The following is a 113,472-nucleotide window of genomic DNA, read 5'->3' as shown; positions in this document are numbered from 1 at the left end:
CCCGTTACTATCATAATAATTCTTACCTACACGAACTTATTAAAGAAAGTAAAAAAGACAACAATTTACCATTCAATGAATCTCTTTTTCTCGTTATTCTTTCTTATTTACGCATTTTTTATTTATCCGAATGCGGAATCATTAAATATAAAGCTAGAGCCACACTTTATGCGTGAGATAAGAGCTGATTGGTATTTCTTACGTTATTTGGTAATTGTTGGTAGTAATTGGACTCATGGTTTATTTTATATTATCGCCGAACTTTGGGGCAGTGTAATGCTCATGTTATTATTTTGGCAAATCGTTAATCAAACTACTGACGTGAAGCAAGCGAAGAAAGTATATCCTATAATAATGTTAGTAGGGCAGATGGGCATGGTTGCTTCTGGCGAAACTATACAATATTTTGCTAATTTTGGTTTGTATGGCGCGTGGGATCAAACATTTCATTATCTTATCTTAACAATAGTATTTTTAAGCCTCTTAATCTCATTAACTTTTTTATATTTAAGCCGTTTTATTGTTGGAATAAATAACATAAACCAGGTTCAACAAGCTATTTACCCGAGTCGAGATAACTTGATAAGTAATTTACAGTTGGTATTTTCATCAAGATATACCATTTTAATAATGGCTTTAGTATTCTGTTATGCTTTCACTTCAATATTAGTTGAATCAATTTGGAAGAGTATAGTGAGATCTTCTTATCCTGATCCAATAGATTATAGTAACTTCATGGGGCATATTCAAACTTACACTGCTGTTACTTCTATGATCTTTATGTTAATCAGTGCTTATTTGATGAGATTTATAACCTGGAAGGCAGCTTCGTTAATAACACCAATAGTTATCTTTATTACAACCGCAGCTTTTTTCTCAGCGCTCATTTACTGTGATTACGTTTCTCAAGACGGTACTAACGTAGAGAGTATAGGAATGATTTCAATAGCTATCCTCTTTGGAGCAATACAAAATATATTTAGTCGCTCTTGCCATGCTTTCTTTGACCCGACAAAGGAGATAGCGTTTATTCCTCTGCCTGAGCCTTTAAGATCAATAAGCAAAGCTTTTGATATTTTAACACTAAGACTAGGAAAGGCTTGGGGAGCGTTTATTCAATGGATAATGCTCTCTTTTATACCAGGCTCTTCATTATTAACTCTAGTACCCAATGTATTCTTAATAATGATAATAATTGTCGCAGTATGGTTACTATCGGTAATGGCTTTGTCTTATGAATTTAATAATAAAATATATCAAAAGTAGTTTTTGTTTTTTATGTACAAGTTAACCGAATTTTCCGAAACTTTTCGAGTCGAGTTTTTTTTATTCTTTTTTATACAAGTAGCTCTAAGACTATATTTGTTAAGTATATCTGATACAGATTCTATATCTTTTCTCAACTATATAACCATATTCAGTTATGGCTTTTTATATGATCTTGTGACTTTTGGGTGGATACTTTTAGTCCTATCTTTAACTACCCTAATTTGGCTTACTCAAGAAGAGATTATAATATTTAAAATCTTAAGATTTTTTGTATTTTTTACTTTTATACTTATTATTTTTCTTGCCACCACCTCAGAGATTATTTTTTGGTACGAATTTAAATCGAGATTTAATTTTATAGCGGTAGATTATTTAGTTTATACTGACGAAGTAATAAAAAATCTTATGCAATCATATGCATTTATTGAAATTCTCATTGGACTTTCAATAGGTTCTCTGATGACCGCTGTAGTATTGTTTAAATTCTTAAAGACCACTATTAATGGTAACAGACTTTTACCTTTTGCTATATTAGTTCTATTTAATTTTGCCTCTTATTCTTTTGTTAATAATGACTTAGTAAATAGTGATAACAGATATATTAATGAGATATCAAAAAATGGGTTGTACTCTCTATTCTCAGCTTATTTTCATAACGATTTATCATATGAGGAATTTTATGTAACCCTAGACGAGCCAGCTAGGTTCAACATCTTGCAATCTAAATTTAAACAAAACTTTCATGAGGGCTCTATAATCAGATCTCTTAAATCAACTGTTAAAGAAAAAAAACATAATATCGTTATTATTATTGTTGAGAGTCTAAGCGCTGAATTTTTAAGCGCCTTTGGTAATACGCTCAATATTACTCCTTATTTAGACGACCTGAAGGATAAATCAGTCTTTTTTACTAATATGTATGCAACCGGCACCCGTACAGTTTATGGACTTGCTGCTATAACTCTTTCTATTCCACCAATTCCAGGAAATTCTATAGTAAGGCGTCCAGAAAATGAAGATATGTTTTCTTTAGGAGGAGTTTTGAAGGCAAAAGGTTATCATAACCAATTCGTATATGGTGGTTTTGGTTATTTTGATAATATGAACTACTTTTTTCAAAACAATGGTTATCAAATTATAGATAGAGCAGACTTCAAAAGTAAAGAAGTAACTTTTTCAAATGCTTGGGGAGTGTGTGATGAAGATTTATTAAATAAGGCATTAAGGGAAATAGATATTTTACATGAAAAATCTTTACCTTTCTTTCAAGTGATTATGACCACTTCAAATCATAGGCCTTTTACCTTTCCAGCGGGCAGGATAGATTTAACCGCCCAAAAAAGAGAAAGTGCAGTCAAATACACGGATTATGCTATAGGCAAGTTCCTAGAAGAGGCTAAAAAGAAGCCATGGTTTGATAATACAATATTTGTTATTATAGCAGATCATGCAGCAAGTAGTTGTGGAAAAATAGCTCTCGATCCAAATAAACATCGTATACCTTTATTCCTGTACGCTCCTAAGATATTAACTCCAAAAATTATAAATAACCTCTCAAGCCAGATAGACTTGGCTCCAACTTTATTAGGGATTTTAGATATAGAATATGAAACTCAATTCTATGGTCTTGATTTACTAAGAGAGAACCCTAACAGGGCATTTATTTCGAATTATAGAGAAATGGGTTATATAGAAAATGATAAGATGGTTGTTTTGAGCCCTACTAGACAAAAGAAGTTTTTCATTAAAGATAATGAAGAACAATTTGTTGCGCTTGAGAAAGAGGACAAAAATTTATTAGAAACCGCTATATCTTATTTCCAAACCGCAACTAATTGGCGTTTATATAGTAAAAAACATTAATATAATTTGAGCAGGAGATTGAACTTCTTCTATTTTACGAGCATATTAAAAATACTACCTCTATTTAATCATATAGTAATATTATCTATTAAACAGACCGCTTAAATGAAGAAGAGCACGATCAAGAAAATATTAAAAAAAATAGGCGTAGAGCTTGATAAAAAGCAGCAAGAATTATTTAGTGAGAAAGCAGAATTAGCTGAACTATCAAAGAGATTGCGGAGTTCTATTAACCAAATTGCTCAAGAAAAAGAGATAGTAACAAATTATGGAAGCACTTATGGTTTTGTAGAGTTTTTTGAATTGGAGCAAAAAAAGCAGAAATCTATCATAGTCGATATAAAGAAAAAGGAATTGGAACTAGAAACGATCCGTGATCAATTAAGAGATATACGTTCTGAGCAAAAGAAATATGAATACATTCTGAAAAAAATCAATGTTGAGGAGTCTAAAAAACAAGAAAAAATTGAGAGAGATATTTTAGACAACTTTAAAGGTAAGGAACAAGGCTTAACTAATGATTAGCAAGCAGAGTATTAGGAACTAAATTATATTGAATATTTTGGTATATACTTAATCAACTAACAACTATTTAATAAAAACACTAGACATAAAGCATATATTACTATTATCTTGCATATTATTTATTATTTTTATAGATTATGAACAAAACAGAATTTATAGCAGCAATTGCTACTCATAGTAATTCAACAAAAGCTGAGGCAGCTAGATTTGTAGACTCTTTTATTTCTATAGTAACAGAAACTTTACAGGGTGGGGGTGAGATCAGATTAGTTGGCTTTGGCTCTTTTAAAGTAAAAGACGTGGCTGCAAGAGATGCTAGAAATCCACAAACTGGCAAAATAATTAAAGTTCCTGCGACCAAAAGACCAAGATTCAGCGCAGGCAAGGAGTTAAAAGAAGCAGCTAACCAGCATAAAAAGTGGGTGTTGGCCGGGGTCACCTAACTAAAAGTTTAGCAAGAAGTAACCAAGGTAAAGCGAAAGGCTTAAATGAGTCTTAGGGATTTGGTGAGGCTTGGGTTATGGCTCCTATAGCGAAAAGCAGGGTAATGGAGTAGCGAAGCTTACCAAAGGGCAGAAGGGGGTCTGTTTTTTATTGCTTCAGTTATCCATTGTGCTATCCTGGAGGGAAATTAAATACCCAATCCTACATAGCGCCCTTTCAAATTGAGGAATACGAGACCTTTTTTCTTTACTGCTATAAACACAATAGAACTTTTAGCTGCCCCAAAGACCTGGGTGCCCAGGTTGTTTTCCATAACAGTGCTTATAAATAAAAATTCACTAGGTCAAACAATTGCTAATTGTACCCATTTTTTGGAGGCGCTAACGAAGGCGCTGTTTATGGTGCGCAATCAAAAATAGCCCAAGTTTTTAAAGCGAGGTAACTGGCTATCGGGTAGTTATCGTTCTAGTGAACCTCTAAAATTAACCAGAGGGTAAAAAACCTCAGTTTGACGTAAGGAGTATGCCCGTGAGCCTATTTTTCCATGAGATAATATTGGGTTGAAGACATAGGCCAAGAGCCCTGAGAAAGAGGTCTGTCAAGAAATTGTTTGGCGAGCGATGCCGTGTGGTGCCGGATTTGGCAAATCTCTTTCAATTGTCCGATGGCTGTTTTAATCAATCCACGCCCTGCAAGAAGCAGTTGTTTAAAAGCCGCAAGCGGGTTTTGTCCTTGATTGCTCAGTGTTTGCTTATATACCACCGATCTCCGAATAGAAGGCCTGTCAAATATTGAGTCAGTTTCTCGACAACGGCTCGATCATCTGTATTACCCGAAGTCAGTGTGAATGACATAATCTCTCCTTGATCATTGAGGCCAAAGAACCATCCGGGTCGACGTTTTCCCACGCTGAGCGACGCCTTTAAGGACCTTATTACGGCTAGTACGTAAGTTATGACAAACCTTTCCAGCTTTTGTTGAGTCAACGTACCTGTTTGTTTCCCTTTGCAGCAATTCAGCAGAATGACCAACGGAATGACCGCGTCTCGCATCAGCTCAACAAAGCGATTGTAGCTGATAAGCTTCGGCAATTCCTCTCTGAAAGAGATTTGAACACAGTTTAGGTAAAAATCTTTGAATCCGGTAATGCCCTCAAATGAAACAAAACGAGGATCGTTATAACTTCGGAAAGCATCATCCCAGACTCTCGTTCCCTTTGTCTCTGCGAGTTTCTTAAGGATCTTTGGTACGTGAGTTGTCGCTTGCAAAAATCATCAATCAAACAAAATATCTCTACTAGGGAAACCACTTTCCTTATTTATCGTGAAATTGAGAGAAACTTAATGGTTACACAGCTTCTTTAAAACCATATCAGATAATTTCTTTAAAACTTACCTCAAACTGGGGTTAACAAAAGCACTGAGCAATCAAGGTATTGAGCTCGTCACCCACGGCTTAAGAAAAACATGAAAAACAAAACCCGCTTGCGGCTTTTAAACAACTGCTTCTTGCAGGGCGTGGATTGATTGAAACAGCCATCGGAGAATTGAAAGAGATTTGCCAAATCCAGCACACCACGGCATCGCTCGCCAAACAATTTCTTGGCAGACCTCTTTCTCAGGGCTCTTGGCTTATGTCTTCAAACCCAATATATCTCATGGAAAATAGGCTCGCTGGGCCTCTACTCCTTACGTCGAACTGAGGTTATTATAGCACTCGGTATATCCATGTAAAGTTACTTTATAAAAATGGTATAATAGGCTAAGGCGGAGGTTAACGTTAGAATACTATTAATTCAGATGCTTTTGATCGTTCGTTAATGACGTTCAAAAAATTTACTTAAATCTTGAGCGCTAATTTTGATATAAGTTGGGCGACCATGATTGCATTGTTCAATAAAAGGAGTTTTTTCCATTTTTCTTAAAAGTGCATTCATTTCTTCGTCAGAAAGCTTTCTATTGGCTTTAATGCTATTTTTACAGGCCATATTTCCATAAACGTGGTTAATAAATAAATCAATATTATTTATCTCATTTAATTCCTGTATATCTTTTAAGATAACGTCAAATAAGTCTTTTAAATTCAAGTTTTGCATTAATGCAGGAATTGTAAGCACCGAAACTTGATTTATTCCATGTCTTTCGATTGTAATACCAAAATTTTTAAGCTCATCTTTTTTAGAAATTAATAGCTCAACCAAAGCCTTATCGTAGCTTAATACCTCTGGCACTAATAAATTCTGTACTTTAATATTATGCTCTATAATTTGCTTTTTCATTTCTTCTAAAACAATTCTCTCATGCGCAGCATGCTGGTCAGTGATTATAACCTCATTATTTTGAGTTAAGGAAACTATATAAGTGTTGTCGATTTGCGCAATTGCGTAACCCAAGAAACTAGTAGTGTCTTCTTGAATATCCTCTCCTTTTGTTCTCTCTTCTTCTTGAGGTTTTAGCAGTTTTACCATTTGAGGCTTGATTATATCCTCTAGCATTACTGTAGGAGGTTGTTCAAAATATTTAAAGCCAGTAGGTGGTTGTTTATCTTTAAACGGAACTCCTTCCGGGATTTTACTTAAAGAATGTTTGCTAAATTGCGCAGGTTGATTTTTTTCGATAATTCTAATCACTTGATCGCTAAAGATATTAGTAGACTGCTTACCTCTATTGGCGTTAATATTGGAGCGAATTGCATCAATAATGAGTTTCTTAATTAATTGCTCATCAGCAAACCTTACCTCGGATTTAGTCGGGTGAACATTTACATCGACATGATGAGGAGAACAGTCGACAAACAGCACTATGGCTGGGTACCTACCATGTGGTATTAGATCTGCATAAGCAATCTTTACAGCGGTAGCTAGTAGCTTGTCCTTTACTACTCGATCGTTAACAAAATAATATTGGCGCACTGAAGTTGGATGATTAAAAGTTGGTAGGCCTATATAACCGCTTAAAGTTATATCTGAATTTTTGTAGTGAAAGTTTATAGTATTTTCACTAAAATCCTCCCCTAAAAGATTATTGAGATTTAGATTCTCTTTTGAAGAATTCGAAGTTAGAACTACTTTGTCATCAATAGTTAAGTGAAATTGGATTTTGGGGAAACAAAGGGCAAACCTCTTAACTAAATCAAGGCATGCTGCATTTTCGGCGGCTTCTGATTTTAAAAATTTTATGCGATTAGGCGTAAAACAAAATATATCTCTTAATTCAAGAGTTGTGCCTATATTCCGTTTTGCAATACTTAAACTTATTTCACCATAATTTTTGTTTAGGGACTCAACTTTCCAAGCTGTATCACTTGAAGAAGTACGGCTTACAATTGTCGTTAAGCCAACTGCTGCGATTGAAGGTAACGCTTCGCCTCTAAAGCCAAAAAACTCTATTTTATCTAAATTATCTTCCTGGATTTTTGAAGTGGCATGACGCTGTAAAGCAAGTTTTAGCTCTTCTTTGGGAATGCCACAGCCGTTATCAGCAACAGAAATTAATGTTCTGCCACCCCTTGCAAATGTTATATCAATTGCGGTAGCGTCTGCATCAACAGAGTTTTCGATTAATTCCTTAACAACGGAAACCGGTCTCTCAATCACTTCGCCAGCGGCAATACGATTAATGGCTTTTTCTGAAAGAAGTTTAATGCTCATTTTAACTACTTAATTTTAATAACTTTAGTAATGTTTCTTCACTTAAACCGTAAGTTGGATTTAAAGTGACTTCTTGATGAATATTTTGAGTTTTTTCACAAGCTATAACAGTTAATACACCATTTGCATCAATAATGAAAGTTATTTCAACCCGGGCCTCGCCAGCTGGCATTTTTGGAATACCTTTTAATTCAAGGGTTCCAAGAGATCTACAAGAGGCAACTGTTTCTCCTTCGCCTTGCAATATATTTAGTTTCATCCCAGTTTGTTCCGCACTATAATTGGTAAAGGTCTTAGTAATTGAAATCGGAATAGGTGTATTCCTTGGGATTATACGTTCCACAACTTCACCCATTAATTCTATACTAAGTGTTAAAGGAGTAACGTCTAGTAATAGAGAATCATCTTCATTACCGTTAAGAAGTGAATTAGCGTGATCGGCTGCGCCGAGAGCAACTATCTCATCGGGGTTAACTTCGTCTAGTGGTTCTTTATTAAAAAAATCTTTAATAATCTTTTTGACCGCCGGAGTCCTTGTTGCCCCTCCAACTAAGACTATATCGGCTATTTCCTCTTGTCGGAGTTCAGCATCCCTAAGAGCTCTCTGCATTAGTTTAACTGTCTTTCTTAAAAGAGGATCTATTGCTTGTTCAAATTCTTTTCGAGCAATATGGATATGCCGCTTTGAAAACAACCCGCTCCACACTGGCTGTACTGTCAGGTTTTCTCTGATTTCTTTAATTTCCATTAAGATCTGATTGTTTAGCTGATCAGTTAATTGATATTTTGCTTTAATAAGCTTAAATAAAATTAAATCAAAGTCGTCCCCACCTAAGCTGACATCACCTGCGGTTGCGATGACTTGCATTACTCCTTCTTTTTTGGTGACAATTGAAATATCAAAAGTTCCACCACCTAAATCATACACTAAAAATACACCATGGCTCTTTTTATCTAAGCCATAAGCAAGCGCAGCAGCGGTTGGTTCGTTGATTAAGCGTAAAACTTCAAGCCCTGCGAGTTGAGCTGCTGCTCTTGTTGCATTCCTACTAGCATCATCAAAATATGCAGGAACGGTTATAACTACTTTAGTAACTGCCTGATTCAAAACCTTCTCTGCCCTTTGTTTTAAAGCTTTTAGAATTTCTGCAGAAACTTCTACCACGGAAACGTGCTTGCCATTTATATCAAGGAAGATGTTCTGACGGTCAGAGTTGTAATGTATTTTTGTTACAACATCTTTTGTTTTGATATCCTCAACTCCTTTTCCAATAAGGCGTTTCACCGAAGAAATAGAACGCTCTAATCCCACTGCTTCTTTTCCTACTATAACATCGTCGTCTCTATGAAGAACAACCGACGGTAAAATTTTATCCCCATGTTCGTCTGCGATAACGTATGCTTTTTCTTTTTTAACTGCGATTAACGAATTAGTGGTCCCTAAGTCAATGCCTATTGCAGGAATTGCTTCGCTGGGCTCCGTGATGTTATATAACTTCATATAATTTTTCTAATTTATTTTCTATATTACATTTGGCTCTTAGTAAAAAATTTCTTTTAACAACTAATTTATAAGCCGGATTCAAATCAGTTTTCTCAAAAGCCACTGCCATTTCTTGATAGTTATATTCTAATTGTTTTAGAATACAGTCTAGTAGCACTTCACATGCACCCTTAGTATTGGCTCCTTCTATTTGTTCTTGAATTTCTAAAGAGTCTAATAACACTTGTTGGTGGATTAGATCCTGATTGTTATTTAAGTCAAATCCTCGAATTAATAATAAGTTTTCTGCTCTTTTTACTTCATCTTTCAATGTTCTTGCAGCTGTATTTAATAAGGCAGAATTTTCTGTGATTATTTTTTTTGTTAAAGAGTCTGCTAGAGCAAATTTATCGGGGTGGTAAATTAGGAGCTTTTTTATTAAAGCTTCTTGAATGGTTACTTTGGTAAGGCCGAATGCGGCAGGAAGACCGAGTAACGAAAAGGGGTTGGTTTCAATAATTGGTAATACTTTAGTGCAGTTGGAACATTTATAACTCGACAAAACCAATGCTTCGCAATGTGGACAAACTATACCGCTCATAGTTTCTAATTTTGCAATTGAAATTAGTATGATATATAATCCAAAAAATTTTTATTATACAGATATTTTTATGTCTCTTTTTAAGAAGAGCGTGATTTCAAGCTTAAAGAATTTATTAGTGCTAATCTCTATTGCGATAGTGATCGCGCTATTTTTTATACATAATAATGCCGATAAAAATGATTTTAAAACTGCCATAAGCCAGAAAAATTTACTGCATACCTCTAAACAAGGGGAGAGCTTAATTATAAAATCAGAAATATTTGGTGTCGATAAACAAGGGCAGCCCTTTTTTATAAAGGCTCATCGGACTAATTACGACCAGAATAAAATTATAATGCAGGATGTATATTTAAGGATATTTATCTATGGTGATAAAGAAACGGAAATATATGCAGAAAAAGGTTTTGCTTTAATGGATAAAAAACAGATATATTTAGAAAAAAAAGTTAAGATTGATATGCCAGATGGCGATACAATAAGTGCTTCTTCAATTTGGATTAAGTTTGATAAGGGAATAATTACTAGCAATAAGCCGGTATCATTAAAATCTCAAGATGAGCAATTGAGCGCTAATGGCTTTAAAATAGTTTACAATAAGAAAGAAAAAATCTTACTTTTTATGGCAATGCTAAGGCAAATTTAGTGATTGATTGATTATGGAAAAAAATACCCATTGGTTGTACGGTAAGCATAATTGCCTAGCAGTGCTCAAGAACCCAAATAGATTAATCAAAAAGATTTTGGTGACGAAATCAAACAGACGCTTAGTACCGTCTACTTTTGTAAATAAAACGGAGGTGATAGAGAATAAACAGCTAGCGGCAATCTTAAAAAACCATGATGCTGTAATTCAAGGTATTGCAGTCTTAACAGAGCTATTAAAACAACCAGGGTTAGATAATTTTATTGATATTAATAAAGCAAAACGGTTAGTAGTCATTCTCGATCAAATTTTAGATCCGCAAAATGTAGGAGGGATTTTTAGGTCAGCGGCAGCTTTTTCAGTTGATGCAGTAATGACTACAATAGACAACTCTCCTCACGAGACACCAAGCCTTACAAAATCGGCTGCCGGAACTTTTGAGTTGATACCTTTCATCCGTGTTGTAAATCTTGTTCAATCAATTGAAATCTTAAAAAAGCACGGCTTTTGGGTAATAGGGTTAGATGGGGAAGCAGAAAATTATCTTAATACTTTCAATCCTGTTTCTTATAATAAAATTGTATTAGTACTAGGATCAGAAGAAAAGGGCTTACGGCCGCTTACAAAAAAACATTGTGATTTCATACTGAAAATTCCGATGAATCAAGCTGTTGAGAGCCTTAATGTTTCATGCGCTGCAGCAATAGCGCTTTATCATTTATCAATTAAATGAAATAGCTATAAAGAGCGCTACTAACAGCAACAAAACCAAAGCCTGCTATTGATATATTAGAAAGAAAATTAATATAGTATGCTGTCCTATTAGTTATTCTATGCTTGATGTACTGCAACAATAAGGCCGTTACTGTCATCCAACTTATTGTTCCTATAAACACCCCCCATAGGTATGACCACATACTCTATCAGAGAATCTAATTCTAGACCTATAGCAGAAAACATACTAACAAAGAGTATAATAGTCATTGGATTAAGTATGGTGGTAAAGAAAGAAATGGTGAAGATATATTTGTTCGAATCACCCCTTTTATACTTAGTAGGATTGATCTCTACTTTTGCAGTTCTTTCGGTATAAATAGAATGTAAACTTAAAAATAACAATTATATCGCCACTAGCAGCCCCAATTCCTACAATAATACCTGCTAATAAACTTTGTTTTAAAGGTGTATCTGATGCATAATACACTTACGGGCCCAATAGGAGCGGAGATTACAATACCAATCATGATTGAATAAAAAAGTTTTAGCATTAACTCATTCATATCTAAGCCTCAAGTAGCCCACTGCCTCGTCAACGCGCCGCAACAAAATCACATAAATCACAGCGGGGGAGCACTTTCTTGCTTGTATATATTATATAATTTGCAATAGAGCTGTGAAGAAGAATTTTTGAATTAAATAAAGAAGGCTGCTAAGGCTTTAGCGTCTTATTAAAAAATATATAGAAGTTGTATTGCTTAAATTTAATTGCTAGATCTTAACTTAACGAAATCAACAATTTTTTTCATTATAGTTCCCTCAATGGTTCGGGAATCACTTTTAATGGCTTCACTAATATAATTATAAAGATAATTATCGTTTAGTTCTAAAAGGTCTCGATACCCTAAAAGCTCAGGTAATGTCATTTTATCTAAGTAAAGTTTGGCAAATTGCCCGATAATAATATCCAGCTCCTTACAGCCTCTGTTTAGGCTTCTAAAGTATAATTTTTTGGTTAGTTCCTTCATCTTTTTATTTAAGTAAAGTACATAAGAGCTTAAAAGCTACTTCCAATTTTGGATTTTTTTCAATTACAAATTCCGTACCGTTTTTAGTAATGACGGTTAATTCATTATAATCCTCATTAAACACTTTCCCTTTGGATACATCGTTAATAGCAATCGCATCTAAATTTTTTGCCTTTAATTTTTGATAGCCGTATTCTAGGTGGTTAGTAGTTTCTGCCGCAAAGCCTAAACAAAATATATGAGGGAATTGGGACTTTATTTCATAAATTATATCAGGATTTTTCTCTAATTTTAAGCTGAAGTCAGCGCCCTTTTTAATTTTTTCTATGGAAATAGATTTCGGCTTATAATCAGCAACAGCTGCTGCTGAGATAAATATATCACAGTTTGCTGCTTTCCGGTGAGCAGCTTCAAACATTTCTTGAGCTGAGTTCACCCTAATCAATTCCATATTTTCTGGAGGATTTAAAGAGGTGGGTCCAGATATTAATGTGACCGTAGCTCCTAACATCTGAGCAGCCTTCGCTAAATTATAGCCCATTTTTCCAGAGCTACAGTTGCTTATAAATCTTACAGGATCAATTTTCTCATGAGTTGGGCCGGCAGTAACAATTGCTTTCTTTCCCTTTAATGTATGATATGATACAAAGTCAATACTAGCAATGTATTCTAAAATATTGTGGGGTTCGGGCATTCTGCCAACTCCGTTATCGCCGCAGGCTTGCTTTCCGCTGCTTGGAGGGATAATGAGCATTCCACGCTCTTTTAATTTTTTTATATTAGCTTGCACTATAAGGTTCTCCCACATTACCACATTCATGGCCGGGGCTAAGACGGTTTTCGCTTTTGTCGCAAGACATAATGAAGTTAATAAACAAGGGGCGCTTCCATTACTTAAGTTTGCAATCATATTGGCAGAGCAAGGAGCAATTAAAATGAGGCCGGCTTGTTTAGCAAGGCTGATATGAAGCATTTGATCATGATCATCTAAAGTTCCCTCTGCAAGAAAAACTTTTTTAGGAAATAATGATTTAAGAGTTAAAGGTGAGATAAAATCAGTAGCTGACTTCGATAAAACTATATTAATATTATAATTAGCATTGATTAACAGTTTTGCTAGTTCGATGGCTTTATATGCTGCTATACTTCCAGATATTCCTAATATAACGTTTTTCATGGTTTCATTACAGCCATCATAACTATTAAAATCATTAGGATAGTTGGTATTTCGTTAAGGAATCTAAAAAATTTTTCAGATTGGGTATTGGTATGATTATAGAAATTTTTGTAGTACCTTATCATTAGCCCATGCATGGTTGCTAACAACATCACGGCTGTCAATTTGACATGCAACCATGTTGTCATTTCTTGAGCATATATTAATAGCTCTCCAGATAAAAATGCGCAGAGCATGCTTGGAGTCATAATATATCTAATTAATTTGAATTCCATCGTCAGAAAGGTCTCATATGCTTCTGATTTAGGTGAGAATCTAGTATGGTAAACAAATAATCGTGGAAGATAAAGCGAGCCAGCCATCCAGCAAATAATTGCTATAATATGTAAGGATTTAATTAACAAATAATTATTTAAAACAAATTCTTTCATTTAATTCGTTTTTAAGCCAATTTGTTATCAGAAGTATTAATAACGGGTTTAGTTAATCGGTCAATATCATTTTGAGAAATACCGATTACTTTGTTAAAAGTATTATTTTCAAATTTAGCATTTGAAAATATTGCTGATCTTAGATTGGATTGATCGAAATTGGATTCGATGATATTTGCATTACTAAAATCGGAGAAAGAAAGGTTAGCTCCGCTTAAAAACGCTCTATCTAAAATTGATTGAGACATTTTGGTATCAATCATTATAGCTTCACTTAAGATAGCGGAGGTTAAATTAATGCTACTTAAATTAGCGTAGCTGAAATCAGTGTTAGACAGCATTGATATGCTAAAATTTGAATTAGACAGGTCACAATACCTGCAGAATGCATTATTAAAGACTATTCCCTTGAGATTAGCATTAGTGATTTTAGAGTAATTAAAATCAGCAGCTTCTGCATAAGCACCTTGGATACTTATATTATTCATAGTGGCTTTACGTGCTATCATCGCAAATAAGTTTGCCTTAATAAAGTTGGCATTGGTAAGATCTGCTTCATTTAAGGTCACGCTCTCCAAGTTGGGATTCGACCAAGAGATATTGCTTAAGTTAGCTTTTGTTAAATCAGATTGCTTAAGGTTCAAGTGATTACCCTTACTGTTGGCAAAATTAACGTTTGTTGCGGAGGAATAAATAAGTTTGGTGTTGTTTAGTATAGCTTCTGTAAAATCAGCAAAATTCAAGTTAGAATTAGTAATTAATGTGCTTTCTAAGTTGGCATTTTTGAAAATTACTTCTTCAGCATAGGTGTTATTTAAAACAGCATTCGTTAAGTTAGCTTTTTCAAAATTAGAAGCTGCAATACTTGCGTTGGTAAAATTAGCTCTAAGCGCATTGGCACCAACTAAGTTAATCTCTTCCATATAGGCGTTGCTAAAATTTACGTCAGATATATTAGAATTCATTAGTTGTACTCTTAACATCTTCGCATTACTAAAGTTTAAGCCTGATAAATCAAGACCTGACAAGTTTTCTGTTAAGTCATCCGATATATTAATTGGTAATTTCTCTTTGCGTTGTTGATTTAGATAATCTTCTACATTTTGTCTTGTAAGGGGCGAGGGCACGTACTCAACATCTGAAAATTCGTTAGATAAAGGAGGGTTTTCACTTTCATTAATCAATTGAATTACATCCTTAGTACCGCCTTCTGGTTGTTCATTTGCAAATGCTATTGAGGACAAAGCATTGAACACCAAGAACCAAATAACACGCTGCATATTTGAATAATAGATAAAACCAGTTTCATCTTAATGAATATAAAATATACTGAAGGCCAACACAATTTAATTTTAATATTCGGTATAACTAATTGGGCTTTGAACAAATTAAATCTTCTATTTCTTCCATTTTTATTTCAAGAGAAGCGGCATCCTGCTTATCTAAATAAATAACGAACGGTTTATAAGTAGCAAGCAGATCGTAGTATTCAGCTTGATATATGCGGTCTTGTTTGATGTCTCGGCACAATTTTGATTGGCATATGTTATCGTAACCTGGAAGAGGTTATGTAAGACAGTGTCATAACCCAGATTTTTGCTCCTGTGACCTGTGTGCCACATCCGCCTAGAATTTTTGTCGATTAATAACGTATAGATGATGATATTGCAAAAGTTCTAAAAGATGTTCTTGATAAAATGTTCTTGAATATGAGATTGTAAATACATGAAATTTAGGGCAGAAGTTAGGTGTGTATGTTGATTATGGTCTATTGCTTGACGCAAAAGAATAGTGCTTATTCATGTACGCTGTTTCGGTGGTGATCCCCATAGAGCTTTATAAGGGGTGGTTAAAAAACCCACTACAAACTAATTATTGTGGTTTTTATTTTTTGGTCAACAAGATTGTTATCCTAGTTTCGCAGAATTTGGTTGCATGATTAATCAGATATATTATAGTCTTGGTACAGCAACGCGCGTGGAAGGTAAAAAGTGAGTAATAATTTTTGCACTGGCTTCAAGCACCGGTGTTGGCAATAACCCGGTGGATGTTGCTGTAGGAAACTTCAATGATGATGGCGAGCCAAACGTTGCTAGGAGCAGGGGATTTTAATAGCGACGGGAAACAAGATTTAGTGGCTGAATACAATCTCCATATTAATAGGAAGCGGCAATGGCATTTTTGGTGCGGCTGGCTGTTACTTCATGATGACAAGCTAGATATGGTAAATACTAATTATGGTTCAACTACTGTGTCCATACTGTTAGGCAATGGTGATGGTACTTTTAAGTCTGCTGTTTTTTATAGTATCGGTTCTGGGGCTAGAGAGTTGGCATTAGATGATTTAAATTCTGATGGAAAATTAGATAATATAGTTAACCCCGGTTTGAGGTAAGCTTAAAGAAATTATCTGATATGGTTTCTCAAAGAAGCTGTGTAACCATTAGGTTTTTCTCAATTTCACGATAAATTTATAACGATCCTCGTTTTGTTTCATTTGAGGCATTTTTACCGGACCTTCAAAGATTTTTTACCTAAACTGTGTTCAAACCTCCCTCAGAGAGGAATTGCCAAAGCTTGTCAGCTACAATCGCTTTGTTGAGCTGATGCAAGATGTGGTCATCCCGTTGGTCATTCTGCTGAATTGCTGCAAAGGCATTCACACTGACTTCGGGTAATACGGACGATCGAGCCGTTGTCGAGAGACTGACTCAATATTTGACAGGCCTTCTTATTCGGAGATCGGGAGTATATAAGCAAAAACACTGAGCAATCAAGGTATTGAGCTCATCACACGGCTTAAGAAAAACATGAAAAACAAAACCAGCTTGCGGCTTTAAAACAACTGCTTCTTGCAGGGCGTGGATTGATTGAAACAGCCATCGGGCAATTGAAAGAGATTTGCCAAATCCAGCACACCACGGCATCGCTCCGCCAAACATAGCCGCCGATATGGTATTTGGAAGCATAATGGCAACACCATTTTGCACCTACTTACTGCTAATCCACTTAGTATCGCGTGTGGGGCATTACAAGGCGGAGTTATGGGCGGGTCTCGGGTGGCTATAGTAACAGCAAGCCCTGCACATTTATGAAAGCACAATAATTGCCAACACTGGGGTAGCTGCTAGCGTAGCTTACGCGTATTTTCCAGGCTTGAAACTTTAAGCGCTGCTGCCCCCCTGACTGCAAGTCTTATTTCAATTCAGCAACCTGCGGGGGTTAGCTCAATTATAGCCCTTACACATAATACTATAAAAAGTTGTTCCAAAATTTTCTATACCTCTATGGGTTGTCGCTAATACTCAACAAAGCGTACAAACTGCCGATAATAGTCGTTTATATAACTATCAGCGTTATTAAAGAAAAAACGTGGGCTTTCAATCCAAAACTTACGCAATAGCTTAGCTAACCCTTCCTCAGCAGTTTCTAAATCATAGTCTATTTCTTTTACCGAGCCAATATTATGCCGACCGGTCAGATGTAAATAATACAACCGTAGTTTACCCTCCCGTACCTCTATCCTGCTTCCATTGATATAGCCTTTTTTAACAATCAAAGCTTCTAAAGGCATTTGCGGGCTTAAACCTGTAGCAATATCTTTACTGCTTGGTAAATTGCCACTTTTATAATCTATAATATGAACACTACCATCTTTCATTAGGTCAACTCGATCAATCCGAGCTGACAATTTTATCTCCGTGCCCTGCCCTAAATTAATTATCATCCAACTCTCAACTTCCGTTAATATTTTGTCTCTAGCAAGACCTACCGAACTTTCATATTGCCAAAACCAGTGAGCTATTTTTTCAAATTTCGCTACCCATAGGTGATGAACCATTGGTGAAGTCAGGTGATGTTTAATCAGGATATCTCTAGCGACCGACATAAACCGACTTATATATTGCAGTGCCTCGGCTTTAAATTCATAAGCCATACTCGCTAAAATTTCATGAAGAACCACTCCAAAAAGCTTTTCTAAATCTTCCTCCTCACTTAACTTAGGTACATTTAATTTCAGTATATGATTAGTATAGTATAGGTATGGATCTTTGATTAATTTTTCAACCGCGGTAACGGAAATCTCCTTAGGCAAATCTTCTTTGTTTACCGTAATTACAGGACTACTATATCGAATTTCCTCGCTATATTCATTCGAAGCAGAGTTAGTGCAACCTAACAATCCATGTATTAACTCAAACCAACATACAATATTATTCATATTAGTATTATAGCTTATATAAACTTCCTTATTACAAAAAATATTTGCTGCGGTCTTGTAAGCAAGCACTGCTTTCATTTCTTGCTTACAAAGAGACTCTAAGCTTTGTTTCTCAAGTTGATAATATTCTTCTAAGGTTATATGAGTAAAAATACAGAAATCAAAATTATTAATAAGCTCATCAATATTAACAATCATAATATCGCTATCATCATACTTATCTTTGCTGCCTAAAAAATTTAAAAATAATTCAAAATAGCCAGTGTATGACACCTCAAAATTTGCCAACTCCAGATCTTTTAAAGGAAAAATTCCTTGGGTAATTTGTTCATAAGCCCTTAAATGAATCTCCAGCAGCTCTTGCACATATTTGGCTTTTCGAAATTCCTGGTGTAGAGCTTTAATCTCAGCTGTATTAATCCCTTCTACTCTTATATCTGCGATCTCATTGCTTTCCTTCTTCGATAAATAGCGAGCAATCTTAAGAAAATTTTTTTCTTTATTAGTAAATTTTTTGTTTACTCCATTATAAAATTTAATTTTTCTTGTGCTCAAAGCCGTATCTAGAATTGAAGCCATTTCCTGATTGGCCATTATAGCAACTTTTTTCTTTGGATTTTGCACAATGAGGTCTAATATCTGTTCACCTTCATCTACCCTTGATCTAGTATTTAAAATTTTAAATTTTTCTTTCAATAAAGCCTGATTGCTTTGTATATCCAAAAAATTTTTATTCGAGCTAAATAAAAGCTCTAGCAGCCTATTAGAGTGGGTGTCTGAATATTGAATCCTGAATACACTGGTAAATTCTAATTCTTCTCCATAACCAATAGTAATAATTTTATTCTGAGGCTCCATGACAACAGCTTGAATCAAATCCCAATCTATACCAAAATTAGGCAACACAAGATAAATGTTAGTAGTAGACCGACTAAATACTCTTTTAGGGTTTGATGTCGCAATTATATGTTTTTGTTCCACCTTTAAATTCTTAGCAATTTTCCAATCCACTATGATTGTTCCTGGCTCTAAATTATTAAGAAAATTAGATACCTTTAAAAAGGTCTCAATTCCAAATTCAAAGTTAGTTATGTTCATCTTTTTGTTCTAGAAATTGCAGCTTTTCTCCTATATTTAAGTACATGTGCCCCAATGTGATGACCTGCAACATAACCCGGCTTTTCATCAACAATGGTTGCTTTGTTAAAATGTACGACATTTCCTGCATCCAAAGATTTTATCTCGAGCCCGCTTTGTGCATTTAAAACTAAAACTGATTGAGGAAGACGATGGGCTTGTTTTCCTCCCAAAAATATCTTTACTGAAAGAGCCTGACCGTGAAGCACTTTGCCAGCCTCGTTTGCAAATATTATTTCTATAGGAAAGCTGCTAGTTGTATTATTAATAACCTCACTTATCGCATTAACTTTTCCCTCTACTTCTAATCCATTTAGTGTTTTCATTGTCGCTCTTAGACCTGGTTTTAAGGATCTAATTTTAGCATCGGCAACCTCTTGTGCTTTAGTAATCATTAGTTCAAGCGCCACAAATGTTCCAATTGGTGAGTTATCTAACATGTCTGAAACGTAATCACCTTCATTAACCAAAATTTCATCAATATACCCATCAAAAGGAGCAACGACTTGGGTGCTTAAATAGTCTATTTCTGCTTGTTTTAAGTCAGCTTCAGCACTACTTAAATTTGCTTTTAATTTTGCTAGATCAGTTTCAGAAGCAAGCTTTTTTTTGTAAAGGGTCGAAGTAGATTTAAATTCTATTTCGCTTTGATTGAGCCTTATTTTAGCTTTTTTATAAAGCTCTTTTTTACTCTTGGCTTCTATAGCGATGACTGCTTCTCCCTTTTTTAAAGATTGTCCAACTTCGGCATTGATTGACCCAACCTTTCCAGCAGCTTTAACAACTAACTTTATTTTCCTTTTAGATTCAGCAACTCCACTAATATTTAATATACTACGCTTCAGTTGGGAGACCGACTTTAAAACTACAATAGCAGCGATTACAAGCCGCACTGCTTGATTTTGCTTAATCATAATGGTCCTTTCCCCATAGCTGACATAACAACTCTCATTAATTAGACCCCATATTGTATATTAATTTTCACAATTTGACTGCAAAATTTCTAACATTAATTCCCTTTCAAAAGGCATTTTTTTCCCTGTTGCGCTTAAAATATTCTTTTCTATAAAATATCTAGTAATTTGCAAACAGTCATATAGCTCATGCTCTGATATACCGTTTTGAAAAGTAAGCATGGATTGAGGCAGTTTTAGCATTTTATCGTGGTAAGGCTCTCCTGCTTCCCTGCCAACTACTGCACCTGATTTTGGTGAAATATATATTAATTCTACTGTTTTTCCGCTGCCTACACACTTATTCAGCTCCAGGCCAAACCCTCCTGCTTTTAATATGCAAAGCTCAAGAGAGAGGTATTTACTGTAGAAAAATTTTGTGCATGGTTGCGAGGTGGCTAATAAAAATGCCTCTAATTCATTAAACAATTCTACTTGTTTTTCTTTTTCATGTAAAACAAGTAATGATACGGCTATAGCAGCTCTAATGAAAGTTACTGCAGTCCGGTCAAAAGCCGTAGCAGCTAATGTGTTTCTTATTAGATCAAATTTATAATGCCCAAGGTGCTCTCTAAGGCGCGCATTCCAAGTAGCATGAACAATATTTCCTGGTGAACAGTCCGTTTTACTAGATTTAGAAACTCTGACCAGGCCACCCATTAAACCATTGTTTTTTAAAAAGCATTGCACCACAATATAACGCTCTTCAAAATCCCTTGCAGAAATTATAATGCCCTGATCTTCTACAATCATACTACTATATATATGCTGTTTTTATAATCCTAATTATATTAGGAGCTAAAAGAAGCGTTTCAGTGGTATAGCAATTATTCTCCATCTTCTTAACTCCCTTAAAAAACCCATCAGTCACCCATGTTGCAGACAGCATAGCCTCTCCTTTTACCATTTCATGGATGTTATATTTCTTTGACAAATCTATTATTCCAATCGAATTAGCTCTAGCAATTTCTTCTTGAGTATTGAAAATAAGACGTCCTTGCATTTGTCCTCCTAAACACTTTAAACCTGCTGCGGCTAAAACTCCTTCAGGCGCTCCGCCAATCCCAAGATACATATCGATATCACCTCCCTCTAAACAGGTTTTTAGACAAGCCAAAACATCGCCATCATCTATTAATTTTATTCTTACACCTTGTGCTCTTAAAACTTTTATAAGCTCAACATGCCTTGGTCTATTTAGTAAGCATACGTTTAAGTCTTGTACTAAACATTTCTTAGCAGTAGCTAAGGATTTTAAGTTCTTTTCAATTGGCTCGTCTAAATCAACTAAATCTTGCGGTAAATTCTTTCCTATCGCAATTTTTTCCATATAAACGTCCGGGGCATTCAGCATATTTGATGCCTCAGATATAGCAAGCACGGAGATAGAATCAGGTTTATTATGTGCACATATGGTAGTACCTTCAAGCGGATCAACCGCTATATCAATATCTACTCCGGATTTTCCAAGTAACTCTCCTATGTAAAGCATCGGCGCATCATCCCTTTCTCCTTCACCTATTACAACTCTTCCACTGATCTCCAGATTATTTAAAGAAGCTCTCATGGACTCAACGGCTGCTTGATCAGCGCCTCTCTCATCACCAAGACCTATACAAGAATGACAAGCAATAGCTGACTTTGAGGTTATTTCTGTGATGTTATAAAGTAACTTGTTCAATTTATTCATATTTTTGTTCATTATAACTAGTATTTTTCTATCAGACCCAATTAAAAATCTTAATTTGACATTTTTATTATTGATAAATTTAGATGGGTGATCTATAGCATTCCTTTATACCATCAATTAATAGGATATGTAATGAATGTATCAAAGTATTTTAAACGCAAGCCAATTAATGAACTTGTAGGCGAAGCTGAAGAGTCGAAAGATTTAGTTCGTTCTCTTGCTGCCTTTCAGTTAATTCTATTCGGAATTGGAGCTATTGTTGGTGCTGGAATTTTTGTTCTGGCCGGAGAGGCCGCAAGCCACTATGCTGGTCCTGCAATCACTGTCTCCTTTGCAATTAGTGGCTTAGCGTGCGTGTGTGCCGCACTTTGTTATGCAGAACTATCCTCTATGATTCCTGTATCTGGGAGCGCGTACACTTACATTTATGCAACCCTTGGAGAGTTAGCAGCTTGTATAATGGCAGGCTTTATGACATTGGGTAGTTTTTTAAGTATTGCTTCAGTCGCTAGCGGTTGGTCGGGCTACATTCAAAGTTTGTTAGCAGATTTTGGCATTTACATACCAGCCCAATTTTCCGCTACCACAGGCTGTGTAGTGGGCCTTGATGGTAGCTCGCAAGTAGAGGCCATATTTAATTTACCTGCCTTCTTTATTGTGATGTTAATAACTTACGTCCTATATAAAGGTATTCAAACATCTGCCTTCGTAAATGCAGTAATCGTCTTCTTGAAAATGTCAGTTTTATTTGGATTTATTATGGTGGGCGCTATGTACATTGATACTACCAATTGGGAGCCATTCATACCTAAAAATACAGGAGAATTTGGCCAATATGGTATTTCTGGTATTATAGCTGGATCTGCCATGGTGTTCTTTGCATATAATGGCTTCGATGCGGTTGCAACTGCAGCTCAAGAAACCAAGAACCCCCAACGCGATTTGCCAATCGGGATTTTGGGCTCTCTAATTATTGCTACCTTGACTTATGTTTTGGTAGCTGGAGTGTTAACTGGTCTAGTAAAATATACTGAGCTTGGAGTTGCACAACCAATTGCAATCGCAGTTGACAAAATGGGTTTACCTTGGTTTTCCTTATTAGTTAAGGTTGGAGCAACGGCTGGGCTTACATCTGTTGTTTTAGTAATGCTTTACAGCCTAATTAGAGTATTATTCGTGATATCAAAAGATGGATTATTACCTGCCTTTCTTTCAAAATTACATCCAGAATATAAAACACCGCATATATTGACTCTTGTTTGTGGTTTTCTAATTGCTATTGCAGGTTCTACAGTGTCATTAGATACGCTAGTGCCATTAGCAAATTTTGGAATTATTGGTACTTTCGCCACAGTCTGTTTTGCAGCTCTATTTTTAAGATATAGCCAGCCAAATTTAAAGCGTAATTTTAAATGTCCATTTATGCCTGTTATACCAATTGCTGGGATGCTGATCCTACTTCAAATTATGTCGAGCCTTCCTAATATCACTTATTTTTATGCACTTATCTGGGTTGGTGTTATTGTCCTGTTTTATATATTTTACGGACAATTTAACAGTAAACTTCATGCTCAAAAATAAGTATCATGCTAATCAATGAGAGAGCTGGGTTTAGCATTAAGCAAGCTTTAAATACCAGCTCTTTTGTTATTTTTATTGCTAAAAATATCAAGGAATATCTCTCTATGTTGCCTCAATTGAATTTTTTTTGCGGTAATGCGGAGATTATAAAATTTCCACCCTGGGATGTTGAGCTATACGGTAGTACTTCCACCTCTTTAACAGTGACAGGCCGACGTATCAGTGCTTTGCTCGCTCTTAGTAATGAAAGTAAAGAAAATAAAGTTTTGGTTACAACTGTTGAAGCTCTAGTTCAAAAGTTGCCGCTACCAGATTATTTCAGCGCCGGTGTACTTAGCCTAGTAGTAGGAGAATCTTATGATAGAGAGAAGATAATAAAATCTTTGCTCACTTTTGGTTATAACCGCACTAGTTTAGCAGAATCTGCAGGTGATTTCGCAGTTAGGGGCGGTATAATTGATGTTATAAACTATGACAAAACTGGCAGGATAGATTTTTTTGGTTCAAAAATTGATAGCATAAAAACCTCTGATACTATCAGCCAGCTTACCTTACAAAAAACAGTAGCAGCAGTACTCTACCCAATCAGCGAGGTGATTATGATAGACGAAACAATAAGCCACCTTAAGCAAAAGTATTTGCAACTTTTTGGCATTAATGACGATCCATTATGTCATGAGCTAGCAAGAGGCTCAAAATATATTGGTGCAGAACATGGATTACCTCTATTTTATAAAGACTTGAAGAATATACTAGATTACGTCCCAAAAGGTGCTCTAATTATCGAAAACGACCAACTGGAAATAAATCTAAATCATTATTACCTTTTAATTAATCAAAATTATACTGTACGAGAAAACGATAAATCCTATAATGCCATAGCCCCATCTTTTGCTGTATTCAAAGGAAGAAGAGATTCTAACAGCGCTTAATAGTATATTAAAGAGGTGGGGAGAAAATAAATTTCGCCCCGAATATACAGCTTAATGCGACTGTTAATAATAAAAAAGTTACGCAGATACTGGCTTGATTATCAAAAAGCAATTTGTATATGCTGCAAACCTGACGGTAGCTTGAGCAGAATCGAACGCATGCTGAATGATGAAAATGTTAGCTCGGCTAGAGTTACTTCTTATGAAGAAATTTTAAATCAAAAAACAGTTATGAAGCCTGTTATTCTGCCTATAGAAAATGGATTTGATATGGAAAAAATCACCTTCTTTGCAGAAAAAGATATCACTGGGAAGACTTTCAAGGAGCAGAAGAAAAGGAAACCTACCACAGCCAAAATTTTCCAAGATTTAATCTCTATAGAAATTGGCAACCTCCTCGTCCATGCTGAATATGGAATAGGTAGATTTCAGGGATTAAAAACACTATCAGTCAATAATATACCGCATGACTTTATAGAAACCCTATATGCAGGTAGTAATAAACCCTATTTACCTGTAGAGAACTTAGAGACAATTTCCCGTTATGGTGAAGAAAAGCAAAATGTAGCTTTAGATAAACTGGGCGGCGTCGCCTGGCAGATGAGAAAAGCTAAGCTAAAAGAAAGAATAAAATTAGCAGCTTCAGCATTAATTAACACGGCAGCTAAAAGATTAACCGCTCAGGGCCATATTCTGGAATCTATCAGCGAAAATCATCAAAGATTTTGTGATAATTTCCCTTATATTACGACCGCTGATCAAGAGAGTGCTATTGAAGAGATAATGGAAGATTTCAAATCAGGGCAGCCTATGGATAGGCTTCTACGCGCAGATGTGGGTTTTGGAAAAACAGAAGTTGCATTAAGGGCCGCCGCTGCTGCAACTCTTGGACTTGAAACAGTTCAAGTTGCAGTGATAGTACCAACAACATTACTGGCAAGGCAGCATTATATAACTTTCTCAGAAAGGTTTAAAAATTTTCCCCTTAGAATTAAACAACTTTCAAAATTTACCTCACGCAATGAAGTTAGCGAAGTAAAAGAAGGGCTAAGGAACGGTAAAATTGATATCATAATTGGCACACACACGCTACTCGTAGAAGGAATTAACTTTAAAAATTTAGGGTTATTGATTATTGATGAAGAACAGCATTTTGGAGTAGCACAGAAAGAGAAGCTGAAAAACTTAAAAGATAATATTCATGTCTCAACCCTTTCTGCAACCCCAATACCTAGGACACTACAGATGGCTTTAGTTAATCTTAAGTCCCTTAGTATCATTACCACTCCCCCCATTAACAGAAAGCCTGTTAAAACTTCAGTATCACCATATGATGGGCTTACTATAAGGGAAGCGTTACTTAAAGAAAAACAAAGAAATGGTTTAAGTTTTTATGTGACTCCAAGAACTAATTACTTGGATGAGCTTGAAGAACAATTAAAGAAACTAGTTCCAGAACTGAAAGTAGTGAAGGCTCATGGATCCCTTGTTTCTAGCAAGCTAGATCAAATTATGAATGACTTTTATGATCATAAATTTGATATCCTATTAAGCACTAGTATTATAGAGTCTGGACTAGACATTATGAGCGCTAATACTATGATAGTTGATCGAGCTTATATGTTTGGCCTTTCTCAGCTTTACCAAATGCGAAGAAGAGTCGGAAGGGGCGAAGCTCAAGCTTATGCATACTTCTTAGCCCCCAGAATAACTCTATTATCACCAGTTGCAAAAAAACGTTTAAAGACTATTCAATCTCTTCAAGCACTTGGTTCAGGCTTCAATATTGCAAGCCACGATATGGACAATAGAGGCTATGGTAACTTGTTATGGGGGGATAAACAGCCCGGTCATATAAGAGAAGTCGGAATAGAGTTATATCAAAAAATGCTTGCAGATACCATAGCCCAAATGCAAGAAAATGAGGAATTTGAGGCCAATAGGGAGTGGAGCCCAATACTCAACTTAGGCGTTTCCGTGCAGATTTCAGAGGACTATATAGAAGGTGTCATACGTATTTTATTAAAATTAGCTGGAACTACTTAAGTAAATATGGGGAAAGATTTTTTAATTATTGAATATGATGAGTTAGATAGCACGCAAACTGAAGCAAAAAATCTGCTATATAGAGGTCAAGCCTATCCGAATACCGTGGTATTTACTTCCTCACAAACCAAAGGTAGAGCGAAAAATAGCAGGACTTGGTGCAGCGCTCAAGGCGATTTGGCTTGCACAATTATATTAAAGCCCTCTACTGATGTAACTCTTTATCCCCAGGTTACCTATATAGCCGCAATTGCGGTTAGTAATGCTATTAAAAAATTTTTTCCAGCTGTCTCTTTATTGCATAAATGGGTAAATGACGTTTTACTTGAAAACCGAAAAGTTTCTGGGATCTTATTAGAAAAATATCAAGACGGGCTTATTCTTCTAGTCGGGATAGGCATTAATATTTTGCCTAAAAAACTTATACCAGATTTAAATGCCATAGGTATTACCGATATTAGTCCATTTACTGTTACCCCTAAAGCACTGTTGCAAGTAGTACTAGAAGAATTTTTTGAGCTCTTTGGGTATTGGGAACAATTTGGATTTCAAAGAATTAAGATTCAGTGGCTAGCACGAGCTGCTAATTTAAATAAAAAAATTGTTATTAAGATTGAAGATCAAGAGAAATCTGGTATCTTCCTGGGGATTAATGATAAGGGTAATCTCCAACTGCTTAGAAATCAAAAAATAGAATTATTATGCGCGGGCGATGTTTTTTTATAAGAAGGAGTATATATGCTAGTTGTAGTTGACATTGGAAATACTAATACAGTATTCGGGTTTTTTGAAGATGATGAATTAATACTACAAACTAGGATTAAAACGGATATTACTAGAACTGAAGATGAATTTTTTGCATTTTTAATTCTGATTTTAACCCAAAACCAGCTAGCTCTAGAGAAAATAGAAGCGGCTGCGATTTCATGTGTGGTGCCGATGGCGTTATCTGGAGTTCAAAGATTTTTTCAAAAGTATTGTAAGATGAGCCCACTGCTAGTAAGCCATGATAAACATCATGTTTCGGTCGCTGGAACTCCAGCTCCTCACCTAGGCTCAGATTTGGCTGTTAATGCGATAGCTGCAACTGAATTATTTAAAGATCATTGCTTAATAGTTGATTTCGGGACTGCAACCACGTTTTCCCTGCTCGAATATAACAAATCAAAAATAAATTATTTGGGCGTTGCAATAGCGCCAGGCCTTAACTCGATAATGCAATCCATGAGGAAGCATTCCGCTCAGCTGCCCTCACTGAATTTTCAAAAAGCTAATACGGTATTAGGAACCACAACAACTAAAGCAATGCTTGCAGGGTCTTATTTTGGCTTCACTGGTATGGTTGAGAAATTAATAGACACTATGAAAGAAGAATATAAATACCCTATAAAGGTAGTCGCAACTGGTGGGCTTTCGGTATTGATGGAAGATTTAACTTCAAAAATAGATTTTATAGAACCAAATTTAACTTTACTTGGCCTAAAATACTTTTATCTTTTAAACAAGAAGATTTAATTTTAGTACTTATATGGCTAAAAATTCTATCATAGTAGAAAAAAATGTTGTACACTCCGAGCGCGTTTGTTGTGATGGGGGGCCGTGCTATGGTCATCCCAAGATTTATTTGGAAATAGGTGCAAATAGACAGACAAAGTGTCCATATTGTGGGCGGGTTTTTGTTTATGCGCCAAAAAGTGCTTCTGGCAATAAAATCAAAAACTGATCATGAATCTGTTATATTCTAAACAACCTACACAAAGACAGCTTGTGATTGCCTCCTCTATTCAGCAGGTTGTTTCGAAAGCGTTTGTTACCCAAGAGATTTATCATCCTAATTTAGAAGACACTATGATGGTGTTTCCTTTTGTAAAAATTACTGCAGATTTGAAAATAGCAACAATCTATGTAGATTGCCTTAATAAAGACAAAGTTAAGGGGGTTTTAGAAATTTTAAAATCCCTGACAGTCGAGATAAGGAAGTTAATCGCAAACAAACTTAAGCTGAAATATACCCCTGAAATCAGATTTGTAGAGGATACGATCACTCAAAAACAATCTAATTTATTGAGATTGATAGATAATATTTCTTAAATTATTTCTTCTGTAGGTTCAGTGGTATTCCACAATTGCACTGCTCTGCTCGGCATCATGACTTCATCAGAGAGGAGTTTTGCTCCGTACTCTCATCAATGTATACATTCCTTTAACCTAGACAACTCTGTTTCTGCTATTTCTCTTAAGCGATCCTTTTTTGTTTTTCTATGTTTTTCTTAAGCCGTGTGATGAGCTCAATACCTTGATTGCTCAGTGTTTTTGCTTATATACCACCGATCTCCGAATAGAAGGCCTGTCAAATATTGAGTCAGTTTTTCGACAACGGCTCGATCATCTGTATTACCCGAAGTCAGTGTGAATGACATAATCTCTCCTTGATCATTGAGGCCAAAGAACCATCCGGGTCGACGTTTTCCCACGCTGAGCGGTGCCTTTAAAGGCCTTATTACTGCTAGTACGTAAGTTATGACAAACCTTTTCCAGCTTTTTGTTGAGTCAACGTACCTGTTTGTTTCCCTTTGCAGCAATTCAGCAGAATGACCAACGGGATGACCGCGTCTCGCATCAGCTCAACAAGGCGATTTGTAGCTGATAAGCTTCGGCAATTCCTCTCTGAGAGAGATTTGAAAACAGTTTAGGTAAAAATCTTTGAATCCGGTAATGCCCTCAAATGAAACAAAACGAGGATCGTTATAACTTCGGAAAGCATCATCCCAGACTCTCGTTCCCTTTGTCTCTGCGAGTTTCTTAAGGATCTTTGGTACGTGAGTTGTCGCTTGCAAATTTATAGCCTCCCCCCCCGGGAACTGTATTTTCAGATCTGTTGCTGCTAGTCCTACGGGATAGCCAGTAACGTTGTAGCTTGCTGCACCTTGCAAAGTTCCATCTCCATTTCCTATTAGTATAGAAACTGTAGAGGAAATTCGATTGGTAACAGCTATATCAATCTACCATCATTATTAAAGTCCCCTATTGTTATTCCTATAGGGGGGACCGCCTACATTATAAAAAACAAGCCGGTTTATAAAATGTTCCATCACCATTACCCATCAACACTGAAACTGTGGACGAGCCATAGTGAGAGTTGGCTATATCCTTTAACCCCCCCCCCTTACTACCATCTTGATTAAAATCTCCTACTGCCATATCATGGGGGCTGCTGCCAACATTATAAAATGCAGTGGGCTGAAACATGCCGCCCATTTCTTACCTTCCTTTGTTGTAGCATACTTACACCAGGACTATAGTGTACCCGATCAGCAATGCAACACAAAAGTAGATAAGTTCGCAACTACTTCCTCAATTCCTTGAGGACATACTGTAATATGCCACCATTTTGTATGTAAGCCACTTCTGATTCCGTATCAATACGGCAAATCAAATCTAATTCTATTGTAGGATTATTCTCTTTTTTAATTTTTAATTTAGCTTTTTTCTTAGGAATAATATTCTCTAGTCCTTCAATATCAATTAACTCATCACCAACAAGATTTAAATCAGCAATACTTACCTTCTCGAAAACTAAAGGAATTACTCCCATGCCAACCAAATTAGAACGGTGAATACGCTCAAAACTCTTAGCAATAACCGCCTTTACTCCAAGTAAATTAGTACCTTTTGCCGCCCAATCTCTCGAAGAACCAGTACCATATTCCTTACCTGCAAAAATAACTAAGGGGATACCATCTTCTACGTAACGCATAGCTGCGTCGTATATTGGTAATACCTCACCCGAGTTGAAGTACTTAGTGTAGCCCCCTTCTATTCCGTCAGCCAATTTATTTTTAATCCTAATGTTAGCAAATGTTCCACGCATCATCACTTCATGGTTGCCTCGCCTCGCACCATACGAATTAAAATCAACACGACTTACATTGTTTTCGATCAAGTATTTAGCTGCGGGACCGTCTTTTGCGATAGAACCAGCTGGGCTTATATGGTCAGTTGTGATACTATCACCTAGTATGGCCAATATCCTAGCATTTCTAATATCGTAGTTGATTGTATTGTTTTTATTAATATCTTTAAAATATGGTGGATTTTTGATGTAAGTGCTACTTGTATCCCAGCGGTAATTTGCACTTGAACTCACAGTAATTTTCTGCCACTCTTCCGTTCCAGCAAAAACATTCGCATATTTGGTTTTAAATATATCAGAACTTAAGTATTTATTTACAAATTCATTTATTTCCTGATCCGTCGGCCAAATATCTCTCAAATATACATCTTTACCATTTTTATCCTTGGCAATTGGCTCTGATATCAGATTAATATGAATAGATCCAGCAATCGCATAGGCAACACATAACATCGGGGAAGCGAGATAATTTGCTCGCACTAATGGATGAACACGGCCTTCAAAATTTCTATTACCAGAAAGCACCGAACAGGCCACAAGGTTATTATCGAGAATAGTTTTCTCAATCTCTGGCAAAAGTGGGCCAGAGTTTCCTATACAGGTTGTACAGCCATAGCCAACTAAATTAAAACCCATTTTGGCTAAATATTGGTCCAATTTTGTTAATTTAAAGTATTCAGTAACAACTTGAGAACCTGGAGCTAAAGAAGTTTTAACCCAAGGCTTACTACTTAAACCTTTTTGTACCGCATTACGAGCAAGCAATCCTGCTCCAATCATCACACACGGATTTGAAGTGTTGGTACAACTAGTAATGGCTGCAATTACTACATCCCCATTACTTATACTATATTTCCCATCTCCTACCGGAAATCCCTTACCAACATTTGCCTCATTTTTATTTAAATCTGGTAACGATTGGCGAAAATTTGCAGGAGCTTCAGCCAGCCTAACTCTATCCTGCGGACGTTTTGGCCCAGCAATAGTTGGTTCAACTGTTGAAAGATCTAATTCTAATACCTCATTAAATTTTATCTGCTCATCTGGATTATACCATAAGCCCTGCTCTTTAGCATAAGCCTCAACAAGTTCTAAGTGCTCCTTCGATTTTCCAGTTAGGGTTAAGTACCTTAAAGTCTCAGTATCTATTGGAAAAAATCCACAAGTTGCTCCGTATTCTGGAGCCATATTAGCTATTGTTGCGCGGTTGGCAAGTGAAAGAGCAGCTAGGCCATTACCGAAAAACTCAACAAATTTACCCACAACCCCCTTGGCTCTTAACATATTGGTTACTGTCAGCACTAAATCTGTTGCAGTGACGCCTTCTTTTAGAGCTCCGGTTAACTTCATACCAACAACTGCTGGAATCAACATCGATAAGGGCTGTCCAAGCATAGCAGCTTCTGCTTCAATCCCCCCTACTCCCCAGCCTAAAACAGATAAGCCGTTAATCATGGTAGTATGACTATCGGTCCCTACCAATGTATCTGGATAGGCATAAGTTTTCCCATCAATTTCCTCAGTCCAAATAACCTTTGCTAAATACTCAAGATTAACTTGATGGCAAATTCCAGTGCCAGGAGGTACTACCCTGAAATTTGAAAACGACTGCTGCCCCCAGCGTAAAAACTTATAGCGCTCATAATTTCTCTGCATTTCAATCGCAACATTTGTTGCAATTGAACTTTCGGTTCCGTAAGCATCAACCTGCACTGAATGGTCAATCACTAGATCAACCGGAATTAAAGGATTAACTTGTTGTGGATCTCCACTTAAAGCAACCATAGCGTCTCGCATAGCAGCTAAATCGACCACTGCCGGCACGCCAGTAAAATCCTGCATCAACACCCTGGTTGGCCTGAAGGCTATTTCATATTCTCTATAGCCCTTACCTATTTCCCTTATATCATCGAGCTTTACAGAAACACCGTCCTCAAATCTCAACAAATTTTCTAATAATATTCTTAAAGAATACGGTAAAGACGATATATCTAAAGATAACTTTTGGGCCGCGGCCTTTATACTAAAGAAACAATAATCCCTATCTCCTACCTTAAGAGAAGTATGCGTATTTAAACTATCAACCAACCCAAAATTTCGTTCCATAACACCTATTAATAAAATTTTGGATTTAAGTATATACTTAATCAAAATTTATTCTCAATTTTTTTCTATATCATATTCATCAAAAGATTTTAAAGCCTCTATATTCTCTTCAGCAACGGCATCAAAAATTTCTTTTCGCAGTACAGTGCAGCCTTTCGGGAAGGTTATTCCTAGTTTCACTGAATTCCTATTGATTTCTATAACTTTAATACTAATATTATTGTTTATTATTATTGATTGATCTAACTTTCTGACTAAATAAAGCATATATTAATCTATTAATACCGACTTTGACAAAGAATGAAACAAATTTTTAGAGTTTATGGTAGAAATTTATACATAATTTTTACTATATTATGATAAAAATATAATCTATTTTAACTCGCAGAACAGCTGTACTATGATTATTCTTCAATATCAATTCAAATTTACTAATTTTCAGTTGTTATGAAATTATTGGACGTCTCATCCACTACTATATTTTGTTATTTTGTTATTTTTTGTAGAGTCAGCAGCAGTTTTTTTTTATTCCAGGAATTGGCGAAATTAATATATCTAGTAGAATAAAATTGACCTTAGGGCTCGCCATTACAATTATGATTGGAGGTTTACAAAAAAACTTAATTCCCTCTCCGGCTGATGCAATTGAAATGTTCCTTGTCATTATAAGTGAAATTACTATAGGAATAGCCTTTGGTATGATCACTAAAATTATTTTATCAGCTGCCTATACGGCAGGGCACGCAATTAGCGCTAATATGGGACTTTCAACAGCAATGATTTTTGATCCGAATCATGGAGATCAAGGCACCATAATAGGAACACTCTTAAATATTATAGCGGTTATTATCATTATCAATTTGAGTCTCCATATATTGATTATAGAATCCCTCATTGAAAGTTATGAAACTTTGCCTATAGGTTCGTTTTTTAAGTATTCTGAAAGCTTTACTGAACTAATTATCAAAACTGTTGTAACCTCTTGGAATGTTGGTATTAGGTTTGCCTCACCTTTTATTATCATTTCACTTCTAATGTATTTAAGTGCTGGAGTTCTTTCTAGACTCATGCCACAATTACAAATATTCTTTTTATTATTGCCAGCTCAAGTCTTAGTTGGCTTTGTTGTTTTAACGATCTTTATATCATCAGCAATGATTTGGTTTATTGATGAATATAAAAATTTTATTGCTCAACTGATTAGTTCATAAAATTATGGCAGATGAAAATCAAGATAAATCGGAAAGAACCGAAGACCCCACTCCGAGACGGTTGGAAGACGCAAGAAAAGACGGTAAAGTTCCCACTTCAAGAGAATTAGTAAGCTTCGCTATTTTCCTAAGTTCTACTTTGATGATTATTTTTCTAACGAAACCAATTTCCAGTAAATTTACTAATCTCATAAGCAGCTATTTAATTAATTTTCACTTGATCAACATTAATGAACTCATCATAAGATCAATAGCTCAAGATATTGTCTTTATATTCCTCATAATTGCAATAGTTCCACTGATACTTAATTCCGCTGTTGTTTTACTGACCTACTTTATTCAGCATAATGGTTTTGTTTTCTCAACTAAATCCATTGGTTTTGACTTAAGCAAAATCTCATTGTTGAAAGGGTTACAAAAGCTTTTCTCTTTACGATCAATTGTAGAGTTAATAAAAGGAGTAGTAAAAATTTCACTTGTTGGAGTGGCAGCTTATTTTGCAATTAGGAGCCAAATTAAAGATATGCAACTTGCATTTTTCTTAGATATTAACGGAATGATCGCTGTTGCCTTTAAAGCCGTAACTGCAATGATGCTGACAGTCTGCTCGGTGATGTTTTTAATCTCAATTGTTGATTTTTTATATCAAAGATTTGAATACATTAATGATTTAAAAATGAGTTTTAAAGATATAAAAGATGAGCAGAAACGTACTGATGGTGATCCAGAAATTAAATTCAAGCAAAAAACTAAACGGAAAGCTTTGCTGAAAAAATTCAGTACCAAGGATGCAGCTAAGGCTGATGTCATCATTACCAACCCTACACATTACTCAATTGCCTTAGAGTATAATCCTCAAGAAATGCCTGCACCAAAGGTCCTAGCAAAGGGTGCCGACTTAATGGCACTTAAAATCAGAGAAATTGCGAATCAATACTTTATACCCATAGTACAAAATCCTCCATTAGCAAGAGCTCTTTTTGATTCAACTGATATTGATGACTTTGTTCCTCTAGAACATTACAAAGCTGTTGCAGAAGTTATCTCTTATGTTATGAAGATTAGACCGAACAAAAAGTTACTAAAGGGTATTAAAGACTTAAAAAAATAATTAAATTAAAAATGCTGAGCTTCGAAAATCTCTCAATAATAAAAAATAATAAAAAACTGTTTAGCAATCTTGGATTAACAGTTTTCCCTGGCACACCTCTATGTATCCACGGCTCCAACGGAATTGGTAAAACCTCACTATTAAGAGCTATTGCAAGTTTTAGTCAATTTAATGGCACTATACACTATGAAGACTTTGATATAAAAAAAATAGCTGACGAATATAGTAAATTAGTCACCTATATTGGACATCATAATGCCGTAGATTCAGAGCTAACCGTAGTACAAAACTTAAATTTTTGGGCTAAGCTGAGAAACATGGAGCACGCTATAAACGCCAGTTTTGCTGTCTTTGATTTGGCAAGGCACGCTCATACAAAAATTTACCACTTATCGCAAGGACTTGCTAGAAAAGTCGAATTAACGAAACTACTTTTAACTCAAACAGTAATCTGGATTTTAGATGAACCATTTTCTAATTTGGATAAAGAAGGTAGCGAAAGATTGACAGAAATAATTCAAGTGCGTTGTATGAATAAGGGTATAGTAATTTTTACTGCACAAGAACCCTGTTCCAAAGATGGAGTAATAAATTTATCGTTAGAGGACTACAGATAATGTATAAAATAGAATTTCATCCTTCTAATAGAAAAACGTTTAAAGCGGTTTTATTACGACAGTTATCTTTATATTGGAACCAGAAATTTTTTCTTTTACAAAATCTTTCATTTTTTATAGTTTCGGTTCTGCTTTTCCACATCACTGCAAACACTATTAATTTTGAAATATACTTAGTCTTTTTGCTATTTAGCTTAACCCTCTCTTTTGATTCGCTGCTGATCAGTGATTATAATAAAAGAATCTTGGAACAATTCTTACTACTAGGAATTAACTTGGAAGTAATCCTTATAGCAAAAATTTTAGCACATGTAATTTTTGTAGGAGTGCCATTTATCTTTGTTATATTGCTCTTTGACTATTCAACTACTAACCTAATCCCAGAATTTACAACCTTTTTTGTACTGCTATTGGTGGTAACTAATATCTTATTAGTTAATTTATTTAGTTCTGCTTTATGCTTAATTTCAAAGCAAAACATGTTAGTAGTAATATTAGCTATTCCGTTTATAATTCCAACTATGATATTTGCTTCTTCCGCCATACACGAAGTTGTTTATATTAATATACTTACCTCTATTTTTTTATTGGAGCTACCAATCTTTTTAATATCAAGCGCAGCTATTATCAAAAGCGTTATCAGATACCAATAAAAACTTGTATTTATACAAAATAATGCTATTAATCACTCTCATTACATTAAGTATCCATTAATCATATTTTAAAATCGTGATAGACTTAATCATTATCTGCACTTACTTTCTAATCATTATTTTGATTGGGATTAGTAAGTCCTCAAGAACTGTAGTGGATATAAGCGACTTTGCTGTAGCGCAGAAATCTTTTCCTGTTTCTATCCTTATCTTTACGTCTCTAGCGACAAACTTTGGAGCTGGCTCAACAGTTGGCGACGCAGCTAAAATATATGGAGATGGGATAATTTTCCTATTTGGTATGTCGGGCTTTTTGATATTTTGCCTTATTATGATTTTTTTCTTAGCAAAATATTTTGATGATAGATTCACTAATATGATATCTCCAGGGGATATAATAAAATATTTTTATGGTCCAAAAGCAGAGTTTGCTGTTGGAATTTTAGGTCTCTTTGTCTCAATTTTTGTAGTGGCCGGACAAATCAAAGGGGTATCTGCTTTTGTGTCGCACTACTCCGGGTTAAATCAATATTATGTAACAATTACAGCAGGCTTAATGGTTGCCCTCTACACTGCAATTGGAGGAGTAAGAGCGGTAACGATTACTGATATCCTTCAATGGATTGTGATTATCATTACTTTACCAATTATAGTTTTTGTGGTTAGCCAAAAGGCTGGAGGATTTTTTGAAATATTTAAAAATCTTCCTAATGAAAAATTATTGATAGCTAGGCATCCAAAATTTTACGAATATCTTGCTTTATTCTTTGCTGGCTGCACGCCATTCTTATGGATGCACCCGCCACTTATACAACGCTATCTTATGGCTAAAAGTCCTAATGCTATCAAATCAATGTATTGGACTGAGTTTATTGCAAGACCTATCGTTATGATACTTATCACGATACTAGCATTTAGTTGTCTTAGAATATTGCCCGCAATTAATTCTTCTGAGCTTATACCAAATTTAATAAATGAGGTGCTAGGGGTTGGTTTTAGAGGCTTAATTGTTGCAATGATTTTAGCTGCCGGAATGTCAACAGCTGACTCTTATTTAAACGCTTCTTCTGTATTAGTCACCAAACATGTGATTGCAAAGTACTTTAATATCTCCAAACCCAAATCCCAAATTATGGGACTAAGATTTATGACAATAGCGCTTGCCATATTTGCAATGTTAGTGGCCTTTTCTGAAATAGAGATTGTACATATAGTAATGTACGGCTTTTGTTTTTGGGGGGTAGGGTTTTCTATACCTATGGTCATTGGATTACTTAAAATGCCAACCATACCTCTTATTTATTGGTCATCACTTACAGTTGGTATTTTATCCTTTTTTATCGCTATTTACTTATTGAAGTTACCTGGCCTTGCAGCTCCAACTATTGCAATACTCTCTGCTTGGCTAAGCTCAATTTTTATATTGATGCTTTACCGTAAAAATCAACTTAAGCCGAGCTTAAAATAAATACTGTACAGTTAAGTATATACTTGTTAACGTAATATACGTCGGTATCAGGTTCTGTAATATATACAATTATCAGTGGCAACAATTGACAACTCAGTAGTTATAAAGTAACATCCCTTTGGTTTGATTATTAAGTTTTAACAGCTATTAAAGGAATTTAAATATGGCAACACCATTAATGCCTAAGGCTACGGCAGTATGGCTAATACAAAACACCTCTCTCACTTTTAAACAGATATCCGATTTCTGTGGCTTACATCTTTTAGAAATCAAAGGCATAGCTGATGGAGATGTTGCGAAAGGAATTATCGGCTTAGATCCAATTGTTCAAGGACAGTTAACTCGAGAAGAGATTAAGCGCTGCGAAGCAAATCCGGCAGCCAATTTATCTTTATCTGAATCAGCTTTAAGGCTTATTCATGAGCAAAAGCAGAAGAGAATTTCTAAATATACTCCAGTTGCAAGGAGGCAAGATAAACCTGAAGCTATAGCCTGGCTACTTAAAAATTGCCCAGAATTAAGTGATGCTCAAATTGCTAAATTAGTTGGCTCAACAAAAACCACAGTACTTTCTATACGTGATAAGACTCATTGGAATATTGCTAACATACGCCCTAAGGACCCAGTATTACTTGGGATTTGCTCTCAAACAGAGCTTAATTTAGTATATAGTCATGCTAAAGCCCGAGCAGAATCCCTAAGAGACTCTAAGCTTGAGAATAAATAATTAGATTAAACATTTAATATAAATTATAATTTAGGCGTAACTTGAGAAAGCAGCTTTTGTTCATTGTGTATGCCTGATTTAATAAAAACAACCAAATCTATTATTCAATCTAAATTTGGGCTGTTTTTATCGGTTTATATCCAAGTGGCCTTGCTATTATTGGTGACTACCCTGTCTTCTTCAATAAATCCTTCTCTATTCAATAAAAATTACGTAGCTAATGAAATCCCAAATATAGATGAGCTCCCCTTCTCCCAGTTCTTTTTATTGATATTTTTAACCTTTTTAAATTTTGCTTATATAAGCACCTCTAATATATATGTAACCATTATAAATAAGGAAAGTTATAAGCTCAGCAACCAGTTATATTTTGTTTTTAAAAATATATTTAAAGTCATTTTACTACGTCTTAATATTTTCCTCATCTCTATTGCCGTTTGTGGATTCATATTTACTTTGATAAAACTGCTTAGTTCATCCTCTATTCTAGCTTTAATCAGTATATCTTTTATAGCGTTATTCTACTTAACTCCAATTCTGCTAATTGCTGATGTAGAGTTATTACTTAATAAATCCTCCGTTGTGCAATCAATAAATAAGAGTTTTTTATTTGTTAAAGAAAACTTAGCAAAGTGCATGAAGATCTCGACTATGGTTGCTGTTTTATATATATCATTAGCTTTTCTACAAAACTCAATCGTTTACATAGTGCTTTGTTGCTTGGCAAACACTTTTGTTAGCGTTCTGTTCACTATATTTTATGTACAAAACAAAAATAATTCTATTAATGATGAAATTTAGCTTGATTTTATCACTCTTAAGCTTTAACAATAAGCGCCAGATTGTTGTTTGATTTGGGCGGTTAGCTCAGTTGGTAGAGCATCTCGTTTACACCGAGGAGGTCGGCAGTTCGACCCTGTCATCGCCCACCATTTCATCTGTCTTTTTAGATGGGGGGTGTAGCTCGGTTGGTTGGAGCGCCGGCCTGTCACGCCGGAGGTCGCGGGTTCGAGCCCCGTCATCCCCGCCATACTCACTATCTTCTTCTTTAGCTTAAAGACCAAGAAGCTTGTTGACCAACTAGATGTGATTAACTATTTTGGCACATATTATTAAAAATGAATAATAAATGAAAAAAATAGGTATTATTGGGAGTTCAGGCCGTATGGGTCTGCTGCTCTCTCAAGCAATTAAAATGGATAACTTTTATCATCTTGGTAAGGATTATAATAAGGGCAGTAAATATAGACTCCAAGAAGTCTTTATAGATAACGATTTTATCATTGATTTTTCCTCTCTGGACTTAATAAAAGATATAATCTCTGAAGCCTTAAAGAACCCAAAACCAATTGCTATTTGCACTACTGGCTGGAAACAAAGTAACTTCAAAAAAGAATTAGAGGCTCTCGCAGAAAAAGTGCCTATAGTGGTTGCTTCAAACACTAGCTTGGGAGCAAATCTGCAACGATATTTAGTTTCATTGTTATCTAAAATGTTGGATGTAAGTTATGATATCGATATCACCGAGAAACATCATAGAAATAAGGTAGATATTCCGTCCGGTACCGCTACCTCGTTAGTTAACGAAATTAAAAAAGCTAAGAAAGAGAATTTTAATGTTGATTACAGCTCGAATTCTCTTAGCCATGGGCCAAGACCTGATAATTTTATTGGAGTACATATTGAAAGAAGCGGCAACTTACCCGGAGAACATGAGGTAGTATTTACAAGTAATAGCGAGCTAATTTCAGTAAAACACATCGCATTTGACTGCAAGTTATTTGCGCTTGGAGCAATAAGAATTATTAAATGGTTTGATCAGTATCAACCAAAACCTGGAATATATTCTATGAAAGATGTACTTGAACTCAACAGAGGCAAAAATGTTAAATAAATCTCTTTGGACTGCAATTGTCACCCCTTTCGGTGCAGCAGGCAAAAATATAGATTTTAAAAGCTTAGAAAAGCTTCTAAAATTGCAAGAGGCGGCGGGAAATGGCGTAATTTTACTGGGTAGCACCGGAGAAGGCCTTTCTCTTAATGATGAAGAAAGGCGCCAAATCATTGAATTTGCATTTAATCTAAAGCTCAAAATTCCACTTATGTCTGGAGTTCCAAGCCATAACTTTATTGCTGCTCTAGAATGGATAGAATTTTGTAATCAATTTCCATTAGCCGGTTACTTAATGACCACCCCAATCTATGCGAAACCTGGAATAATAGGGCAGACCCAATGGTTTGAGAAGTTACTACAAGCTTCAAATCATCAGTGCATGCTTTATAATATACCGAGTAGAGCCGGTATTAAACTCCATGTAGAGGCGGTAAGGAATTTAAGTACTAACAAAAAATTTGCCGCAATAAAGGACTCAAGCGGCACTGTTGATAGTTTAGTTGAATATAAAATGGCTGCACCTAATATTGCTATTTATTGTGGAGACGATTATCTGATGCCGGCGGCGTCTGCTGAATCTGCTGCGCAAGGGCTAATTTCTGTTGCATCCAATGTTTGGCTTACGGCTACCAATAAATACGTTCAGCTGTGTTTAGAAGGTGTACGCTTAGATTCAAAGTTATGGTGGCAAGCCTGTAAGGCATTATTTGCAGCAAGCAACCCTATTCCTGTTAAAGCATTGTTACACCACTTAGGAGTAATATCTCATGCAACTGTGCGCTTACCGCTTAGCCTTAATGACTTAAAGTCTATCGACGAACTCGCTTTAGTAAATCAATTAATTATTAACTGGGAAAAACAATATGCCTTATAAAGACTTTTTAGCTTCATTAGAGTCCGGCCAAACTCGGGTCGCTCAAAAAATTGGGACTGATTGGCAGGTTAATATCGAAGTAAAACAAAAAATTTTAGAGGTTTTTAAAAACACTAAAATAGTTGCAATGAATGGCTTCAGAGATAAAGAAGCACTCACTGCTAGAACATTTACTGAAGAAGACAACGTAAGAATGGTGCCAGGCGGAACATCAGTGAGGGCTGGTGCTCACATCGGAAAAAACGTGGTTATTATGCCCCCTTCGTACGTTAATATAGGGGCTTATGTTGATGAGCAATCTATGGTTGATAGCCATGTCTTGGTTGGATCCTGCGCACAAATTGGTAAAAGAGTACATTTATCAACTGCTGTACAGATAGGAGGAGTCTTGGAACCTATTGGTAACAGGCCAGTTATCGTGGAAGATGATTGCTTTGTAGGAGCTGGAGTTATACTAACAGAAGGCATCATCGTAAGAGAAAAAGCAGTTCTAGCACCGGGAGTTAAATTATCTGCTTCTGTTCCTATATACGACATAATAAATCAAACTATCATCAAGGGAGAAATTCCAGTAGGCGCGGTTGTTGTTCCAGGCACTAGGCCGATTTTGTCTAACAATTGGGCTAAAGAACAAAATCTCTCAATTGCATGCGCAGTCATTATAAAGCACAAAGACGAAAAAACTTCTAGCGCCACAGCATTGGAAAATATACTAAGGTAAGCATATAGTTCGTAATCTAAATATATTATAGCTCTAGTATTGTGATGTCACAGAAGGTGAAAAATAAACAATATATTTTCTTTAGCCATTAATTATAATGTTGGAAGTATGCCTACAGAGATAGGAGCCAGTAATCTTAACAATGATATGGTGAGCAGGATATAATAGTTTCTAATGCGGGTTCGAACACTATTTCTGTATTACCAGCGGGAAATGGTGGGGAGGGTTCATCTCTCACCTCTTATAGTGTAGGCTCTAGTCCCTATGGAGCGGCAATAGCAGACCTTAATAAAGGATGGCATTCAGGATGGTAACTACTCCTAATTGGGGTACAGCAACTGTTTCCGTATTACTTGGAAATGGTGATAGAACTTTTTAGCCCGCGATATATTACAATGTTGGCGCAACACCTATAGGTATAGCAACCGTTGAGTTAAATTACCCTGGAAAGCAAGATTTGATTGTTGCTAATTATAACGGAGCTACAATTTCTGTATTTCTTAGTATCCCAGCTCCTAGTATCCCAACTACAACAGCAGAGCCAAGCACCACGACTCCTTGCCCAGAGGTCGAGCGTCCGGTTTGTCCTGAAGTGAACTGTAGCACTACCGAAGTAACCACAACCGAAACGACAACCAGCACTACTACTTCAACTAGCGCTCCGTTAACCACTACTACTGCTCTCAACCACACCTTGTCCCATATTAACTTGTCTTTGGAGTTAAGCTGTGCGCCCAACATCAGAACCTTCTTCGACAATATTTACAACAGCAGAGCTAAGTGATATTGCAGATAGCTGTAATACTGATCATACTGGTGAAATCCGGTGGGGAGAGCAATCGGCAGTACTGTAACTATCTGTGTGCATCTGTTCTTGCGTACATATGGTTAATTAAGCACCGATATGCTGGCATGACAACTTCCTCACCAAATCCGCCTTCTTATTAGGTTGTAGTTCCTGCAGCACTTTCAATGACTGACATGGGCGAGTACTTGAACAGCTTAAACACGGCGACAAGTGCACTAAAAGCAAACCCTTGGGATTAAACTAGCTACGACATATAGAACTATATCACCTTTAAGAAAAGGCATTAATCTACAAAACAGGTTGACCTACTCTCTATTAAATATAATCTATTTATAAAGGGTTAACAATTAAGGAGATATTTAAATGCTGGATAGTGGCAATGATATTTATATAAATCCTAAAATATCAAATTACATACCTATTACTTGTCATTATGATCCTAATACCTTAATCACAAAAAATGGTGATTTAATACAGATTGTGGCTATTAGTGGATTCGAGCCTAATGATACAAACTTCAATAGTATCCCCTTAAGAGAAGTGATTAGAAGTTCAATAGCAAGTTACATAAAGGATAATAAGGTTGCGGTATATATTCATACCTTAAACAATTTCAGCAATATAGAAATTAAGGCAAATTTTTCTTCAGAATTCGCAAAAAATATTAATGACAAGTGGAGTGAGTTCAATCAATGGAGTAGCCAGTTACTTGCAACAGTGTATATATCAATTGTTATTCAAGGTGCTAAGAAGAGTCCTTTTAACCCTCAGCAATTACATGAAATCTTATTTTTTCATTTCTATAAAAAACATCACTTGAAAGAGCTTGAAGAAGCTAGGATCTTCTTAAGTGAAATTTCAAATAATATTATTAAATCAAGCAGTAGATTTGGCGCTAAATTACTTGGAATCAAGAAAGATAAGGAAAGTAATAAATATTATTCTGAACCACTTTCTTTTATCTATAATCTGATACATTTAAAGCAAAAAGATATAGAATTAGAACCATGCGATGCTTCAGAGCAATTAGCAAGTTTGAAAATTAACTACTATTTTAACAAAATAGAGTTAGAAGAGATGGAAGAAGAAAGTAATAAGACTTTCGTCGCTGTTTTTAGCTTTAAGCCCTTTCACGACTTGAGCATAGAGGACTGTACTGCGATTCTTGAACATAACTTTAAGTATATAATTAGCGAATCTGTTGTCTTTACTCCTAGAGCTATTGCAATAAAGGAAATAAAAAAACAAGCAAATTTCCTAGAGGCCGGAAGAAATGAGAGATTACTAGCGGCTTCCTATATAGATAAGCTAATTTCTGCAGAAATGGTTGGAAAAACTGATTATTGTGAAAGACAAATCAACCTAATTTTATATAGCCAAAGTGCAGAAGAATTGGATAACAGTATAGAAAAAATAATGCAAATTTTTGAAGATATAGGTATCCTTTTAGTAAGAGAAGATTTCTATATGCCGCTATGCTTTTGGTCCATCATCCCTGGCAATTTTCAATATAGCTTCAGAAAAAATTATAATCTAGCGAAATTCTCTTCCACCTTTGCCTTTGTACCAAGCACTTCTATGGGCTCTTATAATGGTAGTAAATGGGGGCCACCAGTTGCTTTATTTAAAAACAGAAAAAGGCTGCCTTACTATTTTAATTTCCATCAAAATGATAATGGTCATACTATGATAGTGGGCCCTGAAGAGAGCGGAAAAGAAATCCTACTAAAATTTTTACTTAGCAGTGCGGTTAGACTTAATCCCAGAATTATTTTTTTAGACTTAAAAGGAAACAATGAAAAGTTTATTAGTAAGTTAGGAGGCCAGAGTTTTAAGGTTTCTGCAAAAGATTCCCCCATCTTTAAAATCGGCTTTGGTGATGATGAGAAAACTTATACAAAGAATGTTTTTTGTTATCTAATTTTTGGTACGTTAACTGTTTCAGCGGCAGAAGAAAATGTCTTAAACAGCTTAATTAATCATATTGAAAATAAAACTAGCATTTATGAAGCTTTAAAAGAATTTGCAGTATCCTTGCCTGATGCCGTTATTAAAGAAAAAATCAATTATCTAAATGAAAATTTTATCAAAATTTTTGAGGGCCCAGATAGTTTAGAGGTCCTTAAGAACAATAAATATGTGGGTATAGATTTTTCTCTGTTAGAAAAAAAATATTCTACAGTTCTTTTAAGGTTATTAATCAGCAAGCTTCCTGAATTTTTAGATGATACTCCTACAATTATCGCTGTTAACAGTGATTTTCGAATTTTTGAAAAACAGGTTTTGGTTGAAAAATTGTTATCAAGTCTGGAAAAACTAAATGCCAAAAATGCAATTATAATTTTCACGTTTAATTATAACAAAGAACTTTATGATAACTTTCAATTCTTTGAAAAGGTTATTTATAATATTCCTACACGAATCTTCCTTCCAAATAAGCTAGCTGATAAATCTTTTAAAAAGACTTTTAAACTGTCTGAGGAGGATTTTTATAATATTAGAAATTACGCTCGTGGTAAACTAAGTTTTTTATTAAAGCAGTATAACAAATCTGTTAACATATTATTCGATTTAGAATCTATAAAAGAAATCAAAGAGGACTTAAGTTAATGGTAAACAGGGGTGCTTTATTATTTTTATTTTGTATTTTTTTTATAAACTCTTATACAGAAGCTAAAACAGATCTGTTATGTAAAGATTGGCTTAGCGGCAAATATGTAGGTTCAAAAAACGCTTTTGAATCTGACCCACCATCAGGGGATGCAACAAGGGAAACAAGTGAAGATGACGCTGGAGTGAAGGGTCAATGCAGAGACTTCTTTCCAACTTGGGGAGAAAGGATGAAATTGGAAAGGCTTAATACCGACCCATTTGAGACGCAATATCAAATGCAAAGACAATATTGCTGGGCAAGATGGATTTTGGATGGCGAGCAAAGATGTGGTGCACCAAAAATCTCTAAGTGGTGCCTTTTTATTCCTTGCGGCTTCTCTTGGGATCCGCCAGCTTATACGTGCTGGGGAGACACAGAAACTAAAATTGCGGATAGCAGCTTCAAGTCTGATGATGAATTCTCACTATTTGGTAGCTTTAATACAGTAGTACTAAAAAAAATACGGCCTCAGGAATTGTTTCCAGGCAACTTAAAAAACACTAGCAAACGAACCAAAATATGTGCGTATTTTAAAACTAACTTTTTGGGTTCTCTGTTTACCTCTAAAAAAAACTTAATTGGATGTGTTGACGAACCATTTAAGCCTATTCCCCCAACCTTCAATGTGGTTATGCCTGCAAATGCGGAACCTTATGTAGATCCAAAGCTTGATATAAAAACATTGTTAGCTAACGGAAGTCGCTTCGATCAGCCAGTAGCAATTGTTAAATTTGATGATCCTCAAAAGTTATCTCCTAGCCAATTATTTTTACGCTATAGATTTCCTGGGGATACTTCTAAATATGATACTGTAAACGTTGCAAATGCAGAGGCACCAGTTTGTGCAAAATTTCCTACTTATCCTATAACTTATTGCGCTAAGGTCGCCGACTCAAATCCTTCTCAAGTATGTGTTTGCGAGCAAGATGACTGCCCAGATAATATTTTTATTGGGTGCCTTCCAAGACCAACCCCGAAAGAATCTAATATCGCTATAATGGGGTCCTATACAACGCTCGCAAATCAACTTGGAAGTCAGCAACCAGCTGTTAATTTATTCTTATCCTATACGGACGGTAGTGGTAATGCTATAATTATAGATAAGGATAACGACGAAGTATACAAAAAAGTTAGCGATGAGAAGTATTATAAAAAAGATAAAGCTGGAAATGAAACAAACAACCCAGCAACCATGCCCTTGCAATATAAGAAATTACCTTTACCTGCTCCCCCGGTCACAATAAAAGAATACACCAAAGAAGTAGTACAAGACGATAGCGGCAATCAATCGGCTATTATTACACGAGGCAGTGGCTCTGTATACGGAATCAATTTTAGTACTATAATTCCTGAAATGGATTCCTCGGGCAATCCTAAAAAGATTAGCGTTAGAACCCCGCAAATGCGTTGGGAAATAGATGGGTGTGTTGCAACAACGCAAGAGATTTCAGGAGAATACCCTTCTTATTATGTACCAGCTGGTAACAGGTACAGAGACCAATGTTGTCCAAGTTCTATCACTGATGTTGCTGAACAAATGCAGCAGTGTACCTTACCCACTTATCAATCTAAATGCTTTGGGTCTGAGTTTTCTTCTCCACCTTGGAAGGACAAAGACAAAGCTGCTCCTAAACAAAATGAAGTGGCCGAAAGAGCAGCATGCCCTGGATCTTATGAAGGTCCGTTAACAAATCGTGATGGAAGCTTAAAGGATCCAAGTCATCCTGATAAAATTTGTATAACCAATGAGAGCGACTGGTTAGAAGCTCTGTCTCAACCTTATTGTATGGAAATGCCTATTTCATGCGATGAGGTGAAAATTCCAACCGAAAGAAGCGGCTATGCAATATGGCTTAAGCCTGATCCAAATAGCGATATTAAAAACGGTGCCGATCAAAATGGAAAATGCGATATAACATTTGGTTTTGATTATAGGCGAGATATAGAAATAAAACTAAACGATGATGTATCAACCCTAGCTGACGACGACCCAAACAAAATAACTGCCTTAACTGAGCTGAACAAAGCCCAAAGTGAGTTAACAAGATTAAAAGCAAAAGCGAGCGCAGAGAATAGAAATATTCAGCTAGCTGAATTCTCGATGGCTAATAGCATGGTAGTCGCTACAGATTCCATAACTAAAAATGGGGTCACCATATCAAGAACCGCTCCTCTTACGCCAAATAAAAAATGTATTGCAAACGTATATGGAACTAATGTTGTAAATCCTTGTGTTAAAGCTGACAGTTGTGTTGCAATTACTGCTGCATCTCCTGCAAATGGTAACGTTACTTTACCGTCGGCAACTGATAATTATAAAGCAGCCGCTAATAACAATGCTGCTGTTCCTAATTCCAGTAGTCTCAGTAGTCCTTTAACTGATCAAAGCCAAGTAGTCGGTAGTTGTGCTGCTCCTTATAAAGCGCCTGTTGATGACACAAATGCCCCTCTCACGCCGACAAGGCAGTGTCTAACAGATTACTATACGGTAGGAAATAAGATATATGTTTTAAGGCAAGTTTGGAGTGATGATATTCAAAATAGATGTGAAAAACCTGATAGTAATTAAAGATTTAGCTAACAACACTTAGAAATTAAAGAAGAAAAATAAATGTTCAGGTGATTATTTATTAAAAAATCTTCCAAGGTGCTACATTGTCACTCAGGCTTCTTCACTTGTACACTTTGCTATTAGAGTTATAGAGCTGGAAGCGGTATGGAAAGGGGCACAGAATTTTAGAAGCTTTCAAGAGTAATTAGCGGCCCTTTAGCCAAGGGCAGCGTCCTCCTTTTTCATGGAGCATACCCCCTTTTTTGTATCGCTTCAGCTAAATCTATTCATGCTGAGGAAGCCCTACATACTTACCCAACTCTCTTCATATTGAAGATGTATCCTTTAATTTTATAATGAGGTTTAACAAGCTATATATAATATAATAAGGCTATTGCTATTTTTATCTAAAATAAACATGAACAAATTCTCAGACTTAGCAATCAAAAATCGCCAGCACCTTAACCTCGTTGTTAACCTCAGTTTGACGTAAGGAGTAGGCCCGTGAGCCTATTTTTTCCATGAGATATATTGGGTTTGAAGACATAAGCCAAGAGCCCTGAGAAAAAGAGGTTTTGGCCAAAAAATTGTTTGGCGGGCGATGCCTTTAAAGACCTTATTACGGCTAATACATAAGTTATGACAAACCTTCCAGCTTTTTGTTGAGTCAACGTACCTGTTTGTTTCCCTTTGCAGCAATTCAGCAGAATGACCAACGGGATGACCGCGTCTCGCATCCAGCTCAACAAAGCGATTGTAGCTGATAAGCTTCGGCAATTCCTCTCTGAGAGAGGTTTGAACACAGTTTAGGTAAAAATCTTTGAATCCGGTAATGCCCTCAAATGAAACAAAACGAGGATCGTTATAACTTCGGAAAGCATCATCCCAGACTCTCGTTCCCTTTGTCTCTGCGAGTTTCTTAAGGATCTTTGGTACGTGAGTTGTCGCTTGCAAAAATCATCAATCAAACAAAATATTTCTACTAGGGAAACCACTTTCCTTATTTATCGTGAAATTGAGAAGAACTTAATGGTTATACAGCCTCTTTGAAGCCATATCAGATAATTTCTTTAAAACTTACCTCAAACTGGGGTTAACAAAAACACTGAGCAATCAAGGTATTGAGCTCGTCACCCACGGCTTAAGAAAAACATGAAAAACAAAACCCGCTTGCGGCTTTTAAACAACTGCTTCTTGCAGGGCGTGGATTGATTGAAACAGCCATCGGAGAATTGAAAGAGATTTGCCAAATCCAGCACAACACGGCATCGCTTGCCAAACAATTTCTTGGCAGACCTCCTCTCAGGGCTCTTGGCTTATGTCTTCAAACCCAATATATCTAATGGAAAATAGGCTCACGGGCCCTACTCCTTACGTCAAACTGAGGTTAATTTAAATGCGAACTGTGGAAAATGAGCGATCGAGCTGGCCAAATTTCAGCTATATGACTGTGAGGAGTCGGCTAAGTCATGAAATTTATAAGCTGATCCAAAACCTCTCTTAAGTATGCCTTAAGAATATAGGCTTTGCTTCCTTTATTGGAGCTTTTGGCTGTAATCTTGTACTCAAATCACTAAAATTTCTTTTTTCTATATTAAGTAAATCTAATAAGGCGCCTGCCGAGTCTGGTACAAAGGGCTGTAGCAGTATTGCAATTTTTCTAATAACTTCCAAGAGTACATATAGCACTGTGTTCATTCTTGTAAGATCAGTTTTCTTAAGTTGCCAGGGAGCATTTAAGTCAATATAAGAATTTGCGGCCTTAGATAAACCTACAATCGCTTCAATGGCTTCACTAATTTCCTGATTATCAATAAACTTTTGCATGTTAGCATGCACTTGCTCAGACAAAATAAGTAACTGCTGATCTTCTCGACTAAAAGCATCAAAAGCTGGAATTTTGCTATCACAATTTTTATTAACAAACGCAATCACTCTTTGTGCAAGATTACCGATATTATTAGCCAATTCCGCATTGGTTAATTGAACAAATTGGGATTCTGAATAATTTCCATCATTGCCAAATGGGATTGCCCTCATAAGAAAATATCTAACATAATCTAAACCAAATTTTTCCACCAATTTTAATGGATCGATTACATTACCTAAAGATTTCGATATTTTCACTCCTTCATTAGTCCACCAGCCATGAGCAAACACTCTTTTTGGTAATTCAAAACCAGCTGCCATCAAAAATGCCGGCCAGTATACCGCATGAAACCTCAAAATATCTTTACCGATTAAATGCAGATCACAGGGCAAAAATGTCTGAGCAGAATCAATTGCAGATAAATAATTAAAAAGCGCATCAAGCCAAACGTACATTACATGCTTTTCATCGCCAGGAACCGGAATTCCCCATCGAAACGTTGTTCTTGAGATAGAAAGGTCCTTCAAGCCTAATTTAACAAATGAGATTACCTCATTTTTTCGACTCTCAGGCGCTACAAAATTAGGGTTATCATTATAAAAATTAAGTAATTTTTCTTCAAAAGCTGATAATTTAAAAAAATAGCTTTCTTCTTCAACCCACTCAACCTCTGCTCCAGTTGGAGCCTTACCCTTAATTAATTCTGCCTCCTGATAAAACGCCTCATCACGGACCGCATACCAGCCACTATATTTAGCAAGATAGATATAACCTTTATCATATAAAGTTTGCCAAACTTTCTTCACAAATCTTATATGGCGCTCCTCTGTAGTCCTAATAAAATCATCGTTTGAGAGATTAAGCTGCTGCGATAGCTTTTGGAAATTAGCTGCAAAACTATCTACAAATTTTTGCGTTTCTATATTAGCTTTCTCTGCAGATTTCTGTATTTTTTGACCATGCTCATCAGTCCCTGTCAAAAAATGCACCTTAAAACCATCAAGCCTCTTAAATCTTGCAATCACATCCGCAGCAATTGAGGTATATGCATGGCCTATATGCGGAAAATCGTTCACATAATAAATGGGAGTAGTGATATAAAAATTTTTCATATAGTACTGATGGCTACTTTTTCATCGCCTTTTAAATGATTATCGGCCAAAAGTATACCTATTATGCTGAAAAATTTAAAAAGCTTCAAGGATGTATCTACCCTATCAGTGTTTGCAGCTAAGGTATTTTCACCAAAAAAATTAATAAAATTTAAGATTTTCGGCTTCTCTATATACTGCTTGTCTTTTATCTGATTCAATGCCTCTTGGGCTTTATTTACCAAATCTTCTGGTACCTCTGCTACTTTAAACTCCAGTAAAATTCCGTCATGCCGCTTATTTTTAGGAATAAACATCACATCATACCTACCAAATCCTGACTCCTGGTTGAATTGAATAATATAACTGTCTCTTAAGCCCACCACTAAACCTAAAATCAACATATGAAACACCCGTTCAGGTGTATGCTGATTAAAATCAAAATAACTGCCGGTTTGTATAATATAAGTAGATAAATACATCTTGAATTTATCCATATCAGCTTAAGCTAATAGCAGTGCTGAACCACTGTTTAACTATATTATCGTAAACAAAGCCAACCTCTTTATTTGGAATAGATATCTTAGTTACTAATCTACCACCCATGAGTTCTGTAGATACCACATTTAAATAACCTGCATAAAGTAACAAACTCCATAATGCTTCTTCTTTAGTTCCAATATCCGTAAGTACTAAGTTTTCGGATAGTGACCTCTCAATTACTTTTCCTTGCAATAATTCTTCTAATTGCTGTTTAACTTCTATGCCAGCCTTGCTGAGTAAATGATGGAGCAATGCGTTGCTACAGCGGTGTTCAGCCAATATGGCTGAAGCTTACCATGGTTGCTTAAACAATTGATAATTGACCAAGGATTATATAAAGTATACTTACCTTGTTCATTTAAGGGCGAAAAACTCTTACGTTATTTAACCCCCAGAGAACAAGCTTTTTGTGGTACTCTGGTAATCCCAGTAAGTAACGCTTCAGCCAGAGCGGAATTATCTTTAAGAGCCTGGCCTAAGATACTGCGCATTAATTCTATCATTTCTCTATAATAACCCACTTATTAAATATGCTTCTTATATTGGGGTATCATATTCGTCGATTAGGATGATAGGTGTCTTATTGAACTTTTTCTTCATATGTTTCACTGCGCTTCTTAAATTTGCAGAGTTAGCTTTTTTATACAGTAATTCCTTAAATACTACTTTTTCATCTCCATATAAAAAATCACCCTCAAGTAAATATCTATAATTTCTATATAGTTCCATTGGTAGTGCCGAAATACCCTCATAAGCTTCAGCATAATCAGAGTATTTTATATTACTAAAACTAATAAAAATAACTGGATATTGATTCTGATGTTTTTCACAAAATCCTGTATTCTTCGCGATGTCTAAACCTTGGAATAGGTTATCTTGAGAAGATTTACTTTGATCTAGGAAATACTGCAACATTGACATATTAAGGGTCTTACCAAAGCGCCGTGGTCGGACAATCAGCATTACCTCAGCGCTGTCATTGATTACTTCCTTAATAAAGTTAGTTTTGTCAACAAACTGACAATCTTCTTGAATCAGTTTCTGAAAGTCACTTAGTCCTTGGTAAATCTTATACTCACATTAAATTTTTTCATGTATCGGTTTTTATACAGACTTCAGCTAAGCTTGCCTGCTGGCTCCAACAATTGCTGATTATAACCATTGGGGGGGAGGTTCGGTTAAAGTTTTTCGTTAAAGCTCCTATCTTTGTACGGCCTCAGCTAAGAAAGTGTAGAGGTAAAAAGTGGCGTGCCCTGGAGGATTCGAACCTCCGACCCACAGCTTAGAAGGCTGTTGCTCTGTCCAGCTGAGCTAAGGGCACATTGATAAGCGGCAATCCTAAGTAATTTCGACGTAAAAGTCAATTGGCTAACTAAAATTTTTTGGAAATGATATTGAAATTAGTAGCTAATAAAGTGACCGTTTATCTAGTTTCATACATCATAGCTGCTTTCATCCCAAGAAGTGGCTTTTATAGAGCCTCATTCAAACTGTTTTAGATCAGTCATAGAAAGGGCGGCAGGCACAACTCTACTTCATATGAAGGCGAGTTTACTGTGGCTGCCCCTCAACTTTTGATTAGCCACATATAGGCGAAAAGAAAAACAGGCAGTTGCAGGTACCACCAATTACACTGCCAACAATGGCACCAGTATAACTCACAGCTGCAATTATCTACAAGTACAAAAGTTGTTATTGTCTCTGCAGTGGTTGAAACATCCGCAGTTGTATAAGTAATTATAGGACAAGTTGTCGCAATAAATATGGGTGTAGAGGTCGTCAGACATGCCGGGATCCCAGGTGTTGTAAGAGCAGTTGTCCCCCCGTTGTGGTTTGTGGTTATAAAGGGGGGGAATATGGTAGTAGTGAACGTTGTTGGCTCTGTAGTCGTTGTGCTAGTCGTCTCTGCTACTAAGTTAGAGTTTTTTTGGCGGTTGACGCCGTAGTATCTGCAGTAAGCTACGGCTACTCTATATGGATGGGCTGCCTACGTCATAAAAATAGGGGAGTTGAAAAAAAGTGCCCTCTCCGTTGCCTAATGGTATAGAAACCTTGTTTGAGACCACCATGAGTACTAATTATGTCTTGTTTGCCGTCTTGATTTAGATCATCTACTGCTATCATTACAGGAGTGTTAGCGATTTGTAGGAAAACGGCTGGTTTAAAAGCTCCATCTCCATTTCCAAGCAATATAGAAATCGTGTTGGAATTATAATTAGTATTTAGCCTCAGTTTGACGTAAGGAGTAGGCCCGCGAGCCTATTTTTCCTGAGATATATTGGGTTTGAAGACATAAGCTAAGAGCCCTGAGAAGAGAGGTCTGCCAAGAAATTGTTTGGCGAGTGATGCCGTGTGGTGCCGGATTTGGCAAATCTCTTTCAATTGTCCGATGGCTGTCTCAATCAATCCACGCCCTGCAAGAAGCAGTTGTTTAAAAGCCGCAAGCGGGTTTTGTCCTTGATTGCTCAGTGTTTGCTTATATACCACCGATCTCCGAATAGAAGGCCTGTCAAATATTGAGTCAGTTTCTCGACAACGGCTCGATCATCTGTATTACCCGAAGTCAGTGTGAATGACATAATCTCTCCTTGATCATTGAGGCCAAAGAACCATCCGGGTCGACGTTTTCCCACGCTGAGCGACGCCTTTAAGGACCTTATTACGGCTAGTACGTAAGTTATGACAAACCTTCCAGCTTTTTGTTGAGTCAACGTACCTGTTTGTTTCCCTTTGCAGCAATTCAGCAGAATGACCAACGGGATGACCACGTCTCGCATCCAGCTCAACAAAGCGATTGTAGCTGATAAGCTTCGGCAACTCCTCTCTGAAAGAGATTTGAACACAGTTTAGGTAAAAATCTTTGAATCCGGTAATGCCCTCAAATGAAACAAAACGAGGATCGTTATAACTTCGGAAAGCATCATCCCAGACTCTCGTTCCCTTTGTCTCTGCGAGTTTCTTAAGGATCTTTGGTACGTGAGTTGTCGCTTGCAAAAATCATCAATCAAACAAAATATTTCTACTAGGGAAACCACTTTTCTTATTTATCGTGAAATTGAGAGAAACTTAATGGTTACACAGCCTCTTTGAAGCCATATCAGATAATTTCTTTAAAACTTACCTCAAACTGGGGGTTAATGTTGGTTGGAACTATCAAGGCTATTGTAAATGGTAAATATGGGCTTGAATACAAGGACGGGGTACTGAGAACGGCAATTGAAGGTGTGCTATCAGAGGGCGGGGTTTCTCTTCAGCTTGCGGGAGTGGGTGCAACTGTTTGTAATAAAGAGAGTTGTAACGAAGAAGTGGTTGATAATCCTGGTACAGAGTTTTGCATCTTTGATAATCTTGGTATTATAGTGCCAGTTGGAAATGTGTTAGACTATACAAGTTGTTAGGCAAAGCTTAGGTGGTACATAGCACAAAGGCTAAGCTTTATTTAGAACCGAATTTGCTTTACTGCACTTGACACTAATAATTTCATAGCTATAATACAATGACTAAATTTAATGCTTAATTCTTTTTTGGAGGCTTTTGCTTGGTACAAGTTGACGCTCGGTTTAATTTTAACACGACAAATAATTCGTCTAATATCGAAAATTTATTAAGAGAGTTAAAGAGGCTAATGCAGAGAGAGAAGACTCTTCAATCTGTAAAGGAGCACCGTTTCTACCTAAAGCCTTCTGCCAAGAGGAAGCAAAAACGAAAAAAAGCTAGTACTCAGAGAAGACAACTCAACAGCCAAAGAAGGCAGTTTTCTTAAAGGTAATCCCTTAGATCAGAATGACCCAAAAGCTAGTAGTTGCAAATTGGAAGATGAATATCCTTTTGCACGAAGCGGTTGCTCTGCTTGAATCCGTTAATATAGGGAGTCTTCATAAGAGTTTAGTAATCTGTCCGTCTTTTATTTATATACCAACATTAGTGGATGCGTTTAAGAAATTAGATTTTGGAGCGCAGGATTGCTCTGCGAATGATTTAGGGGCGTATACTGGTGAGGTTGCGGCGGCAATGTTATATGAGATTGGATGTAAATACGTTATTATTGGACATTCCGAAAGACGTATTAGTTGCGGTGAAGATAATCAAACAGTAGGTAGAAAATTAGTTAAGGCTTTAGAATCAAAGATTACTCCTGTAATTTGCATAGGAGAGTCTCTGGAGGTCAGAAATCAGGGTAGTACTCTGGAACATCTATTTAAGCAGCTTGAAGAGATAGGAATAAGTAGAAATAAAAAATTTGTAATTGCATATGAGCCCATTTGGGCTATAGGCTCGGGCGTTACCCCGAGCGTCGACGAGGTTAAGGCTATATTTAATAAAATCAAAGGGGCCTACCCCTATCTTCAACTTCTATACGGAGGGTCTGTAGGTCCAGAGAATGCCGATGAATTTTTTGGTATAGATGTTCTAGATGGTTTATTAGTTGGAGGCGCCGGCCTGAGCGCGCAAAAATTGAATCAAATATTGAGCTAAGTAAAGAGGAGTTAGTCACTGAAAACTAGCTTTTTGCCGCTAATTGGTCACTTCGCTAGTAAATAGGCCTGTCGCTTCGCCCTCTTTTTTTTCTAAAGCAGGTCTTTCAGCTCTATCGAGTCTTTTTTGGATAGAGCGGGTTTTAGTTTCGGCATCGCTAATTGCTTGACTCGCTTGTTCTAATTTAGTTCTTGTTTTGCTTAATAAATCAGCAAACTTGGAGAGTTCTGGCTTAATAGATTCTAATACCTTCCAAACCTGGCTTGAGTGCTTTTCTATGGCCATAGTTTTGAAGCCCATTTGCAAGCTATTTAATATGGCGCATAGAGTAGTTGGGCTAGTGATCACTATTCTATATTCTCGTTGCAAGAGTTCAATAATTCCGATGCGCCTTAACGCTTCTGCATAGAGGCCTTCAATTGGGAGAAACATGATGGCAAAGTCGGTGGTAGTGGGAGTATTAATATATTTTTCTGCTATAGTTTTTGCACATTTTTTAAGGCTGTTTTCTAGCAATTTGCTGTGCTTGTCTATATCAGTTAAGTCGCCATTCTCTTGTGCTTCCAACAATCTGTGATAATCATCCAAAGGGAATTTGGCATCTATTGGAAGCCAAACAACGGAATTATCATCTCTTCCTGGTAGTTTAATGGCATATTCAACTCGGTCTTGGGAATCAAATTTAATGGCGACGTTGCTTGCGTATTGATCTGGCATCATGACTTGTTGCAATATAGCTTCGAGTTGAGCTTCACCCCAAATTCCTCGAGTCTTTACATTAGTTAGTACTTTCTTCAAATCTCCAACACCTGAGGCGAGGTTTTGCATTTCTCCGAGCCCCTTGTAAACCATCTCTAAGCGCTCACTAACAATCTTAAATGACTCTCCAAGTCTCTTTTCTAAGGTGCTTTGTAACTTCTCATCGACGATTAATCTTATATCTTCCAGCCTTTTACTATTCTCATCTTGCAATTTGGATATATTTTCATGCAGAGTTCTTCTGATATTTTCCATTTTATTTTCATTAAGCTGGGCGATCTGTCCAAGTTGCTGATGTAAAGTGTCTAGTTGATTTTTTTGCGCTGAAATTGAGGTGTTGAACTGTTGTACAATGCTGTGATGGTGCAATGCAGACTGCTTTTCTTGGTTGTCAAAATTGTTTCCTAGAGAAAGAGAAAGTTTTGTCTCGAATTCTGCAAGTTTAGATAGTAAGGTTTGATTATATAAGTTGGTTTTCTTTGCTCCAAGGGCGGTAACTATAGAGAAAAGAGTAGATAGCATACCCAAAATAATAACTATCAGTAAAGTGGCTAATTCCATGAATTATTCCTCTGGAACAATTTGCCTTCTTCTTCGATCTCTTTTTACTTTTTTAGGTAATTGTTGCATGATAATTCTTGGCTCTACGTAGGAGGAAATTGCATTAGATAATTCTTCCATTTGATCTTTGAAAAAATGCTCTGCTCCATAGATTGAAACATATTCAATGTCTGAATTCTTTTGTTCGTCAAGCTTTTCATACAGGTTGATTACTGAAGCCTCTGGAACTATCTTATCTTCAGTACCTTGAATAATAAGTCCTGGAACTGGGCAAGGAGATAAGAAATTAAAATCATATGAATGCGCAGGAGGAGAAATAGCGATAAAATTATTGATATCCGGTCTTCTCATTAATAGTTGCATTGCAATCCAAGCGCCAAAAGAAAAGCCAATTACCCAATAACTTGATGCTCCTGGGTTGTGCGCTTGTAGCCAATCAAGAGCAGTTGCGGCATCTAGTAATTCTCCAGCTCCATGATCGAAAGTACCATGCGATTTTCCTACTCCCCGGAAGTTAAATCTTAGAACAGAAAATTTATGACTAATTAATGTATGAAAAACATTGTAAATTACCTTGTTATTCATAGTTCCGCCATGAAGCGGATGAGGATGTAAAACCAACACAGCAGGAGCGTTTATCTCCTCTGAATGAAAGTATCTTCCTTCAATCTTGCCGCTTGGTCCATTAAACATTACTTCACGCATATAAATCTTTTTCAAATAATTGTTGATTATTTCACTAGGTTATTTTAGAATCTGAACAGGCACACTAATGCTTAACCTATTTTGGCTAAAAGGCAGCACAACATATTCTATATAAACTCAATACAAATAGCAAAGAAAATGTTTCTAACAAGTAAGGCTAGATATGCTGTTATGGGAATGCTAGAAATAGCTTCTAAGGAGCCATTTTCTTTAACTAAATTAGCGGATATAGCGCTTAACCAAGAAATTGAGGTGCTGTTTTTAGAGCAAATATTTGCTAAATTAAAAGGAGCAGGCTTGGTTGAAGCTGTAAGAGGGCCAGGGGGCGGTTATCGCTTAGCTAAGAGGGCTGATGCAATCTCAATTTCGGAAATCATTAGGGCTGTCGAGGAAGATATAAAAATTACACGCTGTGCTCATCAGACCCATAGTGGCCGCAGCAATGGTTGCTTGGCATCTGGTAAGGTGACGTGTGCTACTCATCATTTATGGGCAGGGTTAGAGAATCAGATTGAGGAATATTTTTCAAATAAAACCCTCTTGGATGTTCAGAACCAGCGTTTGGCTAAAACACCCTCTTTAAATAACATCTATTTCGATCATAACTCAACAACCAGCTTATTACCAGAAATCAAGAAAGAAATGCTGGAACTTTTTCAACGCCCGCTGAATGCCTCTTCAACTCATGCAAACGGTAGAGATGCAAAGCATTATTTAGAAAATGCTAGAAGCAGGGTGAAAGAATTTTTAAAAGCAGATAGTCAATATAATGTGGTGTTCACCTCTTCTGGAACTGAGGCTAATAATTTGGCAATCTTGGGAATAAAAAATGTTAATCCGTTAGTATCAGTGATAGAACATTCTTCAATACTAGGGATAGTTAGCCATGCTATAATAAAGGTTCTACCAACTGGTGCAGTTGATCTTGCTGAGTTAGAGAAATTCTTAACTATGTGCAGCGAGCGCACTCCTTTAGTTTCAGTGATGCTTGCAAATAATGAGACAGGTGTCATTCAACCAATTAAGGATATCGTTTATTTAGCTAAAAAGAAAGGGGCTATAGTTCATACCGATGCAACTCAAGCGCCGGGGAAAATAGCTATAGATATAAATGATCTTGCAGTTGATATGATGACCATATCCGCTCATAAGTTTGGCGGACCTTTGGGAGCTGCTGCGTTAATTTATAAAAAGAACCTAGATATTAAGCCAATCATCATTGGTGGGGGGCAAGAATATAGGCTCCGTTCTGGGACTCATAATATACATGCAATTCATGGCTTTGGGCTGGCATGCTCTCTAGAAGAGAAATATCGGAATTTAATGGCTAAAACAGAGCCAATTAGAGATTATATTGAGGAAGAGATCTTAAATATAGCTAGTCAAGCGGTTTTCTTTGGTAAAGGTGCTGTGCGGTTACCAAATACATCCTCTATTAGTATGCCAAATGTTACAGCTGAGGCGCAAATTATACATTTCGATACGAATGGCATTGCTATAAGTAATGGCAGTGCTTGTTCTTCGGGCACTTCTAAATTACCGCATGTCCATATGGCAATGGGTTATTCTTTGGAAGAGGCTAAAACTGCTACTAGAATTAGCTTAGGGATAAATAACACCCATGAAGAAGCTAAAAGGTTCATTCAAGTATGGAAGGATCTATACCTTAGGTCAAATAAATTAATAAAGGATGCAATTTAATTATTATGAAATTACCAATTTACATGGATTACCAAGCTACAACCCCGGTTGATAGAAGGGTTTTAGGGAAGATGTTACCATATTTTACAGAAAAATTTGGTAATCCTCATTCTAGAAGCCATTCCTTTGGATGGGAAGCAGAGGAAGCAAATGAAAACGCAAGAAAGCAAATTGCTGGGCTCATTAATGCGGATAGCAAAGATATCGTATTTACTTCGGGAGCGACTGAATCAAATAATCTAGCTTTGAAAGGAGTTGCGCATTTTTATAAGAATGAGAAGAAACATATAATTACTACTATAACAGAGCATAAATGTGTTCTAGATACCTGCCGCCACCTTGAACAAGAAGGATTTAGAGTAACTTATCTCCCAGTAAAGACTAATGGATTAATTGATTTGAAAGATTTGGAGAATGCAATCAGTTCAGATACTCTTCTTGTCTCTATTATGACAATTAATAATGAAATAGGTGTTATTCAGCCAATTTCGAAGATTGGTAAGATATGCAGATCTCATGGAGCATTTTTCCATACGGACGCCGCCCAAGCTTTTGGGAAAATTCCATTAGATGTAGAAGTTATGAATATAGATTTAATGAGTATTTCTGGCCATAAAATTTATGGTCCAAAAGGTATCGGGGCTCTTTATATTAGAAGAAAACCGAGGGTTAGATTGACTGCGATGATTAATGGCGGCGGGCAGGAAAGAGGCATGAGATCTGGTACACTACCTACCCCTTTAGTAGTAGGTATGGGAGAGGCAGCGGTAATTGCCAAGCAAGATATGGAAAATGATTATAAAAGAATCTCGAACTTGAGTGAAAAATTTATCAGTGAAGTTACTAAAATTCCAGAGGTATATCTGAATGGAGATAGAAATATTAGATATCCGGGCTGCATCAATCTAAGCTTTTCATGTATAGAAGGAGAATCTATGATTGGGGCAATAAAAGATTTAGCTGTTTCTTCTGGATCTGCTTGTACTTCTGCATCCCTTGAGCCTTCATATGTTTTGAGAGCTTTAGGAGTAGATGAGGAAATGGCGCATACATCAATTAGGTTCGGTATCGGGCGATTTACTACAGAAGGAGAAATTGATTACGCAGTAAAATGTATCACCAGAAGTGTTGATCGGCTCCGAGAATTAAGCCCTCTTTGGGAGATGATGCAAGAAGGGATAAATTTAAAAACAGTTAATTGGTCAGGTCATTAAAAAGTTATTAGAGGTAAAATTATGGCATATAGTAAAAAAGTTATAGATCATTATGAAAATCCGCAAAATGTCGGCTCCTTTGCTAAAGATGAAGAAAATGTAGGCACAGGTCTAGTTGGAGCTCCGTCTTGCGGGGATGTAATGAAGCTACAAATCAAGGTTAATCCTAAGACGCAAATTATAGAAGATGTGAAATTTAAAACTTTTGGATGCCTTTCAGCTATTGCTTCAAGTTCTTTGGCAACTGAAAGAGTAAAGGGAAAGACTCTTGCAGAAGCGGCTAGAATAAAAAACTCTGAAATTGCCCAAGAGCTTTCATTACCTCCGGTTAAAATCCACTGTTCGGTATTAGCAGAAGATGCAATAAGTAGTGCCATTCGTGATTATAAAGAAAAATGGGAAATAGGTGATAAATAACTATGAGTAACATCATCTCTATTACTGAAACTGCGGCTAACAGAATCAAAGCATTAATAGCGCAAAGAAGCAAAGCTACTGCTGGTATTAGAATTGGTATTAAACAAGGTGGCTGTTCAGGACTTGCTTATACTTTTGAATACGCAGATGAAAAAAATCCTGTTGATGAAGAAGTGGTGGATAAAGACGTTGTTATATTCATTGCACCAAAAGCGGTACTTTATTTAGTTGGCACCGAGTTAGACTATAAGGATGAAAAAGTGAAATCTGGATTCGTTTTTCTCAACCCCAATGAAAAAAGTAAGTGTGGTTGTGGAGAGTCGTTTTCTGCCTAGTGTAACCTCAGTTTGACGTAAGGAGTAGGGCCCGTGAGCCTATTTTCCATTAGATATATTGGGTTTGAAGACATAAGCCAAGAGCCCTGAGAGGAGGTCTGCCAAGAAATTGTTTGGCAAGCGATGCCGTGTTGTGCTGGATTTGTCAAATCTCTTTCAATTCTCCGATGGCTGTTTCAATCAATCCACGCCCTGCAAGAAGCAGTTGTTTAAAAGCCGCAAGCGGGTTTTGTTTTTCATGTTTTTCTTAAGCCGTGGGTGACGAGCTCAATACCTTGATTGCTCAGTGTTTTTGTTAACCCCAGTTTGAGGTAAGTTTTAAAGAAATTATCTGATATGGCTTCAAAGAAGCTGTGTAACCATTAAGTTTCTCTCAATTTCACGATAAATAAGGAAAGTGGTTTCCCTAGTAGAGATATTTTGTTTGATTGATGATTTTTGCAAGCGACAACTCACGTACCAAAGATCCTTAAGAAACTCGCAGAGACAAAGGGAACGAGAGTCTGGGATGATGCTTTCCGAAGTTATAACGATCCTCGTTTTGTTTCATTTGAGGGCATTACCGGATTCAAAGATTTTTACCTAAACTGTGTTCAAATCTCTCTCAGAGAGGGATTGCCGAAGCTTATCAGCTACAATCGCTTTGTTGAGCTGGATGCGAGACGCGGTCATCCCGTTGGTCATTCTGCTGAATTGCTGCAAAGGGAAATAAACAGGTACGTTGACTCAACAAAAGCTGGAAGAGGGGTTTTGTCATAACTTACGTATTAGCCCGTAATAAGGTCTTTAAAGGCATCGCTTAGCGTGGGAAAACGTCGACTGGATGGTTCTTTGGCTTTAAGTGGTTCCTTCAGGATCAAGGGAGAGATTATGTCATTTCACACTGACTTTTCCCAACACATATGGCGGCTTTTAAACAACTGCTTCTTGCAGGGGGCGTGAATTGATTGAAACGGCCATCGGACAACGAAAGAGATTTGTCAAATCCAGCACACACGGCATCGCTCGCCAATCAATTTCTTGGCAGGGCTCTTGGCTTATGTCTTCAAACCCAATATACCTCATGGAAAAAAATAGGCTCGCAGGCCTACTCCTTACGTCAAACTGAGGTTGTTAAAGCACCTACAAAAAGGATACGCTCCACCACCAGAACCTCTATTACATTGGAGCGCTCTTGGAGAGATCTAACAGCCAGAGTGCTGCTCTTACGGTTACGGCGCAGTCCCTAATAATCTACAGCTTTAGCTGCAGTGTTTTTTAATTGTATGTCTTAACTAATGAGAAGTCAAAAAGCATTCAAGAATGGCTGAGAGTTTTTGGAAGCCGCGAAAGCCGCCAAACTCTAAAGCTTCTCGTTGCTCAGGGATAATTGGGGGTGCCTATAGAAGTTTGGCTGCTGCACCTACAACTTTCCCATGAGAGCTCGAAAACTCTCGTCTTCTTCATATGGGAAGAGCTTTAGAATTGAGCATGCCCTTCTATACGCTGTGTATAGATAGTCAGAAACAGGCTTCGATACTAGTAACTTATCCTGAATATAAAGGCCTTTTGCTCGAGAAGAAGCTTAAATTATTTTCTTCACCCCTCAGGATTGATAGTCTTTTTATCTTTCCTCATTGAAAAATGCAGCTGAGGGATGGTAGTAGCACCAGTTTTTCCTATAGTTGCAATTGGTTGTCCTTGCTTTACTTTTGCTCCTTTTGCTACGCTTATCTTAGCATTATGTGCATAGGCAGTGAGATAATTACCTCGATGCTTAATTATTATCAGATTACCATAAACCTTTGGTTCTTTACCCACATACATTACTTCTCCATCGGCTGCTGCCCGCACTACCGTACCAAGAGGAGCAGCTATATTCATGCCTTCGTTAAAGGAATTCCCTGACTTGCCATATCGCGACATAATCTTACCCTCAACCGGCCAAATAAATTGCTTTGAATTTAAAGGAGTAGCATATTTAAAATCACCCTTCTTCACTACTTCTTTTTTAGAAATAATGAGTTCACCTTGGGGCAAAGACTGCTCTGCTAGCACATGAGTTTTTGATGAATTAATATCTTTATCTAATTCTTCATCACTAGAAGGTGATTTTTGCTTGGTAGGCTCTGGAACTAAAGGTATGCCCTCTATAGTATAATCATAATCCTGCCCCTCTTCATCAAATACCTGTTCTTCAAACTGGACATCACGTGACATAGGAATTTTTATTACTTCTCCAGCAGCAACAGATCCACAAACTGGTCTTCCATTAACTCTTGCTAGGACTTCTGTCTCAACTCCATAGTTATATGCTATCTCTTTAATGCTCTGAGTTCTAGAAATTCTTATTAATTTTACTATGCCTGATTTACCATAATAAAACTGCTCTTTACGTTCAGAGGGAGCAGGTTTATCAGTGCTACAAGAAGAAATGAATAGTAAAGGAATTAAAGCCAAAACTTTAAAAAATTTACACATGTTTTTCATATTAGAATTTGAATATCAATTTCATTTTTTTAGCTGAGTATATGCTTCAGCTAGAGCTACATTTTCATTTAATAGCTTATTTATCTCAGTTTGTTTAGCTTTAAATGCAACTAGCTGTTGATCTTCTAGATTTAATGATTTTGGTATGATAGTAATCTTCGCAGGGTTAACTTGCTTACCATCTACATGCACTTCGTAGTGCAGATGCGGACCTGTAGACATCCCGGTTGAACCAACATAACCAATAACCTCACCTTGTTTTACCCTAGATCCCGCAGAAAATTTGCTAGAGAAGCGATCCAGATGCGCGTATAAGGTAGAATATTTTTTATTATGTCTAATTTTAACATAACGCCCATAGTTACTATGATACTTCATGATTTCAATTACTCCATCTCCTGAAGCGATAACAGGAGTGCCACGCGGTGCCGCGTAATCAAGGCCTCGGTGCATTCTAGAATACCCTAGAATTGGATGCTTCCGCATGCCAAATCCAGAGCTTACTGTAGCACTTTTCACCGGAGTCCTAAGCAATGCTTTCTTTATGCTAGAACCATCCTTATTAAAATAACCAAAAGTGCCATCAGAAAATTCATGCATATATACCTCAATATTTCGATCTTTCACCTGTAAAGAAGCATACATAATCCTGCCATCCTTAATTTTTTTGCCCTTATCATTTATTTGATATTCGTGTACAACTTTAAACTTGCTACCAAATTCTAGATCGCGCTGAAAGTCAATTTGGTGACTAAATATATTAATGAAATCCATAGCTATAGAGCGCGACAAACCACTATTTTGTGCGGAATGAAAGAAGCTATTAGTTATCTTCCCACCAACAGAGGTAATCCTGTTTTTCAGTACGATCGGCAACAACTTAGCATGATATTGTCTACTATCTAAAGAATAATTTATCTGGATTTTAGCTTCAGAAGTATCAATAAGTAATTGCTCAATATTTTCTGGCTTATCAATGAGTTGCCCTTGGGCAGTCAAGAACGAAACTTGAATCTCTTCCCCAGCTCTTAATTTGGTTAACTTATAAACTTTCCCTATAGCGCTTGTAATGAGGTGCGATTTCTTTTTATCGATTTGTAATTCCGTAAATATTTGCTCTAGGTTATCACCTTCTTCTAAAATAATTTTATATATACCATCTTCTTTTTTTATTTTACTATACTGCTCAATATCATGAGAGTTGTCACTAACATCAGTACTTTCTTCATTATCGATAAAAGGAGAGGTGTGATTATCTATAGTTAAAAGCTTAACTAACAAAGTAGAATCGGGAACGTTAACAGAACTCCCCCAAAGAATAACATTGTAAGTCAGAGAAACTATTATCGTAACGAAAAGAGCTAAATGGTACTTATCTAATCTGAATAAGAAACGCACTCCAATGACCTAATAATATATAATCAGCACAGAAAAGGATACACCAAAACACATAATGGTCAATATCTAATGCTAACTAGAATTAATTTTTTGCCTCTATAATGGTTATGGGAGAAGCTTTTCCTTTGATCGATATATTAATAATACTATTCCTCCTAATATAAATGGAGTACATAATATTTGCCCGGTTGTAAAATATTTGGCAATAAATCCAATATGATAATCTGGTTCTCTAAAGAATTCAGCAATCGATCTAAAAATTCCGTAAAGTATTAAAAACGAAGCAGATAAAATTCCGCTGCTTCTTATTTCGCTGGACCTCCTTACCAAAAACATTATAAAAAATAACAGCAAACCTTCTAGAAAAGCTTCATAAAGTTGGCTTGGGTGTCTCACTTCTCCATCGGTAGGGAAAACTATTCCCCAAGCAACTTCAGTTTTTCTACCAAACAATTCACCATTAATAAAATTGGCAATTCTTCCAAAAAAAAGTCCAATAGGTGCTGCACATGCAATTAAATCTGTTAATGCTAAAAAGTTTAACTGATATTTTTTACATAGAAAGTAAATACCTACCACCAACCCAATGAATCCCCCATGAAATGACATTCCGCCTTGCCAAATTTTAATTATCTCAAGAGGTTGCAATATATAATAATCAATATTGTAGAAAAGTACGTAACCAAGCCTTCCGCCAATAATAATTCCAGCTGCTGCATAAAAAATCATGTCTTCAACTATGCTACCTTCCAATGGCAAGCGTAAAGACTTACTGTTTAAGTAATTTATATACCAGGCGCTAATTATAATACCTAACGCATAGGCTAGACCATACCACCGTAAAGCTATTGGGCCATATATATGAAAAATCACCGGATCTATAGAGGGAAATGCGATAGAAACCATAAGAAAAATTTGATAGAGTATAGCACAAAATTATTATAGATATGTATATATTAAATTGAAAATACTCTCAAAGTATTTTAATTTTTAATCATCATTAGCTTTTAAAGGTAAAATAACATGTCCAAGGATAATAATAACCTTTTTGCAGATATAGCAAAGCTTGCTAATTCAGCTATCGCGACCACTGCAAACATGAAAAATGAATTGACTAAATTTGTTAAATATCAAATAGAATCGTTCATAGCAGGGATGGACTTTGTAAAAAGGGAAGAGTTTGAAGTAGTGAAAAAAATGGCAACACAAAATGCGCTTGCGTTAGAAAAAATAACTGGTAAAAAAGGCCCTAGCCCAGCGCCCCAAAAAAGTGTAGGGAATAAAACAAAGAAACCTATTAACAAACCAAGTGCTAAACCAAAAACAAATTGAAGAAATTTTTACTAGATTTGCGACAGTAAAAGAAAGGCCATTAATAGAGCTAGACTACTCTACTCCGTATACTTTATTGGTAGCCGTTGTTCTTTCAGCCCAATCAACAGATAAAACAGTAAATAAAGCTACCGAAAAGCTCTTTAAAGTAAGTGATACCCCAGAAAAGATGGTAGAGCTTGGCGAAGAAGCACTAAAAAACTTTATTAGAATGATCGGCCTCTATAATTCCAAAGCCAAAAATATTATTGCTTCAAGCAAAATACTTATCGAAAAATTTAATAGCGTAGTTCCAGATAATTTAGAAGATTTACAGTCATTGCCAGGGGTTGGAAGAAAATCGGCTAACGTAATTTTAAATTCTATCTTCGAAAAAAATACTATAGGAGTAGATACTCATGTTTTTAGGGTTTCTAATAGGGTTGGTCTTTGCCAAACCAAAAACGTGCTAGCGACTGAGATGGAATTAGAGAAAAAGATACCAGATCGTTTTAAAAGTTATGCACACCACTGGCTAGTTTTGCATGGAAGATATATATGTAAAGCTAAAAAACCTCTTTGTTCTCAATGCATTATCAATGGTATTTGCCAATATGAAAATAAAACTTAAAACCATTACAAAACTCTTATTAGTAGTTGGTTTAGTAGCAGCTTGTGGGATCAAGAAAAATTTGACTCTAGACTGATTTGCTAAGCCAAAACTAGTAGGCTTGAAAGGTATATCTCCCCTTAACTTGAAGAGCTGGATATATAGTTATAAGCCTCAAATTGATGGTGAAGATGATCTGATTATCGGTGCTCCTGGTAATATTTATACTAATAATAATGCAGGACAAGCATATGTGATTTGTGGGGAAGTTTTTGAGTGGTAATTTACTGACTTTTAAATATATAAATCGATAGATTTTAATGTTAAGAGATGAAGCCGTTTGCAAGGCTAGCTTGCTTTGGCTCGCCTTGCAAGCTGCGTTCGCCAAGGGGCGGAGGGCGTGGCCACGCCTTTTTCGTTGAAACTCGCTTTAGTTCAATCCTTCAAGTTAAAGAAGTACACTTACTAAAAATGCCTATCTCAAGGAAGCTTTCTCAAATCTGGGCCAGAGTTTTGATCTTAGCCTTGGAGTGAATTTCATTTTGCGACATAATTACCGCACTCGGTTTTACTCTCTCTATAATTTTTCTAACAAAAGGCCTTACAAGCGCTGAAGTAAGTATTACTGGAGTTTCACCAATTGAAGCATATTTTTCGTATTCTTTATTAACATCTGCAACAAATTCATGGAGTTTGCTTGGAGGCAATACTATTTGCTTGTTATCTCCTTCTCCAACTATATGTTCGGCTATAACTTGTTCCCAATCCGTAGATAAAACCAATATAGGAATATAGCCGTTCTCATTAGTATTAGCGTTGCATATCTGTTTTGCAAGGCGCACCCTTACGTGCTCAGTTAACTTTTGAACATTAGTCGTAGTTGAACTAAGTTCAGATACAGCTTCTAATATCCCTGGCAAATCTCTAATAGAAATACCCTCACTTAAAAGAGACTGTAGTATACGCTGTAGAACTACCACTGAGATTTGAGTTGGAATGATTTCATTAACAAGTTTTTTATGACCATCAGGCAAGTTATCAAGTAATTTCTGTACTTCAGCATAGGTTAGCAACTCCGTCACGTTCTCTTTTAATAACTCAGTCATGTGAGTTATTATTACTGTAGACGACTCTATCACGGTATATCCTTTAAACAGAGCGTCCTCTCTATAAGATGGATTAATCCAGCGCGCCGCCAAACCAAAAGCTGGCTCTTTGGTATCTTCTCCAGGAATTTTTATCGGAGCGCCAGTTGGCTCCATAATAAGTAATTTATCTCTTTGTACATGGCCTCGGCCTACTTCTATTTCTTTAATCTTTAAGATATACATGTTACCATCAATCTGCATGTTATCTTGCACTCTAACAGATGGTACTACAAATCCCATTTCTTTAGCTAATTGTTTACGTAAACCTTTAATCTGATCAGTGATTTTTAAAGTATTTGATTGTTCAACAAGAGGAAGTAATTCATACCCTATTTCGAGTTTAATCATGTCCATATGAAGAGCTGATGTCTGCTGTGATGAAGCTTCACGCGAAACACTATCTTCAGCTCTTGAAACAGAAGAGACAGTGGTTGGCGTATCAAATAAATTAGCAGTATTTTGTTTTTGTACCTTATTAAGCCAAAAAGAAGCACCTCCCATAATTGATCCAGCTATAAAAAATGGCACTAGAGGAAGTCCTGGCATTATTCCCATAAAAAAGCATAATCCTGAACTAATTGCCAGAGATTGGGGATATCTTCCTAATTGTTGGAATATTGCCTTATCAGCTGACCCATGTACACCCGATTTAGTAACGAGTAGACCAGCACTAATCGACACAATAAGAGCGGGGATCTGGGTTACCAAACCATCTCCTATGGTTAATATGGTATATGTTTTTAATGCTTTGTTAAAACTCATGTCTTGCTGTAAGGTACCTATTATAATGCCAGCAATTAAATTGATAAAAGTAATTAATAGACCAGCTATCGCATCGCCCCTCACGAATTTATTAGCACCATCCATAGAGCCAAAAAAAGTACTCTCATTTTCTAAATTTTTTCTTTTTTGCTGGGCTTGCTCTTGGTTAATGACACCTGCTGCAACGTCGGCATCTATTGCCATTTGCTTGCCAGGCATTGCGTCTAAACTAAAGCGTGCTGCAACTTCAGCAATTCTTCCAGAGCCCTTAGTAATCACAACGAAATTTATAATGGTTAAAATAGCAAAAACTATAGCTCCGATTACTACAGAGCCCTGCATAACAAAATACCCAAATGCCTCTACAACATGGCCTGCAGCATCTGTGCCTTTATGACCGTTTGATAAAATAAGCCTAGTAGTTGAAATATTGAGAGAGAGCCTAAGCATTGTGACAACTAACAGAATACTAGGAAAGGAGCTCAGATCTAATGGCTTATCAATAAATAGTACTGTCATCAGTATTAATACAGAAAATGCTATTGAGGCGCTCAACAAGAAATCCAATAGACCAGTAGAAACTGGAAATATCAACACCCCAATTATACATAATATTCCAATTGCAAAGGCTATGTCTTTGTGTTGTAAAAACTCATATAGCTTTTTGGTTAGAGTCTCCTTATTAATTTTACTAAACTCAAGGTTTGCGGAATTATTTTTCATCTTAAATTCTCGTTCACTTATTGCTGAGCTTATCTAGCTTAAGATTTATAATATATAAGCGATAAATAAAATCAAAGTGTTTTCAACTTAAAATAGTATTTATAATAACGGCATACTATAATCTGTATACTAAAGTATTTGGACAGAGAGATGAAGTATAGACAAACTAGTAGTCGAATTATTCAGCTATAAATGCTGCCACCCTTCTTTAAAGTATATATAGCCAGTAAATAAAGTTAAGGCTGCTGTAATCCATAATAAGGTATGGCCTAATGGAGTAAGATAATGTATTCCTGTTGCTTCCTCACCAAGAAGAACAACGATAATAGAGATCATTTGCATGGCAGTTTTTACTTTTGATAAGCGACTTACTGGCATACTCACTTTAATTTGGCCGAGATACTCTCTTAATCCTGATACTAATATTTCCCTCCAAAGTATGGCAAGTATTGGGAGGATTGGGGCCATATCTTTGTGTACCAACATAACCAAAGTCGATATCACAAGCATCTTGTCAGCAATCGGGTCCAACATTCTACCAAAGCTAGTTTCCGTTTTCCAAAGTCTGGCAAGCAAGCCATCAAAGTAATCTGTAATGCTCGCAAAAATAAATATGCCCGTTGCCACATATCTAGCAATGTTCCCTTCTAAGTAAAAAGATGTAACCAAGATTGGAATCAGGGCGATTCTAATTAGGGTTAGAATATTAGGAATTTGATTTAGCGACATAGACGCTTATCTGGTTTAGAAAAAAAAGCACCCCACCTATTCTATTCATCTTTTTTGCTGTGTAAATAATTATAAACCTCCAAAGCAAAGTTTTTCCCAAAATTGGGGAGTTGTTGTAATTCTTTTAACGAAGCTCGCTTAATTTTTTCATAAGAACCAAACGCGCTTAATAAAATTTTTTGCCTTTTACTGCCTATACCTGGTATGGTACTGGTTAAAGAGGTTATAGTTTCTTTTTGGCGCAGTTTTCTATGCGTTGAAATAGCGAATCTGTGTGCCTCATCCCGCAACCTTTGCAAATAATGCAAAACCTTGTCATCTTTAGCAAAATTTATTACTTGCCCATCATCTAAATAAAAAGTTTCCTCCCCAGCATTACGCTTCGGTCCCTTAGCAATTGCAACTGCACGGATATCGGTTACATTTAGCTCCTTTAAAACTGAAGAAGCGACCGCTAAATGATTAGGGCCGCCATCAATTAGTATCAAATCCGGTATATTAGTACTCTCAAGTTTTTTAAATCTGCGCATTAGCACCTCATGCATCATAGAGTAATCGTCCCCAACTTCTACTTGCCTAATTTTAAATATGCGGTATTCATCTTTAATAAATTGCTTGCCGTCACTTACTACTCTGCACCCAACTGCGTACTTGCCCTGAATATGGCTATTATCATAGACTTCTATTCTTTGAATTGGTTTATCAAGATCAAAAATATTTTGTAATTGCTGCAATATTTCATCTGCCACTATATCATTTTTCATATGCTGAATTAATGATACTTCAGCATTCTTTCTTGCTATACTATATATTCTAGCAACAGATTTATCTTTTTCAGCATTCAGTATTTTAATATTAAATAGTGTCTCCAAAACTTTCGCAGTATTGCTATCTGTATAATTTATAGCAATAACGGACGGAGGGGCTTTCTTCGCATAATATGTTAGCAAAAACGTCTTTACTATTTCATCCCCTTCTTCAATTGCGTCCAAGAAGAAATTCGCATGACCAACGTTTTTTCCCTCTCTAATACTAAACACCTGTATAGCATTCCTAAGCTGCATGGAATATATTGCAAAGACATCAATATTATCATATGCATTTTCACTATATAACTCTTCTGTTTGCAGCTGATTAAACAATTGTATTTTGTATCTTACCTCCGCTGCCTTCTCAAATTGTAAATTCTCACTAGCTATTTCCATTTCTTTTATTAGCTCATTTCGAAGTTCTGCCACATCTCCAGATAAAAATTTTTTTGCTCTTTTGAGGCTTTTATTATAATCTGCTTCGCTTATTTTGTCGACACAAGGAGCAGAACACCTAGATATTTGGTATAGAAGGCAAGGCCTTTGTCTTCTTGAAAAGAATTTATCGGAGCAACTGCGTAACTTAAAAATTTTTTGGATATTCAACATGAGATTTTCCAAATCACCAGCCACCAAAAATGGACCAAAATAAGAATTTTTTTCTTTCTTAGCTCCCCTATACTTAAAGATCCGTGGAAATTTATGCACATTCTCAATAACTAAATAAGGAAAGCTTTTATCACTCTTTAAAGCTATATTGAATTTGGGCCGTAAGCCTTTTATGAGCTGAGCTTCTAAAAGAAGTGCTTCCTCTTCCGATTTTGTGATAAGTACCTCGATCTTAGTAAGCAGGGAAACCATCAATCTCAATCTATTAGGTAGCCTTTCAATTTGAGTATATTGGTGTACCCTTCTGACTAAATTTTTAGCCTTACCAACATACATTATCTCCCCTTGGGCGTTTACCATCTTATAAACACCACTTTCTTCAGTAATGTCCTTTATGGTCTGATTTATTAATTTTATTCCAGTTTCTAAGCTCAAATTTACACCCCCCTTGTACTCTTCACTTATTGACTAAGTATTGTAATACATATTATCATTTATATATAGTATTTTTTGTTTGTATATGCTTATGTCAGAAGATTTTGGACATATCGGAGGAATGGGGCCAAATAACGGGAAGCTAATTTTTCAAGGATTAGAAAACACTCCGCAAAAATTTAAACCATTAATCCCAGGCATTGCTTTAATAGATAGGCTATCTTCTGCGATGCAAGGCTTTGCTAGCTCTTTTTCATTGCAAAATGTTTCAATGTTGCCACCTCCTCCTCAAACTCCTATTTCGGCTGATGCTAAATTACCGGGTATTGTCGGAGGCGGTAAAGGAAGATAGCAGATTTATGATTTTGCTATTGACTTTTTATCAGCAAGACTTTAAAAGTGCAGAGTCTGCTAGTGGTTAATATGTATTTTAGAGTTTTTTATGTTTGCTGTAGTTGAAACAGGTGGAAAACAATATAGGGTAAAGGTCGGCGATGTTATACAAACTGAGAAGGTGGTCGCTGACATTGGCCGTGTTGTTGAATTAGAAAAAGTTATTTTAATAGGCGAGAAAGTTGATGCTAAAAATTTAGGCAGTGCTAAAGTGACTGCTGAGGTGCTCGAGCATAAAAAGACCGGTAAAGTTGTTGTGTTTAAGAAAAAACGCAGGCATAACTATCGCAGAAAAAGAGGGCATAGACAGCAGATTACTGTTATGCGAGTTAAAGAGATAATTTCTTAATTTTATAGGGTAGGAAAAGATGGCAACCAAAAAAGCTGGCGGTAGTTCCAAGAACGGTCGCGATTCTCGCGGTAGAAGGTTAGGAGTAAAGGTATTTGGTGGACAGTCTGTTGTACCTGGCAATATTATAGTAAGGCAGCGTGGTACACAGTTTCATCCTGGCGAAAATGTTGGTATGGGAAAAGACCGTACCATCTTTTCCTTAATTGATGGCTCTGTTTCTTTTAAAAGAGGAGCAAGGGACCGCATTTACATTTCAGTAATTTCTGCTTATTAAATTTATCCTTTAAAGTTTTTTAAATGGGTCTGTAGCTCAGGTGGTTAGAGCGCACGCCTGATAAGCGTGAGGTCGGAGGTTCAACTCCTCCCAGACCCACCATTTAGATAAATCAATGACCGTAGAAGTTGTAACATTTGGCTGTAGGCTCAATCAAAATGAGGGGGTGGAGGTTAAAAAGCGAGCCGAAGAGGCTGGATTAAAAAATGTCATTATTCTAAACAGCTGCTCCGTAACCAGTGAAGCTGAACGCCAACTTCGTCAATCTATAAGAAGACTTCACAGGAAAGAACCAGATAAGAAAATTATTGTCACAGGCTGTGCGGCCCAAGTTAATCCTAATCTTTATTCCGCTATGCCTGAAGTTGATAAGATAATAGGCAATATCGAAAAGATGCAGCCTAAAACCTATGAGAGTCTAGTATATGATAATAGTGAAAAGATTCTAGTTAATGACATAATGTCTGTTCGAGAAACTGCACATTATATACCTGGTATTATAGAAGAAAGAGTAAGAGCTTTTTTACAGATTCAAAACGGATGTAATCATCGTTGTACCTTTTGTATTATACCTTATGGACGTGGTAACAGCAGAAGTGTGCCGCTTGGAGAAATTGTTGCAAATGCCCAAGGCTTAGTTGATAGAGGTTTTAAAGAAATAGTGCTAACAGGAGTAGATATTACCGATTACGGTCTAGACTTACCGGGCCAGCCTTCGCTAACAGAAATAATCAAAAGATTATTAAATAATGTTCCAAACCTCCCAAGACTTAGATTATCTTCTATTGATGTTGCAGAGTTAAAAAGCGATTTTATAGATTTATTTGCTCACGAGAAAAGGATTATGCCCCACTTACACTTAAGCTTACAGTCTGGGGATAATATGATACTAAAAAGAATGAAAAGACGCCATAGCAGAGAAGATATAATTAGATTTTGTAGCAAAATAAGATCTTTACGTCCAGAAACAGAATTTGGAGCAGATATTATCGCAGGTTTTCCAACTGAAACTCAAGATATGTTTCAAAACACCGTCAATTTGCTAAGAGAAATCGGTATATCTTACCTTCACGTATTTCCATATTCAGAAAGGCATGGGACCCCTGCTGCAAAAATGCCTCAGGTCCCAAAAAACATTAGAAAGGAAAGAGCAGCAACAATAAGACAGGTTGGAGCAGAAATTTTACGGCAGTCTAATATAAATAAAATCGGTAAAACTTTTAAGGTTTTGGTTGAAGGCTATGGAGCAATAGGGCGCGCAGAAGATTTTAGTCTAGTAAAAATCGCTTCAAAGGGAAGAGCTGCGGGAGAGGTTGTAACTTGCCTTATAAAGGGCATAGAGAGAGAGTATTTGATTAGCGCTTGAGAAGAGAATTCGATAAAGTTTTTTTAGTAGCTAAAGTATATGGATAACCGCAGGGTTTAGGAAGCCATATCTCAGTACCAAGCTAATAGAATTACCTAGCTGTACTAATCAAGATTCATCTTATATACACTATTACTCTGCTGGTCAGTTAAGTTTTGACTGTCAGACAAGTACGCAAGATATAACTATTCTTTTTAAGATCTAGTTAGTTTATATAGGAGTTTACCATAGCAATACTTTCCAGAATGTAGCCTCTCATAATTATAGCCCATTTATCCAGATCTTTTTATAGCATTCAAGGGAAGAATATTTCTCATAACTACATCAAAAAATCCTTTCTTCACAGTTTTATGCAGTCTTTCACAAATACCATTTGTTTGAGGAGAATACGCTTTGATGATAGTATGGTTTATCCATACTGTTCTATATTTCCTTGTATCCCTCCAGTTAAAATATGCAGCCTAGAAATTTGCTGTTGATCATAGCAATATCCTATCACTTAGCATATCAGCCACAGTGTCTTTTCTATATATAGCTTGACATCCTCGAGTGGGGGTTTCAATAAATGTTTGTGTATATTAACTTCACCTGTACCTTTAAAAGTGCCTACATGGGTAGCTATCTTAAAAACCAAGATACCCTGAATCTATGGCGTGATCACTTCCACTTAGCTATAAATAAAGAATTGAAAACTCCCTAACTAGAGCGCAGGCAGTGGTTTATGTCTAAAAAAGATTTTGTTATGTTTTTTTTATCATATTCTGTCTTCCACCTATGCTTTACTTTTAAGACGCCGCATATTCTTACGGGAACAAATTTCGCCTTAGCTATATACTAAGACGGTGTCCGCGCTTTTCTTAAAGAAAGATTCAAAACTCGTCGCTTAAAGTAACTCCTTGCATATACCTCTGGCATTGCCTGGTAAATTATAGACGGCAATAAGAGGGTATGATATCTTCGTAGTAGAATGGATGGAGTAGGAAATGACAATCAAGTGTAAATATTGCGGCTCCAGCGAGCAGGTGAAGAATGGTGTGGTATAGGGACAGCAAGAGGTAATAGGTGCAAGAATTGCAAAAAGAATACCGACCTCAGATTCTTTACAAGCTGGCACTATTATAGAATAGAGTGGAAATTCATCATAAGTAACCCCAGTTTGAGGTAAGTTAAAGAAATTATCTGATATGGTCTTAAAGAAGCTGTGTAACCATTAAGTTTCTCTCAATTTCACGATAAATAAGAAAAGTGGTTCCCCTAGTAGAAATATTTTGTTTGATTGATGATTTTTGCAAGCGACAACTCACGTACCAAAGATCCTTAAGAAACTCGCAGAGACAAAGGGAACGAGAGTCTGGGATGATGCTTTCCGAAGTTATAACGATCCTCGTTTTGTTTCATTTGAGGGCATTACCAGATTCAAAGATTTTTACCTAAACTGTGTTCAAATCTCTCTCAGAGAGGAATTGCCGAAGCTTATCAGCTACAATCGCTTTGTTGAGCTGATGCGAGACGCGGTCATCCCGTTGGTCATTCTGCTGAATTGCTACAAAGGGAAACAAACAGATACGTTGACTCAACAAAGCTGGAAGGTTTGTCATAACTTACGTACTAGCCGTAATAAGGTCTTTAAAGGCATCGCTCGCCAAACAATTTCTTGGCAGACCTCTTCTCAGGGCTCTTGGCTTATGTCTTCAACCCGGTATATCTCATGGAAAAATAGGCTCACGGGCCTACTCCTTACGTCGAACTGAGGTTTTTTTTAGGGAATGAATTAACATTTTTTATCTCCTGGTTTAATAGGGGGGGGACTCAAGGTTAAACGCCTTGATTTTAAATTCTGCTTAAATAGAGCACAGCAAGAAAAATGCCGTAAGTATCCTAATACAGCTTTATCTTTAAGAATTTGGAATATTTAAGTTTTATAGGGATTAACCAAGTTTTAAGAGACGTCACTATCCATCCCCAAGGCCTTTTTATAGATTTCAAAGAGCGTCTCTTGCTCATATATATCTTCTTTTTTCATCTTTCTAATTTTTATATAACTTGCCTCATGATTTTAGGTTCAAGGCCGTCAGATTTTACCTCTCCGTAGATATCTTTTATTTGGGTTATAATATCATTCTTTTCTTGTTCTAGTCTTTCTATTCTTTCAATGTGTTGTTTTAATATCTCGCTAGAAACTCCATCAATTACAACCTGTGCCATTTGTTAACCTCTTTTTATTATTTATTAATTAAGATTATAAAATCTACTATTTCTATATTTACGCAAGCAGAATCTGAAAATAACCCCTAACGTTGCTGCGCATGGTACTGATATAACAACTCCAAAGAAGCCCGCTAAATTCCAGCCTACGATGAGGCTGAACATTATCCACACTGGGTGTAAACCAACGTTGGTTCCAACAAATTTAGGAGTCAAAAACATACCTTCTAATAACTGTCCAAGTAATAATAAGATAATCAATCCCACCAAATGATAATCAAATCCAAATTGGCTTATAGCAATTAATAAACATAAAATAGTTGCGGTTAATGAGCCAAGGTATGGAATAAAAATCAACGTGCCGAAAAGCACCCCAAGGCCTAGCCAATAATTTAGATTGATCAAGAAAAAAGCAAAAGAATAATAGATAGCTAAAATTGAGCAGACAGCAATCTGGCCTCTAAAAAACCCAATCAATACGTTTTGCATATTTCCTAATAATTCTTTGGTTTCTTTTTGGTATTTTATCGGAATAACGGAATAAACAATTTGTTTGATGGCCCTACTATCTTTTAAAAGATAAAAAGTTACAAAAGGAGTGATAATGATAAAAGACAGGGTATCAGCGGCTATGGATCCAGAACGTACTATACCCTTTAAAATAACTTTAATGGTATCAGTTAATTGGCTAGCGATATTATTTAGCTGGCTCTGAAATGGTTCTTTTATTTGCGGAGAAAGGGCATTGAGCTTGGTTAGAAAAGACAAAAATTTAGCGTTCAAAGAAGGTTGATTAGAGGTTAGCTGAGAAATTAGATGAGAGATTTGATAATATATCAAAGGGCCGAGTATTGATAAGATCAAAATTATAAATGCTATGCAAAGTGTAATAGTAAGAAAACTAGCAAAACCATCTTTTACTTTAAATGTTTTAGTCATCCACTCCATAAATGGAGAAAGGGCATAGGCAAAGCATACAGCGGCCAAAAAAGGAGCAATTGTACTGTAGGAGAAATATAGAGCTAAACAAATTAGGCCAATAAATGCTGAAATTATAAGTGTGACCATAAGTTCTACCTTTAAATTATCTTTTCCCCGTTAACACTTTTAATTTTAACCCCGTTATCTAATTGCCAAATTGCATGTGAGCCATTTTTTTAAAAATTTCTTCTTTCAATGTATTATAGCAGCTATCATTACATTTTAGGTTGCTATTATCCATTATGTTTATAAATAGATCTACATCATTTTGACAGACTTTGTGTAAAAAATTAATACTGGCAAGCGTTTTTATTGCATATACCTTCCTCATTTAATTTTAGTATGTTTTCTGCGCCCACTGCTTCTTTCCAAACTGTTTGTAGATATCTTTCGTCAGCTCTTGAAGAAACCATTAAGTCGCCCTTCTCATAAAGTGCAAACAATTTGCCCGAATTAGAGAGAAGAATTTTAGGGGGTTCTTCTTGAGTGAGATGTACTACACCTAACGTGATTAAAAGTCCTCCTATATAACGTACTTTTGTTTGACTGATGCAACTAATCCTGTTACCGTTCCGGCCAGTATATGGGGAGGAAAAATGGCATATACATGGTAGCGTTTGGCGTATTGGAGATGAGGTGAGATGTATAAATCAGCCAATCTGTTCCATAGTTCATTAGCTTTAAGGCGATATTTTCCAAGCCAAGGGGCATTGAGATTAGGGCGATAAGTCCAAGTGGCAGAATAGGTAAGTTATTTAAAGGAACGGAAATGAGGTTGGTAGGAGTGCTATACACTGAGAACTGTTTGAAGTGATATGCGATGAAATATTGCGGTTGCAGCTCTAAGAGCGGTAAGGGTTGCGTAAGTTACACTAAAATGAGGTGCATTAAACACTTATAGGGCACATCTTTATGCCTTGTATTAGCTATTGGTAGATATAATGTGAGCTTATTAAAAACCAGCAATTAACCCTAAACAAGCTGCAATGGGCATTTGTAGGCTTGAACTTGGAGTGTTTCTCAGTTTAATTATAAGTAAACAAATTAAAGCTGTACCTAATGATTTCATAGGATCAGTTTCTTTGTCTAAAATAATTCCGAGTAGAACAAATTGTGGACATGATGAAAGCTCTTTCTGCTGATATTGGAGAGCCAGAGAGCAGTAAGTAAAAATAGTTTATAAAATAAATTGCAATGGAAGCAGCAAATTTTCTGATGTTAAACCGGTTATAATTTCGGGCTATTTTTCTTCTTAAGGATTCAATATTGGAAGTTGGAGGCTTATTATACTCTATAACAATAGGTTTTGACATAGCATAACCAATAGCTGTAATTTTTTTGAGGTGCGGAGAAAGGCGTTACATATCGAATGCTCCGGGAAAAGCGGGGAGAGGAGGGGCATCAGTGTACAATAATACTAATTCTTGCACCAACAAAACCCCTCTAAATCTTTGTCGTTGCTCCGGGGTTGTTATTCTAACTCTATTTAATTTGTCTGTTGCATCTGTGTTTTGATATTATTTAAATAAAGCCTTCTTGCCCCTTTCTTATCTTCTATTCTTTCTATATTGGTTTCGATTAATATATTATGTAATTTTTCTTCTATAGCTCTGTTATCAAGTTGAGGTTCTCTATACCAACTTGCGACTTTGCCCCATAATAAAAAATAAAAGCATCAACGAGATAATATTTAAAAATGCTATAATAAGTTCGGCTAACCCAAATTGTTATTAAGCAGACTAAGGATATTAAAAATAGGATATAGGGACCAATTTTATATAATTCAAAAAATGATAAAGTGCCTAAAGAGATGGCGATTGCGAACCATGGGGTTTTCTTTTTCAAGTATCGATATTAAATTGCTTCACAATTAAGCTTTCTACCTTCATACATGGTTGTTAATTTAGCTGATTTTCAATTAAAGGCCAAATAAATTTGCGATGTTTTTTTGCTGCTTCCTGAAATAGATACCAATTAAATGTTTTGTAATATCTTTGCTCGCGTCATTTATATGTCAGTCCAGTCTTTTTCGAAGCCTCATTAAGCTATTCATTTTTAGAATATTTAGCATATCTATATCTAATTCATCGTGTAAAACAGAGAGATGAATATAGCTTCTCATTCTTACAGGGTAAGCAATAAGGAAATTCCAGAGTAGATATTTCGTGGACTGGCCAAAGGCCCATTTTAATTGTTTTTTAGTTTCTTTAATTAATTTCTTTTTAGCAGGCTCCATTTTCTTGGAAATATACTAGATATTCCTCTAATAAACTTAAGGCCGCTATTAGAAACCTTTTATTGTTATCAATGCGTTTCATTTATAAGTCTATTATCTCTCCAAATATGCTCCAACGTAATCAGGGTCTGCAGCCATATCGGCGTGCCCTATGTCTATAATCATTGATCTAAAAAATCCTGGCATGGGGCCCGTTATAGCAATCATAAGTTCCAGTAAAATTTTGATGTGACCAAGAGTCAACAAATGCATGTGATGCAATTTCTATCCAATATGGGCTGCCACTTCTCAAAGCATTACGTAGCGCAAAATTTACATTGTTGTTATCAGGGTGAGTATCCAAAATATGTAGACATTTATCTTTCCTTTTACTTTTTTTGTTAAGGTTGTTACTTGGGATGAAGTGATAAACTGGGTATATGTTATTTAGCTCCGCAGTAGATTTTAGAGTATTATAAGTTTGCGTTAAGGTGTTTCTTGTAATTTACTATGTTTTGTGAGCATCACGAACTTCGATTTCATTATAATTAACCCCAGTTCAAGGTAAGCTTTAAAATTAGATAAATTACAGGTAATATCTTTAAATGCAGGAGTTAATTTCGGTTGTCAAAGAAATAATTAAGTATTTTAGTCAAGATATGTGCACCAACTATGAGCCCTACTATGGAATTGATGAGCGATCTAAGAGTGATAATACTTTGGCTCTTAATTTGCTAAACATATGATTAATCACAACCATACCTATGTTACCCCCCCCACACAGGCGAGGAGTGCGCAAAGATAATGACAAAGTTATAACTGGGGCTCTCACAACGCTTCCTCCACAGCCCTTCTTCGATTTTGGTGTTGCAGATAAGCTTAATGCTAGGTTTGATTTTACTCTTTGTGAGGAAGTATATGCACACGAATCTGCTCCCATCACTTACCACTTATAAAATTTTATCCTTAATCTATTACAAGGGTTGAAAGTAGCGCTGGAATGCTATTCCGATGGTCTTTAGAAGCGGTAACTCTTATATTATCCAATAAAGCTCTGGCTTTATCTTTTTTATTGTCTTGTATGAGAAGAGAAGCCTCAAGTAGCTGCCTGCTATAGTTAAAGATTGGCACCCTATGACGCTCTTGCAACATCTTTAAACCTTCTTCATCCGTAATTTTTTCTGCCCTTAAATATGATGAAATTCTCATTGACCCTGCGAAAGCTTTTAAGGATTGATCTACATCTTTATTTTCTTCAACAGTTCCATATATATGAGCCGCTTTGTTAAAGTTACCCATAGCGTCATGTATATTAGCAAGATTTAACGCTGCAACTGTTGCATATATAGTGTTCCCTTCCGAAAGTTTTTCCAATCTGCCTACTCCTTCTTGTAGCATCTGTTGGCTGGTTGCTTTATTTAAAAAATGATGAGCTTTAATATATTCAGCAGCTTCTGCATGCAATGTATTTTCTTTATGAGACTTCCACCAATTGAACAAAAGTCCGCATATTAAAAGCAAAACTATTAATAAAATAAGGAATCTACCATACCTCCTCATCGCTGTATGGATTTTCTCCTGTTTTAAGTCTTCTATAACTGAATCTAATATATCTGTCATAATTGCAGTAAATAAAAAAAAATTTCTTACAAATGCCTGTAAAAAAAGCTATTGTTAACTTGAAATTTAGGTTAAAACTAGCCTGTAAATTTTTTACCTTGATAATGACTTTAATGTTTTTACTACAATAAGTAAATACTGAAGGCGCCTTTTTACTGTTTTAAAATGTACGAGTTATTTTTACGCATTACCGAATTTGTAGAATCCTTAGGATATATTGGAATCTTTATTATGACCTTTGTAGAGGGTACCTTTATTCCAATACCAAGTGAGATCACCTTAATCCCAGCAGGATATCTTGCTGCAAAAGGGCATTTTCATTTAGGATATATACTTTTTTGGAGCGTACTAGGAACACTTAGCGGTGCCCTCTTCAGTTATTATATCGCATTACACTTTGGTCGCATATTATTATTAAAATATGGAAAATATTTCCTTATTAACGAGCAAAAATTGAAAAAAATAGAAGCATTTTTCACTAAACACGGACCAATATCTGCTTTTAGCGGCAGGATGTTGCCTGGAATTAAGCATTTTATTTCTTTTCCAGCTGGTCTCGGTAGAATGGATGTAAAAAAATTCACCCTATATAGTGCGTTTGGTGCGACATTTTGGGTTTCTATTATAGTGACCGTCGGTTATTTGATTGGTGATAACGAGCACTTAATAAGCCGTTATATAAAACAAATTAATATTGGCTTAATTACTTTTACCGTATTATTAGTAGTGTTTTATATTTGGAAGTTGCGTTATAGCAAAAATCAGGATACTGAGTAGCTAAAGCTTATGCGGTGAACCCATGCCAGAATTGCCTGAAGTTGAGACAATTGTCCGCAGCCTTAGAAATGAAATAATCAAAGAAAGAATTTCTGCTGTTTATTGCAGTGATAAGAAAATGCGTGTAATCGCAGCAGAAGAGTTTAAACAGCGGGCCAAGGATAAAGTTATAGAGAAAATAGAACGGCGCGCAAAATACATATTAATTTTTCTGACTGGTAACGAAGTTTTAGTATTCCACCTTGGAATGTCAGGGCGTCTTCTTTTAACCACAAAAATGAGCCAAGAAAAGCATAATCATTGCATAATAGAGTTAGCTTCTAGACAATTTTTGACCTTTTATGATCCAAGGAGATTTGGGTTTTATACTATCCTCAAGCAGGATGATCTAGCACAAAACAAAATCTTTTCTAATCTTGGCGTTGAGCCCCTCTCCAACGAATTTACGAATCATTATTTGCAACAATGTATAAAAACTAAAAAATTGATTAAGCAAACAATAATGGATAGCAAATTAATTGTTGGCGTAGGCAATATTTACGCAAACGAAGCGCTGTACATGGCTGATATCTTACCCTTTAGGCCCTCACATACTTTAACAGTTGCGGAATGCGAAAAGCTAATTGCAAGTATAGTAGCAGTTTTAAACAAGGCTATCGAATTAGGAGGCTCAACCTTAAGAGATTATAGATCAAGCGACGGCCGAATAGGAAGATTTCAGCATAAATTTTTAGTTTACAACCGGAAACACTGTCCTAATTGTAGTAATCTTATAAAAAATACTAGAATAGGCGGTAGATCGTCTTATTATTGTGGTAAATGTCAGAATTGAGCTTACTTAGGTGAAACTTACATAGAAAAATTTTCCATCTAAGTGTACTATAAAAAAATTGTATTTCTCAAGTATATATAATATATCTTCGCCTTGTAAAGATTTTAACTATTTATTGAGCTGTGTCCGTTATAAAAAATGCTTGGAATTTAGGTAAAGGTATATTTTTCGATAAACCTCACCGAAAAAAAGCATTTCTGCTTCTAATACTTTCTATCATTTTTGAATTTGGCTTGGTTTGCTGCCGATATATATTGTCTTATTGGAATAATGACTTTTATACTGCATTACAAAATTTCGATAAAGAAGCTCTGTATGATGCGATTACAAAATTTTGTTTACTTGTTGGAATGTTTATTACGGTAGTCGCCCTGCAATATACCTTCCAAAGCAAGTTAATAATTTTATGGCGAAAATGGATGACCGAGCTTTACATCAATAAATGGCTTCTGCATAAGTCTTATTTTGGTATTAATTTATTCCATAATCAGAACGATAATCCTGATCAAAGAATAAGCGAGGATATCAACTCTTTTGTGAATTTAACTATTACATTATTTCTCGGGTTGTTGAGTAGTGTTATGACGCTTGCGAGTTTTCTTTTTATGTTATGGGCGCTTTCTGGAGATACTAAGTTTCAGCTTTTTGGTTTAGAAATTAATATTCATGGATATTTTGTATGGATTGCAGTTATCTACTCTATTGTTGGTACTTTAATTACCTATATTGTAGGTAAAAGATTAACGGTGCTAGATTATTTACAAGAAAAGAAAGAAGCAAATTTCCGTTTTGCACTTATGAGGCTTAGAGAAAGTGCAGAAAGCATAGCCTTATATGAGGGCAACAGATATGAAAAGAGTGTTTTCAGGAACGCTATAGAAGAAGTAGTGAAGAACTTTAACGCAATCATAGCAGTCACCAGAAATTTAAAATCTTGGAATAGCTTGTATATAAATATTAGTACTATTTTACCAATCGCTGCTGCACTACCGAAATTTTTTGCTAAAGAAGTGCACCTGGGTGGACTAATGCAAATTCATTCAGCGTTTATACAGGTTAAGTTAGCTCTTTCTTTTCTAATCTCTAGCTTCTCTGTTATTGCTTCTTACAAGGCAGTTATCAGTCGTCTTGTAGAATTTAACCAGCATGTCGAGATGTGGAATAATAAAATTATTAACTCCAACCTTAGGCTTAGTTACCAAGGTGATAGGGGTATCCACCTAAAAAATATTGAATTAAGGTTACCAAATAACAAAATATTACTAAATAATCTAACTATCTCCTTTGAAAGAGGCCAATCTTATCTTATTACCGGAAGAAACGGCTCAGGAAAAAGCACTTTAATTAAGCTAATCAAGGGAATATGGCCATTTGCTAATGGCAAAATAGAACTTCCTGAAGAGCCTAAATTATTTTTTATTCCTCAGAAAATATACATGCCTCTTGGAACACTAAAAGGTATTCTAGCTTATCCCTTTGAAGAAATCGATGAAGATTTAGTTAAAGATTTATTAAAACAATTTAATATTGCTTATTTAGAAAACAGACTTAATGATGAAGAGCCTTGGGCCACTAACTTAAGTGTTGGAGAACAGCAAAAAATCTCAATATTACGTGCAATAATCGCTGGCCCTAAAATTCTCATAATGGATGAGAGCACAAGTGCTCTCACTGAAAAAGATGAAGAACTAGCTTTTAATCTTATTAAAAAATTCTTGCCCAATACCACCATCGTATCAGTTGGCCATAGAAGCAGCTTAAGGAAGTATCATTCCTATGAGATTAACCTAGAGGGTTTATAAAGAGTTACAAATTTCTATAAGACTCCATGGCAATGTTTAAATTTTTTACCGGAGCCACAGGGACAAAGTTCGTTTCTTGAAACTTTACCCAAAGATTTAAGTTCCTTCTGTACCTCTTGTCTATTTAAGCGAATCTTTTCGTTTAATGAGCTGTTATCAATTTCATGGGTGATGTGCAGCTGTGAGCATCTAGATACAATTAACTCATCTAATTCAGCAAGCATACTCCCAAACATCCTAAACGCTTCAACTTTGTATTCATTAAGAGGGTCTTTTTGAGCATAAGCGCGCAATGATATCCCTCCTCTCAAGTTATCCAGAGAGTGTAGGTGCTCTCTCCAAAGCTGATCTAACGTATGTAAAAACACATTAGATAAAGCAATATTTAGTACCTCTTCACCATACTGCTCCTTTTTAGAGTGCAATATTTCCAAGGCTTTATCGTTTAAAAGTTCTTTAACCTCAGATTCTGCATAGCCATCCTGCGCCACTACACCTTTCACATCTATATGTATTCCATATATTCGTTGCAGTGCTTTCTCTAAGCTATCTATATCCCATTCTTCCTCATAAGCTTTTTTTTGAATATAGGCTTCAATTAAAGATTCATTAACGCTCTTAATGATTTCCTGTAAAGTCGGTAAAAGATTATTATCCTTCATTATTTCAATACGCTGAGCATAAATGACTTTTCTTTGTTCATCCACCACATCATCAAACTTTAAGAGATTTTTACGGATTTCATAGTTTCGCATTTCAACACGCTGTTGAGCTTTTTCTAGGGATCTAGTAATCCAAGGATGCACTATTGCTTCGCCTCTTTGTAAGCCCAAACGCGTTAACATAGCACTAATTTTTTCCGATCCAAATATTCTCAATAAATCATCGTCTAAAGAAAGAAAAAATTTGGTCCGTCCAACATCCCCTTGTCTACCAGCCCTTCCTCTCAGCTGGTTATCTATACGTCTTGATTCATGACGTTCAGTTCCAATAACCAACAATCCTCCAACTTCTAAAACTTTTTCCCTATCTTGGGCGACTATCTCGGTTTCCAGTTCTAAATCCCTTGGGGAAATCCCTTGCTCAACCGTGGCCGCTGCATTGCCACCAAGCATAATATCAGTACCCCGACCAGCCATATTAGTTGCGATTGTAATAGCTCCGATCTTCCCTGCTTGAGCAATAATTTTAGCTTCCTGCTCATGGTAGCGTGCATTCAATACATTATGCTTAATGTCATGTTTAGTGAGTAAGGAAGATAAAAGTTCCGATTTCTCTATGCTAACAGTCCCAACTAAAATTGGCTGCCCTCTTTTATGCACCTTTCTGATTTCACCTAATATAGCTTCATATTTTTCTTCAGCAGTTTTATAAATTTCATCTTCTTCATCAATACGAGCAACTTTAACATTAGTTGGAATTTCGACAACTTCTAATCCATAAATATCAGAAAATTCGTTAGCTTCAGTCATTGCAGTTCCAGTCATTCCAGCTAATTTTGGATACATTCTAAAATAATTTTGAAATGTTACCGAAGCTAATGTTTGATTTTCATTTTGAATTTTAACTTTTTCCTTTGCCTCAATTGCTTGGTGTAAGCCTTCCGCATACCTTCTGCCATCCATGATACGGCCAGTAAATTCATCTATAATCATGATCTTGCCGTCTTTAACTATATAATCTACATCCTTTTTAAATAGATTATGCGCCTTTAATGCTTGATTTAAATGATGAACAACTGTCATATTCTCCAGATCATAGAGGCTGCATTGATCTTTAATAATTCCAAGTTTTTTTAAAATTAGTTCAATATTATGATGTCCCGGCTCAGTTAAGTTAACTGTTTTTGATTTTTCATCTATATCTATATCAGTACGATCAAGCTGCTGGATAGCTTTATCAATTTGTTGATAAAGCTTTGATTGATCTGTAATAGATCCAGAAATAATTAAAGGCGTCCTAGCCTCGTCAATCAATATACTATCAACCTCATCAACAATAGCATAATTAGGAGGACGTTGTACTAATTGACCTATACTATATTTAAGGTTATCACGTAAATAATCAAAACCAAATTCATTATTGGTACCATAAGTTATATCAGCTAAATAAGCACTTTTTCTCTCTTCATCACTTGAACCACTCGTTATACAGCCAACGGATAACCCAAGAAATTCATATACTTTTCCCATCCATAGCGAATCGCGGCGAGCTAAATAATCATTTACCGTAACAATATGCACTCCAAGCCCAGTTAATGCGTTTAAGTATACGGGAGCAGTTGCAACTAGCGTCTTGCCTTCTCCGGTTTTCATTTCTGCTATCTTTCCGTGATGCAGTATAATCCCTCCTATTAGCTGCACATCAAAATGTCTCATATTTAAAACACGCTTCGCAGTCTCTCTAACAGTTGCAAAAGCCTCGGGTAATATATGTTCCATGCTATCACCACCTTTAAGCCTCTCTTTCAATATAAAAGTTTGATTAGCAAGTTCTGCATCTGCTAGCTTGCTCATCAAATTTTCTAAGCTACTAATTTGCTCGATTATATCGTAAGTTGCTCTTATAATCCTTTCATTAGCCGAGCCAAAAATTTTTTTAGCTAAATACTTAAACATATAGAATCCAAAGTTAAACGCATAATCCTTTTATATATCTAATTACAAAAAAGCAAGGACAGATAAATTTTCATTAAAATTCAATATGTATTAGTCGAAATGTATAGCGGATTGAGAAATCTTCCTTTCGCAAAATAATCACGTTAGAGTCCTATGCTTGTAGAACTAACATGCCTCGGTTTCCTAGCACCAACAAAACAGCTTAGTTTAGCCCATTGCAGGCATCTAGAACTCAACCATAAGCGTATTGAGGTAATACTATCTTAGCTATACCATGCAATATTGGTATCTTAGTTACGAATTGCTATTTAAAAGCTATCACTCTTAATATACTTCAATTCTGACGCTGTTTCTTGGTATTAAGCCTGTCACTTCAAGCCATGTTTCAAGATTATTGTTTAACAAGTCTTGTTCTGAAGAGGTCCATTACCACCAATGCTTATTAACCTGTCCAACTTATACCACGGTCCACCGCTTGTTCTACTATCTCCTCCGGTGTCTTGTCTACTCGTCCCCTCTCCTGCCGTCTCGGCCGCTACCTTGTTGGCCACCCTTTCTTGTCTTTACCCCACCAACTCTCCTTCCGCCATCTCGTCCAGTATCTTGGCCGCCAGCTAGCTGCCTTAATTCATCAATAATTTTAGTTGACCATCCCACCTTGGGCAAATGACTCCGATTTATCTGATTTAGTAAAATGACTTTGTAGACTTCCTACAAGTCTTTCAATTTTATAAACTATTCCACCAAAAAACTGTCCATAGTCCTCAGTTAACTCAGCTTTACGGCTTAAACCGGTCTTAGCAAGAAAAAGTATTTAAAACGCCTCCCCTACCTCGTCTCTTATCTCTTGGAACTCTTTCTGTAATTGGTCTGGAATCTCAATTTTATCGTTGTGGGTGTTTGATCAAGCCACTCAGACACTTCATTTAGTTTATCGTTGATTCCATCACGCGTTTCATCAACCCAATTTTTGATATCATCTTTATCTAAAACTTTATTCATTTGAATTACCTTATTTTATAGTTAATACCCAATAAATCCTAGGCTAGAAATATTTACACTTAAGATTTATCCATAGTGTAAATCGAATTAAAGATTTATGCAGGCTGCAATTTAATAGAGTAAACACATAAAAAATTAATCAGCTGTTGCCATATGCAGGTGCGTTAAATTCTAATAACAAATCCTAGTAATAAAGAATAAATTCTATATAATGTGCTATGAAACAAGATTTTTAACTACAGCTCCCATGTTTATACAGATACAAGAAACTCCAAATCCAAATACCTTAAAGTTTCTGCCAGAATCAGCGGTTTTAAGGCCCAACTTTACAGCAAGTTTTTTTAATATTGAAGAATGCACCAACGCACCTTTAGCAAAATATTTATTGCAAATTAAAGGAACAAAATCGGTTTTTCTAGCAAGTGAATTTATAAGTGTTACCAAAGAAAATGAGCTTTCATGGGATTCGTTAAAAACCCTCATTATGGCTGCAATTATGGATCATTATATGGCTGGCTATCCTGTGGTCTTAGAGTCTTTTTATACTCCACAAGAAAACACTAAACATGAAGTCAGCGACGCAATAGTTAATCAGATCAGAGAGATTATCGATAACAAAGTCAGACCAGCAGTTGCTGAAGACGGTGGAGATATAATGTTTCATAAGTTCGAAAATGGTATCATCTATCTTGAAATGTATGGAGCATGCTCTGGCTGCCCCAGCTCCGCAGTCACGTTGAAATCTGGTATAGAAAAAATGCTAAAACACTATGTCCCCGAAGTTCTTGGGGTTGAATCTATTTAATTTACTAGTATCTTTTGCAACTTATTAAATATAGTAGCTGTATAAAAAGCCCTAAGTATAGCAAATATTCTTAAGGCTTTTTTATTCACTGCGCTGAGCGCAAAGCCCTTCTGCACTGCCCCCTGACGGTATACCACAACCAAGTCCTTCGCACCAGATATAATTCCCATACCAACAGCAAGAGCAATTGCCACACCCCACGTTACCTTACCCAGCAGCAACATATGATACCCCAAAGAGATATCACAATAATAATTGTAATTGCTCCGCCCACAGGGCCTGTTAACTGATTAATAGCTGCACATATAAGACGTTAACTAATCATAGACGCAGTCTCACAGGATCTGCTTCAGCATCGGCAGCTGAACTAATTATTGGAATGAACGTAAACAATGCAAAACAGAGCATCGAAAGAAATTTAGCTATTAGCTCTTTTGTATCTTGATGGATACTCATTAAAATTCTCCTTAATTTGTTTCAAAATTTCACGTTTTTCAATGCATTAAACAAAAAGAGTACATGAGTATCCACATAAATCAAGATATTAATCTTATCCTGCTGTTTTACAACTATAGTATCTCCTCAAAAAATAATGTTTATATCTCAGAACTGGATTACAAAACAGGCATGGTCATCTCATTTATAATGTTGAGTTCTCCATCAAATATCGAGGATTAAAATTATTATGAGTTCGCTGCCCTATCAAGCTTCAGATGTCTAGATAATATGCTAATCTCCTGTGTTATTGACAGCCAAGAAACCTGATCGCCCTGGAGCATTTACCTGATTATCGTAAATGTTGTCGCTGCCGCCCCTCCCAAAATCATCCGGATCAAAATCTGGATAACGTTTGATAGCCTAGCAATTGTAGGTTAGCACTTACTGTTTTATATAACCCTTGCAAAAAGGTATATTCTAAATTCTTTGCTTCTTCGCCATATTCAGTGTACCCAAGTTGATTACGCAAAGTGTTAAACCAGTTAGCAAGCTTATCAAAAGTATTATCATCTTGAATTGTAGAGATTGGTCCTGCTCCATCTGCATCATCAGTAAGGGCAGAAAATAGTGCATTCACCTAGATATGGTATATCTCCTCTCTAACACTTGTTGCCCTTTTATTTCTTGTGGTGCGGCTTCTCTAATCTTACCAAAGCGCGCCCTTTAATCCCTCTTTCGCCCCCGGCCGCCTCAAAAGCTTGGATAAGGACTGTAGCCGCTTTGGTTTCTTTACCATCCTTTTATCTACATTTTGATCAACCTGTTAACCAATTCTGCTCTATCCTTACTGAAAGTAGCTAACTTAAAGATATCAAAATGCTGTATAAATCTATTAGCAAATTCTGTATATACTCTAGAAACCACTACCGTATCTACTGCACATTTTGATAGATACTCCTGTGCCACAAGCATAATTTCCTTGTTCTTCATATAACTCAGCAATTTTTATGGTAAAAATGGTACATCTATGCTATTTTTTTCATTAACCCCAGTTTGAGATAAGTTTTAAAGAAATTATCTGATATGGTTTTAAAGAAGCTGTGTAACCACTTTCAATGTTCTTCTCAATTTCACGATCAAAGAAACGACACGAACTTATTCTGTAATGTTGTACTGATGCGCGCTCAAGAGTTTTTTTATTCGCTTTCAAGTCTCTATTAATGACCACTGCATACATGGATAAGATAATGCTTACTTCTAAACCATTGCTAGCGCCAATAATCTTACTAACAGTTTTTGCGGGGTTTTCATAAGTGCCGATTAGTAGAATAGCTGGCTTAAACAGGATATGAGAATACTTACTCCTATCTTGATTTTTGGATTTGCTGCCCTTCCCCTTTCAACTGCAATTTTAATCAACTCACCTACTCCATCTTGATCAAGTGTTGCAAATGGATCACCTTTTATAATCCCATATTCTTGATACCTATTTAAAAATTTACCCACATCGTCACGAGAAAAACCAAGGGAGGTTTGGGTAAGATCATTGGTACCAAAACTAAAAAAGTCAACTAATTTTGCAATCTCCGCTGCTTGTAGAGCTGCTCGGGGCAATTCCACCATAACTCCAAATAAATATTTAAGCTGCGGAGCGGTTTTTTGATGCACTTCTTCTATCAAATTTTTTAGAATTTCTACTTCCTTCACGTCGAACACTAGGGGAACCATAATTTCTGTAATAACATTGCCAACTTCTATGGCAGCTTCAAAAATAGCTTGAGCTTGCATAGCATAAATTTCTGGGAAAGTTATAGCTAACCTGCACCCCCTGTGTCCAAGCATAGGGTTAATCTCATGGAGATTTTTTATTCTGATTTCTACTTCAGCAACTGAAAGGCCAATTTGGTGAGCAAAGCTCTCAATATCAGGCCTGGTTACTGGTAAAAATTCATGTAATGGTAGATCCAGAAGCCTTATTGTTACCGGCAAACCATACATCCTTTCAAAAAGAGACTTAAAATCAGCCTTTTGAAAAGGCATTAGTTTACTTAATGCAGCCACCCGTTCTTCCTTAGAGGCGGCAAAGATCATCTCCCTAACCGCCGTAATTCTGATAGGGTCAAAGAACATGTGCTCTGTTCTACAAAGACCGATGCCGTTTGCTCCAAAATCTATAGCAGTTTCTGCATCCTTAGTAGTTTCTGCGTTGGCTCTGATACTCATTCTCCTGGCTACATCAGCTAAATGCATTAATTCTAAAAATTCTGGAAACGTCTTCTGCTTTACTGTAGCCACTTCCCCTCTTATTACATCACCGGTTGCGCCATTAATCGTTATTAACTCTCCCCCTAAGATTCTCTCTTGGCCAACAATCATATGATTATTCTTTTCATCTATTATTATAGAATCAGCCCCGCATATGCAAGGCTTCCCCATGCCACGAGCAATAACTGCAGCGTGCGAGGTCATACCACCTTTTGTGGTTAATATACCTTCTGCTACTGCCATGCCACCTATATCCTCTGGGCTAGTCTCACGTCTCACTAAGATAACTTTTTTTCTTTTAGCTAGTTCTTCTGCTTCTTCTGAAGAAAATACAACAGCTCCAGAAGCTGCACCAGGAGAAGCGGGGAGCCCTTTTGTGAGTACTTCTATCTTTACTGAATCGCCTATAGTATGATGTAGCAATTTTTCTATTTCTAAAGGAGAAATCCTATCCAGAACCTCTTGATGATTAATTTTTCCCTCTTTCATAATATCAATCGCTATCTTAATAGAAGCTTTAGCAGTGCGTTTGCCTTTTCTTGTCTGTAATAGCCACAATTTATTTTTTTCAACTGTAAATTCAATATCTTGCATTTCAGAAAAATGATCTTCTAATCTGAGCACAAGCCCCTTTAATTGGTTAAAGATATCTAGATTAACCTCTTCTAATGATGGCTCATCGCCAGCTAGTTTTCTAGTTACAGGCTGCGGAGTACGAATTCCAGCAACGAGATCTTCTCCTTGAGCGTTAATCAGAAACTCACCAAATAATTCCTTTTCCCCATCAGACGGGTTCCTTGTAAACAAAACTCCTGTTAAACTATCAGCGCCCATATTCCCAAAAACCATCGATTGTACATTAACAGCAGTACCCCAGCTATCTGGTATATTATTGAGTTTCCTATATTTAATAGCCCTTTGGCCGTTCCAGGACTCAAAAACCGCAGATATGGCCATTCTTAGTTGTTCAAAAACATCCTGGGGTAATGCGACACCAGCATGTTGTAAGACGATTTTTTTATAATCATTAATTGTTTTATCCAATGACTTAGTCTCCAACTGCCAGTCATGTTCAATGTTAAGTTGCTGTTTAGTATGATTTAGTACATTCTCAAATAAATAATGCTCAATACCCATCACAACAGTTGCATACATTTCTATAAAGCGGCGGTAGCTATCATAGGCAAATCTTAGGTTATCAGTTGCAGCGCCTAAAATTTCTGTGGTTTCATCATTAAGGCCCAGATTCAAGATTGTATCCATCATACCAGGCATAGAGATTTTAGCTCCAGACCTTATAGATAAAAGTAAAGGTAGAGGTCCGGCTCCAAAAGTTTTACCGGTAACTGACTCCAGGAATCTAATTTTTTCCATAACTTGATCCCAAATTTCTTTGGGTATGATTTTGCCACTTTTATAGTAGGTATCACAGGCATCCGTTACGATTGTAAATCCTGGTGGAACTGGAAACCCCAAATTAGACATAACAGTAAGTCCATATCCCTTGCCTCCTAGAATGGATTTACCAATATCGGTATGATCGTGCCCACAACCAAAACTATAAGTCCAATTTTTCATTAATTTGTATTAATCAGCAAAAGTTTCTACATTATTATCGCCACCTTCAGATGCAGATATCTGAATAGCACTTAACAAGCTGGTAGAATTTCGAATCTTATTTTCTATCTCATCAGCTATTTGAGGATTTTCTTTTAAGAATCTTTTAGCGTTCTCCCGCCCTTGGCCGATTTTTTGCCCAGCATAGGCATACCAAGAGCCTGATTTTTCTATTACATCAGCGTTAACTCCTAAATCAATTATCTCCCCGGCTTTTGAAATACCTTCGCCGTACATTATGTCAAACTCAGCAATTTTAAAGGGAGGAGCTACTTTATTCTTAATAACTTTAGCCCTAGTTTGGCTTCCAATAACATCTTCTTTTTCTTTAATGCTACCAATCCTTCTTATATCGATCCTTACCGAGGCATAGAACTTGAGAGCGTTACCACCTGTTGTGGTCTCTGGACTGCCAAACATTATTCCTATCTTCATACGAATTTGGTTAATGAAAACTAACATACAGTTTGACTTCGCAACACTTGCTGTAAGTTTCCTTAGCGCTTGACTCATTAATCTTGCTTGTAGGCCCATATGACTGTCCCCCATCTCGCCTTCAATTTCTGCCTTTGGAACTAAAGCAGCAACGCTATCTATCACTACTATTCCAAATGCCCCTGACCTTACTAAAACGTCTGCTATTTCAAGCGCTTGTTCTCCATTATCTGGCTGCGAAACAACTAATTTTTGTACATCAACACCTAGCTTGCTAGCATAAACTGCATCTAACGCATGCTCTGCATCAATAAACGCACAAGATTCACCAGCTTTTTGAGCACTTGCAATTGTAGAAAGCGCCAAAGTTGTCTTACCCGAACTTTCTGGACCAAATATCTCTACCACCCTACCCTTTGGAAATCCCCCTATTCCAAGAGCCATATCTAGAGCCAAAGACCCGGTCGAGACTGCGGCTATATCCAGATGGTCGCTTCCCCCCAGTTTCATTATTGAGCCTTTTCCATAAGCTTTCTCAATTTGGCTTAAGGCGGCCTCTAAAGCTTTTTGTTTATCATTAACAACTTGATTCATATTTCCCTATAAACTTCGCAAACCCCAGAGCGATTCTTGCAATAAATTGTAGTTATTTGCAAGATATTTATTTATAATAACGACTAATTTTTCTAACAAAAGATCTTTAGTGTAAACTATCAAGGCTGGAGAAGTTTGTTGTTGCAGTATCAAATCTCAATGTACATATGCCAATTGGACCGTTTCTCTGTTTAGCAATAATCACTTCTGCTGTATTCTTTACTTTATCATAGAGTGCTTGCCATTCAGCGTTCTTCCCAGAATCCGCTGGGGCCCCTCTTTCTAAATAGTACTGTTCCCTATAAATAAACATCACAACGTCAGCATCTTGTTCTATATTTCCACTCTCTCTTAAGTCAGAAAGTAATGGTCTTTTGTTTTCCCTAGTTTCAACTGCCCTTGATAACTGAGATAGAGCAATCACAGGAATATCCAATTCTTTAGCGATAGCCTTTAACCCTTGAGAGATTTCGCCAATTTCCTGCACGCGATTCATATCTCTTGAGAAACCTGAAGACCTAATCAATTGTAGATAATCTATAATAAGAAGCCCCAAGTTTTGCTGCCTTTTCATCCTTCTCGCTCTTGTTCTTATTGCCGAGATGGAAAGGGCTGGCGTGTCATCTATGAAAAAATTCATATCTGAAAGAATAGCGCTCTCCCTAGCAAGCTTTTCAAATTCCTCTTTATTTACTGAACCCGTTCTTATTTTGCTTCCGTCAACACCAGTTTTAATAGAGAGGATACGAGCTGCTATTTGATCTGCTGACATCTCTAAAGAAACAAAGCCAACCGACTTCATGGAGGTATTGAGGAGATCTCTCCTTTTCCTCTCTTCTTCAAAAAACTCTGTCGCATTTATTGCAACATTTATAGCAAGGGAGGTTTTTCCCATAGAGGGCCTAGCAGCAATAATAACTAGATCTGAATTCTGAAAGCCGCTAGTAATTTTATCTAGCTCCACTAACTTACTGGAAACTCCACTAACTGTGCTACCTCTATCTTTAGCTTCCTTAATCTTTTGTATAGTACTTTTTAACGGAGCCCTCAGCTGAACAACTTTACCCTCCCTTTCTCCTACTACGGCTAGGTTAAAAAGCTTTTGCTCTATATCTTCTATTCTATCATTAGTAGAAACCTCTACCTCATCCTTATGTGAGTTCTGTATAGCTTCTTCTGCTATTGATATAATCCGTCTTCTTAGCGCTAATTCGTGTATGTGTCTCGCTAAATTCTCTATATCATAAACCACTTGAGCAGAGGCGGTTATTTTAACTAAGTATTCAAAACCTGCTATTTCAATATCACCCATAAATGCATTAGTATCAACATAGTTTTTTAGAGTGATTGGACTGGCTAAGCTTCCTCTTTCGTTAAATTTGATAATTAATTCAAAGATTTTTTCGTGCATTGGGATAAAAAAGTGTTCTGGCCTTAGAAAATCTATAACCTTTTCCAAATGCCCGTTATTGTTTAGGAGCACCCCCAAGACAGACTGTTCTGCCTCAATATTACTTGGTAAAGGTTTTACTTGTTTATCTTGCTGCATTTTTTGTAGTTTTTTATAACCCTTACTAAATGCTCGACACTCTCAACTGGGGTCTCAGGCAAAACTCCATGACCCAAATTAAAAATAAACGGACGATCAGAAAAGGTGTCTAATATTTTCATAGTCTCTTCTTCTATATCACTTTTACCAGAAAACAACAATGCATTGTCTAAATTTCCCTGAGGAATTATATCTTGACTTAAATTCTCTCTTACCCAAGACATTTTCATGGTTTGATCTATAGCTACGCAATTGATTTCTGTCATCTTTGCATACTCAAAGGTCATAAAACCTGCACCCTTTGCAAAGCCTATGATTGGAATTTCTCCAACCTCCGACTTGATCGCCTGTACTATTTTTCTAGTAGGCTCAATAACAAATTTTTCAAATAAATCTGGAGTTAAAGTTCCTGCCCAAGAATCAAAAATCTTTATTATTTGGGCTCCTGACTTAACTTGGTTGATCAAATGTCTTGCGGTTTCTTCAGTAAGTATCGAAATAATATCTTTAAAATCCTGTTTATTAGAGTAATAAAACTTTCTAACATTAGTAAAATCCCTGCTTCTCTTCCCTTCTACCATATAACAAGCAACGGTCCAAGGAGCTCCAGCAAACCCCATTAACGCTTTATTAGGAAACTCTTTTTGCATTTTTTCTCGAGTTATTTTCAATGCGGAATTAACTTTTCCTAGAATGCGAGAATCTGTTCTCAAGCCTTTTATCCCTTGAATTCGCTCTAGCTGAGGCCCTTCCTTATCATGAAACTCCACATTTATTCCAAGTGCATATGGCAAAACTAGTATATCTGAAAATATTATTGCCGCATCTAAATTGAATCTCTTTAAAGGTTGAATAGTTGCTTCGGATACAGCTTCAGGATTTAGACAAAATTCCATAAATGAAGGAAGAGTTGCACGGAGTTTTCTATACTCTGGAAGATAACGTCCAGCTTGTCTCATTATCCATACAGGAACTTCTTTCGTTTTTGTTCCTCTCATTGTTTCAATGATGATACTCATAAATAAAAATACATAAGATTAATTTATATTTTCTTGATGTTTATGAAGGTGTTTATATGTTAATTACTAGCTATTTACAATAAACAAACATGTTTTTAACAAAATAAAATACAACTAAAAGTCTTTATTTTTTTGAATTTGTGGGATATTTCTAACATTGTTTAAGATAATCAAAAGTTTTTGTCTAACAAGTACAAACTACGTCAGTAACTCTTAAATATTTTTGTATAGAAAAGATTTTTTCATTTTTAGTTAAAAACTATGAATTTTTTCACCATATTTAATGTTAAAAATTATTCTGGTAAAAAGGGCAGTGCGACTCTGTGTTGCTTTTTTTTTAATATTTTTTTTAACAATTCAGAAGTTAGAAGCTGGAACTACCTATAGAGAAATAGAAACTTACTTTGAGTATGAAGAATTAGAACAGTATCTGTCCATAGCTCAAAGAATTGAAATAGAAAAATTATCTAGAAGGATGGTGGACGATAAAAAGATTTTTGTTACTATACAAAGTTTTTTTATTGTGAAGAAAATTATGATAAAAACTTAATAGAAAGTGAGGCCTTAAGAAGGGCCGAAGAGATAAAGGAAATTTTTACCAAAAATGGCATAACAGATGACCGAATAAATATAGAAATAATTACGGATAACCAAAGAAAAAAGAACAAGGTATTTATAATAAGAGAAAGAGGCATACATTCATGAAATTACTGAATAATATTATAAAGTTTTTTGTAAAATCTAACTTCTTATTAAGTTTTCTTTTTTTTCTGGCTGCTATCTTGATAATTACAAATCTTTTTTTGGTTTTTAAATATTTCCCAGAAGATTATTTACAAGGGAATTTAGTGAAAATAATGTATACACATGTCCCATTTGCTTGGGTTTCTATGTTATTATATAGCGCAATAGCTATCTCTTCTATTATTTTTTTAATAAAAGAAGCGGCCTTATTTGATATTCTAGCAAAATCTAGCGCATATGTGCTACTTGGAGCAATTGGGGTAACACTGCTAACAGGATCAATATGGGGAAAACCAGCATGGGGCACATGGTGGGTCTGGGATGCTAGATTGACTTCGATATTAATACTCTTTTTTATAACCCTATCATACATTTTGGTGAGAAGTACTTTCTATAATGAAGAATTAGGTGCAAGAATAGCTGCAATAACTGCTATAGTAGGATTTCTCAATGTTCCAATAATAAAATTTTCTGTCGATTTTTGGGGAACCCTCCATCAAAAAAGCACATTTTTCAGGGCAGGGGGGCCGTCCATCCACCCATTGATGATGTACCCGAATATTATAATGTTTTTCGGAGTATTGATTTTAGTTAGTGTTACTATTATATCAAGGATTAAATTAGAGATAATCGTAAAGAGACTGAATAGAATTGAGTTATAGAAAGAGATTTCTGCTTTTTTTTATGGTCCTGCTTTTGTTATAAGAAGGTGTAAGGGTTTGCTTGGCCCAAACCCTCCAGGGGCAAGTAAAGAAGAATACTTTGAACTTATTTATGATAATCCGAACGATTCTAAACGTGCAGTTTTATTACCGGACGATGAGAGCATAGCTTTTCAAGAGGGAAAAAAAGCAGATTTAAAAGTGCGGCACTGTTCTTCAAGCGAAAAGAAGCGGTAGGAGAGAATGTTTTGGCAAAAAAGCACATCTCTAGGCTTCAGCTCAATAATTAATCTTTATAAAAAAGATAATAAATATTGTCTGCTTGTTTCTCAATTTCTCCTGGTATATTTTGTATTAGCCCAATTGTCGATAACTCATTTAATGGTTCTGAAGCTAGTATCACAAGGTTTCATAATTTTAACTTTGGGGCGACCTTTAGAGTAAAGCCAAAAGAAAAACTACAATTTTTAATTACTTCAGTGTTTAGCACGGGTTTTTTTTAACTCTTTGACTCCTGCGGTTTATCACATATTTGGATTATTTTAACCTCAGTTCGACGTAAGGAGCAGGCTTACAGGCCTGCTCCTTACGTCGAACTTTAATACCGAAGGTTTAAGAACTCGCAGAGACAATAATGAAAGGCAGAAGGTCCTTAAAGGAAATTTAAAAGATTTCTTTGCCACCAAGAAGAAAATTTCAATGTTAAAGATTAATTTAAGAGCAGAACTCGAAGTCCTAAATAAGACTTTTTTATCGCTAGAAGTGGGAACCGAGCTGTTAAAAGAGCAATTTGAGGACAAATATTTCGCTTTAAACTTTAGAAGGGTAATTTAAAATTGGCTGGGGTGGATGGATTCGAACCACCGAATGACGGTACCAAAAACCGCTGCCTTACCACTTGGCGACACCCCAATTGAATTACATGGAAACTGTATATATAACAAAAATGATTTTTGCAATAGGTATGGATATTTTGAGAAAAAGAATATTTTGAAAGGTAGCAATCTTCGATATGAGATATTCTGAATCAGAAAAAATTAAATATATAAATGATTTATATGGGTATGAGAGCGGCCCCTTAAGGGCTATTAGAGAATCGGCGCCAAAAGATAAAGCTCATATTCAGGTTAGCCCTTTTGAGGGGGCCATCTTAAAGTTTTTTACCCAATTCATACAAGCTAAGTTAATCCTAGAGATAGGAACGTTTGTTGGATATTCTGCTGCCTATATGGTGGAGGGACTTGCTAAAGGAGGTAAGATCTTATCTGTTGAAAAAAATATTCAATTCTTCAATATTGCTCAGGAAAATGCCATAAAGCATAACTTAAGAGAGAAAATTGAGCTGTTTAATACAGATGCGCTTACTTTTTTGCGTACAAGAAAGGGCTCAGAGCAAGCCGATATTATTTTTATTGATGGAAATAAATCAGAATATTATGAGTACTTGAGTGAATCTGTGGATATCTTAAGGGCAGGGGGGCTGGTGATTGCTGATAATACCTTACTTTTCGATAGCGTGTATAAGGAGCGGCCTCAGGATAAACAGGGGAGTTTAATGTGGGAAAGTATGCAAAAGTTCAATAGAAAGGTTGCAGATAGTCAGTTATTTCAAACAATAATGTTGCCTACTGATTCGGGATTAACAGTTGCTATTAAAAAGTAACTTATTGATGACTTTGAATATTTTTTATCCTCATTATGTCATAATAGTTTTTGTGGAGGAGAGTCATGAAAAAACAAGAAATTTCTTATGAAAATCTTTCGGTGCTTTTGTCAACAGCATATTCTTTACAACTCAATACCCAAAAGTTTCACTGGAGCTTAATTGTGGAGCAAATTTTCCGAATCTGCTATACAAAGATTTAGCTGAGTCTATAGATCAAAAAGGCAGAAAGGATTAGGAGGACGGTGGGTTATGACGCTCCTGCTAGCTTTGCAGAATTCCAAAAATTAACTAAAATCAGAGATTCTATTAATTTAGGTAAAAATAGTAGCTTAGCTATTACCGAACTACTAAAAAATCGGTTACTATTTACTTGACGTGATTAAGGATGCTATTAAAGTAGTAAAAGAAACGGATGGGGAGGGCACACTAGGATTTTTGACGGACTTATTGCAACTTCAAGAAAAGAATTGCTGGTTGATACAAAGCCAGTTAGAACAATGGAATTTCAGGAAGTTGCTCCTTTTCTGATTAGAGGTGGTCCTTTTGGTCTACAAGTGCTGAAAGTATCATGGAGAGGCTGAAAATGTATGCTTCTAATAATGTAAGTTGCCTCTATTTTTCAAGGATGGGTTGGTGGTGCTTATGGCCCGCTGGCAGGCTTAAATCTTGGTGGGAGGTTCCGATATGTTGTGCCTGCGAGGTTTTAGAGGCCAATGAAAATCCACATCGCTTTAGGTGTTTATAAGATTTTTTACTCTATGAAAAAAGTTAGTTAAAATAATAGAAGCGGCGACTGCATCATCAATACTATCCTTTTTTTTCCTACTTAGACCTGTATTCTGAAGTAAATCTGCGGCTGAACATGAAGAAAAGCTCTCATCTTGAAAGTATATTTTCGCTCTGGATAGAGAGAGCTGTTCTGCAAATTTTATTATATATTGGGCTGAAGTTTCCAATTCGCTATCCCGCAATGGTATTCCGATTACGATGTTTTCTGCTCTAATTTTTTTGCATATATCCATTATAACATTAACATTCTTTTCTCTACCCTGGTTTCGTATAACCTTATATGGGATAGAGATAGCTAAATTAAAGCAACCAGTGGCAATACCAATCTTTTTCTTACCCACATCTAAACAGAGAAATTTTATATTTGGATTAGCTTTTAGTCCTTTTAATGAATCTTCTATAGGGGTTTCAATCTGTTGAAACTTCATTTCTTTAAAATATTATAAGCTTTGATAATTTTACCTAATTATAGTATCATTCGCTACTACATTTTTGATTCTTGATTTTTATATGAATAACTTTTACGACGTGGTAGTTGTAGGAGGCGGTCATGCTGGTTGTGAGGCTGCTGCTGCTGCAACTAGATTGGGTGCAAGCGTTTGCCTAGTTACTCAAAAGCTATCGACTATAGGCGAGATGTCGTGCAATCCTTCTATTGGTGGAGCTGCTAAGGGCATCATTGTAAAGGAAATTGATGCTATGGGCGGAGTTATGGGGCTTGCTATCGATCAAGCAGGGATTCATTATAAAATCCTTAATAAAAGTAAAGGACCGGCAGTTTGGGGTCCGAGAGCTCAGGCAGATAGAGCTTTATATAAAAAGGCCGTGCAAGAAATAATGCACTCTTATAATAATCTTCATATCTTGGAGAATGAAGTAGAAGATTTATTAGTAAAAGATAATAAAATTCAAACTGTTATTGTTAGAGGTGCGCAAATTAATACTAATGCTGTAGTCCTTACCACTGGCACTTTTTTAGGGGGAGTTATTCATATAGGAGATAAGAATTTTTCAGCAGGGAGATACGGTGATGAGGCATCAATTAAGCTATCTAAGGCTATTAAAAATACAGGATTAAACGTAAAGCGTTTGAAAACGGGAACACCTGCAAGAATTTATAAAGACTCAATTAATTTTTCCGCTTTAGAATACCAAAGGGGCGATGACCCTCCGGTACCATTTTCGGCCTTGATAGAACAGGTAAGAGTTCCACAAATAGATTGCTATATCACCTATACTAACGAAAAAACTCATCAAATAATTAAAGATAATATTCACAAGTCTGCGATGTATTCTGGGCAGATTAGTTCTATAGGGCCTAGATACTGTCCTTCCATAGAAGATAAAATAGTAAGATTTGCAAGCAAAGAACGGCATCAAGTATTTCTTGAGCCAGAAGGGCTAGACGATCCTTTAGTCTATCCTAATGGCATTTCCACATCTTTACCCGAGGATGTGCAAGAGCAAATGATTAAATCTATTCCAGGTCTTGAGAAGGTCAAAATAGCTAGATTTGGTTATGCTATAGAATATGATTACATAGATCCGCGGGAATTAAAAGAAACTCTTGAAACAAGGAAAATTAAAGGATTATTTTTAGCCGGCCAGATTAACGGCACCACCGGCTATGAAGAAGCAGCTGGTCAGGGACTTATTGCGGGCGTGAATGCTGTAATATCTAAGAATCATAAAGGATTTGTATTGAATCGAGCCGAGTCTTATATCGGAGTTATGATCAATGATTTAACCGGCTTTGGTACATCCGAGCCTTATAGAATGATGACTTCAAGGGCGGAATTTCGTATAATGTTAAGGCCAGATAATGCTGATGATAGGCTTACGGAGAAAGCCAATAATATGGGGCTAATCGGCGCTGACAGACTACTAAAATATAATCAGCAAAAAGAGCGTATTGAAGGGCTAAAGCAACTGTTAGGAGGAATCATAGTTACACCTGAACAGGCAATTAGATATGGAGTTAAAGTTTCTTTTGATGGAGTAAAAAGGAGTCTGTTAGATTTAATGCCTTTTCCTGATTTTAAACAGGAGACTTTATTACAAAATTTACCTGCGCTAAAGCAAGATGCTAGGCTGCTACATAAGATTTATGCTGCGCAACTGTATAGTTCTTATGAAGAAAGGCAAAGAGCCGATATGGAAATGTTAAAATTAGAGATGGATATCAAAATTCCGGATAATATAGCTTATGATAGAATAGGGGGGCTTTCCAATGAGATCAAATCTAAATTATTTGCTGTTAAACCAAAAACTATTGCAGAAGCAAAGAAAATCCAAGGTATGACGCCAACTGCGTTAATAGCACTGCAGCTTTATATAAAAAGATATCATGGCTGAGGATGTTTTCGAGATTATAAATGGAAATGTTTCACGTGAAACGTTTTCTGTTTTACAGGAATTTGTGAAAGTTTTGCTGCGCTGGAATAAAAGAATTAATTTAGTATCTAAAAGATTGAATGAAATTGAATTATGGAAAGAGCATGTTTTGGATTCGATATTAATATCTCTTTATATTAAAGACAGAGATAGATTATTAATGGATATAGGAAGCGGTGCTGGGTTTCCTGGAATTGTTTTGTCCATTATTGGACATACTAATGCTGTGTTGGTTGAGATAAATTCTAAAAAGGCTGCTTTTTTAAACATCGCAATCGCGGAATTAGGGCTTAAAGCAAAAGTAGAGAATAGTGACATAAAGCTATTGAAAGGTTATAATCCATTTTATATCACTTCAAGAGCGGTAGCACCAATCTCTCAGATTATAAAAATGACACAAGGATGCACTATCCCTGAAACAGAATTTATATTTCATGTAGGCGAAAAAGATTTAATACACGAAAGAAAAGTATTAGGAGAGAGTTTTGAGTTGCAAGAATGGCAAAATCCATATAAGGATAGATGCAAGATTGTATCCATAAAAAAATTAAAAACTGTGCCATTTAAGTCAAAAATTATTGGGATCGCCAACCAAAAAGGGGGAGTGGGAAAAACCACTACTGCTATAAATCTTGCTACTGCTTTTTCTGTAATAGGAAAAGAGGTGCTGCTATTAGATTTAGATCCTCAAGGTAATGCGAGCACTGGAGTCGGTATATCGCCAGAGAGTAGAAAGAATAATATCTATAATTTGATGAGGGAAGAAATTAATATAAATCACACTGTAGTGCCTACAGAAATTCCAAGTTTTGATATAATCCCTTCGACTATTGATTTAGTTGCGGTGGAGGTAGAACTAATTAATAAATTTGGTAAGGAATTTATTTTAAAAAGGAAAATAAAAGAATTAAAAAAGAATTATGATCTAATTTTTATAGATTGCGGCCCTTCTTTAGGTCTATTAACTATCAACGCCTTAGCGTCGGCGGATTCGGTTCTAATCCCGTTGCAATCAGAATTTTTTGCCTTAGAGGGATTAGCGCATTTGTTGAATACTATAGCGCTAATTAAGCAGTCTTTGAACCCGTCTATTGTAATAGAGGGTATGCTCTTGACTATGAGTGATAGAAGAAATAGATTATCACAACAAGTTGAGAGCGAATTAAGAGAGAAATTCGGTGATTTAGTATATGAGTCAGTAATCCCACGAAACGTCAAGCTTTCTGAAGCGCCTTCGCACGGTAAGCCCGCGGTTATATATGATACTAAATGTATGGGTTCGATATCTTATATTATGTTAGCTCAAGAAATAATGAAAATACATAAAATGGTTTAATATTATGAATAATGATAAAAAAGCACTTGGTAAGGGGTTATCGGCACTAATATCTGACGCTACAATTTCTTTGATAAGAAATAACCAGGTGGCACAGGATTTAAGTAGTAGCGTTATGCTGCAAAGTGATAAGATCATAGAATTGCCGGTTAATAATATTGAGGCAAACTCCGAGCAACCACGGAAAGCAATTAATAATAAAGAATTGGAAGAGCTTGCTGAGTCGGTATCTAAACATGGAATTTTGCAACCTATTTTAGTAAGAAGAGGCCCTGGCGATAAATTTCAGATTATTGCTGGAGAGAGAAGGTGGAGAGCTGCCAAATTGGCTAATTTTGTTACAATCCCAGCGATTATAAAGGATAACGATGAAAAGACGCTTTTTGAAATATCAATCATTGAGAATATTCAAAGGGAGGACTTAAAGCCTCTTGAAGAGGCAGAAGCCTATAGTAGGTTGATAGAAAATTTTGGTTACACACAAGAAGGTCTCTCTTCAAGGCTTGGAAAAAGTAGAGTACATGTAACAAATATGTTGCGGCTTTTAAAGCTACCCCAGGAGATTAAAAAGATGATAGAGGAGGAAAAAATTTCTGCAGGGCATGCAAGAGCGATTATAAACAGTGAAGAGCCTTTAATACTTGCCGAACAAGTTGTAAAAAAGCAGCTGAGCGTCCGGAAAACAGAAGAGCTTGCAAGGGCTAAGAAAAGTAAGGCACAAGCTCAGTATGATCCAACCTATTCTTCAATAGGTCAGAACCTAGAAAATGTTATCAATTTACAAACCATGGATATGGATTTGCAACAAATAGAGGACAGTATAAGCTCTAAGTTGGAGATGAAGGCAAAAGTTGTAATAGATGGAGATAATAGTTATATTGTCATCAAACCTAATAACGTCGCAGATATAGAAGAATTTCTTAATTTATTAAATAAGGACTAGCCTCTACCACGTGACTTAGAGCCATTTTCTTCTTCTAACTTTTTCACAAAAGACGAGCTTTGCTTAATATTGGTCTTCATTTCATTTAAGGTTGGGGCGTTTTCTACTGGGATTTCTCCACTTTTGATCATATAGCACTGACCATACCTTTATAGACCTTATGATAAACGTCAGGGTTTTTTAAACGTGGATTTGCTTCTAATTTCTCTTTCCAAGCATCTGCCACGACCTCAATAGCTGATTTAGGTTTTGTGGGTTCTACTGTCGTTTTTTCAGGCGCAAGTTTATCAGCAGCTTTTTCAGTTGATTTTTTTAGATCGGGATTTTCACTGAGATAAGAATTTACGCTTTCAAATGAGGGGTAATCTGGCATATCCTGATCTCTTGCTCCCTCTTTTAAGGCGATTCCCTTCCTTTCTTCACGAGATCATCATACGTGCGTTTTTGTTGTTCTAAGTCACTTTGCAACTCAGGGTGTTTTTCTAAAAATTCCTTACATCTTATTTGCGGCGGCTTTACCATACCTCCTCCTGGGTTCAGGGCCGCTTCAGCGTCAAATAAACCAAACAAGGAAGCCCGGGCAGGCCCCTACTCCTTTAATAAACCCTTTCTTGAAGACGAGAAAAGAAGCTTTTCCCTTGATAAGTCTCGCTACCAAGACTAAATGCCACTTTAACTGCGGTCAGAGGAGGAGTAACAATAAGGTTGCCAGCGGTATACTTACTTGGGGGAGGCACCCATATTCCATATCGAAGAAGCAAAATTTGGTAACGAAGCTACCAAAGGCAGTAGTGCTTAGCTGTAGAAATTCAGCAATTTGTTGGGGGCCCATAACTGAAAAGTTATATCGAGGGCTGCGCTTAATGCTTGAGGCACGGTAACCCCAAGAGCTTTCCTGTGTTCTTCAAGGGGTCAGCTCTTTAGAATTTTCTAATAGCTCTTAATGTATTTATTATAAGCGTTTTTGCTTTCAATAGTTGAGTAAAATATTGCTTTTCCTATATTAGGAAGCAGAGATGAAACTGCACCAGAGGCTGCCATTTGCGCCATAGGGTTGGGTAAAAAAGCGCTTTTGCTACTTGCTAGTCCTGCGAGATTATGCTAGTTGGTACAAAAACGCGAGGACCGGGCTCCTAACTCGTTTAAAGCTTGAGTTGAGGTGTTTATACTACAGGAGAGTTGCATAGTCAATTAAATTTACTCCTGCTTCTTTCATAAGGTTTGCGCTTCCTGCTGTTAACTTTGCTGAGACATTTTTTTGTTCTACCAAGTTTTTGATTAAAGGAATATTGGTAGACATATTAATTAAGGCTTGAGCATCGGTAGTATTCAAGGGCAGGGCAGTTTTTAAAAAATCTTGGGATTACACATCCAGAAAGTGCAGAGCCTTTGACCAAATCAGCTTGTGGTCCACAAAACATAAGTGGGTTAGCAGAAGCTTGTTGAGGCATCATAACTAATTGCTTTCCTACTTCGCTCATAGAGTTTAAGCTTAGCCACTTGCCAGCAAAGGATTTCTCTAAGTCTGTGGCCGTGAAAATCTTTTGCGGATCAAATATTTCTTTTACCAGTGAATTTAATAAACCTTGTTGTCCTAAGCTTATATTATCCTCTATTTTAAGGAATAATACTTCTTTAGAATTAGCTTTAACCTAGTCTGCGATTTGAGGAAGTGCATCCTTCATCTTTACTCCCGAGGGAGACCCCCATAACCTGCTCCGAGAGAATTCGATAGCATGAGCTCACCTTGATCAAAGTAAACATTTAGCCCTAAGCCAGTGATGCCTGTTTTTAATAAGTTGCCTATATTATTTGCTTGGGCCGGGCTACTAAAGGCATTCTCTGCAAAAACTAGTTTTGTATCTAGTTGTAGTGCATAGTTTTATCAGTCATACCTAATTTAGAGGTGGCTGTAGAAAGAGCGTCCGCTAATTTATTTGTTGAGGAGTTCTTCATAACATATTTATTCTCCAATAAGTAATATTTATAATGGCTGAGATCAGCTTAAGGTTGTGTTGCCTCCTATTACATCAAATACAATTGCTTGGTTCAATTGAACTAATATAAAACTTCAGAAGAAGGCTAAAATTGGGCTTTAACTTTTTATTAAATTACATTATTAAACAACGTTAAACGAACTCCAGATAAGGAGATTAACCGCCTTCTTTAAGATTACTAATAGTATTAAGTGAGGCTAGTTTTAATCAGGATTGGGAATTTATGAAATTTACCTTAAAGTGGCTTAGGCGTTATTTAAATACAAGTGCTTCATTATCCGAGGTTATTAGTAAACTTAATCAGGTCGGCTTAGAAGTTGAAGAAGTAGTTGGTAATAATGAGCTATATAACAAGTTTCTGGTAGCAAAAGTTCTAGAAGCAGACCCTCATCCGAATTCTGATAAGCTTAAAATCTGTAAAGTAGACAATGGACAAGAAGTTTTACAAATAGTATGTGGTGCTCCTAATGCAAGAGCTGGAATCACCGTGGTTTTAGCTCCGATTGGGACTATTATGCCAGTCGATGGTATGAGTATAAAAAAATCTGCTATAAGAGGAGTTGAAAGCCATGGAATGTTATGTTCTGCTCGAGAGCTTAATATCGGAGAAGATCATGATGGGATAATCGAACTTACTAAGGGAGAAGCCGGTGAGTCATTTGCAAAGTTATGTGGATTAGATGGTACTATTATAGAAATCTCTCTAACTCCAAATCGAGGTGATTGCGCAAGTGTGATTGGGATAGCCCGTGATCTCGCTGTGACTGGCATAGGTCAATTCGTAGGTGAGGCCCCAATTAGGAAGCTTGAGCCCAGCTTGCAAAAAAGCCCTATAGAAATAAGTATTATAGCTAAGGATATTTGTCATGAATTTTGTTACGTTTATGGGGAAAATATTGATAATTCCTCTATAAAAAATGAGGAAAGATTTACTATATTAAAAAATACCGGCTATGAATTAAAGAGCCCACTGGTAGATATTTCAAATTTTATGATGTTTGATTTAGGAAGGCCAACTCATATTTATGATGCGGACCGAATTAAAGGACAAGTGTTAGTGAGAAGATCCATAGAGGGGGAAAATTTTAGAGCCATCGGTGGGGACGAATATGTTCTTCCTGAAGGTTTATTAGTTATTGCAGATCAAGAAAAGATTTTAAGCATTGCAGGGGTAATGGGCGGAGAGGAAAGCAAGGTTACTCAAAATACCAAAAATATACTAATAGAGATAGCAGACTTCGATTCTGAGACCGTAATGAAATCGGGTCGCGCCATTAATCTCAATACCGACGCGAGATTTAGATTTGAAAGAAAGGTAGATTTTGCTAATACTGAATATTTTGCTAATGCAATTACTGAGTTTATTGGAGGTCATTGCGGGGGCAATTTTTCACCAATCACCACTTTACGAGGAGACGGGAAGAGAGAAGCAGTAGTCATAGAATTTGATCCATCTTCGGTGGCTAGAATCTCTGGGTTAGACATCCCAGAGAGGGATAGCATTAGTATACTGAAAGCTCTGGGGTTTAGCATAAAGGGGACGAGCGTAGAGGTGCCTTCCTGGAGAGTGGGTGATATTAAAGGTTCTGCAGATCTAGTTGAGGAGGTTTTAAGAATTTATGGTTTGGCAAATATTCCTGAAAGAAATTTGCCGTATAGCTTTAATTCTCTAAATGAATCTGATGAGATAATGCAAAGAGTCTTCAATAGATTAATCAATAGAAAGTTAACAGAAGTAATCAGCTGGTCGTTTGTTGGAGAAGCTATTGCTAAGAGTTTCGCTTTCGAAGAGAGTATATTAAAAATTGCTAATCCAATAACTCCAGAGATGGCAGTTATGAGGCCTAGTATGCTATGTTCATTTATTCCTGTAATCAGTAAAAATATAGCAAGAAAAGTTGAAAATTTTAATATTTTCGAAAGTGGTTGGGCTTATGGTAGGGGCTATAACAATTTTCAAACTCGAGTAATTGCAGGTATAAGAAGTGGGTATATTACAGAGAAAGGGCTCCATTATGAGGCAAGACTTGCGGATTTTTTTGATGTTAAAGATGATGTTATGGCAGTTTTATCGGAGTTCAGTATAGATGCAAATAGGTATACTATTACTAGGGAAGCCCCCAAATATTATCATCCGACATGTAGCTGTTGTTTGAAGTTAGGTAAAAGTATTATAGCATTCTTTGGAGAATTAGACCCCAAAGTGGGTATGGATCTTAAAATTGAACAGAAAAATCTGGTAGCATTTGAAATATTCTTAGAAAATATACCGCAAGTTAGTAATAACTTTAGCAAGCCTAAAAAGGAGCTGTTTGATTATCATGTTATAAATCGTGATTTTGCTTTTATAGTAAAAAAAGAAATTTTGGGAGGTGAGCTGCTAAGAGCGATTAGCTCCTTGAAAATAGAGGTGGTTGATCGGGTCAAAATCTTTGATATTTATGAAGGAAAAGGAATTGAGCCTGGATTTAAATCAGTTGCTATAGCTTTAAAGATTCAGCCAAAATTAGCTATGATGATGGATAAAGAAATAGATTCTATATCGGAAAAGATAATAATGAAGCTTAAAAGTGAATTCGATGCCGAGTTAAGATTGAAATAATTACAATTTTTTGTGTATTAATGCTTTCAAAAAGTCTAGATTTTAAAGTGAACTTGTACTATAAGTTGTTTCTCGGTAAATTAATTGTTGACATAATATGGCAGTACCTAAAAAGAAAATTTCTAAGCAGAAAAGAGACTCCCGTAGAGCTCATGATGCTCTTAGAAGAATAGATATAGCTTTTGATTTTAAAACAGGAGAAGCAAAGCTTTCTCACCACATGTCGTTGAAAGATGGATTTTATAAAGGAAGACAAGTTATAATTCCAACAGAGGCCAGAGAACCGTCTGAAGAAAGTCAGTCTGCTTAGGTTTTTATCTGCGTTTTAAGATCTTACAATGCAGAGAATAGTGATTAGTCTTGATGCAATGGGGGGGATCGATGCTCCTACTTCCGTTGTTGGAGCAGCGTTTAATGTAGCCAAATTAAATCCAAGAATTCATTTTTTAATCTTTGGTTCGGAAGATAAGGTTGTTCCTATTTTACAAGCCCTTTCTTTCCCAGAAGAGCGATATGATTTCGTCGCAACCAAAGATGTCATACAAGATCATGACAAGCCGTTGCATGCTTTTAAAAACGGCAAAGAATCCAGCATGCGTAAAGCGATTGATGCAGTAAGAGAAGGTTTAGCAAATGCTTGCTTATCTTGCGGTAATACTGGTGCCCTAATGGTTACTGCTAAAATGGTATTAGGCACGCTTCCAGGAGTTAAAAGACCTGCAATTGCTGGGGCTTTTCCTACGTATGAGAATAAACTTATAATGCTTGATATGGGGGCTAATAACGAATGCTCTGAATCAGTGATCTTTCAATTTGCTTTAATGGGGCGGTGCCTAGCTAAAGTAGTGTTGCAAATTGACAATCCTTCTATAGCAATTCTAAATGTTGGTGAAGAGGAAACCAAAGGAAGAGAACTTGAACAAAAAAGTTATGAGTTATTAAAAAGTTCTGGTTTAAATTTTATTGGATATATTGAGGGACATGACATAGTAAAGGGTAAGGCCGACGTCGTGGTAACAGATGGCTTTTCAGGTAATTTAGTATTAAAGGCCTCAGAGGGTGCTATTAACATGTTTATGACCCTTCTTAAAGAAATTAGTAAAAATTCCGGTTTAATAGCTCTAGTAGGCGCATTTTTATTAAAAAGAGCCTTCAAAAAGAAACTAACCAGAATTGACCCAAATGTAAATAACGGGGCAATGTTTATTGGACTAGATGGGATTGTGATCAAAAGTCATGGTTCCGCTACCACTTTTGGGGTTACCAATGCTATAAGCCTAGCTTATGAGCTAGCTAATCGCGATATAAATGCTCAGATTACAAAAGAGATCAAGGATCTAGAGGAGAGAGGCATCGGACTCAATTTTGTTGAGAAGATTAAGCAAACATCGGCAAAAATTTTAGGTATTTCTACATGAAAGTGAAAATAGTAGGAATCGGACATTCTCTCCCTAGCAATTTAGTTACTAATGATGAGCTGAGCAATAAATTAGATACTAATGATGAATGGATTAAAACTAGAACAGGCATAAAGCAAAGGCTGCTTGCGCCTGCTGGGGTTTTTACTTCTGATTTAGCTACTGAAGCCTTAAAAAACGCTATGCTCGATGCAAATGTGAACCCGAGTGATTTGGATGGGATAATATTAGCTACTACTACTCCGGATCTTTTGATGCCTGCAACTGCAGCTAAAGTACAGCAGAAGATTGGAATGAATAGAGGATTTGCTTTTGATATCCAGGCAGCTTGTACGGGGTTTTTATATGCATTAAACATTGGCTACTCAATGATAACTGCCAAGCAAGCTAAAAAAATAGCTATCATTGGGGCGGAAACAATGTCTAGGATCGTAGATTGGAGTGATCGCAGGACTTGCGTGTTGTTCGGAGACGGGGCAGGAGCTGTTATTTTAACTGAAACTGATCCTGAAGACGTGAGTCAAATTATGGCTATAGATATTCATTCTGATGGAAATACTTTGGATATACTAAAGGTAGGGGGCGGAGTTTCGATCGGTTCCCTTGATGCAAAACTAGAGATGAATGGTCAGGAAGTTTATAAGTTTGCTATTGAGAGTATGTATAATTCTCTAAGCAACCTTTTAGAGAAATCAAATTTATCGGTAAGAGAAGTAGACTGGATTGTTGCTCACCAGGCTAATTGTAGGATAATTTTTTCTTTGGCGGCTAAGCTTGGTATACCGATGGAAAAAGTTGCGGTTACGGTTGATATCCATGCTAATACTTCAGCTGCCTCTATTCCGCTTGCATTATCAGTATACAAAGAGTGCGGGGAAATAAAAAAAGGTAACCTCATTGCTCTAACCGCAGTTGGAGCTGGAATGACTTGGGGGAGTGCGCTACTAAGATTGTAGGTTAGTTTCGTATAGCTTATATAACTCTTGAAAATCTGCTAATACTTTATTATGTTTATTGGGGGTGTTTAATTTTTTAGATTTTGCGATATGACGATCAAGCATAGGATATTTGTGGGTGCTGATAGTTTTAAAGAAATGGTTACCGCAAGTGATATTTATTTAGATAAAGTTTAAAACCCGCTTGCGGCTTTTTGTTTTTCATGTTTTTCTTAAGCCGTGTGATGAGCTCAATACCTTGATTGCTCAGTGTTTTTTGCTTATATACCACCGATCTCCGAATAGAAGGCCTGTCAAATATTGAGTCAGTTTTTCGACAACGGCTCGATCATCTGTATTACCCGAAGTCAGTGTGAATGACATAATCTCTCCTTGATCATTGAGGCCAAAGAACCATCCGGGTCGACGTTTTCCCACGCTGAGCGGTGCC

Annotated in this window: 128 protein-coding genes, 5 tRNA genes and 2 pseudogenes (2 of these 135 running past the window's edge); 66 read left to right on the top strand and 69 right to left on the bottom strand. The window is 36.3% G+C overall.

All coding sequences use genetic code 11. The features are described from left to right. The 4 genes from MIDI_RS01710 to MIDI_RS01695 form a co-directional block, all read left to right on the top strand. Nucleotides 1-1,266: the 3' portion of a nucleotide transport protein gene (locus MIDI_RS01710; RefSeq protein WP_013950863.1), read on the top strand. It extends 156 nt beyond the left edge of the window; the window shows 1,266 of its 1,422 coding nt (coding positions 157-1,422); the start codon falls outside the window, past its left edge; its stop codon occupies nucleotides 1,264-1,266. Nucleotides 1,267-1,362: 96 nt separating this feature from the next. Continuing rightward, nucleotides 1,363-3,132, top strand: a complete 1,770-nt coding sequence (locus MIDI_RS01705) for an LTA synthase family protein (RefSeq protein ID WP_160162197.1) — start codon at nucleotides 1,363-1,365, stop codon at nucleotides 3,130-3,132. A gap of 105 nt (nucleotides 3,133-3,237) precedes the next feature. Then, a complete protein-coding gene (locus MIDI_RS01700; RefSeq protein ID WP_013950861.1) occupies nucleotides 3,238-3,657 on the top strand; it encodes a hypothetical protein in 420 nt (139 codons plus the stop codon). A 137-nt stretch (nucleotides 3,658-3,794) separates the two neighbouring features. Next, nucleotides 3,795-4,100, top strand: coding sequence for an HU family DNA-binding protein (locus MIDI_RS01695; protein WP_013950860.1), 306 nt, complete (start codon nucleotides 3,795-3,797; stop codon nucleotides 4,098-4,100). A gap of 535 nt (nucleotides 4,101-4,635) precedes the next feature. Here the strand turns inward: MIDI_RS01695 and MIDI_RS08430 are convergent. Both MIDI_RS08430 and MIDI_RS10565 read right to left on the bottom strand, forming a co-directional pair. Beyond that, a complete protein-coding gene (locus MIDI_RS08430) occupies nucleotides 4,636-4,863 on the bottom strand; it encodes a hypothetical protein (RefSeq protein WP_052567664.1) in 228 nt (75 codons plus the stop codon). Then, nucleotides 4,842-5,369 (bottom strand): transposase, encoded by a 528-nt coding sequence (locus tag MIDI_RS10565; protein WP_052567663.1) that lies wholly within the window; start codon nucleotides 5,367-5,369, stop codon nucleotides 4,842-4,844. The genes MIDI_RS08430 and MIDI_RS10565 overlap by 22 nt, the downstream gene beginning before the upstream one ends. A 254-nt stretch (nucleotides 5,370-5,623) precedes the next feature. Here MIDI_RS10565 and MIDI_RS08855 point away from each other — a divergent pair, with 254 nt between their 5' ends. Further along, nucleotides 5,624-5,803: a hypothetical protein gene (locus tag MIDI_RS08855; RefSeq protein ID WP_192805753.1), complete on the top strand. Its 180-nt coding sequence runs from the start codon at nucleotides 5,624-5,626 to the stop codon at nucleotides 5,801-5,803. A gap of 114 nt (nucleotides 5,804-5,917) precedes the next feature. On the opposite strand, the gene mutL is transcribed toward MIDI_RS08855, so the two are convergent. The 3 genes from mutL to hscB are packed head-to-tail and all read right to left on the bottom strand — an operon-like array spanning nucleotide 5,918 to nucleotide 9,834. After that, a complete protein-coding gene (gene mutL / locus MIDI_RS01685; RefSeq protein WP_013950858.1) occupies nucleotides 5,918-7,750 on the bottom strand; it encodes a DNA mismatch repair endonuclease MutL in 1,833 nt (610 codons plus the stop codon). A gap of 1 nt (nucleotide 7,751) precedes the next feature. After that, the gene (locus MIDI_RS01680) at nucleotides 7,752-9,251 is read right to left on the bottom strand and encodes an Hsp70 family protein (RefSeq protein WP_013950857.1); all 1,500 of its coding nucleotides are present in this window, start codon (nucleotides 9,249-9,251) and stop codon (nucleotides 7,752-7,754) included. Continuing rightward, nucleotides 9,238-9,834: a Fe-S protein assembly co-chaperone HscB gene (gene hscB / locus MIDI_RS01675; protein ID WP_013950856.1), complete on the bottom strand. Its 597-nt coding sequence runs from the start codon at nucleotides 9,832-9,834 to the stop codon at nucleotides 9,238-9,240. Before hscB ends, MIDI_RS01680 begins: the two co-directional genes overlap by 14 nt. A 70-nt stretch (nucleotides 9,835-9,904) precedes the next feature. Between hscB and lptC the strand changes: the two genes are divergently transcribed. Continuing rightward, a complete protein-coding gene (gene lptC, locus MIDI_RS01670; RefSeq protein WP_160162196.1) occupies nucleotides 9,905-10,480 on the top strand; it encodes an LPS export ABC transporter periplasmic protein LptC in 576 nt (191 codons plus the stop codon). A 13-nt stretch (nucleotides 10,481-10,493) separates the two neighbouring features. Beyond that, entirely contained in the window at nucleotides 10,494-11,213 is a 720-nt protein-coding gene (gene rlmB / locus MIDI_RS01665) for a 23S rRNA (guanosine(2251)-2'-O)-methyltransferase RlmB (protein ID WP_013950854.1), read from the top strand. Between the two features lie 98 nt (nucleotides 11,214-11,311). Here rlmB and MIDI_RS01660 read toward each other — a convergent pair whose 3' ends face one another. The 6 genes from MIDI_RS01660 to MIDI_RS08425 all read right to left on the bottom strand — a co-directional run bounded on the left by MIDI_RS01660 (nucleotide 11,312) and on the right by MIDI_RS08425 (nucleotide 15,363). Then, entirely contained in the window at nucleotides 11,312-11,599 is a 288-nt protein-coding gene (locus tag MIDI_RS01660; RefSeq protein ID WP_041185361.1) for a hypothetical protein, read from the bottom strand. 362 nt (nucleotides 11,600-11,961) lie between these two features. Then, nucleotides 11,962-12,225 (bottom strand): FAD assembly factor SdhE, encoded by a 264-nt coding sequence (locus MIDI_RS01655; protein WP_041185360.1) that lies wholly within the window; start codon nucleotides 12,223-12,225, stop codon nucleotides 11,962-11,964. 4 nt (nucleotides 12,226-12,229) lie between these two features. After that, nucleotides 12,230-13,402, bottom strand: coding sequence for a bifunctional phosphopantothenoylcysteine decarboxylase/phosphopantothenate--cysteine ligase CoaBC (gene coaBC / locus MIDI_RS01650; RefSeq protein WP_013950852.1), 1,173 nt, complete (start codon nucleotides 13,400-13,402; stop codon nucleotides 12,230-12,232). Then, a complete protein-coding gene (gene hemJ, locus MIDI_RS01645; protein WP_013950851.1) occupies nucleotides 13,399-13,833 on the bottom strand; it encodes a protoporphyrinogen oxidase HemJ in 435 nt (144 codons plus the stop codon). The genes coaBC and hemJ overlap by 4 nt, the downstream gene beginning before the upstream one ends. 11 nt (nucleotides 13,834-13,844) lie before the next feature. Beyond that, a complete protein-coding gene (locus MIDI_RS01640) occupies nucleotides 13,845-15,113 on the bottom strand; it encodes a pentapeptide repeat-containing protein (RefSeq protein ID WP_013950850.1) in 1,269 nt (422 codons plus the stop codon). A gap of 88 nt (nucleotides 15,114-15,201) precedes the next feature. After that, nucleotides 15,202-15,363 carry a hypothetical protein gene (locus tag MIDI_RS08425; RefSeq protein WP_160162195.1) on the bottom strand — a complete coding sequence of 54 codons (162 nt, stop codon included), beginning with the start codon at nucleotides 15,361-15,363 and terminating at the stop codon, nucleotides 15,202-15,204. A 544-nt stretch (nucleotides 15,364-15,907) separates the two neighbouring features. On the opposite strand from MIDI_RS08425, the gene MIDI_RS01635 reads away from it, so the two are divergent. Then, nucleotides 15,908-16,228 carry an FG-GAP repeat domain-containing protein gene (locus tag MIDI_RS01635; RefSeq protein WP_237697402.1) on the top strand — a complete coding sequence of 107 codons (321 nt, stop codon included), beginning with the start codon at nucleotides 15,908-15,910 and terminating at the stop codon, nucleotides 16,226-16,228. 316 nt (nucleotides 16,229-16,544) lie between these two features. On the opposite strand, the gene MIDI_RS09225 is transcribed toward MIDI_RS01635, so the two are convergent. The 5 genes from MIDI_RS09225 to glpX form a co-directional block, all read right to left on the bottom strand. Further along, nucleotides 16,545-16,823, bottom strand: coding sequence for a hypothetical protein (locus MIDI_RS09225; protein ID WP_041185359.1), 279 nt, complete (start codon nucleotides 16,821-16,823; stop codon nucleotides 16,545-16,547). Between the two features lie 308 nt (nucleotides 16,824-17,131). Beyond that, nucleotides 17,132-19,153: a RecB family exonuclease gene (locus tag MIDI_RS01625; RefSeq protein WP_013950847.1), complete on the bottom strand. Its 2,022-nt coding sequence runs from the start codon at nucleotides 19,151-19,153 to the stop codon at nucleotides 17,132-17,134. Further along, entirely contained in the window at nucleotides 19,150-20,106 is a 957-nt protein-coding gene (locus MIDI_RS01620) for an efflux RND transporter periplasmic adaptor subunit (RefSeq protein ID WP_013950846.1), read from the bottom strand. Before MIDI_RS01620 ends, MIDI_RS01625 begins: the two co-directional genes overlap by 4 nt. Before the next feature lie 60 nt (nucleotides 20,107-20,166). Further along, nucleotides 20,167-20,898: a DNA repair protein RecO gene (gene recO / locus MIDI_RS01615; protein ID WP_013950845.1), complete on the bottom strand. Its 732-nt coding sequence runs from the start codon at nucleotides 20,896-20,898 to the stop codon at nucleotides 20,167-20,169. 4 nt (nucleotides 20,899-20,902) lie between these two features. Next, entirely contained in the window at nucleotides 20,903-21,835 is a 933-nt protein-coding gene (glpX, locus tag MIDI_RS01610; protein ID WP_052567754.1) for a class II fructose-bisphosphatase, read from the bottom strand. 132 nt (nucleotides 21,836-21,967) lie between these two features. Here glpX and MIDI_RS01605 point away from each other — a divergent pair, with 132 nt between their 5' ends. Genes MIDI_RS01605 through rbfA form a run of 7 tightly spaced genes read left to right on the top strand, consistent with a single transcriptional unit; the run spans nucleotide 21,968 to nucleotide 28,485 of the window. After that, nucleotides 21,968-23,416, top strand: a complete 1,449-nt coding sequence (locus tag MIDI_RS01605; protein WP_013950843.1) for an amino acid permease — start codon at nucleotides 21,968-21,970, stop codon at nucleotides 23,414-23,416. 5 nt (nucleotides 23,417-23,421) lie between these two features. Next, nucleotides 23,422-24,348: a transcription-repair coupling factor family protein gene (locus tag MIDI_RS06195; RefSeq protein ID WP_013950842.1), complete on the top strand. Its 927-nt coding sequence runs from the start codon at nucleotides 23,422-23,424 to the stop codon at nucleotides 24,346-24,348. 54 nt (nucleotides 24,349-24,402) lie between these two features. Then, the gene (locus MIDI_RS01600) at nucleotides 24,403-26,394 is read left to right on the top strand and encodes a DEAD/DEAH box helicase (RefSeq protein WP_052567662.1); all 1,992 of its coding nucleotides are present in this window, start codon (nucleotides 24,403-24,405) and stop codon (nucleotides 26,392-26,394) included. Between the two features lie 6 nt (nucleotides 26,395-26,400). Beyond that, complete coding sequence (locus tag MIDI_RS01595) at nucleotides 26,401-27,120, top strand: biotin--[acetyl-CoA-carboxylase] ligase (RefSeq protein ID WP_013950841.1); 720 nt, start codon at nucleotides 26,401-26,403, stop codon at nucleotides 27,118-27,120. 12 nt (nucleotides 27,121-27,132) lie between these two features. Beyond that, a complete protein-coding gene (locus MIDI_RS01590) occupies nucleotides 27,133-27,909 on the top strand; it encodes a type III pantothenate kinase (RefSeq protein WP_013950840.1) in 777 nt (258 codons plus the stop codon). Between the two features lie 13 nt (nucleotides 27,910-27,922). Continuing rightward, nucleotides 27,923-28,117: a zinc-finger domain-containing protein gene (locus MIDI_RS01585; RefSeq protein ID WP_013950839.1), complete on the top strand. Its 195-nt coding sequence runs from the start codon at nucleotides 27,923-27,925 to the stop codon at nucleotides 28,115-28,117. A gap of 2 nt (nucleotides 28,118-28,119) precedes the next feature. Beyond that, nucleotides 28,120-28,485 (top strand): 30S ribosome-binding factor RbfA, encoded by a 366-nt coding sequence (gene rbfA, locus MIDI_RS01580; RefSeq protein ID WP_013950838.1) that lies wholly within the window; start codon nucleotides 28,120-28,122, stop codon nucleotides 28,483-28,485. Between the two features lie 197 nt (nucleotides 28,486-28,682). On the opposite strand, the gene MIDI_RS09220 is transcribed toward rbfA, so the two are convergent. The 6 genes from MIDI_RS09220 to MIDI_RS01555 form a co-directional block, all read right to left on the bottom strand. Then, a complete protein-coding gene (locus MIDI_RS09220; RefSeq protein ID WP_041185411.1) occupies nucleotides 28,683-28,868 on the bottom strand; it encodes a transposase in 186 nt (61 codons plus the stop codon). Beyond that, on the bottom strand, nucleotides 28,828-28,932 hold the full coding sequence (locus tag MIDI_RS10135) for a transposase (RefSeq protein ID WP_410517907.1): 105 nt from the start codon (nucleotides 28,930-28,932) through the stop codon (nucleotides 28,828-28,830). Before MIDI_RS10135 ends, MIDI_RS09220 begins: the two co-directional genes overlap by 41 nt. Nucleotides 28,933-29,018: 86 nt before the next feature. Next, a complete protein-coding gene (locus MIDI_RS01570) occupies nucleotides 29,019-29,327 on the bottom strand; it encodes a hypothetical protein (protein WP_041185358.1) in 309 nt (102 codons plus the stop codon). A gap of 124 nt (nucleotides 29,328-29,451) precedes the next feature. Beyond that, nucleotides 29,452-29,652 (bottom strand): hypothetical protein, encoded by a 201-nt coding sequence (locus MIDI_RS01565; protein ID WP_013950837.1) that lies wholly within the window; start codon nucleotides 29,650-29,652, stop codon nucleotides 29,452-29,454. An 88-nt stretch (nucleotides 29,653-29,740) separates the two neighbouring features. Next, nucleotides 29,741-32,413 carry an aconitate hydratase AcnA gene (gene acnA / locus MIDI_RS01560; protein ID WP_013950836.1) on the bottom strand — a complete coding sequence of 891 codons (2,673 nt, stop codon included), beginning with the start codon at nucleotides 32,411-32,413 and terminating at the stop codon, nucleotides 29,741-29,743. A 54-nt stretch (nucleotides 32,414-32,467) separates the two neighbouring features. After that, nucleotides 32,468-32,680: a carbon storage regulator gene (locus tag MIDI_RS01555; protein WP_013950835.1), complete on the bottom strand. Its 213-nt coding sequence runs from the start codon at nucleotides 32,678-32,680 to the stop codon at nucleotides 32,468-32,470. Between the two features lie 260 nt (nucleotides 32,681-32,940). Here MIDI_RS01555 and MIDI_RS01550 point away from each other — a divergent pair, with 260 nt between their 5' ends. From MIDI_RS01550 to MIDI_RS01495, 12 genes are all read left to right on the top strand, one after another. Continuing rightward, nucleotides 32,941-33,624, top strand: coding sequence for a flagellar biosynthetic protein FliR (locus tag MIDI_RS01550; RefSeq protein WP_083809595.1), 684 nt, complete (start codon nucleotides 32,941-32,943; stop codon nucleotides 33,622-33,624). A 4-nt stretch (nucleotides 33,625-33,628) separates the two neighbouring features. Next, entirely contained in the window at nucleotides 33,629-34,735 is a 1,107-nt protein-coding gene (gene flhB, locus MIDI_RS01545; RefSeq protein ID WP_013950833.1) for a flagellar biosynthesis protein FlhB, read from the top strand. A gap of 11 nt (nucleotides 34,736-34,746) precedes the next feature. After that, on the top strand, nucleotides 34,747-35,352 hold the full coding sequence (gene ccmA / locus MIDI_RS01540) for a heme ABC exporter ATP-binding protein CcmA (protein WP_013950832.1): 606 nt from the start codon (nucleotides 34,747-34,749) through the stop codon (nucleotides 35,350-35,352). Then, nucleotides 35,352-36,005, top strand: coding sequence for a heme exporter protein CcmB (locus tag MIDI_RS01535; RefSeq protein ID WP_041185357.1), 654 nt, complete (start codon nucleotides 35,352-35,354; stop codon nucleotides 36,003-36,005). Before ccmA ends, MIDI_RS01535 begins: the two co-directional genes overlap by 1 nt. Nucleotides 36,006-36,081: 76 nt before the next feature. Further along, nucleotides 36,082-37,473: a sodium:solute symporter family protein gene (locus MIDI_RS01530; protein WP_160162193.1), complete on the top strand. Its 1,392-nt coding sequence runs from the start codon at nucleotides 36,082-36,084 to the stop codon at nucleotides 37,471-37,473. A 178-nt stretch (nucleotides 37,474-37,651) separates the two neighbouring features. Further along, nucleotides 37,652-38,200 carry a cell cycle transcriptional regulator TrcR gene (locus MIDI_RS01525; protein WP_410517904.1) on the top strand — a complete coding sequence of 183 codons (549 nt, stop codon included), beginning with the start codon at nucleotides 37,652-37,654 and terminating at the stop codon, nucleotides 38,198-38,200. Between the two features lie 69 nt (nucleotides 38,201-38,269). After that, nucleotides 38,270-39,001, top strand: a complete 732-nt coding sequence (locus MIDI_RS01520; RefSeq protein ID WP_013950828.1) for a hypothetical protein — start codon at nucleotides 38,270-38,272, stop codon at nucleotides 38,999-39,001. A gap of 55 nt (nucleotides 39,002-39,056) precedes the next feature. Next, a tRNA-Val gene (locus MIDI_RS01515) sits at nucleotides 39,057-39,132 on the top strand. A gap of 21 nt (nucleotides 39,133-39,153) precedes the next feature. Then, nucleotides 39,154-39,230 (top strand) — tRNA-Asp (locus MIDI_RS01510). 99 nt (nucleotides 39,231-39,329) lie between these two features. Further along, nucleotides 39,330-40,094 (top strand): 4-hydroxy-tetrahydrodipicolinate reductase, encoded by a 765-nt coding sequence (gene dapB / locus MIDI_RS01505; RefSeq protein WP_013950827.1) that lies wholly within the window; start codon nucleotides 39,330-39,332, stop codon nucleotides 40,092-40,094. Beyond that, nucleotides 40,084-40,968 (top strand): 4-hydroxy-tetrahydrodipicolinate synthase, encoded by an 885-nt coding sequence (dapA, locus tag MIDI_RS01500; RefSeq protein ID WP_013950826.1) that lies wholly within the window; start codon nucleotides 40,084-40,086, stop codon nucleotides 40,966-40,968. Before dapB ends, dapA begins: the two co-directional genes overlap by 11 nt. Then, entirely contained in the window at nucleotides 40,958-41,689 is a 732-nt protein-coding gene (locus tag MIDI_RS01495; protein ID WP_013950825.1) for a 2,3,4,5-tetrahydropyridine-2,6-dicarboxylate N-succinyltransferase, read from the top strand. Before dapA ends, MIDI_RS01495 begins: the two co-directional genes overlap by 11 nt. A 471-nt stretch (nucleotides 41,690-42,160) precedes the next feature. Here MIDI_RS01495 and MIDI_RS08420 read toward each other — a convergent pair whose 3' ends face one another. Next, nucleotides 42,161-42,448: a hypothetical protein gene (locus MIDI_RS08420; RefSeq protein ID WP_160162192.1), complete on the bottom strand. Its 288-nt coding sequence runs from the start codon at nucleotides 42,446-42,448 to the stop codon at nucleotides 42,161-42,163. A 412-nt stretch (nucleotides 42,449-42,860) separates the two neighbouring features. On the opposite strand from MIDI_RS08420, the gene MIDI_RS01485 reads away from it, so the two are divergent. Further along, on the top strand, nucleotides 42,861-45,107 hold the full coding sequence (locus MIDI_RS01485) for a VirB4 family type IV secretion/conjugal transfer ATPase (RefSeq protein ID WP_013950823.1): 2,247 nt from the start codon (nucleotides 42,861-42,863) through the stop codon (nucleotides 45,105-45,107). Further along, nucleotides 45,107-47,719 (top strand): hypothetical protein, encoded by a 2,613-nt coding sequence (locus MIDI_RS01480; protein ID WP_013950822.1) that lies wholly within the window; start codon nucleotides 45,107-45,109, stop codon nucleotides 47,717-47,719. Before MIDI_RS01485 ends, MIDI_RS01480 begins: the two co-directional genes overlap by 1 nt. A 492-nt stretch (nucleotides 47,720-48,211) precedes the next feature. Here MIDI_RS01480 and MIDI_RS08415 read toward each other — a convergent pair whose 3' ends face one another. Then, nucleotides 48,212-48,655 carry a hypothetical protein gene (locus MIDI_RS08415; RefSeq protein WP_041185355.1) on the bottom strand — a complete coding sequence of 148 codons (444 nt, stop codon included), beginning with the start codon at nucleotides 48,653-48,655 and terminating at the stop codon, nucleotides 48,212-48,214. A gap of 254 nt (nucleotides 48,656-48,909) precedes the next feature. On the opposite strand from MIDI_RS08415, the gene MIDI_RS09655 reads away from it, so the two are divergent. Then, nucleotides 48,910-49,044 (top strand): hypothetical protein, encoded by a 135-nt coding sequence (locus tag MIDI_RS09655; protein WP_272940944.1) that lies wholly within the window; start codon nucleotides 48,910-48,912, stop codon nucleotides 49,042-49,044. Nucleotides 49,045-49,201: 157 nt separating this feature from the next. Here the strand turns inward: MIDI_RS09655 and metG are convergent, their stop codons facing one another. From metG to MIDI_RS01450, 6 genes are all read right to left on the bottom strand, one after another. Next, nucleotides 49,202-50,683, bottom strand: coding sequence for a methionine--tRNA ligase (metG, locus tag MIDI_RS01470; protein ID WP_013950820.1), 1,482 nt, complete (start codon nucleotides 50,681-50,683; stop codon nucleotides 49,202-49,204). Then, the gene (locus MIDI_RS01465) at nucleotides 50,680-51,144 is read right to left on the bottom strand and encodes a PD-(D/E)XK nuclease domain-containing protein (protein ID WP_237697400.1); all 465 of its coding nucleotides are present in this window, start codon (nucleotides 51,142-51,144) and stop codon (nucleotides 50,680-50,682) included. The genes metG and MIDI_RS01465 overlap by 4 nt, the downstream gene beginning before the upstream one ends. A gap of 16 nt (nucleotides 51,145-51,160) precedes the next feature. After that, nucleotides 51,161-51,457 (bottom strand): hypothetical protein, encoded by a 297-nt coding sequence (locus MIDI_RS01460; RefSeq protein ID WP_160162191.1) that lies wholly within the window; start codon nucleotides 51,455-51,457, stop codon nucleotides 51,161-51,163. A gap of 128 nt (nucleotides 51,458-51,585) precedes the next feature. Then, nucleotides 51,586-51,708, bottom strand: a complete 123-nt coding sequence (locus MIDI_RS09650; protein WP_272940976.1) for a hypothetical protein — start codon at nucleotides 51,706-51,708, stop codon at nucleotides 51,586-51,588. Between the two features lie 34 nt (nucleotides 51,709-51,742). After that, nucleotides 51,743-52,273 carry an AAA family ATPase gene (locus MIDI_RS01455; RefSeq protein WP_083809593.1) on the bottom strand — a complete coding sequence of 177 codons (531 nt, stop codon included), beginning with the start codon at nucleotides 52,271-52,273 and terminating at the stop codon, nucleotides 51,743-51,745. A 176-nt stretch (nucleotides 52,274-52,449) separates the two neighbouring features. Then, a tRNA-Arg gene (locus MIDI_RS01450) sits at nucleotides 52,450-52,526 on the bottom strand. Nucleotides 52,527-52,968: 442 nt separating this feature from the next. On the opposite strand from MIDI_RS01450, the gene MIDI_RS08405 reads away from it, so the two are divergent. Then, the gene (locus MIDI_RS08405; RefSeq protein WP_041185351.1) at nucleotides 52,969-53,151 is read left to right on the top strand and encodes a hypothetical protein; all 183 of its coding nucleotides are present in this window, start codon (nucleotides 52,969-52,971) and stop codon (nucleotides 53,149-53,151) included. Between the two features lie 46 nt (nucleotides 53,152-53,197). On the opposite strand, the gene MIDI_RS10130 is transcribed toward MIDI_RS08405, so the two are convergent. The 4 genes from MIDI_RS10130 to MIDI_RS01430 are packed head-to-tail and all read right to left on the bottom strand — an operon-like array spanning nucleotide 53,198 to nucleotide 54,199. Beyond that, a complete protein-coding gene (locus MIDI_RS10130; RefSeq protein WP_410517910.1) occupies nucleotides 53,198-53,404 on the bottom strand; it encodes an FG-GAP repeat domain-containing protein in 207 nt (68 codons plus the stop codon). 60 nt (nucleotides 53,405-53,464) lie between these two features. Then, nucleotides 53,465-53,692, bottom strand: coding sequence for a hypothetical protein (locus MIDI_RS08850; protein ID WP_041185349.1), 228 nt, complete (start codon nucleotides 53,690-53,692; stop codon nucleotides 53,465-53,467). After that, entirely contained in the window at nucleotides 53,671-53,838 is a 168-nt protein-coding gene (locus tag MIDI_RS06770; RefSeq protein ID WP_160162189.1) for a transposase, read from the bottom strand. The genes MIDI_RS08850 and MIDI_RS06770 overlap by 22 nt, the downstream gene beginning before the upstream one ends. Next, the gene (locus MIDI_RS01430) at nucleotides 53,798-54,199 is read right to left on the bottom strand and encodes a transposase (RefSeq protein ID WP_041185348.1); all 402 of its coding nucleotides are present in this window, start codon (nucleotides 54,197-54,199) and stop codon (nucleotides 53,798-53,800) included. Before MIDI_RS01430 ends, MIDI_RS06770 begins: the two co-directional genes overlap by 41 nt. A 143-nt stretch (nucleotides 54,200-54,342) precedes the next feature. Between MIDI_RS01430 and MIDI_RS01425 the strand changes: the two genes are divergently transcribed. From MIDI_RS01425 to tpiA, 3 genes are all read left to right on the top strand, one after another. Further along, nucleotides 54,343-54,603: a hypothetical protein gene (locus tag MIDI_RS01425; RefSeq protein ID WP_013950818.1), complete on the top strand. Its 261-nt coding sequence runs from the start codon at nucleotides 54,343-54,345 to the stop codon at nucleotides 54,601-54,603. A gap of 140 nt (nucleotides 54,604-54,743) precedes the next feature. After that, nucleotides 54,744-54,968 (top strand): 30S ribosomal protein S21, encoded by a 225-nt coding sequence (gene rpsU / locus MIDI_RS10125; RefSeq protein WP_083809591.1) that lies wholly within the window; start codon nucleotides 54,744-54,746, stop codon nucleotides 54,966-54,968. 20 nt (nucleotides 54,969-54,988) lie between these two features. Then, nucleotides 54,989-55,681 (top strand): triose-phosphate isomerase, encoded by a 693-nt coding sequence (gene tpiA / locus MIDI_RS01420; RefSeq protein ID WP_013950817.1) that lies wholly within the window; start codon nucleotides 54,989-54,991, stop codon nucleotides 55,679-55,681. 39 nt (nucleotides 55,682-55,720) lie between these two features. On the opposite strand, the gene MIDI_RS01415 is transcribed toward tpiA, so the two are convergent. Together MIDI_RS01415 and MIDI_RS01410 are read right to left on the bottom strand one after the other, a co-directional pair. Beyond that, nucleotides 55,721-57,001 (bottom strand): DNA recombination protein RmuC, encoded by a 1,281-nt coding sequence (locus tag MIDI_RS01415; RefSeq protein ID WP_013950816.1) that lies wholly within the window; start codon nucleotides 56,999-57,001, stop codon nucleotides 55,721-55,723. 3 nt (nucleotides 57,002-57,004) lie between these two features. Continuing rightward, nucleotides 57,005-57,721 (bottom strand): alpha/beta hydrolase, encoded by a 717-nt coding sequence (locus tag MIDI_RS01410; RefSeq protein WP_237697398.1) that lies wholly within the window; start codon nucleotides 57,719-57,721, stop codon nucleotides 57,005-57,007. A gap of 123 nt (nucleotides 57,722-57,844) precedes the next feature. Between MIDI_RS01410 and MIDI_RS01405 the strand changes: the two genes are divergently transcribed. Genes MIDI_RS01405 through MIDI_RS01390 form a run of 4 tightly spaced genes read left to right on the top strand, consistent with a single transcriptional unit; the run spans nucleotide 57,845 to nucleotide 61,373 of the window. After that, nucleotides 57,845-59,407: an aminotransferase class V-fold PLP-dependent enzyme gene (locus MIDI_RS01405; RefSeq protein WP_013950814.1), complete on the top strand. Its 1,563-nt coding sequence runs from the start codon at nucleotides 57,845-57,847 to the stop codon at nucleotides 59,405-59,407. A gap of 5 nt (nucleotides 59,408-59,412) precedes the next feature. Continuing rightward, complete coding sequence (locus MIDI_RS01400) at nucleotides 59,413-60,621, top strand: IscS subfamily cysteine desulfurase (protein ID WP_041185346.1); 1,209 nt, start codon at nucleotides 59,413-59,415, stop codon at nucleotides 60,619-60,621. A 21-nt stretch (nucleotides 60,622-60,642) separates the two neighbouring features. Next, the gene (gene iscU, locus MIDI_RS01395; protein ID WP_013950812.1) at nucleotides 60,643-61,038 is read left to right on the top strand and encodes a Fe-S cluster assembly scaffold IscU; all 396 of its coding nucleotides are present in this window, start codon (nucleotides 60,643-60,645) and stop codon (nucleotides 61,036-61,038) included. Nucleotides 61,039-61,040: 2 nt separating this feature from the next. After that, complete coding sequence (locus tag MIDI_RS01390) at nucleotides 61,041-61,373, top strand: HesB/IscA family protein (RefSeq protein WP_013950811.1); 333 nt, start codon at nucleotides 61,041-61,043, stop codon at nucleotides 61,371-61,373. On the opposite strand, the gene MIDI_RS08400 is transcribed toward MIDI_RS01390, so the two are convergent. After that, nucleotides 61,370-61,522 (bottom strand): hypothetical protein, encoded by a 153-nt coding sequence (locus MIDI_RS08400; protein ID WP_160162188.1) that lies wholly within the window; start codon nucleotides 61,520-61,522, stop codon nucleotides 61,370-61,372. The two genes, MIDI_RS01390 and MIDI_RS08400, sit on opposite strands and share 4 nt — an antisense overlap. A 289-nt stretch (nucleotides 61,523-61,811) precedes the next feature. On the opposite strand from MIDI_RS08400, the gene MIDI_RS08395 reads away from it, so the two are divergent. After that, a complete protein-coding gene (locus tag MIDI_RS08395; RefSeq protein ID WP_041185345.1) occupies nucleotides 61,812-62,132 on the top strand; it encodes a hypothetical protein in 321 nt (106 codons plus the stop codon). Nucleotides 62,133-62,316: 184 nt separating this feature from the next. Beyond that, nucleotides 62,317-62,481, top strand: coding sequence for a hypothetical protein (locus tag MIDI_RS08390; protein WP_160162187.1), 165 nt, complete (start codon nucleotides 62,317-62,319; stop codon nucleotides 62,479-62,481). A gap of 470 nt (nucleotides 62,482-62,951) precedes the next feature. On the opposite strand, the gene MIDI_RS06190 is transcribed toward MIDI_RS08390, so the two are convergent. The 3 genes from MIDI_RS06190 to lgt form a co-directional block, all read right to left on the bottom strand. Beyond that, a complete protein-coding gene (locus MIDI_RS06190) occupies nucleotides 62,952-63,842 on the bottom strand; it encodes a murein hydrolase activator EnvC family protein (protein ID WP_013950810.1) in 891 nt (296 codons plus the stop codon). Between the two features lie 21 nt (nucleotides 63,843-63,863). Continuing rightward, entirely contained in the window at nucleotides 63,864-65,240 is a 1,377-nt protein-coding gene (locus MIDI_RS01375; protein ID WP_148234088.1) for a M23 family metallopeptidase, read from the bottom strand. Between the two features lie 105 nt (nucleotides 65,241-65,345). Then, nucleotides 65,346-66,146 (bottom strand): prolipoprotein diacylglyceryl transferase, encoded by an 801-nt coding sequence (lgt, locus tag MIDI_RS01370; RefSeq protein ID WP_013950808.1) that lies wholly within the window; start codon nucleotides 66,144-66,146, stop codon nucleotides 65,346-65,348. A 117-nt stretch (nucleotides 66,147-66,263) separates the two neighbouring features. On the opposite strand from lgt, the gene MIDI_RS06185 reads away from it, so the two are divergent. From MIDI_RS06185 to MIDI_RS07745, 3 genes are all read left to right on the top strand, one after another. Continuing rightward, a complete protein-coding gene (locus MIDI_RS06185; protein WP_013950807.1) occupies nucleotides 66,264-66,572 on the top strand; it encodes an accessory factor UbiK family protein in 309 nt (102 codons plus the stop codon). After that, the gene (gene nth / locus MIDI_RS01360; protein ID WP_041185344.1) at nucleotides 66,550-67,182 is read left to right on the top strand and encodes an endonuclease III; all 633 of its coding nucleotides are present in this window, start codon (nucleotides 66,550-66,552) and stop codon (nucleotides 67,180-67,182) included. Before MIDI_RS06185 ends, nth begins: the two co-directional genes overlap by 23 nt. A 100-nt stretch (nucleotides 67,183-67,282) precedes the next feature. Then, nucleotides 67,283-67,444 carry an FG-GAP repeat protein gene (locus MIDI_RS07745; RefSeq protein WP_148234087.1) on the top strand — a complete coding sequence of 54 codons (162 nt, stop codon included), beginning with the start codon at nucleotides 67,283-67,285 and terminating at the stop codon, nucleotides 67,442-67,444. A 211-nt stretch (nucleotides 67,445-67,655) separates the two neighbouring features. On the opposite strand, the gene flhA is transcribed toward MIDI_RS07745, so the two are convergent. From flhA to uvrC, 3 genes are all read right to left on the bottom strand, one after another. Continuing rightward, nucleotides 67,656-69,794, bottom strand: coding sequence for a flagellar biosynthesis protein FlhA (gene flhA / locus MIDI_RS01355; RefSeq protein ID WP_013950805.1), 2,139 nt, complete (start codon nucleotides 69,792-69,794; stop codon nucleotides 67,656-67,658). Nucleotides 69,795-69,980: 186 nt separating this feature from the next. Further along, a complete protein-coding gene (gene pgsA / locus MIDI_RS01350; protein WP_013950804.1) occupies nucleotides 69,981-70,523 on the bottom strand; it encodes a CDP-diacylglycerol--glycerol-3-phosphate 3-phosphatidyltransferase in 543 nt (180 codons plus the stop codon). A 41-nt stretch (nucleotides 70,524-70,564) separates the two neighbouring features. Beyond that, nucleotides 70,565-72,376 (bottom strand): excinuclease ABC subunit UvrC, encoded by a 1,812-nt coding sequence (gene uvrC, locus MIDI_RS01345; RefSeq protein ID WP_041185343.1) that lies wholly within the window; start codon nucleotides 72,374-72,376, stop codon nucleotides 70,565-70,567. Nucleotides 72,377-72,467: 91 nt separating this feature from the next. Here uvrC and MIDI_RS01340 point away from each other — a divergent pair, with 91 nt between their 5' ends. The 6 genes from MIDI_RS01340 to MIDI_RS09215 all read left to right on the top strand — a co-directional run bounded on the left by MIDI_RS01340 (nucleotide 72,468) and on the right by MIDI_RS09215 (nucleotide 76,512). Further along, on the top strand, nucleotides 72,468-72,728 hold the full coding sequence (locus tag MIDI_RS01340; RefSeq protein WP_013950802.1) for a hypothetical protein: 261 nt from the start codon (nucleotides 72,468-72,470) through the stop codon (nucleotides 72,726-72,728). Nucleotides 72,729-72,818: 90 nt separating this feature from the next. Beyond that, nucleotides 72,819-73,118, top strand: coding sequence for a 50S ribosomal protein L21 (gene rplU, locus MIDI_RS01335; RefSeq protein WP_013950801.1), 300 nt, complete (start codon nucleotides 72,819-72,821; stop codon nucleotides 73,116-73,118). 19 nt (nucleotides 73,119-73,137) lie between these two features. Then, on the top strand, nucleotides 73,138-73,395 hold the full coding sequence (gene rpmA / locus MIDI_RS01330) for a 50S ribosomal protein L27 (RefSeq protein WP_013950800.1): 258 nt from the start codon (nucleotides 73,138-73,140) through the stop codon (nucleotides 73,393-73,395). Nucleotides 73,396-73,420: 25 nt separating this feature from the next. Then, a tRNA-Ile gene (locus MIDI_RS01325) sits at nucleotides 73,421-73,497 on the top strand. A 13-nt stretch (nucleotides 73,498-73,510) separates the two neighbouring features. Beyond that, nucleotides 73,511-74,761 (top strand): tRNA (N(6)-L-threonylcarbamoyladenosine(37)-C(2))-methylthiotransferase MtaB, encoded by a 1,251-nt coding sequence (mtaB, locus tag MIDI_RS01320; RefSeq protein WP_013950799.1) that lies wholly within the window; start codon nucleotides 73,511-73,513, stop codon nucleotides 74,759-74,761. Between the two features lie 1,286 nt (nucleotides 74,762-76,047). Next, nucleotides 76,048-76,512, top strand: coding sequence for a hypothetical protein (locus MIDI_RS09215; protein ID WP_052567659.1), 465 nt, complete (start codon nucleotides 76,048-76,050; stop codon nucleotides 76,510-76,512). A 188-nt stretch (nucleotides 76,513-76,700) separates the two neighbouring features. Here the strand turns inward: MIDI_RS09215 and MIDI_RS10120 are convergent, their stop codons facing one another. From MIDI_RS10120 to MIDI_RS10105, 8 genes and pseudogenes are all read right to left on the bottom strand, one after another. After that, entirely contained in the window at nucleotides 76,701-76,784 is an 84-nt protein-coding gene (locus MIDI_RS10120) for a hypothetical protein (protein ID WP_202795483.1), read from the bottom strand. A gap of 11 nt (nucleotides 76,785-76,795) precedes the next feature. Then, nucleotides 76,796-76,966, bottom strand: a complete 171-nt coding sequence (locus tag MIDI_RS09015; RefSeq protein ID WP_013950797.1) for a DUF2312 domain-containing protein — start codon at nucleotides 76,964-76,966, stop codon at nucleotides 76,796-76,798. A gap of 24 nt (nucleotides 76,967-76,990) precedes the next feature. Then, the gene (locus tag MIDI_RS01305) at nucleotides 76,991-78,034 is read right to left on the bottom strand and encodes an AI-2E family transporter (RefSeq protein WP_013950796.1); all 1,044 of its coding nucleotides are present in this window, start codon (nucleotides 78,032-78,034) and stop codon (nucleotides 76,991-76,993) included. A 203-nt stretch (nucleotides 78,035-78,237) separates the two neighbouring features. Next, nucleotides 78,238-78,390, bottom strand: coding sequence for a hypothetical protein (locus tag MIDI_RS08385; RefSeq protein ID WP_160162186.1), 153 nt, complete (start codon nucleotides 78,388-78,390; stop codon nucleotides 78,238-78,240). A gap of 121 nt (nucleotides 78,391-78,511) precedes the next feature. Next, nucleotides 78,512-78,769 (bottom strand): ComEC/Rec2 family competence protein, encoded by a 258-nt coding sequence (locus MIDI_RS10115; RefSeq protein WP_410517909.1) that lies wholly within the window; start codon nucleotides 78,767-78,769, stop codon nucleotides 78,512-78,514. Nucleotides 78,770-79,020: 251 nt separating this feature from the next. Further along, on the bottom strand, nucleotides 79,021-79,260 hold the full coding sequence (locus MIDI_RS10110) for a hypothetical protein (protein ID WP_013950794.1): 240 nt from the start codon (nucleotides 79,258-79,260) through the stop codon (nucleotides 79,021-79,023). 1,016 nt (nucleotides 79,261-80,276) lie between these two features. Further along, entirely contained in the window at nucleotides 80,277-80,435 is a 159-nt protein-coding gene (locus tag MIDI_RS08380) for a hypothetical protein (protein WP_160162184.1), read from the bottom strand. Between the two features lies 1 nt (nucleotide 80,436). Beyond that, a pseudogene (locus MIDI_RS10105) lies at nucleotides 80,437-80,604 on the bottom strand (hypothetical protein); the annotation flags it as partial. A 349-nt stretch (nucleotides 80,605-80,953) separates the two neighbouring features. Between MIDI_RS10105 and MIDI_RS08375 the strand changes: the two are divergent. Further along, on the top strand, nucleotides 80,954-81,118 hold the full coding sequence (locus MIDI_RS08375) for a hypothetical protein (protein ID WP_160162183.1): 165 nt from the start codon (nucleotides 80,954-80,956) through the stop codon (nucleotides 81,116-81,118). A 10-nt stretch (nucleotides 81,119-81,128) separates the two neighbouring features. Here the strand turns inward: MIDI_RS08375 and MIDI_RS01275 are convergent, their stop codons facing one another. Then, the gene (locus MIDI_RS01275) at nucleotides 81,129-81,782 is read right to left on the bottom strand and encodes a tetratricopeptide repeat protein (protein ID WP_013950791.1); all 654 of its coding nucleotides are present in this window, start codon (nucleotides 81,780-81,782) and stop codon (nucleotides 81,129-81,131) included. 231 nt (nucleotides 81,783-82,013) lie between these two features. Here MIDI_RS01275 and MIDI_RS01270 point away from each other — a divergent pair, with 231 nt between their 5' ends. The 3 genes from MIDI_RS01270 to MIDI_RS01260 all read left to right on the top strand — a co-directional run bounded on the left by MIDI_RS01270 (nucleotide 82,014) and on the right by MIDI_RS01260 (nucleotide 85,193). Further along, nucleotides 82,014-82,559, top strand: a complete 546-nt coding sequence (locus MIDI_RS01270) for a DedA family protein (protein WP_202795473.1) — start codon at nucleotides 82,014-82,016, stop codon at nucleotides 82,557-82,559. A 22-nt stretch (nucleotides 82,560-82,581) separates the two neighbouring features. Beyond that, entirely contained in the window at nucleotides 82,582-83,391 is an 810-nt protein-coding gene (gene mutM / locus MIDI_RS01265) for a bifunctional DNA-formamidopyrimidine glycosylase/DNA-(apurinic or apyrimidinic site) lyase (RefSeq protein ID WP_013950789.1), read from the top strand. Between the two features lie 122 nt (nucleotides 83,392-83,513). Continuing rightward, entirely contained in the window at nucleotides 83,514-85,193 is a 1,680-nt protein-coding gene (locus tag MIDI_RS01260; protein ID WP_041185341.1) for an ABC transporter ATP-binding protein/permease, read from the top strand. 14 nt (nucleotides 85,194-85,207) lie between these two features. Here MIDI_RS01260 and secA read toward each other — a convergent pair whose 3' ends face one another. Both secA and MIDI_RS08370 read right to left on the bottom strand, forming a co-directional pair. Beyond that, nucleotides 85,208-87,811 carry a preprotein translocase subunit SecA gene (gene secA, locus MIDI_RS01255; RefSeq protein WP_013950787.1) on the bottom strand — a complete coding sequence of 868 codons (2,604 nt, stop codon included), beginning with the start codon at nucleotides 87,809-87,811 and terminating at the stop codon, nucleotides 85,208-85,210. Between the two features lie 504 nt (nucleotides 87,812-88,315). After that, entirely contained in the window at nucleotides 88,316-88,468 is a 153-nt protein-coding gene (locus tag MIDI_RS08370; protein ID WP_160162182.1) for a hypothetical protein, read from the bottom strand. Between the two features lie 556 nt (nucleotides 88,469-89,024). Here MIDI_RS08370 and MIDI_RS01250 point away from each other — a divergent pair. Then, nucleotides 89,025-89,618, top strand: a complete 594-nt coding sequence (locus MIDI_RS01250) for a NifU family protein (protein WP_013950785.1) — start codon at nucleotides 89,025-89,027, stop codon at nucleotides 89,616-89,618. Here the strand turns inward: MIDI_RS01250 and MIDI_RS01245 are convergent. The 8 genes from MIDI_RS01245 to hemE form a co-directional block, all read right to left on the bottom strand. Further along, nucleotides 89,615-89,842 carry a hypothetical protein gene (locus tag MIDI_RS01245; protein WP_013950784.1) on the bottom strand — a complete coding sequence of 76 codons (228 nt, stop codon included), beginning with the start codon at nucleotides 89,840-89,842 and terminating at the stop codon, nucleotides 89,615-89,617. The two genes, MIDI_RS01250 and MIDI_RS01245, sit on opposite strands and share 4 nt — an antisense overlap. Before the next feature lie 97 nt (nucleotides 89,843-89,939). Further along, nucleotides 89,940-90,074 carry a hypothetical protein gene (locus MIDI_RS09645; protein WP_272940975.1) on the bottom strand — a complete coding sequence of 45 codons (135 nt, stop codon included), beginning with the start codon at nucleotides 90,072-90,074 and terminating at the stop codon, nucleotides 89,940-89,942. Between the two features lie 376 nt (nucleotides 90,075-90,450). Beyond that, nucleotides 90,451-90,693, bottom strand: coding sequence for a hypothetical protein (locus MIDI_RS01240; RefSeq protein WP_041185340.1), 243 nt, complete (start codon nucleotides 90,691-90,693; stop codon nucleotides 90,451-90,453). A 167-nt stretch (nucleotides 90,694-90,860) separates the two neighbouring features. Next, nucleotides 90,861-91,046, bottom strand: coding sequence for a hypothetical protein (locus tag MIDI_RS01235; protein ID WP_013950783.1), 186 nt, complete (start codon nucleotides 91,044-91,046; stop codon nucleotides 90,861-90,863). 330 nt (nucleotides 91,047-91,376) lie between these two features. Then, nucleotides 91,377-93,899 carry a pyruvate, phosphate dikinase gene (ppdK, locus tag MIDI_RS01230; RefSeq protein ID WP_013950782.1) on the bottom strand — a complete coding sequence of 841 codons (2,523 nt, stop codon included), beginning with the start codon at nucleotides 93,897-93,899 and terminating at the stop codon, nucleotides 91,377-91,379. A 9-nt stretch (nucleotides 93,900-93,908) separates the two neighbouring features. Next, entirely contained in the window at nucleotides 93,909-94,967 is a 1,059-nt protein-coding gene (gene recA, locus MIDI_RS01225) for a recombinase RecA (protein WP_013950781.1), read from the bottom strand. Nucleotides 94,968-95,073: 106 nt separating this feature from the next. Then, entirely contained in the window at nucleotides 95,074-96,516 is a 1,443-nt protein-coding gene (locus MIDI_RS01220) for a replicative DNA helicase (RefSeq protein WP_013950780.1), read from the bottom strand. Continuing rightward, entirely contained in the window at nucleotides 96,495-97,535 is a 1,041-nt protein-coding gene (hemE, locus tag MIDI_RS01215; RefSeq protein WP_013950779.1) for a uroporphyrinogen decarboxylase, read from the bottom strand. The genes MIDI_RS01220 and hemE overlap by 22 nt, the downstream gene beginning before the upstream one ends. A 313-nt stretch (nucleotides 97,536-97,848) precedes the next feature. Here hemE and MIDI_RS01210 point away from each other — a divergent pair, with 313 nt between their 5' ends. From MIDI_RS01210 to MIDI_RS09640, 3 genes are all read left to right on the top strand, one after another. After that, entirely contained in the window at nucleotides 97,849-98,085 is a 237-nt protein-coding gene (locus MIDI_RS01210) for a hypothetical protein (protein ID WP_148234086.1), read from the top strand. Nucleotides 98,086-98,236: 151 nt separating this feature from the next. Then, a complete protein-coding gene (gene ccmC / locus MIDI_RS01205; protein WP_013950777.1) occupies nucleotides 98,237-98,941 on the top strand; it encodes a heme ABC transporter permease CcmC in 705 nt (234 codons plus the stop codon). A gap of 699 nt (nucleotides 98,942-99,640) precedes the next feature. Next, a complete protein-coding gene (locus MIDI_RS09640; RefSeq protein ID WP_013950776.1) occupies nucleotides 99,641-99,775 on the top strand; it encodes a hypothetical protein in 135 nt (44 codons plus the stop codon). 3 nt (nucleotides 99,776-99,778) lie between these two features. On the opposite strand, the gene MIDI_RS01195 is transcribed toward MIDI_RS09640, so the two are convergent. After that, nucleotides 99,779-99,853: transfer RNA gene (locus tag MIDI_RS01195), tRNA-Gln, on the bottom strand. A 100-nt stretch (nucleotides 99,854-99,953) separates the two neighbouring features. On the opposite strand from MIDI_RS01195, the gene MIDI_RS01190 reads away from it, so the two are divergent. After that, nucleotides 99,954-100,604, top strand: a complete 651-nt coding sequence (locus tag MIDI_RS01190; protein ID WP_013950775.1) for an O-methyltransferase — start codon at nucleotides 99,954-99,956, stop codon at nucleotides 100,602-100,604. Nucleotides 100,605-101,338: 734 nt separating this feature from the next. On the opposite strand, the gene ruvX is transcribed toward MIDI_RS01190, so the two are convergent. Next, nucleotides 101,339-101,824: a Holliday junction resolvase RuvX gene (gene ruvX, locus MIDI_RS01185; RefSeq protein ID WP_013950773.1), complete on the bottom strand. Its 486-nt coding sequence runs from the start codon at nucleotides 101,822-101,824 to the stop codon at nucleotides 101,339-101,341. An 82-nt stretch (nucleotides 101,825-101,906) separates the two neighbouring features. On the opposite strand from ruvX, the gene mnmG reads away from it, so the two are divergent. The 4 genes and pseudogenes from mnmG (at nucleotide 101,907) to MIDI_RS01170 (ending at nucleotide 106,069) form a co-directional block, all read left to right on the top strand. Continuing rightward, a complete protein-coding gene (gene mnmG / locus MIDI_RS01180) occupies nucleotides 101,907-103,751 on the top strand; it encodes a tRNA uridine-5-carboxymethylaminomethyl(34) synthesis enzyme MnmG (RefSeq protein ID WP_013950772.1) in 1,845 nt (614 codons plus the stop codon). Beyond that, nucleotides 103,744-104,262: pseudogene (gene rsmG, locus MIDI_RS09210) on the top strand (16S rRNA (guanine(527)-N(7))-methyltransferase RsmG); the annotation flags it as partial. The gene mnmG and the pseudogene rsmG, both read left to right, overlap by 8 nt. Before the next feature lie 84 nt (nucleotides 104,263-104,346). Continuing rightward, on the top strand, nucleotides 104,347-105,126 hold the full coding sequence (locus MIDI_RS01175; RefSeq protein ID WP_041185618.1) for a ParA family protein: 780 nt from the start codon (nucleotides 104,347-104,349) through the stop codon (nucleotides 105,124-105,126). A 4-nt stretch (nucleotides 105,127-105,130) separates the two neighbouring features. Further along, entirely contained in the window at nucleotides 105,131-106,069 is a 939-nt protein-coding gene (locus MIDI_RS01170) for a ParB/RepB/Spo0J family partition protein (protein WP_013950770.1), read from the top strand. Here MIDI_RS01170 and MIDI_RS09635 read toward each other — a convergent pair. Genes MIDI_RS09635 through MIDI_RS08365 form a run of 3 tightly spaced genes read right to left on the bottom strand, consistent with a single transcriptional unit; the run spans nucleotide 106,066 to nucleotide 106,639 of the window. Further along, the gene (locus MIDI_RS09635; protein ID WP_272940974.1) at nucleotides 106,066-106,200 is read right to left on the bottom strand and encodes a hypothetical protein; all 135 of its coding nucleotides are present in this window, start codon (nucleotides 106,198-106,200) and stop codon (nucleotides 106,066-106,068) included. The two genes, MIDI_RS01170 and MIDI_RS09635, sit on opposite strands and share 4 nt — an antisense overlap. Beyond that, nucleotides 106,197-106,442 (bottom strand): hypothetical protein, encoded by a 246-nt coding sequence (locus MIDI_RS01165; protein ID WP_013950769.1) that lies wholly within the window; start codon nucleotides 106,440-106,442, stop codon nucleotides 106,197-106,199. Before MIDI_RS01165 ends, MIDI_RS09635 begins: the two co-directional genes overlap by 4 nt. A gap of 23 nt (nucleotides 106,443-106,465) precedes the next feature. Next, nucleotides 106,466-106,639: a hypothetical protein gene (locus tag MIDI_RS08365; RefSeq protein ID WP_160162180.1), complete on the bottom strand. Its 174-nt coding sequence runs from the start codon at nucleotides 106,637-106,639 to the stop codon at nucleotides 106,466-106,468. A 1,650-nt stretch (nucleotides 106,640-108,289) separates the two neighbouring features. Between MIDI_RS08365 and pheT the strand changes: the two genes are divergently transcribed. From pheT to MIDI_RS01140, 4 genes are all read left to right on the top strand, one after another. Further along, nucleotides 108,290-110,668: a phenylalanine--tRNA ligase subunit beta gene (pheT, locus tag MIDI_RS01155; protein WP_013950767.1), complete on the top strand. Its 2,379-nt coding sequence runs from the start codon at nucleotides 108,290-108,292 to the stop codon at nucleotides 110,666-110,668. Nucleotides 110,669-110,765: 97 nt separating this feature from the next. Beyond that, complete coding sequence (rpmF, locus tag MIDI_RS01150; RefSeq protein ID WP_013950766.1) at nucleotides 110,766-110,978, top strand: 50S ribosomal protein L32; 213 nt, start codon at nucleotides 110,766-110,768, stop codon at nucleotides 110,976-110,978. Between the two features lie 40 nt (nucleotides 110,979-111,018). Then, nucleotides 111,019-112,086: a phosphate acyltransferase PlsX gene (gene plsX / locus MIDI_RS01145; protein ID WP_160162179.1), complete on the top strand. Its 1,068-nt coding sequence runs from the start codon at nucleotides 111,019-111,021 to the stop codon at nucleotides 112,084-112,086. Next, on the top strand, nucleotides 112,083-113,042 hold the full coding sequence (locus MIDI_RS01140) for a beta-ketoacyl-ACP synthase III (protein ID WP_013950764.1): 960 nt from the start codon (nucleotides 112,083-112,085) through the stop codon (nucleotides 113,040-113,042). The genes plsX and MIDI_RS01140 overlap by 4 nt, the downstream gene beginning before the upstream one ends. A 246-nt stretch (nucleotides 113,043-113,288) precedes the next feature. Here MIDI_RS01140 and MIDI_RS10100 read toward each other — a convergent pair whose 3' ends face one another. After that, nucleotides 113,289-113,459: a transposase gene (locus tag MIDI_RS10100; RefSeq protein WP_410517908.1), complete on the bottom strand. Its 171-nt coding sequence runs from the start codon at nucleotides 113,457-113,459 to the stop codon at nucleotides 113,289-113,291. After that, nucleotides 113,419-113,472, bottom strand: the 3' portion of a protein-coding gene (locus MIDI_RS10095) for a transposase (RefSeq protein WP_410517907.1). It continues 51 nt past the right edge of the window; only the last 54 of its 105 coding nucleotides appear in the window; the start codon falls outside the window, past its right edge — the gene reads right to left on this strand; the stop codon is at nucleotides 113,419-113,421. The genes MIDI_RS10100 and MIDI_RS10095 overlap by 41 nt, the downstream gene beginning before the upstream one ends.

Origin of the sequence: Candidatus Midichloria mitochondrii IricVA (assembly GCF_000219355.1) — a bacterium.
Lineage (GTDB): Bacteria > Pseudomonadota > Alphaproteobacteria > Rickettsiales > Midichloriaceae > Midichloria > Midichloria mitochondrii.
Note: the sequence above shows the minus strand (reverse complement) of the source record. Positions and strands in the feature narration are given on the sequence as shown.

What these genes read in the sequence shown, in the direction of transcription:
- MIDI_RS01585 (WP_013950839.1), top strand. Translation starts at nt 27,923, where the DNA reads ATGGCTAAAAATTCTATCATAGTAGAAAAAAATGTTGTACACTCCGAG.
- dapA (WP_013950826.1), top strand. Translation starts at nt 40,084, where the DNA reads ATGTTAAATAAATCTCTTTGGACTGCAATTGTCACCCCTTTCGGTGCA.
- MIDI_RS01425 (WP_013950818.1), top strand. Translation starts at nt 54,343, where the DNA reads ATGTTGGTTGGAACTATCAAGGCTATTGTAAATGGTAAATATGGGCTT.
- recO (WP_013950845.1), bottom strand. Translation starts at nt 20,898, where the DNA reads ATGATTGTAGAAGATCAGGGCATTATAATTTCTGCAAGGGATTTTGAA.
- MIDI_RS01220 (WP_013950780.1), bottom strand. Translation starts at nt 96,516, where the DNA reads ATGCAGCAAGATAAACAAGTAAAACCTTTACCAAGTAATATTGAGGCA.
- flhA (WP_013950805.1), bottom strand. Translation starts at nt 69,794, where the DNA reads ATGAAAAATAATTCCGCAAACCTTGAGTTTAGTAAAATTAATAAGGAG.
- MIDI_RS01495 (WP_013950825.1), top strand. Translation starts at nt 40,958, where the DNA reads ATGCCTTATAAAGACTTTTTAGCTTCATTAGAGTCCGGCCAAACTCGG.
- MIDI_RS01275 (WP_013950791.1), bottom strand. Translation starts at nt 81,782, where the DNA reads ATGACAGATATATTAGATTCAGTTATAGAAGACTTAAAACAGGAGAAA.
- mutL (WP_013950858.1), bottom strand. Translation starts at nt 7,750, where the DNA reads ATGAGCATTAAACTTCTTTCAGAAAAAGCCATTAATCGTATTGCCGCT.
- MIDI_RS08405 (WP_041185351.1), top strand. Translation starts at nt 52,969, where the DNA reads ATGGGTGTAGAGGTCGTCAGACATGCCGGGATCCCAGGTGTTGTAAGA.
- MIDI_RS01170 (WP_013950770.1), top strand. Translation starts at nt 105,131, where the DNA reads ATGAATAATGATAAAAAAGCACTTGGTAAGGGGTTATCGGCACTAATA.
- MIDI_RS01485 (WP_013950823.1), top strand. Translation starts at nt 42,861, where the DNA reads ATGCTGGATAGTGGCAATGATATTTATATAAATCCTAAAATATCAAAT.
- rpmF (WP_013950766.1), top strand. Translation starts at nt 110,766, where the DNA reads ATGGCAGTACCTAAAAAGAAAATTTCTAAGCAGAAAAGAGACTCCCGT.
- MIDI_RS01700 (WP_013950861.1), top strand. Translation starts at nt 3,238, where the DNA reads ATGAAGAAGAGCACGATCAAGAAAATATTAAAAAAAATAGGCGTAGAG.
- ccmC (WP_013950777.1), top strand. Translation starts at nt 98,237, where the DNA reads ATGAAATTACTGAATAATATTATAAAGTTTTTTGTAAAATCTAACTTC.
- MIDI_RS01340 (WP_013950802.1), top strand. Translation starts at nt 72,468, where the DNA reads ATGTCAGAAGATTTTGGACATATCGGAGGAATGGGGCCAAATAACGGG.
- glpX (WP_052567754.1), bottom strand. Translation starts at nt 21,835, where the DNA reads ATGAATAAATTGAACAAGTTACTTTATAACATCACAGAAATAACCTCA.
- dapB (WP_013950827.1), top strand. Translation starts at nt 39,330, where the DNA reads ATGAAAAAAATAGGTATTATTGGGAGTTCAGGCCGTATGGGTCTGCTG.
- MIDI_RS01635 (WP_237697402.1), top strand. Translation starts at nt 15,908, where the DNA reads ATGGCGAGCCAAACGTTGCTAGGAGCAGGGGATTTTAATAGCGACGGG.
- mnmG (WP_013950772.1), top strand. Translation starts at nt 101,907, where the DNA reads ATGAATAACTTTTACGACGTGGTAGTTGTAGGAGGCGGTCATGCTGGT.
- ccmA (WP_013950832.1), top strand. Translation starts at nt 34,747, where the DNA reads ATGCTGAGCTTCGAAAATCTCTCAATAATAAAAAATAATAAAAAACTG.
- MIDI_RS01620 (WP_013950846.1), bottom strand. Translation starts at nt 20,106, where the DNA reads ATGATTAAGCAAAATCAAGCAGTGCGGCTTGTAATCGCTGCTATTGTA.
- MIDI_RS01390 (WP_013950811.1), top strand. Translation starts at nt 61,041, where the DNA reads ATGAGTAACATCATCTCTATTACTGAAACTGCGGCTAACAGAATCAAA.
- pheT (WP_013950767.1), top strand. Translation starts at nt 108,290, where the DNA reads ATGAAATTTACCTTAAAGTGGCTTAGGCGTTATTTAAATACAAGTGCT.
- MIDI_RS01400 (WP_041185346.1), top strand. Translation starts at nt 59,413, where the DNA reads ATGAAATTACCAATTTACATGGATTACCAAGCTACAACCCCGGTTGAT.
- MIDI_RS01245 (WP_013950784.1), bottom strand. Translation starts at nt 89,842, where the DNA reads ATGTTGCTGCTGGGTAAGGTAACGTGGGGTGTGGCAATTGCTCTTGCT.
- tpiA (WP_013950817.1), top strand. Translation starts at nt 54,989, where the DNA reads ATGACCCAAAAGCTAGTAGTTGCAAATTGGAAGATGAATATCCTTTTG.
- MIDI_RS01695 (WP_013950860.1), top strand. Translation starts at nt 3,795, where the DNA reads ATGAACAAAACAGAATTTATAGCAGCAATTGCTACTCATAGTAATTCA.
- MIDI_RS06195 (WP_013950842.1), top strand. Translation starts at nt 23,422, where the DNA reads ATGCTAATCAATGAGAGAGCTGGGTTTAGCATTAAGCAAGCTTTAAAT.
- MIDI_RS09640 (WP_013950776.1), top strand. Translation starts at nt 99,641, where the DNA reads ATGTTAAAGATTAATTTAAGAGCAGAACTCGAAGTCCTAAATAAGACT.
- MIDI_RS01555 (WP_013950835.1), bottom strand. Translation starts at nt 32,680, where the DNA reads ATGCTTTATTTAGTCAGAAAGTTAGATCAATCAATAATAATAAACAAT.
- coaBC (WP_013950852.1), bottom strand. Translation starts at nt 13,402, where the DNA reads ATGAAAAACGTTATATTAGGAATATCTGGAAGTATAGCAGCATATAAA.
- MIDI_RS01250 (WP_013950785.1), top strand. Translation starts at nt 89,025, where the DNA reads ATGTGCTATGAAACAAGATTTTTAACTACAGCTCCCATGTTTATACAG.
- MIDI_RS01190 (WP_013950775.1), top strand. Translation starts at nt 99,954, where the DNA reads ATGAGATATTCTGAATCAGAAAAAATTAAATATATAAATGATTTATAT.
- lgt (WP_013950808.1), bottom strand. Translation starts at nt 66,146, where the DNA reads ATGGTTTCTATCGCATTTCCCTCTATAGATCCGGTGATTTTTCATATA.
- rpmA (WP_013950800.1), top strand. Translation starts at nt 73,138, where the DNA reads ATGGCAACCAAAAAAGCTGGCGGTAGTTCCAAGAACGGTCGCGATTCT.
- pgsA (WP_013950804.1), bottom strand. Translation starts at nt 70,523, where the DNA reads ATGTCGCTAAATCAAATTCCTAATATTCTAACCCTAATTAGAATCGCC.
- rbfA (WP_013950838.1), top strand. Translation starts at nt 28,120, where the DNA reads ATGAATCTGTTATATTCTAAACAACCTACACAAAGACAGCTTGTGATT.
- MIDI_RS01680 (WP_013950857.1), bottom strand. Translation starts at nt 9,251, where the DNA reads ATGAAGTTATATAACATCACGGAGCCCAGCGAAGCAATTCCTGCAATA.
- MIDI_RS01655 (WP_041185360.1), bottom strand. Translation starts at nt 12,225, where the DNA reads ATGAAGGAACTAACCAAAAAATTATACTTTAGAAGCCTAAACAGAGGC.
- MIDI_RS01625 (WP_013950847.1), bottom strand. Translation starts at nt 19,153, where the DNA reads ATGAACATAACTAACTTTGAATTTGGAATTGAGACCTTTTTAAAGGTA.
- MIDI_RS01140 (WP_013950764.1), top strand. Translation starts at nt 112,083, where the DNA reads ATGAAAGTGAAAATAGTAGGAATCGGACATTCTCTCCCTAGCAATTTA.
- MIDI_RS01520 (WP_013950828.1), top strand. Translation starts at nt 38,270, where the DNA reads ATGCCTGATTTAATAAAAACAACCAAATCTATTATTCAATCTAAATTT.
- MIDI_RS01590 (WP_013950840.1), top strand. Translation starts at nt 27,133, where the DNA reads ATGCTAGTTGTAGTTGACATTGGAAATACTAATACAGTATTCGGGTTT.
- MIDI_RS09635 (WP_272940974.1), bottom strand. Translation starts at nt 106,200, where the DNA reads ATGATCAAAAGTGGAGAAATCCCAGTAGAAAACGCCCCAACCTTAAAT.
- MIDI_RS09650 (WP_272940976.1), bottom strand. Translation starts at nt 51,708, where the DNA reads ATGATAGAATTAATGCGCAGTATCTTAGGCCAGGCTCTTAAAGATAAT.
- MIDI_RS08380 (WP_160162184.1), bottom strand. Translation starts at nt 80,435, where the DNA reads ATGCATTTGTTGACTCTTGGTCACATCAAAATTTTACTGGAACTTATG.
- ruvX (WP_013950773.1), bottom strand. Translation starts at nt 101,824, where the DNA reads ATGAAGTTTCAACAGATTGAAACCCCTATAGAAGATTCATTAAAAGGA.
- MIDI_RS01595 (WP_013950841.1), top strand. Translation starts at nt 26,401, where the DNA reads ATGGGGAAAGATTTTTTAATTATTGAATATGATGAGTTAGATAGCACG.
- MIDI_RS01640 (WP_013950850.1), bottom strand. Translation starts at nt 15,113, where the DNA reads ATGCAGCGTGTTATTTGGTTCTTGGTGTTCAATGCTTTGTCCTCAATA.
- MIDI_RS01405 (WP_013950814.1), top strand. Translation starts at nt 57,845, where the DNA reads ATGTTTCTAACAAGTAAGGCTAGATATGCTGTTATGGGAATGCTAGAA.
- recA (WP_013950781.1), bottom strand. Translation starts at nt 94,967, where the DNA reads ATGAATCAAGTTGTTAATGATAAACAAAAAGCTTTAGAGGCCGCCTTA.
- MIDI_RS01480 (WP_013950822.1), top strand. Translation starts at nt 45,107, where the DNA reads ATGGTAAACAGGGGTGCTTTATTATTTTTATTTTGTATTTTTTTTATA.
- MIDI_RS01415 (WP_013950816.1), bottom strand. Translation starts at nt 57,001, where the DNA reads ATGGAATTAGCCACTTTACTGATAGTTATTATTTTGGGTATGCTATCT.
- MIDI_RS09015 (WP_013950797.1), bottom strand. Translation starts at nt 76,966, where the DNA reads ATGGCACAGGTTGTAATTGATGGAGTTTCTAGCGAGATATTAAAACAA.
- iscU (WP_013950812.1), top strand. Translation starts at nt 60,643, where the DNA reads ATGGCATATAGTAAAAAAGTTATAGATCATTATGAAAATCCGCAAAAT.
- MIDI_RS01305 (WP_013950796.1), bottom strand. Translation starts at nt 78,034, where the DNA reads ATGGTCACACTTATAATTTCAGCATTTATTGGCCTAATTTGTTTAGCT.
- hscB (WP_013950856.1), bottom strand. Translation starts at nt 9,834, where the DNA reads ATGAGCGGTATAGTTTGTCCACATTGCGAAGCATTGGTTTTGTCGAGT.
- hemJ (WP_013950851.1), bottom strand. Translation starts at nt 13,833, where the DNA reads ATGAAAGAATTTGTTTTAAATAATTATTTGTTAATTAAATCCTTACAT.
- MIDI_RS01605 (WP_013950843.1), top strand. Translation starts at nt 21,968, where the DNA reads ATGAATGTATCAAAGTATTTTAAACGCAAGCCAATTAATGAACTTGTA.
- mutM (WP_013950789.1), top strand. Translation starts at nt 82,582, where the DNA reads ATGCCAGAATTGCCTGAAGTTGAGACAATTGTCCGCAGCCTTAGAAAT.
- hemE (WP_013950779.1), bottom strand. Translation starts at nt 97,535, where the DNA reads ATGAGTATCATCATTGAAACAATGAGAGGAACAAAAACGAAAGAAGTT.
- MIDI_RS06185 (WP_013950807.1), top strand. Translation starts at nt 66,264, where the DNA reads ATGTCCAAGGATAATAATAACCTTTTTGCAGATATAGCAAAGCTTGCT.
- MIDI_RS01165 (WP_013950769.1), bottom strand. Translation starts at nt 106,442, where the DNA reads ATGCCAGATTACCCCTCATTTGAAAGCGTAAATTCTTATCTCAGTGAA.
- ppdK (WP_013950782.1), bottom strand. Translation starts at nt 93,899, where the DNA reads ATGAAAAATTGGACTTATAGTTTTGGTTGTGGGCACGATCATACCGAT.
- MIDI_RS01565 (WP_013950837.1), bottom strand. Translation starts at nt 29,652, where the DNA reads ATGGGCGGCATGTTTCAGCCCACTGCATTTTATAATGTTGGCAGCAGC.
- MIDI_RS10120 (WP_202795483.1), bottom strand. Translation starts at nt 76,784, where the DNA reads ATGAAAAAAGAAGATATATATGAGCAAGAGACGCTCTTTGAAATCTAT.
- MIDI_RS01270 (WP_202795473.1), top strand. Translation starts at nt 82,014, where the DNA reads ATGACCTTTGTAGAGGGTACCTTTATTCCAATACCAAGTGAGATCACC.
- rlmB (WP_013950854.1), top strand. Translation starts at nt 10,494, where the DNA reads ATGGAAAAAAATACCCATTGGTTGTACGGTAAGCATAATTGCCTAGCA.
- MIDI_RS06190 (WP_013950810.1), bottom strand. Translation starts at nt 63,842, where the DNA reads ATGAAAAACATGTGTAAATTTTTTAAAGTTTTGGCTTTAATTCCTTTA.
- metG (WP_013950820.1), bottom strand. Translation starts at nt 50,683, where the DNA reads ATGAAAAATTTTTATATCACTACTCCCATTTATTATGTGAACGATTTT.
- acnA (WP_013950836.1), bottom strand. Translation starts at nt 32,413, where the DNA reads ATGGAACGAAATTTTGGGTTGGTTGATAGTTTAAATACGCATACTTCT.
- MIDI_RS10110 (WP_013950794.1), bottom strand. Translation starts at nt 79,260, where the DNA reads ATGTCAAAACCTATTGTTATAGAGTATAATAAGCCTCCAACTTCCAAT.
- MIDI_RS01235 (WP_013950783.1), bottom strand. Translation starts at nt 91,046, where the DNA reads ATGAAGAACAAGGAAATTATGCTTGTGGCACAGGAGTATCTATCAAAA.
- MIDI_RS01535 (WP_041185357.1), top strand. Translation starts at nt 35,352, where the DNA reads ATGTATAAAATAGAATTTCATCCTTCTAATAGAAAAACGTTTAAAGCG.
- MIDI_RS01600 (WP_052567662.1), top strand. Translation starts at nt 24,403, where the DNA reads ATGCGACTGTTAATAATAAAAAAGTTACGCAGATACTGGCTTGATTAT.
- rplU (WP_013950801.1), top strand. Translation starts at nt 72,819, where the DNA reads ATGTTTGCTGTAGTTGAAACAGGTGGAAAACAATATAGGGTAAAGGTC.
- MIDI_RS01465 (WP_237697400.1), bottom strand. Translation starts at nt 51,144, where the DNA reads ATGTATTTATCTACTTATATTATACAAACCGGCAGTTATTTTGATTTT.
- MIDI_RS01525 (WP_410517904.1), top strand. Translation starts at nt 37,652, where the DNA reads ATGCCTAAGGCTACGGCAGTATGGCTAATACAAAACACCTCTCTCACT.
- flhB (WP_013950833.1), top strand. Translation starts at nt 33,629, where the DNA reads ATGGCAGATGAAAATCAAGATAAATCGGAAAGAACCGAAGACCCCACT.
- MIDI_RS09645 (WP_272940975.1), bottom strand. Translation starts at nt 90,074, where the DNA reads ATGAGTATCCATCAAGATACAAAAGAGCTAATAGCTAAATTTCTTTCG.
- lptC (WP_160162196.1), top strand. Translation starts at nt 9,905, where the DNA reads ATGTCTCTTTTTAAGAAGAGCGTGATTTCAAGCTTAAAGAATTTATTA.
- secA (WP_013950787.1), bottom strand. Translation starts at nt 87,811, where the DNA reads ATGTTTAAGTATTTAGCTAAAAAAATTTTTGGCTCGGCTAATGAAAGG.
- mtaB (WP_013950799.1), top strand. Translation starts at nt 73,511, where the DNA reads ATGACCGTAGAAGTTGTAACATTTGGCTGTAGGCTCAATCAAAATGAG.